The sequence below is a fragment of the Sinomonas gamaensis genome, from assembly GCF_005876955.1.
Taxonomy (GTDB): Bacteria; Actinomycetota; Actinomycetes; order Actinomycetales; family Micrococcaceae; genus Sinomonas; species Sinomonas gamaensis.
Genome location: NZ_SSCL01000007.1, coordinates 1 through 113048, shown reverse-complemented (window position 1 = coordinate 113048; position 113048 = coordinate 1). Strand labels below are relative to the sequence as shown.

General features: G+C 68.4%; 105 protein-coding genes, 1 tRNA gene and 1 pseudogene (1 of these 107 running past the window's edge). 46 read left to right on the top strand and 61 right to left on the bottom strand.

What is annotated here, in order from left to right; genetic code table 11:
• Nucleotides 1-203, top strand: partial view of a phage holin family protein gene (locus tag E5679_RS11330; protein WP_138415862.1) — the final stretch only. It extends 232 nt beyond the left edge of the window; the window shows 203 of its 435 coding nt (coding positions 233-435); its start codon lies beyond the left edge, outside the window; the stop codon is at nt 201-203.
• 8 nt (nt 204-211) lie between these two features.
• Here the strand turns inward: E5679_RS11330 and E5679_RS11325 are convergent, their stop codons facing one another.
• The gene (locus tag E5679_RS11325) at nt 212-1522 is read right to left on the bottom strand and encodes a hypothetical protein (RefSeq protein ID WP_138415860.1); all 1311 of its coding nucleotides are present in this window, start codon (nt 1520-1522) and stop codon (nt 212-214) included.
• A gap of 614 nt (nt 1523-2136) precedes the next feature.
• Here E5679_RS11325 and purB point away from each other — a divergent pair.
• Both purB and E5679_RS11315 read left to right on the top strand, forming a co-directional pair.
• Entirely contained in the window at nt 2137-3567 is a 1431-nt protein-coding gene (purB, locus tag E5679_RS11320; protein WP_171042345.1) for an adenylosuccinate lyase, read from the top strand.
• 76 nt (nt 3568-3643) lie between these two features.
• Nucleotides 3644-3720: transfer RNA gene (locus tag E5679_RS11315), tRNA-Met, on the top strand.
• 165 nt (nt 3721-3885) lie between these two features.
• On the opposite strand, the gene E5679_RS11310 is transcribed toward E5679_RS11315, so the two are convergent.
• On the bottom strand, nt 3886-5526 hold the full coding sequence (locus E5679_RS11310; protein WP_138415856.1) for an FAD-binding dehydrogenase: 1641 nt from the start codon (nt 5524-5526) through the stop codon (nt 3886-3888).
• 56 nt (nt 5527-5582) lie between these two features.
• Here E5679_RS11310 and E5679_RS11305 point away from each other — a divergent pair, with 56 nt between their 5' ends.
• Nucleotides 5583-6239 carry a methyltransferase domain-containing protein gene (locus E5679_RS11305; RefSeq protein WP_138415854.1) on the top strand — a complete coding sequence of 219 codons (657 nt, stop codon included), beginning with the start codon at nt 5583-5585 and terminating at the stop codon, nt 6237-6239.
• A gap of 8 nt (nt 6240-6247) precedes the next feature.
• On the opposite strand, the gene E5679_RS11300 is transcribed toward E5679_RS11305, so the two are convergent.
• Complete coding sequence (locus E5679_RS11300) at nt 6248-7615, bottom strand: flavin monoamine oxidase family protein (RefSeq protein ID WP_138415852.1); 1368 nt, start codon at nt 7613-7615, stop codon at nt 6248-6250.
• 89 nt (nt 7616-7704) lie between these two features.
• Between E5679_RS11300 and E5679_RS11295 the strand changes: the two genes are divergently transcribed.
• The 7 genes from E5679_RS11295 to E5679_RS11265 all read left to right on the top strand — a co-directional run bounded on the left by E5679_RS11295 (nt 7705) and on the right by E5679_RS11265 (nt 15677).
• Nucleotides 7705-8373: a TetR/AcrR family transcriptional regulator gene (locus tag E5679_RS11295; protein ID WP_138415850.1), complete on the top strand. Its 669-nt coding sequence runs from the start codon at nt 7705-7707 to the stop codon at nt 8371-8373.
• A gap of 117 nt (nt 8374-8490) precedes the next feature.
• Nucleotides 8491-9507 carry a nitrilase-related carbon-nitrogen hydrolase gene (locus tag E5679_RS11290; protein WP_138415848.1) on the top strand — a complete coding sequence of 339 codons (1017 nt, stop codon included), beginning with the start codon at nt 8491-8493 and terminating at the stop codon, nt 9505-9507.
• A gap of 23 nt (nt 9508-9530) precedes the next feature.
• Nucleotides 9531-10922: an APC family permease gene (locus E5679_RS11285; RefSeq protein ID WP_138415846.1), complete on the top strand. Its 1392-nt coding sequence runs from the start codon at nt 9531-9533 to the stop codon at nt 10920-10922.
• Nucleotides 10919-11953 carry an agmatine deiminase family protein gene (locus tag E5679_RS11280; protein WP_138415844.1) on the top strand — a complete coding sequence of 345 codons (1035 nt, stop codon included), beginning with the start codon at nt 10919-10921 and terminating at the stop codon, nt 11951-11953. The genes E5679_RS11285 and E5679_RS11280 overlap by 4 nt, the downstream gene beginning before the upstream one ends.
• Before the next feature lie 18 nt (nt 11954-11971).
• Nucleotides 11972-13378 (top strand): APC family permease, encoded by a 1407-nt coding sequence (locus E5679_RS11275; RefSeq protein WP_138415842.1) that lies wholly within the window; start codon nt 11972-11974, stop codon nt 13376-13378.
• A gap of 85 nt (nt 13379-13463) precedes the next feature.
• Nucleotides 13464-14564, top strand: a complete 1101-nt coding sequence (locus E5679_RS11270) for a pyridoxal-phosphate-dependent aminotransferase family protein (protein ID WP_138415840.1) — start codon at nt 13464-13466, stop codon at nt 14562-14564.
• Between the two features lie 756 nt (nt 14565-15320).
• Complete coding sequence (locus E5679_RS11265; RefSeq protein WP_138415838.1) at nt 15321-15677, top strand: VOC family protein; 357 nt, start codon at nt 15321-15323, stop codon at nt 15675-15677.
• Between the two features lie 33 nt (nt 15678-15710).
• On the opposite strand, the gene E5679_RS11260 is transcribed toward E5679_RS11265, so the two are convergent.
• Complete coding sequence (locus tag E5679_RS11260) at nt 15711-16367, bottom strand: GTP cyclohydrolase II (RefSeq protein ID WP_138415835.1); 657 nt, start codon at nt 16365-16367, stop codon at nt 15711-15713.
• Nucleotides 16368-16461: 94 nt separating this feature from the next.
• Here E5679_RS11260 and E5679_RS11255 point away from each other — a divergent pair, with 94 nt between their 5' ends.
• The 6 genes from E5679_RS11255 to E5679_RS11230 all read left to right on the top strand — a co-directional run bounded on the left by E5679_RS11255 (nt 16462) and on the right by E5679_RS11230 (nt 22952).
• Nucleotides 16462-17964, top strand: a complete 1503-nt coding sequence (locus tag E5679_RS11255) for an FAD-dependent oxidoreductase (protein WP_138415833.1) — start codon at nt 16462-16464, stop codon at nt 17962-17964.
• Nucleotides 17965-18012: 48 nt separating this feature from the next.
• On the top strand, nt 18013-19281 hold the full coding sequence (locus E5679_RS21260) for a glutamate-cysteine ligase family protein (RefSeq protein WP_171042344.1): 1269 nt from the start codon (nt 18013-18015) through the stop codon (nt 19279-19281).
• On the top strand, nt 19278-20612 hold the full coding sequence (gene egtB / locus E5679_RS11245) for an ergothioneine biosynthesis protein EgtB (RefSeq protein WP_138415828.1): 1335 nt from the start codon (nt 19278-19280) through the stop codon (nt 20610-20612). Before E5679_RS21260 ends, egtB begins: the two co-directional genes overlap by 4 nt.
• Complete coding sequence (gene egtC / locus E5679_RS11240) at nt 20612-21376, top strand: ergothioneine biosynthesis protein EgtC (RefSeq protein ID WP_138415826.1); 765 nt, start codon at nt 20612-20614, stop codon at nt 21374-21376. Before egtB ends, egtC begins: the two co-directional genes overlap by 1 nt.
• Nucleotides 21373-22359, top strand: a complete 987-nt coding sequence (egtD, locus tag E5679_RS11235) for an L-histidine N(alpha)-methyltransferase (protein ID WP_171042343.1) — start codon at nt 21373-21375, stop codon at nt 22357-22359. Before egtC ends, egtD begins: the two co-directional genes overlap by 4 nt.
• Nucleotides 22360-22448: 89 nt before the next feature.
• A complete protein-coding gene (locus E5679_RS11230; RefSeq protein WP_138415824.1) occupies nt 22449-22952 on the top strand; it encodes a GNAT family N-acetyltransferase in 504 nt (167 codons plus the stop codon).
• Nucleotides 22953-22972: 20 nt separating this feature from the next.
• On the opposite strand, the gene E5679_RS11225 is transcribed toward E5679_RS11230, so the two are convergent.
• The 3 genes from E5679_RS11225 to E5679_RS11220 are packed head-to-tail and all read right to left on the bottom strand — an operon-like array spanning nt 22973 to nt 25882.
• Entirely contained in the window at nt 22973-24373 is a 1401-nt protein-coding gene (locus tag E5679_RS11225) for an amidase (RefSeq protein ID WP_138415822.1), read from the bottom strand.
• Complete coding sequence (locus E5679_RS20850; RefSeq protein WP_171042342.1) at nt 24360-24515, bottom strand: hypothetical protein; 156 nt, start codon at nt 24513-24515, stop codon at nt 24360-24362. Before E5679_RS20850 ends, E5679_RS11225 begins: the two co-directional genes overlap by 14 nt.
• Entirely contained in the window at nt 24512-25882 is a 1371-nt protein-coding gene (locus E5679_RS11220; RefSeq protein ID WP_138415820.1) for an amidohydrolase family protein, read from the bottom strand. Before E5679_RS11220 ends, E5679_RS20850 begins: the two co-directional genes overlap by 4 nt.
• Before the next feature lie 92 nt (nt 25883-25974).
• Between E5679_RS11220 and E5679_RS11215 the strand changes: the two genes are divergently transcribed.
• Together E5679_RS11215 and E5679_RS11210 are read left to right on the top strand one after the other, a co-directional pair.
• Nucleotides 25975-26847, top strand: a complete 873-nt coding sequence (locus E5679_RS11215) for a polysaccharide deacetylase family protein (RefSeq protein ID WP_171042341.1) — start codon at nt 25975-25977, stop codon at nt 26845-26847.
• On the top strand, nt 26840-27736 hold the full coding sequence (locus tag E5679_RS11210; RefSeq protein WP_338055907.1) for a dihydrodipicolinate synthase family protein: 897 nt from the start codon (nt 26840-26842) through the stop codon (nt 27734-27736). Before E5679_RS11215 ends, E5679_RS11210 begins: the two co-directional genes overlap by 8 nt.
• 13 nt (nt 27737-27749) lie before the next feature.
• Here E5679_RS11210 and E5679_RS11205 read toward each other — a convergent pair whose 3' ends face one another.
• The 15 genes from E5679_RS11205 to E5679_RS11140 all read right to left on the bottom strand — a co-directional run bounded on the left by E5679_RS11205 (nt 27750) and on the right by E5679_RS11140 (nt 40593).
• Nucleotides 27750-28469 carry a maleate cis-trans isomerase family protein gene (locus E5679_RS11205; protein ID WP_138415816.1) on the bottom strand — a complete coding sequence of 240 codons (720 nt, stop codon included), beginning with the start codon at nt 28467-28469 and terminating at the stop codon, nt 27750-27752.
• Nucleotides 28469-29197: a helix-turn-helix domain-containing protein gene (locus E5679_RS11200; RefSeq protein WP_138415814.1), complete on the bottom strand. Its 729-nt coding sequence runs from the start codon at nt 29195-29197 to the stop codon at nt 28469-28471. Before E5679_RS11200 ends, E5679_RS11205 begins: the two co-directional genes overlap by 1 nt.
• Complete coding sequence (locus tag E5679_RS11195; protein ID WP_138415812.1) at nt 29194-29907, bottom strand: aldolase/citrate lyase family protein; 714 nt, start codon at nt 29905-29907, stop codon at nt 29194-29196. The genes E5679_RS11200 and E5679_RS11195 overlap by 4 nt, the downstream gene beginning before the upstream one ends.
• Entirely contained in the window at nt 29900-30304 is a 405-nt protein-coding gene (locus E5679_RS20845; protein ID WP_171042340.1) for a cupin domain-containing protein, read from the bottom strand. Before E5679_RS20845 ends, E5679_RS11195 begins: the two co-directional genes overlap by 8 nt.
• Nucleotides 30301-31224: a polysaccharide deacetylase family protein gene (locus E5679_RS11185; protein ID WP_138415808.1), complete on the bottom strand. Its 924-nt coding sequence runs from the start codon at nt 31222-31224 to the stop codon at nt 30301-30303. Before E5679_RS11185 ends, E5679_RS20845 begins: the two co-directional genes overlap by 4 nt.
• Nucleotides 31225-31288: 64 nt before the next feature.
• Nucleotides 31289-32125, bottom strand: a complete 837-nt coding sequence (locus tag E5679_RS11180) for an MBL fold metallo-hydrolase (RefSeq protein WP_138415806.1) — start codon at nt 32123-32125, stop codon at nt 31289-31291.
• Nucleotides 32122-32880 (bottom strand): MBL fold metallo-hydrolase, encoded by a 759-nt coding sequence (locus tag E5679_RS11175; RefSeq protein ID WP_138415804.1) that lies wholly within the window; start codon nt 32878-32880, stop codon nt 32122-32124. The genes E5679_RS11180 and E5679_RS11175 overlap by 4 nt, the downstream gene beginning before the upstream one ends.
• Nucleotides 32877-33560 carry a cysteine hydrolase family protein gene (locus E5679_RS11170; protein WP_138415802.1) on the bottom strand — a complete coding sequence of 228 codons (684 nt, stop codon included), beginning with the start codon at nt 33558-33560 and terminating at the stop codon, nt 32877-32879. The genes E5679_RS11175 and E5679_RS11170 overlap by 4 nt, the downstream gene beginning before the upstream one ends.
• 24 nt (nt 33561-33584) lie before the next feature.
• Entirely contained in the window at nt 33585-35177 is a 1593-nt protein-coding gene (locus E5679_RS11165; RefSeq protein WP_138415800.1) for an ABC transporter substrate-binding protein, read from the bottom strand.
• A gap of 107 nt (nt 35178-35284) precedes the next feature.
• On the bottom strand, nt 35285-36100 hold the full coding sequence (locus E5679_RS11160; protein ID WP_171042339.1) for an MBL fold metallo-hydrolase: 816 nt from the start codon (nt 36098-36100) through the stop codon (nt 35285-35287).
• An 8-nt stretch (nt 36101-36108) separates the two neighbouring features.
• The gene (locus E5679_RS20840) at nt 36109-36978 is read right to left on the bottom strand and encodes an MBL fold metallo-hydrolase (protein WP_171042338.1); all 870 of its coding nucleotides are present in this window, start codon (nt 36976-36978) and stop codon (nt 36109-36111) included.
• Nucleotides 36979-36987: 9 nt separating this feature from the next.
• Entirely contained in the window at nt 36988-38064 is a 1077-nt protein-coding gene (locus tag E5679_RS11155) for an ABC transporter permease (protein WP_138415796.1), read from the bottom strand.
• Entirely contained in the window at nt 38061-38879 is an 819-nt protein-coding gene (locus E5679_RS11150) for an ABC transporter ATP-binding protein (protein WP_138415794.1), read from the bottom strand. The genes E5679_RS11155 and E5679_RS11150 overlap by 4 nt, the downstream gene beginning before the upstream one ends.
• Nucleotides 38861-39709, bottom strand: coding sequence for an ABC transporter ATP-binding protein (locus tag E5679_RS11145; protein WP_138415792.1), 849 nt, complete (start codon nt 39707-39709; stop codon nt 38861-38863). The genes E5679_RS11150 and E5679_RS11145 overlap by 19 nt, the downstream gene beginning before the upstream one ends.
• Nucleotides 39706-40593, bottom strand: coding sequence for an ABC transporter permease (locus tag E5679_RS11140; protein ID WP_138415790.1), 888 nt, complete (start codon nt 40591-40593; stop codon nt 39706-39708). The genes E5679_RS11145 and E5679_RS11140 overlap by 4 nt, the downstream gene beginning before the upstream one ends.
• A 196-nt stretch (nt 40594-40789) precedes the next feature.
• Here E5679_RS11140 and E5679_RS11135 point away from each other — a divergent pair, with 196 nt between their 5' ends.
• The 3 genes from E5679_RS11135 (at nt 40790) to E5679_RS11125 (ending at nt 44128) form a co-directional block, all read left to right on the top strand.
• Nucleotides 40790-41752: a branched-chain amino acid transaminase gene (locus E5679_RS11135; protein ID WP_138415788.1), complete on the top strand. Its 963-nt coding sequence runs from the start codon at nt 40790-40792 to the stop codon at nt 41750-41752.
• Between the two features lie 83 nt (nt 41753-41835).
• On the top strand, nt 41836-42681 hold the full coding sequence (locus tag E5679_RS11130; RefSeq protein ID WP_171042337.1) for an acetamidase/formamidase family protein: 846 nt from the start codon (nt 41836-41838) through the stop codon (nt 42679-42681).
• Nucleotides 42682-42703: 22 nt separating this feature from the next.
• Nucleotides 42704-44128, top strand: coding sequence for a dihydroorotase (locus E5679_RS11125; RefSeq protein WP_138415784.1), 1425 nt, complete (start codon nt 42704-42706; stop codon nt 44126-44128).
• Nucleotides 44129-44168: 40 nt separating this feature from the next.
• On the opposite strand, the gene E5679_RS11120 is transcribed toward E5679_RS11125, so the two are convergent.
• The 7 genes from E5679_RS11120 to E5679_RS11090 all read right to left on the bottom strand — a co-directional run bounded on the left by E5679_RS11120 (nt 44169) and on the right by E5679_RS11090 (nt 52063).
• Entirely contained in the window at nt 44169-45326 is a 1158-nt protein-coding gene (locus E5679_RS11120; RefSeq protein ID WP_338055906.1) for an FUSC family protein, read from the bottom strand.
• Nucleotides 45327-45333: 7 nt separating this feature from the next.
• The gene (gene rlmN / locus E5679_RS11115) at nt 45334-46551 is read right to left on the bottom strand and encodes a dual-specificity RNA methyltransferase RlmN (protein ID WP_138415782.1); all 1218 of its coding nucleotides are present in this window, start codon (nt 46549-46551) and stop codon (nt 45334-45336) included.
• A gap of 174 nt (nt 46552-46725) precedes the next feature.
• Entirely contained in the window at nt 46726-48621 is a 1896-nt protein-coding gene (locus E5679_RS11110) for an ABC transporter ATP-binding protein (RefSeq protein WP_249336079.1), read from the bottom strand.
• A 92-nt stretch (nt 48622-48713) separates the two neighbouring features.
• The gene (locus E5679_RS11105; RefSeq protein WP_138415780.1) at nt 48714-49340 is read right to left on the bottom strand and encodes a PadR family transcriptional regulator; all 627 of its coding nucleotides are present in this window, start codon (nt 49338-49340) and stop codon (nt 48714-48716) included.
• A gap of 136 nt (nt 49341-49476) precedes the next feature.
• On the bottom strand, nt 49477-49950 hold the full coding sequence (locus E5679_RS11100; RefSeq protein ID WP_138415778.1) for a carboxymuconolactone decarboxylase family protein: 474 nt from the start codon (nt 49948-49950) through the stop codon (nt 49477-49479).
• 111 nt (nt 49951-50061) lie between these two features.
• Complete coding sequence (locus tag E5679_RS11095; protein ID WP_138415776.1) at nt 50062-51252, bottom strand: 4-hydroxybenzoate 3-monooxygenase; 1191 nt, start codon at nt 51250-51252, stop codon at nt 50062-50064.
• A gap of 58 nt (nt 51253-51310) precedes the next feature.
• Nucleotides 51311-52063, bottom strand: a complete 753-nt coding sequence (locus tag E5679_RS11090; RefSeq protein WP_138415774.1) for an IclR family transcriptional regulator — start codon at nt 52061-52063, stop codon at nt 51311-51313.
• Nucleotides 52064-52356: 293 nt separating this feature from the next.
• Here E5679_RS11090 and E5679_RS11085 point away from each other — a divergent pair, with 293 nt between their 5' ends.
• Nucleotides 52357-54057: a GAF domain-containing sensor histidine kinase gene (locus E5679_RS11085; RefSeq protein WP_138415772.1), complete on the top strand. Its 1701-nt coding sequence runs from the start codon at nt 52357-52359 to the stop codon at nt 54055-54057.
• Between the two features lie 30 nt (nt 54058-54087).
• On the opposite strand, the gene E5679_RS11080 is transcribed toward E5679_RS11085, so the two are convergent.
• Nucleotides 54088-54738 (bottom strand): response regulator, encoded by a 651-nt coding sequence (locus tag E5679_RS11080; RefSeq protein WP_138415770.1) that lies wholly within the window; start codon nt 54736-54738, stop codon nt 54088-54090.
• A 351-nt stretch (nt 54739-55089) separates the two neighbouring features.
• On the opposite strand from E5679_RS11080, the gene E5679_RS11075 reads away from it, so the two are divergent.
• Nucleotides 55090-55593 (top strand): hypothetical protein, encoded by a 504-nt coding sequence (locus tag E5679_RS11075; RefSeq protein WP_138415768.1) that lies wholly within the window; start codon nt 55090-55092, stop codon nt 55591-55593.
• 201 nt (nt 55594-55794) lie between these two features.
• On the opposite strand, the gene E5679_RS11070 is transcribed toward E5679_RS11075, so the two are convergent.
• The 5 genes from E5679_RS11070 to E5679_RS11050 are packed head-to-tail and all read right to left on the bottom strand — an operon-like array spanning nt 55795 to nt 60375.
• Entirely contained in the window at nt 55795-56934 is a 1140-nt protein-coding gene (locus E5679_RS11070) for an NAD(P)/FAD-dependent oxidoreductase (RefSeq protein ID WP_138415766.1), read from the bottom strand.
• Nucleotides 56927-58021, bottom strand: a complete 1095-nt coding sequence (locus tag E5679_RS11065) for a Gfo/Idh/MocA family protein (RefSeq protein WP_138415764.1) — start codon at nt 58019-58021, stop codon at nt 56927-56929. Before E5679_RS11065 ends, E5679_RS11070 begins: the two co-directional genes overlap by 8 nt.
• Complete coding sequence (locus E5679_RS11060) at nt 58021-58764, bottom strand: amino acid ABC transporter ATP-binding protein (protein ID WP_138415761.1); 744 nt, start codon at nt 58762-58764, stop codon at nt 58021-58023. The genes E5679_RS11065 and E5679_RS11060 overlap by 1 nt, the downstream gene beginning before the upstream one ends.
• On the bottom strand, nt 58761-59537 hold the full coding sequence (locus E5679_RS11055) for an amino acid ABC transporter permease (protein ID WP_138415759.1): 777 nt from the start codon (nt 59535-59537) through the stop codon (nt 58761-58763). The genes E5679_RS11060 and E5679_RS11055 overlap by 4 nt, the downstream gene beginning before the upstream one ends.
• A gap of 7 nt (nt 59538-59544) precedes the next feature.
• On the bottom strand, nt 59545-60375 hold the full coding sequence (locus tag E5679_RS11050) for an ABC transporter substrate-binding protein (protein ID WP_138415757.1): 831 nt from the start codon (nt 60373-60375) through the stop codon (nt 59545-59547).
• A 131-nt stretch (nt 60376-60506) separates the two neighbouring features.
• On the opposite strand from E5679_RS11050, the gene E5679_RS11045 reads away from it, so the two are divergent.
• Nucleotides 60507-61601, top strand: a complete 1095-nt coding sequence (locus E5679_RS11045; protein ID WP_138415755.1) for a LacI family DNA-binding transcriptional regulator — start codon at nt 60507-60509, stop codon at nt 61599-61601.
• A 134-nt stretch (nt 61602-61735) separates the two neighbouring features.
• On the opposite strand, the gene E5679_RS11040 is transcribed toward E5679_RS11045, so the two are convergent.
• The gene (locus E5679_RS11040; RefSeq protein ID WP_138415753.1) at nt 61736-62857 is read right to left on the bottom strand and encodes an NAD(P)/FAD-dependent oxidoreductase; all 1122 of its coding nucleotides are present in this window, start codon (nt 62855-62857) and stop codon (nt 61736-61738) included.
• A 316-nt stretch (nt 62858-63173) separates the two neighbouring features.
• Here E5679_RS11040 and E5679_RS11035 point away from each other — a divergent pair, with 316 nt between their 5' ends.
• The 3 genes from E5679_RS11035 (at nt 63174) to E5679_RS11025 (ending at nt 68311) form a co-directional block, all read left to right on the top strand.
• Nucleotides 63174-65252 (top strand): hydantoinase/oxoprolinase family protein, encoded by a 2079-nt coding sequence (locus E5679_RS11035; RefSeq protein ID WP_138415751.1) that lies wholly within the window; start codon nt 63174-63176, stop codon nt 65250-65252.
• The gene (locus E5679_RS11030; RefSeq protein ID WP_138415749.1) at nt 65245-66906 is read left to right on the top strand and encodes a hydantoinase B/oxoprolinase family protein; all 1662 of its coding nucleotides are present in this window, start codon (nt 65245-65247) and stop codon (nt 66904-66906) included. The genes E5679_RS11035 and E5679_RS11030 overlap by 8 nt, the downstream gene beginning before the upstream one ends.
• Before the next feature lie 61 nt (nt 66907-66967).
• On the top strand, nt 66968-68311 hold the full coding sequence (locus tag E5679_RS11025; RefSeq protein WP_138415747.1) for an MFS transporter: 1344 nt from the start codon (nt 66968-66970) through the stop codon (nt 68309-68311).
• Between the two features lie 20 nt (nt 68312-68331).
• On the opposite strand, the gene E5679_RS11020 is transcribed toward E5679_RS11025, so the two are convergent.
• The 4 genes from E5679_RS11020 to E5679_RS11005 form a co-directional block, all read right to left on the bottom strand.
• Entirely contained in the window at nt 68332-68613 is a 282-nt protein-coding gene (locus tag E5679_RS11020) for a hypothetical protein (RefSeq protein WP_138415745.1), read from the bottom strand.
• A gap of 2 nt (nt 68614-68615) precedes the next feature.
• Nucleotides 68616-70043, bottom strand: a complete 1428-nt coding sequence (locus tag E5679_RS11015) for a glycosyltransferase family 2 protein (RefSeq protein ID WP_138415743.1) — start codon at nt 70041-70043, stop codon at nt 68616-68618.
• Nucleotides 70044-70257: 214 nt separating this feature from the next.
• Nucleotides 70258-71358 carry a LacI family DNA-binding transcriptional regulator gene (locus E5679_RS11010; RefSeq protein ID WP_138415741.1) on the bottom strand — a complete coding sequence of 367 codons (1101 nt, stop codon included), beginning with the start codon at nt 71356-71358 and terminating at the stop codon, nt 70258-70260.
• Nucleotides 71359-71468: 110 nt separating this feature from the next.
• Complete coding sequence (locus tag E5679_RS11005) at nt 71469-72830, bottom strand: HNH endonuclease signature motif containing protein (RefSeq protein ID WP_138415739.1); 1362 nt, start codon at nt 72828-72830, stop codon at nt 71469-71471.
• A gap of 109 nt (nt 72831-72939) precedes the next feature.
• On the opposite strand from E5679_RS11005, the gene E5679_RS11000 reads away from it, so the two are divergent.
• Entirely contained in the window at nt 72940-73122 is a 183-nt protein-coding gene (locus tag E5679_RS11000; RefSeq protein ID WP_138415737.1) for a hypothetical protein, read from the top strand.
• A 26-nt stretch (nt 73123-73148) separates the two neighbouring features.
• Here the strand turns inward: E5679_RS11000 and E5679_RS10995 are convergent, their stop codons facing one another.
• From E5679_RS10995 to pcaH, 9 genes are all read right to left on the bottom strand, one after another.
• Nucleotides 73149-73790, bottom strand: a complete 642-nt coding sequence (locus E5679_RS10995; protein WP_138415735.1) for a TetR/AcrR family transcriptional regulator — start codon at nt 73788-73790, stop codon at nt 73149-73151.
• A gap of 63 nt (nt 73791-73853) precedes the next feature.
• Nucleotides 73854-74648 (bottom strand): IclR family transcriptional regulator domain-containing protein, encoded by a 795-nt coding sequence (locus E5679_RS10990; protein ID WP_138415733.1) that lies wholly within the window; start codon nt 74646-74648, stop codon nt 73854-73856.
• Nucleotides 74645-75328, bottom strand: a complete 684-nt coding sequence (locus tag E5679_RS10985) for a 3-oxoacid CoA-transferase subunit B (RefSeq protein ID WP_138415731.1) — start codon at nt 75326-75328, stop codon at nt 74645-74647. The genes E5679_RS10990 and E5679_RS10985 overlap by 4 nt, the downstream gene beginning before the upstream one ends.
• Before the next feature lie 3 nt (nt 75329-75331).
• A complete protein-coding gene (locus E5679_RS10980; protein WP_138415729.1) occupies nt 75332-75991 on the bottom strand; it encodes a 3-oxoacid CoA-transferase subunit A in 660 nt (219 codons plus the stop codon).
• Between the two features lie 9 nt (nt 75992-76000).
• Complete coding sequence (locus tag E5679_RS10975; RefSeq protein WP_138415727.1) at nt 76001-77263, bottom strand: thiolase family protein; 1263 nt, start codon at nt 77261-77263, stop codon at nt 76001-76003.
• On the bottom strand, nt 77260-78477 hold the full coding sequence (gene pcaDC, locus E5679_RS21690; protein WP_476712888.1) for a bifunctional 3-oxoadipate enol-lactonase/4-carboxymuconolactone decarboxylase PcaDC: 1218 nt from the start codon (nt 78475-78477) through the stop codon (nt 77260-77262). Before pcaDC ends, E5679_RS10975 begins: the two co-directional genes overlap by 4 nt.
• Before the next feature lie 31 nt (nt 78478-78508).
• Entirely contained in the window at nt 78509-79930 is a 1422-nt protein-coding gene (locus E5679_RS10965) for a lyase family protein (protein ID WP_138416031.1), read from the bottom strand.
• 8 nt (nt 79931-79938) lie between these two features.
• Nucleotides 79939-80511 (bottom strand): protocatechuate 3,4-dioxygenase subunit alpha, encoded by a 573-nt coding sequence (pcaG, locus tag E5679_RS10960; protein WP_138415723.1) that lies wholly within the window; start codon nt 80509-80511, stop codon nt 79939-79941.
• A complete protein-coding gene (gene pcaH, locus E5679_RS10955; RefSeq protein ID WP_138415721.1) occupies nt 80501-81319 on the bottom strand; it encodes a protocatechuate 3,4-dioxygenase subunit beta in 819 nt (272 codons plus the stop codon). Before pcaH ends, pcaG begins: the two co-directional genes overlap by 11 nt.
• Nucleotides 81320-81664: 345 nt before the next feature.
• Here pcaH and E5679_RS10950 point away from each other — a divergent pair, with 345 nt between their 5' ends.
• On the top strand, nt 81665-82543 hold the full coding sequence (locus tag E5679_RS10950) for an SDR family NAD(P)-dependent oxidoreductase (RefSeq protein WP_138415719.1): 879 nt from the start codon (nt 81665-81667) through the stop codon (nt 82541-82543).
• 62 nt (nt 82544-82605) lie between these two features.
• Here E5679_RS10950 and hxlA read toward each other — a convergent pair whose 3' ends face one another.
• Nucleotides 82606-83229 carry a 3-hexulose-6-phosphate synthase gene (gene hxlA, locus E5679_RS10945; RefSeq protein ID WP_138415717.1) on the bottom strand — a complete coding sequence of 208 codons (624 nt, stop codon included), beginning with the start codon at nt 83227-83229 and terminating at the stop codon, nt 82606-82608.
• Nucleotides 83230-83294: 65 nt separating this feature from the next.
• Nucleotides 83295-83891: a 6-phospho-3-hexuloisomerase gene (hxlB, locus tag E5679_RS10940; protein WP_138415715.1), complete on the bottom strand. Its 597-nt coding sequence runs from the start codon at nt 83889-83891 to the stop codon at nt 83295-83297.
• Nucleotides 83892-84020: 129 nt separating this feature from the next.
• Here hxlB and E5679_RS10935 point away from each other — a divergent pair, with 129 nt between their 5' ends.
• The 3 genes from E5679_RS10935 (at nt 84021) to E5679_RS10925 (ending at nt 88483) form a co-directional block, all read left to right on the top strand.
• On the top strand, nt 84021-85382 hold the full coding sequence (locus E5679_RS10935; RefSeq protein ID WP_138415713.1) for a LuxR C-terminal-related transcriptional regulator: 1362 nt from the start codon (nt 84021-84023) through the stop codon (nt 85380-85382).
• Nucleotides 85372-86400, top strand: a complete 1029-nt coding sequence (locus tag E5679_RS10930; protein ID WP_338055905.1) for an aldo/keto reductase family protein — start codon at nt 85372-85374, stop codon at nt 86398-86400. Before E5679_RS10935 ends, E5679_RS10930 begins: the two co-directional genes overlap by 11 nt.
• A gap of 184 nt (nt 86401-86584) precedes the next feature.
• Nucleotides 86585-88483, top strand: a complete 1899-nt coding sequence (locus E5679_RS10925) for an FAD-binding monooxygenase (protein ID WP_138415711.1) — start codon at nt 86585-86587, stop codon at nt 88481-88483.
• A gap of 33 nt (nt 88484-88516) precedes the next feature.
• Here E5679_RS10925 and E5679_RS10920 read toward each other — a convergent pair whose 3' ends face one another.
• Complete coding sequence (locus tag E5679_RS10920; RefSeq protein WP_138415709.1) at nt 88517-89470, bottom strand: prenyltransferase/squalene oxidase repeat-containing protein; 954 nt, start codon at nt 89468-89470, stop codon at nt 88517-88519.
• A 230-nt stretch (nt 89471-89700) separates the two neighbouring features.
• On the opposite strand from E5679_RS10920, the gene E5679_RS10915 reads away from it, so the two are divergent.
• Both E5679_RS10915 and E5679_RS10910 read left to right on the top strand, forming a co-directional pair.
• Entirely contained in the window at nt 89701-90720 is a 1020-nt protein-coding gene (locus E5679_RS10915) for a serine hydrolase domain-containing protein (protein ID WP_171042336.1), read from the top strand.
• Between the two features lie 38 nt (nt 90721-90758).
• On the top strand, nt 90759-91844 hold the full coding sequence (locus tag E5679_RS10910) for an NADH:flavin oxidoreductase/NADH oxidase (protein WP_138415705.1): 1086 nt from the start codon (nt 90759-90761) through the stop codon (nt 91842-91844).
• A gap of 287 nt (nt 91845-92131) precedes the next feature.
• On the opposite strand, the gene E5679_RS10905 is transcribed toward E5679_RS10910, so the two are convergent.
• The 3 genes and pseudogenes from E5679_RS10905 to E5679_RS10895 form a co-directional block, all read right to left on the bottom strand.
• Complete coding sequence (locus E5679_RS10905) at nt 92132-93163, bottom strand: aldo/keto reductase (RefSeq protein WP_138415703.1); 1032 nt, start codon at nt 93161-93163, stop codon at nt 92132-92134.
• Between the two features lie 53 nt (nt 93164-93216).
• Nucleotides 93217-93900, bottom strand: a complete 684-nt coding sequence (locus tag E5679_RS10900; protein ID WP_138415701.1) for a type IV toxin-antitoxin system AbiEi family antitoxin domain-containing protein — start codon at nt 93898-93900, stop codon at nt 93217-93219.
• A gap of 165 nt (nt 93901-94065) precedes the next feature.
• Nucleotides 94066-94948: pseudogene (locus tag E5679_RS10895) on the bottom strand (helix-turn-helix transcriptional regulator).
• A gap of 176 nt (nt 94949-95124) precedes the next feature.
• Here E5679_RS10895 and E5679_RS10890 point away from each other — a divergent pair.
• From E5679_RS10890 to E5679_RS10880, 3 genes are read left to right on the top strand one after another with little or no spacing between them, the layout of a single operon-like run.
• On the top strand, nt 95125-96108 hold the full coding sequence (locus E5679_RS10890; RefSeq protein WP_138415699.1) for an aldo/keto reductase: 984 nt from the start codon (nt 95125-95127) through the stop codon (nt 96106-96108).
• A gap of 38 nt (nt 96109-96146) precedes the next feature.
• Nucleotides 96147-97316, top strand: a complete 1170-nt coding sequence (locus tag E5679_RS10885; RefSeq protein ID WP_138415697.1) for an MFS transporter — start codon at nt 96147-96149, stop codon at nt 97314-97316.
• Nucleotides 97313-98566: a multidrug effflux MFS transporter gene (locus tag E5679_RS10880; RefSeq protein ID WP_138415695.1), complete on the top strand. Its 1254-nt coding sequence runs from the start codon at nt 97313-97315 to the stop codon at nt 98564-98566. Before E5679_RS10885 ends, E5679_RS10880 begins: the two co-directional genes overlap by 4 nt.
• Here E5679_RS10880 and E5679_RS10875 read toward each other — a convergent pair.
• Entirely contained in the window at nt 98541-99311 is a 771-nt protein-coding gene (locus E5679_RS10875; protein WP_138415693.1) for an SDR family NAD(P)-dependent oxidoreductase, read from the bottom strand. The genes E5679_RS10880 and E5679_RS10875 overlap by 26 nt on opposite strands.
• 50 nt (nt 99312-99361) lie before the next feature.
• Between E5679_RS10875 and E5679_RS10870 the strand changes: the two genes are divergently transcribed.
• The gene (locus tag E5679_RS10870) at nt 99362-100399 is read left to right on the top strand and encodes a zinc-dependent alcohol dehydrogenase family protein (RefSeq protein WP_138415691.1); all 1038 of its coding nucleotides are present in this window, start codon (nt 99362-99364) and stop codon (nt 100397-100399) included.
• Nucleotides 100400-100429: 30 nt separating this feature from the next.
• Here the strand turns inward: E5679_RS10870 and E5679_RS10865 are convergent, their stop codons facing one another.
• Complete coding sequence (locus tag E5679_RS10865; RefSeq protein WP_138415689.1) at nt 100430-101266, bottom strand: helix-turn-helix transcriptional regulator; 837 nt, start codon at nt 101264-101266, stop codon at nt 100430-100432.
• A gap of 111 nt (nt 101267-101377) precedes the next feature.
• On the opposite strand from E5679_RS10865, the gene ilvD reads away from it, so the two are divergent.
• A complete protein-coding gene (ilvD, locus tag E5679_RS10860; RefSeq protein ID WP_138415687.1) occupies nt 101378-103225 on the top strand; it encodes a dihydroxy-acid dehydratase in 1848 nt (615 codons plus the stop codon).
• A gap of 58 nt (nt 103226-103283) precedes the next feature.
• Here ilvD and E5679_RS10855 read toward each other — a convergent pair whose 3' ends face one another.
• Nucleotides 103284-104996: a flavin monoamine oxidase family protein gene (locus tag E5679_RS10855; RefSeq protein WP_249336090.1), complete on the bottom strand. Its 1713-nt coding sequence runs from the start codon at nt 104994-104996 to the stop codon at nt 103284-103286.
• Between the two features lie 2 nt (nt 104997-104998).
• A complete protein-coding gene (locus E5679_RS10850) occupies nt 104999-106468 on the bottom strand; it encodes an APC family permease (RefSeq protein ID WP_138415685.1) in 1470 nt (489 codons plus the stop codon).
• 99 nt (nt 106469-106567) lie between these two features.
• Between E5679_RS10850 and E5679_RS10845 the strand changes: the two genes are divergently transcribed.
• A complete protein-coding gene (locus tag E5679_RS10845) occupies nt 106568-108169 on the top strand; it encodes a PucR family transcriptional regulator (RefSeq protein WP_138415683.1) in 1602 nt (533 codons plus the stop codon).
• Here E5679_RS10845 and E5679_RS10840 read toward each other — a convergent pair.
• Together E5679_RS10840 and E5679_RS10835 are read right to left on the bottom strand one after the other, a co-directional pair.
• Nucleotides 108166-108957: a carbon-nitrogen hydrolase family protein gene (locus tag E5679_RS10840; RefSeq protein ID WP_138415682.1), complete on the bottom strand. Its 792-nt coding sequence runs from the start codon at nt 108955-108957 to the stop codon at nt 108166-108168. The two genes, E5679_RS10845 and E5679_RS10840, sit on opposite strands and share 4 nt — an antisense overlap.
• 132 nt (nt 108958-109089) lie before the next feature.
• The gene (locus tag E5679_RS10835; protein ID WP_138415680.1) at nt 109090-109290 is read right to left on the bottom strand and encodes a hypothetical protein; all 201 of its coding nucleotides are present in this window, start codon (nt 109288-109290) and stop codon (nt 109090-109092) included.
• Between the two features lie 190 nt (nt 109291-109480).
• Between E5679_RS10835 and E5679_RS10830 the strand changes: the two genes are divergently transcribed.
• The 5 genes from E5679_RS10830 to E5679_RS10810 form a co-directional block, all read left to right on the top strand.
• A complete protein-coding gene (locus tag E5679_RS10830; protein WP_138415678.1) occupies nt 109481-110017 on the top strand; it encodes a toxin-antitoxin system HicB family antitoxin in 537 nt (178 codons plus the stop codon).
• 72 nt (nt 110018-110089) lie between these two features.
• The gene (locus E5679_RS10825; protein ID WP_138415675.1) at nt 110090-110956 is read left to right on the top strand and encodes a DUF4097 family beta strand repeat-containing protein; all 867 of its coding nucleotides are present in this window, start codon (nt 110090-110092) and stop codon (nt 110954-110956) included.
• Complete coding sequence (locus E5679_RS10820; protein WP_138415673.1) at nt 110953-111873, top strand: ATP-binding cassette domain-containing protein; 921 nt, start codon at nt 110953-110955, stop codon at nt 111871-111873. Before E5679_RS10825 ends, E5679_RS10820 begins: the two co-directional genes overlap by 4 nt.
• Nucleotides 111870-112664: an ABC transporter permease gene (locus E5679_RS10815; protein WP_138415671.1), complete on the top strand. Its 795-nt coding sequence runs from the start codon at nt 111870-111872 to the stop codon at nt 112662-112664. The genes E5679_RS10820 and E5679_RS10815 overlap by 4 nt, the downstream gene beginning before the upstream one ends.
• Nucleotides 112665-112699: 35 nt before the next feature.
• The coding region (locus tag E5679_RS10810) for an SUMF1/EgtB/PvdO family nonheme iron enzyme (protein ID WP_171042335.1) at nt 112700-113048 on the top strand (349 nt) is incomplete at its 3' end.

Sequence of the window (113048 nt, the reverse complement as noted above, 5' to 3'; positions counted from 1 at the left end):
CGGTCACGTGCCTGACCCTTGGGCTCTTCGCGCTCGTCATCAACGCGGGAATGCTCGCGCTGACGGCGTGGCTCAGTACGTATACTCCCGTTCATCTGACGATCGACTCCTTCTTCTGGACCGCTATCCTCGGGGCCATCATCATTTCCATCGTTTCCGCGGTGATGGGCGGACTCCTGGGCGCGAACCGCAAGAGGCGCTGAAGTTGCCCTCACGGCTTGGGCCCGGGATTGGTGCGCGTATCGGTCCCCGTGTAGACAAAGCGCTCCCGCGACGCCGCTGAACCAGCCCCCAGTGCCGCCCCGATGCTGCCGGAATGCTCGAGCACCGCAGGGCTCCCCGAGCTGTCGAGAGTCGCGGCGTCGCGCGCGTAGTTGCCGAGATCGTGGGCTTGTGCGACGACGACCTGCGGGTATTGGGCCTTCGCGATCGGATCGAACCGGCTCGGCGAGCGGACATTGACGAGCGCGCCGCTCGGCTCAACCTGACGCCCTGACGCAGCCGGCACGATGTCATCAGCGTTCGTCAGGCTCAGAACCGGGACCTCGGCCGGAAGGTCGAACGCCGAAACCGGGCTGCCGACGGCCGTCACGGCGGCCACCCGGTGCCGCGCGCGAAACTCCTCGTCTTCAAGGAGGCCGAAGACCTGAATCCCTCCTTGGCTGTAGCAGTTGAAGACCACCTCGGCGTTCTCGCCAAGGTTCTGGTCTGCGAGCGCCTGCTGAATCAGCGCACGCGTCTGGCTTTCCCGTGAGGCCAGGCCATCGAGAATCCCTTCCGTGTCGAACAGGTTGCCGTCCGCGGAGTCCAGAGCCCAGGTCTGAGTGCCAGGAACCGTGACCATCACGGCCACAGAACCGTCGGCTCGCGTAAACCGCTCGACGAGGATCGACGACGGCGGAACGGTGGTGCCGTCGTCGAGCTCCTCGTGGCCTTGAGCCTGACGCAGGCTCCTCAGGGCGTAGGAGTAGGTGGATGGGTCGCCGTTTCCAGCAGCGACCTGAACCCTCGGGCCCACGAGGAGATCCTTGGGAGAGCCCTCGATATGCCCCTGCTCCCGGGCACGGAGGGCGCGCGCGAGGGTCCGCCCGTCGCTCTCGGGAGAGAGGTCCAGATCCCGCCCGATCCCTTTCGCTCCGAGCAGACGAAGAAAGGCCGGGACCGCGCTCGACCCGATGAGGAGGTTCTGAAGGCCGTCCGCGGCCGACGCGCGGCGTGACTCCTCGTTCGCGTAAGCCGTTGCAGCCTGCCGGACGGAGGCGGCGGCGCCGAGGCATTCGTCAACGGCTCGCCGCGCCCTGGCCTCGAGCCGCAATGATTCCTGGTCGAGCTGGACTGCCGTGCTCGATGCGCCGCATGACCCGGCCTCGGCGGACAGTCTCATGCTGTACAGAGCGTATTCAGCATTGCTCAGAGAGGCAGACGAGACGGAAAGCGCGGCGGCCGCCTGCTCGAGCGAGTCAAGCCGAACCTCGAATCCGCGTCCGCCGGTGACGACGAAGTCATCGCTTCCCGGGATCATCGGCAGGCCTCCTGACTGATCTGGTACGGGAGCAGTTTCGGCCGGGATTCATAGGGAAGAACGGGCTCGGCCGGAGGGTGCGGGATGGCCGGACCCTGGTACGGCGTGATCGGGAAGCGGGGAGGGTCCGAGGAAGGGGACGCTGCGGATGCCACCGACCGCGCTGCCTCGCACTCCCGGGCTTCGCCCTCGACGGAACTCAGCAGGGCCCCGAGTGCGACGAGGCCTGCTGCGATGGCCGCGAGCTCAGCCGCGATGTAAGCGGTCCTGGCTCGATAGGAGTCCCCGGCAGCCCCTGACCACTCGGCCTGGCGGGCACGATCAGATGCACCCTGCCCTACGTTCACCTCGGACTGGGCCCTCTCAAGGCACACACCCGCATTCCTGAGCAGTGCCTCATCGTGGCCGCACCCCGCTGGCGTACCCCACGGCTGCAGATCCTCCCCCCGCATCGGTCCCCCCGTCCCGAGGTCTGCGCGCCTCTCGCGCTTCCCGTCGTCGACGCTACGCGGGAAACTCCCCGACCGGAGGCTCACCGACGTCGTATGTGGATAACTCCGCCGGCGAGGCTCGCTGATCTCGGCGGATCTCTCTGATCTGGAAGAATGGAGGCCATGGCTCACACCCCCGCACGTACGCCTTCCGGCAGGCTGTCCCTCGCGAACTCGCCCGAGCAGATCGCGCTCGGTCCTCTCGACGGCCGCTACCGGCCCGCGATCGCACCGCTAGTGGACTACCTTTCCGAGGCAGCGCTCAACCGGGACCGCGTGGCTGTGGAGGTCGAATGGTTCATTCACCTGACCCGGAATTCCGTGCTCCCGGGCACCGAACCGCTCACCGCCGAGCAGGAGGCCGGCCTCCGTGCCATCGTGACGGAATTCGATGCCGACGCAGTGAAGGAGCTCGCGGAGATCGAGGCCGTGACGGTCCACGATGTGAAGGCCGTCGAGTATTACATCGGCCGCCGGCTGGAGGCACTGGGACTCGCGCACCTGACCGCGCTGGTCCACTTCGGCTGCACGTCGGAGGACATCAACAACCTCTCCTACGCGCTCGGCGTCAAGGGCGCCGTCGAGGACGTCTGGCTGCCTGCCGCCCGCGACCTCGTTCGCCAGATCACCACCATGGCTCAGGAGAACCGGGCTGTCCCGATGCTCTCCCGCACCCACGGGCAGCCGGCGACCCCCACCACGCTGGGCAAGGAGTTGGCCGTGATGGCCCATCGCCTCGGCCGTCAGCTCGCGCGGATCGAGCGGACCGAGTTCCTGGGCAAGATCAATGGCGCCACCGGGGACTTCGCCGCGCACGTGGCCTCAGTCCCCAGCGCCGATTGGCAGCAGGTCTCGAAGTCATTCGTCGAAAGCCTCGGCCTGACGTGGAATCCCCTCACCACCCAGATCGAGAGCCACGACTGGCAGGCCGAGCTCTATGCGGACATGGCGAGGTTCAACCGGATCCTGCACAACGTCTGCACGGACGTGTGGAGCTACATCTCCATCGGCTACTTCGCCCAGATCCCCGTCGCCGGCGCGACCGGTTCATCGACCATGCCCCACAAGGTCAACCCCATTCGCTTCGAGAACGCCGAGGCAAACCTCGAGATCTCGTCCGCACTTCTGGACACCCTCGGCGCGACCCTCGTCACGAGCCGCTGGCAGCGCGACCTCACCGACTCCTCGAGCCAGCGCAACATCGGGGTCGCGTTCGGCCACTCGCTGCTGGCCATCAGCAACGTCGCGAAGGGCCTTGAGCGGCTTGATGTCGCGGAATCTGTCCTCGCTGCCGATCTCGACGAAAACTGGGAAGTCCTCGCCGAGGCGATCCAGATGGCCATGCGGGCCGAGGCCATCGCTGGGGTGCCAGGCATGGACAACCCCTACGAGCGGCTCAAGGAACTCACGCGCGGCCACCGGGTTGATCGGGCCCGCATGAAGGAGTTCGTCTCCGGCCTCGGGCTCTCAGCCGACGCCGAGGCACGTCTGCTCGCTCTCACTCCGTCCACGTACAACGGCATCGCGGACCAGCTCGTCGATCACCTCGGCTGAGCCGCAGGACTGCGGGCAGGACAGAACACCCCCGATTCGTGCCGGCATACGTAACCGTGTATAGTTGATCAAGCGCCGCGGGGTGGAGCAGTTCGGTAGCTCGCTGGGCTCATAACCCAGAGGTCGCAGGTTCAAATCCTGTCCCCGCAACCAGATGAGGCCCCGGATCCAATGGATCCGGGGCTTTTTCATGTCCGAGCGCAGGACCCGCCTGCGTTCCAGTCCGGTTGTGATTTTCCAATCACTCGATTTACGGCGTGGCGCGGCCCGACACGGTGCAGGGCGCCGAAGAAACGGACAGGAGCGCGACAGCGGCGCTCAACCTGCCGCCGCCCGACCGGCCACCCGCCCCGAGAAGAGGCAGCCACCCAGGAACGTCCCTTCGAGGGCGTTGTAGCCCATCATTCCCCCGCCCCCGAAGCCGGACGCCTCCCCCGCCGCGAACAAGCCGGACACCTCGCGCCCCGAGGGTGAGAGGCATCGGCCGGAGAGGTCGGTCTCGAGGCCGCCCAAGGTCTTGCGGGTGAGGATGTTGAGCCGAACGGCGATGAGCGGTCCGTTCGAAGGGTCGAGGATGCGGTGGGGCGGCGCCACACGGATGAACCGATCACCGCGGTACTGGCGATGTCCCCGGATGAACGTCACTTGGGCGTCCTTGCCGAAAGGGTTCTCGATCTCGCGATCCCGCGCTTCGAGCACTTCCTGCAGCTCCGCCTCGGAAATGAGGCCGGGCTCCCCTACGCGGTTCATCCCCTCGGCCAATTCCCCCAGAGTCGAGGCCACGACGAAGTCGGCCCCGTGCCGCATGAACGCGTCGACCGGTCCTGGCGCCCCTCCACGCACCCGCCCGAGGAGCAGGCGGAGGTCCTTCCCTGTCAGATCGGGGTTCTGCTCGGATCCGGAGAGCGCGAATTCCTTCTCGATGATCTTCTGGGTGAGCACGAACCACGAATAGTCGTACCCCGTGCCGCGTAGGTGGCGGAGTGTGCCGAGGGTGTCGAACCCTGGGAAGAAGGGCGGAGGCAGGCGGCGTCCCACGGCATCGAGCCAGACCGAGGAGGGGCCGGGAAGGATCCGGATCCCGTGGTTCTCCCACACGGGCTCCCAGTTCCGCAGGCCTTCCACGTAATGCCACATCCGGTCGCCGTTGATGATCCGTCCGCCTGCCGCTTCCGCGATTCCGAGCAAGCGGCCGTCCACGTGGGCGGGCACGCCGGCCACCATGGTCGACGGCGGTCTGCCCAGCCGTGCGGGCCACAGGGACCGCACGAGGTCATGATTTCCGCCGATCCCGCCAGAGGCGACGACGACGGCGGAAGCCCGGAGTTCGACGTCGTGCATGACAACCCGTGAACTCGCCGAGCCGCGCGGGGCGGACGACGGTTCGAGCACCGAGCAGCGCACGCCCACCACCGCGCCGCCCTGCGTCAGCAGCTCATCAACTCTATGACGGAACAGGAATCGGAGCCGGCCGGCGGCGGCGTGCTCGCGTGCCCGGCGAATGAACGGCTCGAGCACACCGGGCCCCGTACCCCACGCGATATGGAACCGCGGCACAGAGTTGCCATGCCCGTTGGCACGGCCGTCCCCGCGTTCGGCCCAGCCGACCACGGGAAAGAACCGCACTCCGAGCCCGTGGAGCCACGAGCGCTTCTCGCCGGCAGCGAAGGCGAGATACGCCTCCGCCCATTTCCTCGGCCAGTAGTCTTCGGGCCGGTCGAATTGGGCACTCCCGAACCAGTCCTGCGCCGCCAGCTCCCGCGAATCCCGAACTCCCATGCGCCGCTGCTCGGGCGAATCGACCAGGAACAGGCCACCGAGCGACCAGAAGGCCTGACCGCCGAGGCACTGCACCGCCTCCTGGTCCACGATGACCACGTTGCGGCCCGCGTCCGCGGCCTCCGTCGCGGCAACCAGTCCCGCGAGCCCCGCCCCGACCACCATGACGTCAGCCTGCATGTGGCCAGCCTGTCGGACCGGGACAAATGCGTCAACGAAGGGGCGATACTCGTGCCATGGACTCCTGCTGCGGGCCCGAGGATCCGCACCGCTACGACGCCGTCTTCGACGAACGCTTCTCCGGAGCAATCGCCCGAAGGTATGGGCGCAAAGGACTGCGCCCGGCCGAACAGCACATCGTCGACTTCTTGACGGGCATGGGAATCGAGGACGCCTCGGTCCTCGAGGTCGGCGGCGGCGTGGGTGAGATCCAGCTCGAGCTGCTCAAGCGGGGCGCGGCGCGTGCGGTGAACCTCGAGCTCTCCGCCGGATACGAGCGCGATGCCGCACGGCTCCTGGGCGACGCCGGCCTGCTGAGCCGCGTGGACCGGCGCCTCGGCGTGGATCTCGCCGAGGCGCCGGACGACGTGGAGCCGGCGGACGTCGTCGTCCTCCACCGAGTGGTGTGCTGCTATCCGGACTACGAGAAGCTCCTGGGCGCCGCCGCCGAGCATGCCCGGCGAGCGCTGGTGTTCAGCTACCCGCCGGCCAATGTGTTCTCGCGGGTGTTCATCAGGAGCATGAACGCGCTCATCGGCGCCTCGAATCTCTCGTTCCGGGGCTACATCCATTCGCCGAAGGCCATGCTCGACGTCGTCCGCAGCAGGGGCCTCGAACCCGCGTATCACTGGAGCGGGCCTCTGTGGCGGGTGGTTGGCGCTGCCCGCCTTTAGGACTCTCTTTACACCCGCGCCGCGAGGATCTCCTCGGCTGCCCACCGACCCATCCGGAGGGCGCCGTCCACGTGCTGGTATCCCTCGGACGCGATGTCGGAGCACGCGAAGTGGATCGGGCCCACGGGCGTGCGCTGGTCCGCGCCGTAGCGCGAGAGGCCGCCGAGGTCGAAGCTCGCCGCGTAGGCGCCGCGAGTCCATTCCTCCGAGCCCCAGTCGGACTCGTAGTAGACCTCGGCATCCAGGGCCTCGGGGCCGAGGTAATGCGCGATCGAACCGAGGATCTTCGCCTTGCGCTCCTCGGCGCTGAGCTCGAACATCGCGTCGGCGTATTCGTCGGAGACGAAGCCCACCAGGGTTCCGCGCTCGTCGCCGTAGTTGGTGTTGTCGTAGACCTCCTGGACAACCTGCCCCACGCCGAAGCACGTTCCGGACAGGCCCGCCTCGCGCCAGAACGGGCGATCGTAGACGGCGTGCACCTTGATGACGAGGCCCATCGAGAGGTGCTGGTGCAGCTGGTGCTGGCGGCGCGGCAGCGGCGGCTCGTAGGAGATGCGGCTGTACAGGGTCGGCGGGACCGCGAGGATCGCGCGGCGGGCGGTGACCGTGACGCCGTCGGCCTCCGCGCGCACCCCATCCTCGCCCCACGCGAGCGTGCGCACCGCAGCGTTGAGGACGACGGCGTCCCCCAGCTCCGCGGCCATCGCGAGGCTCACGGACTGCATGCCGCCCACGACGCGACGGTCGAGGATGAAGTCCTCGTCGAGGAGGTTGCTGAACGAACCCGCCGACGCTGCCATGAGAACGGCCTGCAGCGCGGAGAATGCGTGAGCGGGCTTGGTGAGCATGGCGCCGGCGATGAACATGCCGATGAGCTCGCAGGCGTCCTCATCTGGCGATTGGGCACGGAGCCAGTGGTGGAACGAGATGGTGTCGAGCTCGCGGGCCTTGGGGTGGGCCCACGGCTCCTCGGCCCCGATTTCTGCGGCGAGCTCGTCGAGGATGGCCGTGACGCGCTCGACCTCGGCGAGCGTGCCGGGCGAAACCGGGAAGTCCCCGCCCTCGTACACGATGCGCTCGCCGTCTCCCGCCACGAAGACGCTGCTGCCCTCGCGGTAGCGCTGGTACGTTTCCTTGCCGAGCTCGTCGATGAGCCCAAGAAGCTCGGTCTGGTCGGGGCTGATCCATTGGCCGCCGATCTCGAGCCACGCGCCGTCGACCGTGTCGCTCCAGGTGCGGCCGCCCACTCGGTCGCGCGCCTCGAGGACAATGGCCTTCTCCCCCGCATTCGTCAGCGTGCGCGCCGCCATCAGCCCCGCGGGTCCGGCCCCGACGACGACGACGTCGGCCTGGAGCTGCCGCTTCTGCTCTGACATGGTGTTCCCTTCTGGAAAGTGGTGCAGATCTCTAAATGAATATAGTTCATTTATCTGGAACCGCAAGACCGCCACCTAGACTTCGTTGCATGGACTCTCCCGAGCCGCGGCGGCGCGGTCGCCCGTCGCGCCCCGTGCTCTCCCGCGAGAAGATCACGACGGCGGCACTCGCCATCATCGGCCGCGCCGGCTACGAGGGGCTCACCATGGCGGCCCTCGCCCGGGAACTCAAGACCGCGCCGTCGGCGCTCTACAACCACGTCGCCTCGAAGGACGAGGTGCTCAACTGGGTCCAGGACGACGTGAACGAGACGATCGACACGTCCGGGTTCGGCCGAGACCCGTGGGATGTTGCGCTCACGCGGTGGGCGTACTCGTACCGGGACGCCTTCGCGAAGCATTCGCCGCTGATCCCAGTCATCGCCGTCCTGCCCATCACCGGAGCGCCGCACACGCTCGAGATGTACGAGCACGTCGCCGAAGGACTGCGAGCGGGCGGATGGCCGGAGGATCTCATCGTCGACACCATCGTGGCGCTCGAGTCATTCGTCCTCGGCTCGGCCATGGACGTGTCCGCGCCGGAATGGATCTTCGACGTGGGCGACCGGCGGGATCTGGCGCCGACGTTCGCCGACGCCGTATCGGCGCGACCGCGTCGGGGGCGCCCCGCAGCAGATCAGGCCTTTGCACTCGGACTCAACGCCTTCATTGCAGGGCTACGGGCAACCCTGGCGGCGCACCTCGCGACGCGCGGCTGACGCCCGACTTCGCTTCATGCTCTTGACCGTGGCCTGCGTCACTGCTCTAATAAACGAACGTCATTCATTTACGGGCCGCATCGGAGCCCGTCCCAGATCCCCACCAGAAGGACCCCCATGCACGAGATCCTTGCCCTGCAGCCCCCGGTGTCGTGGGCCCGCACGAGCGACGCGGCCGAAGGCCACAGCCGCGAGCCGTTGCGCGTGGCCCTCGTCCAGCACCGCTGGCACGAGGATCCGGCCGAGACCGAGGCCGAGCTCGAGGAGGGAATCCGCCGCGCCGCGGCCCGAGGCGCGAACGTGGTCTTCCTCCCCGAGCTCACGCTCTCGCGCTACCCCGCGGACACTCTCCCGGAGTACACGCCCAGTAGCATCGCCGAGGACCTAGAGACCGGACCCACCCTCGCCTTCGCTCGCCGCGCAGCACAGCAGAACAACATCTGCGTCCACGCGAGCCTCTACCGCAAGGGCGAGGCCGGCGACGACCGCGGCTTCAACACCGCGATCCTCGTCTCCCCGGACGGAACGCTCCTCGCCGCCACCGACAAGCTCCACATCCCGGTCACCGAGGGCTACTACGAGGACAAGTTCTTCCACCAGGGCCCGCAGACCGGCCAGCCCCAGGCCGAGAACAACGGCTACCCGATCCACACCCCCGCCGAACTCGACGGCGCCCGCCTGGGCCTCCCGACCTGCTGGGACGAGTGGTTCCCCGAGCTCGCCCGCATCTACTCGCTCAACGGCGCAGAAATCCTGGCCTACCCCACCGCGATCGGCTCCGAGCCCGGCCACCCCGGCTTCGACACCGAACCGCTCTGGCGGCAGGTCATCGTGGGCAACGGCATCGCAAACGGCCTGTTCATGGTCGTCCCCAACCGCTGGGGCAGCGAAGGCCTCGTGACCTTCTACGGCTCGTCCTTCATCTCCGACCCCTACGGCCGCATCCTCGCCCGCGCACCCAGGGAGGGCTCCGCCGTCGTCGTCGCCGACCTCGATCTGGACCAGCGGCGCGACTGGCTCACCCTCTTCCCGTTCCTCACCACGCGCCGCCCGGAGACCTACGCAGCGCTCACGGCGCCCGTCGATCCCGCCGCCCCGTTCGGCACGCCCGCCGCTTCCCTCGCTCACCGCTGAGCGCGCGACTCCAAGGACCCCCCATGATCCAGCTCTCCCCCCGCCAGAATGTGGCGCGGCCTCCCACCGAATCAGGGCACGCGGCCGAGAAGGGCCTCAAGCGCGTCCTCGGCGTCCCGTCGCTCGTGCTGCTCGGCCTCGTCTACATGGTGCCGCTCACGATCTTCAGCACGTACGGCATCGTCGTCGAGCTCACCGGCGGCCGCCTGACGGACGCCTATGCAGTGACGCTCGTCGTGATGCTGTTCACGGCCCGCTCGTACGGCCGCATGGCCCGCGTCTTCCCGGCGGCCGGCTCGGCCTACACCTACGGCGCCAAGTCGTTCGGTCCCGGCCTCGGCTTCCTCACCGGGTGGTCGCTCATGCTCGACTACCTCCTGCTGCCGATGATCAACTACCTGCTGATCGGCATCTATCTCAACGCAGCGTTTCCGGCGGTTCCCCCGTGGGCCTTCGTCGTTTCGTCGATCGCCGTCGTGACGGTTTTGAATATCCTCGGCATTACCACGGTTGCGCGCGCGAATATCGTGGTCGTCGGGCTTCAGGGCATTTTCATCGTGCTCTTCGTCGTCTTCGCTGCCACATCGATTTCCGGCGGCCCCGCGACTGACCTCCTCGCGCCTTTCACGGGCGTCGGCAATGACCTCCGACTGTCGCCGATCTTCACAGGCTCCGCAATTCTCTGTCTCTCCTACCTCGGATTCGACGCCGTCTCCACCTTCGCCGAAGAGGCCAGGGATCCCCGACGCACTATTCCCCGGGCCATCATGCTCACCACGCTCGTGGCGGGGCTGCTCTTCCTCGGCCTCGCGTATGTGAGCCAGCTCGTGCTGCCCGTCGCCACGTTCGAGAACGTCGATTCGGCGGCCCTCGAAGTGGTGGGCCGTGTGGGCGGGGACCTGTTCGTCGCCCTGTTCACCGCCGGCTACATCGCCGGAAGCCTCGGCTCGGCGTTGACCTCGCAGGCCTCGGTGTCCCGCATCATCTTCTCGATGGGCCGCGACGGCGTCCTCCCCACGCGCGTCTTCGGCAGGCTTCACGCGCAGCTCGGCACGCCGGTCGTCCCGATCCTCGTAACCTCAGCAGTAGCGCTCCTCGCCCTGGTCCTCGACCTCGCGACCGTCTCCTCGCTCATCAGCTTCGGCGCGCTCGTCGCGTTCTCCGTGGTGAACCTGTCGGTCATCAAGCACTTCTTCGTCGACCGCAAGGAGCGCGGAGCCGCGGCGGTGCTCAACAGCCTCGTCCTCCCAGGTGTGGGCTTCGGGCTCACCTTGTGGCTCTGGACGAGCCTGACCGGCCAGGCCCTCATCCTCGGCGTCTCGTGGGCCGTCGTCGGCCTCGCGTACCTCGCCGTCCTCACCCGCGGCTTCCGCCGCCCCACTCCCCAACTCGACTTGGAAGGAGCAGCCGCATGAGCTGGCGCATGCCCGCAGAGACCGACCCGCACGAGCGCCTCTGGATGGCGTGGCCCTCCGCCGGCTACACGCTCGGCGCGACCGACGCGGACGCCCACGAGGCGCGCTCGGCCTGGGCCGCCGTCGCCCACGCGGCCCTCCGCTACGAGCCGGTGACCATGGTGGTCCGTCCCGAGGACCGCGCCATTGCGAAGGCCTACCTCGACGGACGCATCACCGTCGTCGAAGCAGGGCTCGACGACGCCTGGATGCGCGACATCGGCCCGAGCTTCGTCACGGACGACGACGGGCGGCTGGGGGCGGTCGACTGGGTCTTCAACGGCTGGGGGCAGCAGAGCTGGGCGTCCTGGGAGCACGACGCGAAGATCGGCCGGACGGTCGCGGAAGCGGCCCGCGCGGACGTCGTGGCGAGCGAGCTCGTGAATGAGGGCGGCGGCTTCCAGACCGATGGCCTCGGCACTGTGCTCCTCACGGAGACCGTTCAGCTTGACCCGTTCCGCAACCCAGGCCTCACGAGGGCCGAGGTGGAGGCCGAGTTCGCCAGAACGATCGGGGCCCGCCACGCGGTCTGGCTCCCGCGGGGGCTCACACGGGACTCGAAGGAATTCGGCACACGGGGCCACGTGGACCTCGTCGCAGCGATCCCGTCACCCGGCACCCTGCTCGTCCACGTCCAGTACAACCCGGAGCACCCGGACTACGAGGTGAGCGGCGAACTGCTGGAAATCCTGCGCAGCTCGCGCACGGCAAACGGCACGCCGTGGAACATCATCGAGGTCCCCGCACCCCAGCAGCTGCACGACGGCGAGGACTGGGTGGACTGGAGCTACATCAACCACGTGGCCCTCAACGGCGGCCTCGTCGCCTGCTCCTTCAACGACCCCTATGACGAGAAGGCACTCCGTATCCTCGCCGACGCCTACCGCGGGCGCCACGTCACCGCCGTCGACGCCCGCCCCCTGTATGCACGCGGCGGCGGCATCCACTGCATCACGCAGCAGCAGCCAAAGGCTGGCCCCGCAAGGGCCTGACGAAAGAGAATCTTTCCAATGCCTCAGATCTCCTCCGCGTCCCATTCGGGCGCCCAGAATCACACTGTGCTCAAGCGATCGCTCGGCCTCTGGGCGATCGTCGGCCTCGGCCTGGGCTACATGACGCCCACGACCGTCTTCGACACGTTCGGCATCGTCTCGGACGAGACGAACGGCGTGGTCCCGCTCGCCTATCTGGTGGCGCTCGTCGCGATGATCTTCACGGCCATCAGCTACGGCCGCATGACCCGGATCTACCCTTCGGCCGGTTCCGCGTACACGTATACGTCCCAGACGATCCACCCGAGTCTCGGCTTCCTGGTCGGCTGGACGTCGCTCCTCGACTACCTTCTGCTTCCCCTCGTCAACGCGCTTCTCATCCGGATCTACATGGAGTCGTTCTTCCCGGACGTTCCTGCCTGGATCTGGGTGGTGGGGTACGTCCTCGCGATCACGGCGCTGAACCTGTGGAGCATGAATTCGACGTCGAAGATCAACGGCATTCTCGTGGTCTTCGAAGTGGTCCTCATCGGCGTCTTCATCGTGCTCGCCTGGAATGCCCTCACCCACGGCGACGGGAACGGCTCCGCCTTCACCTCTGCCCCGCTCTTCCACGACGGCGTGGACGCTTCGGCGGTCATCAGCGGCGCCACTGTTGTCTGCTTCTCCTTCATCGGCTTCGACGCAATCACGATGTACACCGAAGAGGCCAAGGACACGAACACTGTGCCGAAGGCCATTGTCTTGGCCCTCATCATCGGAGGCGCGATCTTCTTCGCCGCCGCCTGGTTCGGCCAGTCGGTCTTCCCGACACTCGACGGTTTCGAGAACACCGACGACACCCTGCCCGAAATGGCACTCAAGGTCGGCGGCGAATTCTTCAAGATCCTCTTCACCTCTGCGGCCTTCGCGGCCACGGTCGCCTCGAGCCTTTCCTCACACGCCTCCGTTTCCCGCATGATCTACGTCATGGGCCGGAATGGAGCTGGGCCAGTCTCGCGTTTCTTCTCGTTCGTCCACCCGAAGCACCGGACGCCCTCGTTCGCCGTGGTGTTCGTGGGAGCCGTCTCCATGCTCGCCATCCCGTTCACGCTCGAATTCATTTCGTCGATGATCAACTTCGGGGCGCTCATCGCGTTCACTTTCGTGAATCTCACGGTGGTCGTCCTGTTCGTGTTCCGCCGCAAGGAATTCCGCACGCCCCGCCAGGTCGTCACGAATATCGTGCTGCCTGTTGTGGGCATGGCGTTCACCGGCATCCTGTGGGCGAACCTGAACATCGACGCTTTGACCTACGGCGTCATCTGGCTCGGGATCGGCATCGCTTGCCTGCTCGTCATGACGCGTGGCTTCCGCCGCCCGATCAACGTGAGCATGCGGGAGGAGGACGCGGTCGAGCTCGACGGCGAGTCCGTCACCGCATAGTCCCGCCACACTAATGGCCGACGGCGGTACTCACCCCTTGGGCGGGCGAGTGCCGCCGTCGGCCGTGCTTGTGGGAAAGTGAAGCATGCCTGAGATCCTGCCGTTCCGCTACCTCTTCGGCCCCGGCCCGGGCAACGCATATCCCGAGGTCATGGCCGCGCTGTCCCACCCCGTGATCGGCCATCTCGACCCGGCCTTCATCGATCGGCTGGATAGAGTCTCCGAGGACCTCCGCCAGGTGTGGGGCACGGGGAATCCGCGCACGTGGCCGGTCAGCGCGACGGGATCGGGCGGCATGGAGGCAGCTTTCCTGAACATGGTGTCCGACGGGGACGTCGCGGTCATCGCCGTCAACGGTCTCTTCGGCGAGCGCATGTGCGAGGTCGCCCGGCGCTGCGGGGCCGAGGTTATCAAAGTGGACCATGAGTGGGGGCAGCCGATCGACGTCGACCGCGTCCTGTCCGCGCACCCGAACCCGAAGGTCATCGCGGCCGTCCACGCGGAGACCTCGACGGGCGTCCGTTCCGACATCGCGACGCTCGGGGCCGGCAAGGGCGACGCCCTCCTGCTCGTCGACGCCGTGACCTCTATCGGAGGACTCGAGCTCCGCGCCGACGACTGGGGCATCGACATCGGCTACGCCGGAACGCAGAAGTGCCTAGGTGTGCCGCCCGGGCTCTCGCCTTTCACGGTCTCCGAGCGGGCGTTCGAGCGGCGAGTGAAGGATCCGCGGTCGTGGTACTTCGATATCGGGCTCCTCGGCGGCTACGTCGGAGCCGCCGAAGGTCACACCCGCACGTACCACCACACTGCACCTGTGACCATGGTCGCGGGGCTCGAGGCCGGTCTGGACCGCATCCTCGCCGAAGGCCTCGACGCCGTCTGGGCTCGGCACGAGGCCGCTGGTGCAGCGTTGCGCGACGGGCTCGAGGCCATGGGCCTCGAACTGTTCGCCGCCGACGGTCACCGGTTGCCGAGCCTCACCACCGTCAAAGTGCCCGACGGCGTCAACTCCACCGGCGTCCGGGCGCACCTCCTCGAGCGGTTCGACATCGAGATCGGGGCGGGCGTTCGCGCGTATCGCGACAAGATCTGGCGGATCGGCCTCATGGGTCCCAACGCGAGCCCCGCCTCTGTGACGCTTGTCCTCGGGGCGCTCGAGGAGACCCTCGCCGCCGTCGGCTGATCCTCCCCTCGCGCCCCCTCCAGCCGGACTTCCGAATCTCCCTCCCGTTGCGCCGTCAGATCCGCAGGGTCCCTGCGTCGCAGCCCCGCAGGATTCCCACCAGCTTTCGGCGCCCCAATCGGGCTATCAACGGCGTGTCGGTCCCGACACGCCGACGGCCAGTCCGAATGAAGGTGGGAACGCCCCGTCGTCGCCCACGCACCCTGCAAAGGTGACGGCGCAACCGGAAGGGCGGGACCCCCGAAGCCCCCTCGCGTTGCGCCGTCAGATCCGCAGGGTCCCTGCGTCGCAGCCCCGCAGGATTCCCACCAGCTTTCGGCGCCCCAATCGAGCTATCAACGGCGTGTCGGTCCCGACACGCCGACGGCCAGTCCGAATGAAGGTGGGAACGCCCCGTCGTCGCCCACGCACCTGCAAAGGTGACGGCGCAACCGGAAGGGCCGGACCCCCGAAGCCCCTCGCGTTGCGCTGCCAGATCCGCACGGTCCCTGCGTCGCATCCCCGCAGGATTCCCACCAGCTTTCGGCGCCCCAATCGGGCTGTCAACGGCGTGCCGGTGCCGACACGCCGACGGCCAGTCCGAATGAAGGTGGGAACGCCCCGTCGTCGCCCACGCACCCTGCAAAGGTGACGGCGCAACGGGAAGGGCCGGACCCCCCCCGTCGGCGGGAAGGGCCGGCCCGTCGGCGAGGGAGCCGGGGACGACGGCAAAAAAGCGGACGCACCCTGTCCGCAGTGGGGGCTAGATTGTGGGCCATGGCTATCGCACGTTTTCCCAGTGTCGTCATCGACTGCCCTGACCCGCAGCAACTCGCGGACTTCTACGGAGCCCTGCTGGACTGGAAGGCCGAGCCGTCAGAGGACTGGATCGACCTTCGCGCCGACTACGGGCAGGTCATCTCGTTCCAGAAGGTCGAGGACTACAACCCGCCCCGTTGGCCGAGCCAGGACGTGCCCCAGCAGATGCACCTCGATGTGTCAGTCGACGACCTCGACGAGGCAGAGGCAGCGGTCCTGTCGCTCGGTGCCACGAAGGCGGACCATCAGCCGGGAGAGACGTTCCGAGTCTTCCTCGACCCGGCTGGCCACCCGTTCTGCCTCTGCCGCGACTAGCCCAGTCGCGACTACCCCAGTCGCGACTAGCCTCTAGGCGAGGTCGAGCGTGTGCGCAGTGTGGTCGCGTTTGGCGGCCAGATAACGGACGTTCGCGGCGGACACATGCGCCGCCGTGGGCACCCGCTCTGTGACCGTGATGCCGTACGCACCGAGCTGCCGGGCCTTGTCGGGATTGTTGCTCAACAGTCTGATCGAGCCGACACCCACGGCGCGCAGCATCTGGGCCGCCACGAAGTAGTCGCGCTCGTCCTCCCCGCGGCCGAGCGCCACGTTCGCGGCGTAGGTGTCGAGGCCGTCGTCCTGCAGCGCGTAGGCGTCGAGCTTTGCGTAGAGGCCTATTCCGCGTCCCTCCTGGCGCAGGTACAGCAGGAATCCGCCAGCCTTCGAGATGCGCTCGACTGCTTCCCGCAGCTGGGGACCGCAGTCGCAGCGCTCGGAGCCGAGGACGTCACCGGTGAGGCACTCGCTGTGAGGTCTGACCAGCGGCGCTTCGAAGCCTTCACGGGCGCGGGCAAGACTTTCCTGCCAGTCGCCGAGGCCGAGGAGGAGGTGCTCTTTGCGGTCGGCCAGATTCCGGAACGTGAAGACGTCGGCGCTGGCCGTGAAGCCGTCCGCGAAGCGGAGCGGGACCTGCACCTGCGTCCGGACTCGTGCTTCCAGCGGCTGGGGCGACGAGTTCTCTGGCATGCGGGGCTCCTTTGCGCTGGACGCGGGAACACTGGTTTCCCTCGGCGATCCTCTCTAAAATAACGTATCACGGTTTTGGAGTTCGGAGGCAGCCATGGCGCACACCGCTCAGTCCGGATCAATCTGGCTAGCCACCTCGCCGGCGACCAGCTACCCGAGCCTCACTGAGGACGTGGAAGTGGACGTCGCCGTCGTGGGCGCCGGCATCGCCGGCCTCAGCGCCGCGCTGGAACTCAAGCGACGCGGGCTGACGGTCGCGGTCCTCGAGGCAGCCCGGGTCGCCACCGGCGTCACGGGCAACACGACCGGGAAGGTCACCTCGCTGCACCGCCTCGCCTACTCCCAGCTGGCGGACCAGCACGGCCGCGCCAAGGCCCGTGCCTACGGACAGGCGAACCAGGCGGCGATCGAGCACGTCGCCCGAACGGTAGCCGCCGAAGGGATCGAGTGCAGCTTCCGGCGGGTCGCGAACTATACGTACGCCGAGTCCGACAGCACCCTGGCCAAGGTCCGCGCCGAAGCAGAGCTCACCGCCTCGCTCGACCTCCCCGCGACCTTCACCACCGACGTCCCGCTCCCCTTTGCGGCCAAGGGTGCCGTCCGCTTCGACCACCAGGCGCAGATTCACGCCGTGAACTACCTTCAGGGGCTCGGGAGAGCGGTCGACGGCGAGGGCAGCTTCGTCGTCGAGGGCACCCGGGTGCGGCGCATCAAGGATGGCTCGCCCGCCGAGGTCGTGACCGAGGGCGGGACGGTCCGCTCGCGCGATGTCATCGTCGCGACGAACGTCCCCTTGGACGACGGCGGGCGCTTCGCCGAGCGGCTGTCCCTGCATCGGTCGTACATCGTCGCGAGCCCGGCACGTGGGTTCCCGGCAGATGCCACCTTCATCAGCGTCGACGAGCCCATGCGTTCCCTCCTTGCGGTGAACCTCGGCGGCACGGACTACGTTCTCGTGGGCGGCGAAGGGCACCTTGTCCCGGGCGGCGGAGACACCTCCGCGCGCTTTGATCGCCTCGCGGGCTTCGCGAAGGAACGCCTCGGCGCGGAGGAGCCGGCGTACCGCTGGTCGACCCAGGACGCCATGCCGGTTGACGGGCTGCCCTTCGCCGGGCCGATGCTGCCCGACTCCCAGCACGTCTACGCGATCACGGGACTGCGGAAGTGGGGGCTCACGAACGGCACTGCGGGTGCGCTCGTCGTCGCGGATCTGATCACCGGAGGCGACAACCCGTGGAGCGAGCTGTTCGACACTAACCGAGAGGTGACAGCGAAAGCCGCGGCGCCGTCGTCGGACGCCCCCACGGAAGCGCCCGAGCCGGACAAAGCCCTTGGTCCAGGCGAAGGAATCGTCGTTGAGATCGGGGGCGAGCCGACGGCGGTCTATAGGGACGACCATGGCTCGCTCCGCACGCTCACCGCCATCTGCACGCACCTCGGCTGCACCGTCGAGTTCAACGGCCGAGCCCGCACTTGGGACTGCCCGTGCCACGGATCGAGGTTCGCTCTGGACGGCACGGTGATCCAGGGACCGGCCGAAAAGGACCTCGCCCACAGGGACATTTCCGTTCAGCCCACGTCAAAGCTGCTCTGGTAGCATCGGCGGACATCGGGCGGTCCGCACCGCCGGTCAAGGAGCATGCGTATGAGCCTGCACGTTGGTCCGGGCCTTCTCACGGAGGTGGAACCGGTCTCGGAGGAGGACGCCGAGGCCTACGTTGCGTCTGTCTGCTTCAAGACGGGGCCACCGAAGGCGGTGGGTATTGAAGTCGAGCACATCGTCCACCGGCGCGGAAACCCCGCAGCGCCCGTGACCGTCCCCGAGCTCCGCCGGGTTCTGGACCCCCTCGGGGACCGTCTGCCGGGCGGCGGCATTCTGACCCTCGAGCCCGGCGGCCAAGTCGAGATCAGCAGCGCCTGTGCGCCCCATCTCGGCGAGCTTCTCCCCCGCGTCCGAGCCGACCTCACCGCCGTCGACCGCCTCCTCGACGCAGCGGGGCTGGCCACCAGCCCCGCTGCCCTCGACGCACACCGCACGCCACGACGCACCCTCGACCATCCGCGCTATGCAGCGATGCAGCGGCACTTCGACGCCGCCGGCGAGGCCGGCAGGACCATGATGTGTTCGACGGCGTCGCTCCAGGTCTGCCTTCAGTCCGGCGGGAGCGAGCGCGAGGCCCGCGAGCGCTGGGAGCGTGCGCACCGCCTCCTTCCCGTGCTGGTCGCGATGTTCGCGAACTCGCCGTTCGAATACAGCCGTCGCGCTCCCCGGAAGAGCAGGTGGAAGAGCGCCCGCCAACGGGTATGGTCGGCGATCGAACCCGAACGCACGCAGGCGGTCCTCCACCGCGTTTCCGGAGTCGAACCGGCCGAGGCCTGGGCACGCTACGCCCTCGACGCCCCCGTTCTGTGCGTGCCCGCCGAGGCCGGCCGGTGGGACGCGCCCGCCGGACTCACGCTGCGCGGCTGGCTCCGCTCCAGCTCGCCCCGGCCCGCTACCCTGGACGACGTCGACTATCACCTCACCACCCTCTTCCCGCCAATCCGCCCGCGCGGCTTCCTCGAGCTCCGTGCCCTCGACGCGCAGGCGGGCGACGAATGGGAGGCGGCCGCCGTCATCACCGCCGCCCTCATGGACGACGACGGCGCAGCCGCCGCTGCGGACGACGCCTGCGAGCGCTTCTCCCCCACTCCCGCAACGATCGACGACGCCGCCCGCCGTGGGCTCGAAGACCCCCGCCTCGCCCGCGCGGCCGCCCAGTGCGCACGCGCAGCGCTCGCCGCCCTCCCGCGGCTCGGCCTCGAGGACGCGGCAAGGCGACGGGTCGAGCGGTTCGCCGAGTCGTACCCGCTCCGCGCCCGCTGCCCGGCGGACGACAGACGCCTTCAACCCACCTCCGGGGAGGCCCCGTGAGCCACGACCCGCTGCCCATCGAGCAGCTCCGCACGGCGATCGCGGACCGCCTCGAGCGCTCCCGTCGGCGCACGCTCGCCCTGACCTCCTGCGACGACCGGGAGCTCATGGCCCAGCACTCGCCGCTCATGTCCCCGCTCGTGTGGGACCTTGCGCACGTGGGGAGCCAGGAGGAGATCTGGCTCGTGCGGGACGTGGGCCACCGGGTCCCCCTGCGCTGCGACCTCGACGAACTCTACGACGCGTTCCAGCACCCGCGCGCCGAGCGGCCGGCACTGCCGCTGCTCGGCCCGGACGAGGCGCGGAAGTACATCGCCGAAGTGCGGGACAAGGCGCTCGACGTCCTCGAGAAGTCGCCGCTCGAGGGCTCGGCCCTGATCGACCAGGGCTTCGCGTTCGCCATGATCGTCCAGCACGAGCAACAGCACGCCGAGACGATGCTCGCGACCCATCAGTTGCGCAAGGGCGAGCCGGTCCTGTTCCCGGAGCCGCTGCCCGCGGGCGTCGTCGGAACCCGCAGGGGCCTGCCCTCGGAAGTTCTCGTCCCCGGCGGCGAGTATGCGATGGGCACGTCAATCGAGCCGTGGGCCCTGGACAACGAACGGCCGTCGCACACCGTGGACGTCCGGCCGTTCTGGATCGACACAGTGCCGGTGACGAACGCGGACTTCACGCGTTTCCTCGACGCCGGCGGGTACGACGACCCACGCTGGTGGAGCGCCGAGGGGTGGGCGTACCGGCAGAAGGCCGGCCTCGAGGCGCCGCTGTTCTGGACCCGCGAGGGCGACGACTGGTTCCGGCGCCGCTTCGGAGCCGTTGAGCCGGTGCCCCAGGACGAGCCGGTGCAGCACGTGTGCTGGCACGAGGCCGACGCCTATGCGCGGTGGGCGGGGCGCCGATTGCCGACTGAGGCCGAGTGGGAGAAGGCCGCACGCTTCGACCCCGCCACCGGGAGGTCCCGCCGGTACCCGTGGGGCGACGACGACCCCACCCCGGTTCGCGCCAACCTCGGCGGCGGCGCGCTCCGCCCAGCACCGGCTGGCTCGTACCCCGAGGGAGCCTCGGCGCTCGGCGTTCGACAGCTCATCGGCGACGTATGGGAGTGGACCTCGAGCGATTTCCAGCCGTACCCCGGCTTCCGCGCGTTCCCCTACCGCGAGTACAGCGAGGTCTTCTTCGGCACGGACTACAAGGTGCTCCGCGGCGGCTCGTGGGCTGCGGACCAGGTCGCCTGCCGTGGCACGTTCCGCAACTGGGACTATCCCATTCGCCGCCAGATCTTCGCCGGGTTCCGCACCGCGCGGGATGCGACGACGGCGGAGGTCGCCTGATGTGCCGCCACCTCGCGTACCTCGGTGAGAGAGCCACCCTCGCATCGGTAGTCATGGAGCCCGAGCACAGCCTCTTCCGGCAGGCGTGGGCACCACGGCTTCAACGCTACGGGACCGTCAACGCCGACGGCTTCGGCGTCGGCTGGTACGCGGACGACGACGACCTCCCCGCCCGCTATCGGCGCGCCGTCCCGATGTGGGCCGACAGTTCGTTCGCCGACGTCGCGCGGGTCACCAGGACGCGCTGCCTGCTCGCCGCCGTCCGCTCGGCGACGCCCGGCATGACGGCGGATGAGTCGGCGGCCGCTCCGTTCTCCTCGGGCCGGTGGCTGTTCAGCCACAACGGCGCCGTCTCAGGGTGGCCGGAAAGCCTTGCCCGCCTCGCCGCGACGCTTCCGCCCGGACGGCTTCTGGCCCGCGAGTCCACGGTCGACTCGGCGCTCCTGTGGGCACTCGTCCTGGCCCGCCTCGACGAAGGCGACGATCCCGCGGAGGCCCTCTCCGCCGTCGTCCTCAACGCCTCCGCCGCCGCAACCGGCCGCTACAACTTCCTCCTCACCAACGGAGACCGGATCTGGGCCACGGCATACGGCGACACGCTGTTCTGGCGGGCCGGCGAACACGGCACCGTGGTGGCGAGCGAGCCGTACGATGAGCGTCCCGAGTGGAGGGAGGCGCCGGACCGGAGTGTGCTCATAGCAAGCCGCGACGGCGTCGACGTCGAACCCCTTCGCCCCGCCCGGAAGGAGACCGCAGCACCGTGAGCACCGCGTTCACCCCCGCCGACATCACCCATTACCTTCCGCCGGACTTCCTTGCGAAGAGCCTGCGCCGCGACGTCCTGGCCGGGCTCCAGTCCACGCCGAAGACCCTCCCGCCCAAGTGGTTCTACGACGAGCGCGGCAGCGGCCTCTTCGAGCAGATCACCGAACTCCCCGAGTACTACCCCACGCGGGCCGAACGGGAGGCGCTCGAACTCCACGCCGCGGAGATCGCGGCCGCGGGTCCCGCCGAGACGCTCATGGAACTCGGGTCCGGTTCGTCCCGGAAGACGCCGCTCCTCCTCGACGCCCTCGCCGAGGCCGGGCCGCTGCGGCGGTACGTCGCGGTCGACGTGAGCGACAGCGCGCTCATCTCCGCCCGCGAGGGCCTCGCGGGGCTCTACCCCGAGCTCGACCTTCAGGCCGTCGCAGCGGACTTCGAGCACCAGCTGCACCTCCTCCCGCACGAGGGCCGCCGGATGGTCGCGTTCCTCGGCGGGACCATCGGCAACTTCGAGCCGGACGCCCGGATCGCCTTCCTTCGCGAGCTACGCAGCTTCCTCGGCCCCGGCGAGGGGACGTTCCTGGTGGGCACCGATCTTGTGAAGTCGCCGTCCGTCCTGGTCCCCGCGTACGACGACGCCCAAGGCGTCACCGCCGACTTCAACCGCAACGTCCTGCGCGTCCTCAACGCCGAGCTCGGGGCGGACTTCGACGTCGACGCGTTCGAGCACGTCGCAGTGTGGAACGAGCGCAAGGAGTGGATCGAGATGCGACTGCGCGCCACGCGTGCCATGCACGTGCGGCTGCCCGCCGTCGGTCTCGAGATCGACTTCGCACCCGGCGAAGACCTGCGCACCGAGATCTCCGCGAAGTTCCGGCCCGAAGGCTTCGGCGAGGAACTCGGCGAAGCGGGGTTCGCCGTCGTCGGCCAGTGGACGGATGCCGCCGGGAGATTCGCGCTCACACTCGCGGAGCCGCGGTAAGCGTTCCCTGAAACTCACACACCCGTAACTGGGCGGAAACGGCACGGGCCTACCGTTTGAAGGCATACCCTTTCGAGCAAGGAGGCGGCATGCAGACCCATCCGAAGCTGACGATCCGGCGGACGTCCTGGGCGAACCCTGTGGGCCGCGACCTCCGGGCAGCCCAGCAGGCCGAGCTCGACGCGCGCTTCGGACGCCGCGACCACGAGGCCGGCGAACCGCCCAGCGCGTCCGACATCGCCGTATTCCTCATCGCCTACGAGCGCGCGACCGGCCAGCCCCTCGGCTGCGGCGGCCTGCGCTGGGTCGACCGGACGACGGCGGAGGTCAAGCGCGTCTACGTCCTCCCCTATGCGCGGGGGGCCGGCGTCGCGAGCTCGATCCTGCTCGCGCTCGAGGCCGAGGCGCACGAGGCCGGGATCACGCTCGTCATGGCCGAGGCCGGGTCGGCCCAGCCCGACGGGAAGATGTTCTACGAGGCCGCCGGCTATCGGCCGGTTCCGAACTTCGGGCCGTATCAGGAGGTCGAGGACTCGGTCTGCTACGCGAAGCCGATCATGGCGCCGGTAAGGGTTCACGCGATCGCGGGGTGACGCGGTATCGCGAAGGGACCTCAGGGGACCCGCGCCGGGAGCTTCAGCACGGGGACGAGTGAGCTCCACGGGGATGCCGCCTCGTAGGCGCGGGCGATTCCGAGGACCCGGGCATCGTCGAACTCCCGGCCCATGATGTGCAGCCCCACGGGCTGGCCCGAGGCCAAGCCGCAGGGGACACTCACGGCCGGAAGCCCCAAGAGGTTCGCGGGCGAGAGCATCCGGAGGGCGGACGCGAGCGAGTCGGTGTCGGTCGAGCCGGTCAGCTCGTGGGACATGCGGGCTTCGAGGGGTGCGACGGCGGGCAGGGTCGGCGCGAGGAGGGCGCACGTCCCCGTCCGCGCGAAGGCGCGTGCGAGCAGCTCCCGGAGATACATCCGAACCTCCCCCGCGAGCCGCAGGTCCTCCCGAGTCACGAGGGCCCCGGTTTCGATCATCACGCGGGTCCCCGGAAGGTAATCCCGCGCTGCCTGCCGCAGCAGCGCACGGTGGTGCTCCGCGGCCTCCGAGAGCGAGACGGCGAGGCTCGCGGGCAGGGCGAAGTCGAGTTCGGGGAGCGCCAGCTCGACGATTTCGAATCCCAATCCTCCGAGGCAGGCGAGCGCCGCCTCGACGAGTGACCGGACGTCGTCGTGCACGCCGCACGAGTCCCAGGCTGCACGGTCGACGGCAAGGCGAGCGGGCGCCGTCGACCATTCGACGCGCTCGGCGACGGCGCCGCCGACCCGCGTCAGCGCAGATTCGGACAGCATTCCCTCGAACAACAGGGCGCAGTCGGCGACGCTGCGGGCGATGGGTCCGATGTGGTCGAGCGAGTGGCTCACGTTGAGGACGCCCGAGCCGTCCACGAGGCCGGTGCTGGGCTTGAGCCCCACGAGGCCATTGACCGCGGCCGGGTTTCGCACCGAGCCGCCTGTGTCGGTGCCGAGCGCGCCTGGCACGCTGCCCACCGCGACCGCCACCCCGGAGCCGACGCTCGATCCGCCCGCGTACCGCTCCGGGTCCCACGGGTTGCGGGTGGGCGGCGTGCCCTGGCCGAAGGCGAATTCGTGCGTCCGCAGCTTCCCGAGGATCAGCGCGCCGCTCTCTCGCAGGCGGGCGACCGCGCCCGCGTCCGCCTGCGCGATCTGCCCTCGCAGCGCCGCGGACCCGCCTTCCGTAGGCAGGCCCCGGACATCGATCACGTCCTTGACGGCGACGGGGACCCCCACGAGCGGACCCGTTCCCGCGCCGCGGTCCGCGGCGCGCGCTGCCGCCATCGCGCCCTCGGCATCGACGTGGACCCACGCCTGCGCGTAGTCCTCGGTCTCCTCGATGCGGTCCAGGACGGAGGTCAGGAGTTCGACGGCGGAGAGCTCGCCTGCCCGGATGAGTGCGGCGGCGTCCGCAATACCGAGCTCCCAGGGTTCACCTCCGCCCATGGAAGGCCTCCTTCAGCGTGTTCATCCCGGTCCGGAAGTCTGCGTAGGCCACCGCGACGGCTGCCTCGTCCTCGAGGGCGGTCTCCTCGCCCACGAGGGCTATGAGCGTTGCCAGTTCCTCCGCGTTCAGTCGCGCCATCATCGCCGCGCCCCTGCGGCCAGCTCGCCGCCGCGCACCACGCGCTCCCCGGCGACGAAGACGTCGCGGACCTTGCGGAAGTCACCGGCGTCCGCGATGACGACATCCGCGACGAGGCCCTTGCGCAGTTCGCCGCGCTCGGGCGCGAGGCCGGGGATGAGACGGACGACGGCGGAGGTCACCATCGCGACGGCGTCGCCGAGGCTGCGGTGACCGCGCGCGACGAGGTCCTGGACGGCCGAGATGAGCTCGTCGTGGTCGCCACCGTGGCCGTAGTCGGTCCCGAGGACGTCGACGACGGCGGGCTCAGCGAGGAGGCGGTCCCAGTGTTCACGGGTCGTGACGGTGTGGCGACGGTGCAGGAGATCGAAGACCGAGGCCTCGCTGGCCCAACCGCGACGGCGGCCGCGCTCGGCTAGGTTGAGCGCTTCGTCGGGCGTGTGAGAGGGGTGGTTGACGTGGGCCGCGATGACGCTCGCCCCGCGTGCGCTTGGGTCCTCCATGAGCTCGCGCAGGACCGCGGCGGTTGCCGATGCGCTGTGCACGAGGGCGGGCACCCCGAAGCGCCGGGCTGCCCTCACCCCCTCACGGATCCCCTCGATCGCCGGGCCCACGGACGGCATGACCGTATCGAAGACGAGCTTTGCCAGTTCGGCGTTCCCGATCAGGCCGGTCAAACCTGCGTCCGCGGCCGCCCGGCCAAGTTCTTCGACGTCGGCATGGGTCGCGTCGACGAACCGCCCGAGCACCGCCTCCTTGAGGCGACGCGCCTGCGCTTGGGAGATCCGCACGCCCGTCCGCCGCTCGATCGTCGCGGGGAGGTAGACGAGGTCCTGCCCTCCCCCGCCGAGCGTCTGGCCGCCGCCGAGCTCGCCGATGGCGACGGCGCCGTCGTCGAGCATCCGTTCGACGCTCAGGTGGGCTTCGCGCTGGGTGAGGCCTCCGCCGTCGGCCCTCTGCGCCGCGAGCAGCGCGGAGGGGAGGTGGGTGGTCGCACCGGCGACGCGGACGGCATGGCGCTTGTTTGCCTCGCGGACCTGATCCATCGTGGCGAAGCCGCAGAGGTTCAGGACGGTCGTGGTCCCGGCGAGGAGGTGGCGGTCGAGATTGCCGAGCCATGCGTCGTCGGGCAGTGCCGGGGCGGCGCTGGGGAACAGCGGGCCCGAGGTGACGCCGTGGGCGTGGCAGTTGATGAGGCCGGGCATCACGATGGAGCCCGATGCATCGATGGTCTCGCCCTCGAACCCCAGCCGGCGATCCCAGCGTTCGAGAACCTCGGCGATGCGCCCGCTCTTCAGGACAATCGCTCCGTTGTCCAGCGCCTGCCCGGTGCCGGTGACGAGGGTGCCGCCATGGATGAGCGTGGACATCGTCCTCCCTGTGCACTAGTTTCATGATATCGAAGTTGCTTCACTATAGCGTTCCACGTTCCGCGCCGGAATCCCTTTTGAAGGATGCTCAGATGTTCCAGCAGCCCCTCGCCCGCGACTACGTCGGCTACGGCGCCGAGGCGCCCGCCTACCTCTGGCCAGGCAACGCTCGTGTGGCGGTCTCCCTCGTGATCAACGTCGAAGAAGGCGCGGAGACGCATGCGGCTCCGGGGCAGGAGACCACCTTCGATTACGGCGCGAGAGCCGGCATCTGGCGCATCCTCAGGATCCTCGACGGCCACGGCGTTCGGGCGACGGCGTTCTGCTGCGCTGTCGCTTTGCAGCGGAATCCGCCCGTCGCAGCCGCGCTCGTGCAGCGCGGGTACGAGATCGCGGACCACGGCTACCACTGGGACACCCACGCAGGGCTGGGCGTCGAGGAGGAGCGGGCGCTCATTGTGGCGTCCCGCAATGCCATCACAGAGGCAACCGGGGTGCGGCCCACCAGCTGGTACTCGAAGGACGGGCTCAACCCGGACACGCGCAAGACGCTCCTCGAGGAAGGGTTCCTGTACGAGTCGAACAGCTTCAACGACGACCTGCCGCATTGGGGCATGGACGGAGTCCATCTGCCAGTCCTGCCTTATGCCGGCGACACGAACGACTCAAGCCTGATGGGCCCCTACCCCACGGGCCGCGCCTTCGCGGAACATCTCGTCGGTTCCCTCGACCTGCACCTCGACGACCCGCGGCCCGGTCCGTCGGTCATGAGCGTGGGGCTGCATCCCCGAGTCATCGGCAGGCCTGCCTATGCGGGCGCTCTGGACCGGTTCCTGAACCACGCGCTCGAACGGGGCGCCTGGATTGCGACGCGCCTCGAGATCGTCGAGTGGTGGCTCGATCGGCACGCAGGTCCACCTCACGCCGAGTACCCACGACAGGCTGACACTTGCCAGTATGGCTGACGTGTTCACTTCCCTCTGCGCGTTTCCGCTGACCCCGCTGGCCGATGATGTCCTCGACGAATCGGCCCTGGCCGCCCTCGTTGCCCGTGCAGTGGCAGGCGGGGCCGATTCGCTCGGGGTCCTCGGCTCGACCGGCGTGTATCCGTACCTGAACCGGGACGAACGGCGGGCCGCCTTGGACGCTGCAGTGGGAGCAGCAGGCGGCGTCCCCGTCGTGGCTGGGGTGGGCGCACTGCGCACCCGTGACGTCCTGCAGTATGCCGACGACGCCCAGAGCGCCGGCGCTGCCGGGCTGCTCGTGGCACCGGTCTCGTACCACCGCCTTGGGGAAGAGGAGGTGTACCGCCTCTTCGCTGACCTGGACTCGGCCGCTTCCGTGCCGATCGTCCTGTACGACAACCCCACCACCACCGGCTTCACCTTCAGCGAGGCGCTCTACGCGAGGGTCGCCGAACTGCCCCGCGTCGGCTCCGTGAAGATCCCGCCCCCGCCGGCGGGGACGGTCGCCAATCGCGCCGCGGCCGTGCGGCGTATTCTCCCGTCCGGAGTGTCGCTCGGCATCAGCGGCGACTGGGTCGCCGCGGAGGCCCTCGTGTCCGGTGCCGATGCCTGGTACTCGGTCCTCGGAGGCCTCTTCCCCGAGAGGGCCAAGGCCATCACGGACGCCGCGGCAGCGGGTGACCGCGACAAGGCCCTCGCCCTCTCGGAGGCCCTCGAACCGATGTGGGCGCTCTTCCGGAAGCACGGGAGCCTGAGGGTTGTGGCGACTGCGGCCGAGGTCCTCGGCCTCGTGAAACAGTCTTCCCTGCCGCGGCCCCTGCTCGGCCTCGACGAGACCTCGCGCGCGGACGTCGAGGCGGCCCTCCTGCAGTGCGGCCTCGAGGGGTAGCGTCCGGGTTCGGCTACACCGTCTCCATAAGGCGGCCCCAGCCGCTCACCGGCTTTGCGGCGCCCGCCAGTCGCAGGAGCTCCCACAGGGTGGCCACGGCGCTGTCCACGACCGGAAGGCCGAGCTCCCGCTCGAACGCCGCAGCGAGATACGCCGAGCGCAGGTTTGTCCCGATGCACACCACGGCTTCGGCGTCGGGGACGAAGGCCGGACGCAAGAGCGCCCCGATGTCGTCGGCGCCCAGCCGGGCAATCTCGGGGTTGGCCAGCACCGCCTCCGGGCTCGACGTTGCGACAACGTCGAGGCCATGGCGCGCATACTCGTCGGAGATGAGCGGCAGGATCGACGCAGGCCCCGGGAAGACGACGGCGACGCGCGTCACCGAGAGCGCGGCGAGCGCCTCGACGACGGCGAGGGACGCTGTCGTTGCCGGGGCCCCGGTGCCCTCGGCGAGCTCGGCGCAGAGGCGTCGGTCGCCGTCGAGCCCCACCCAGGTCCCGGAGGTGCCGTGGAAGGCAACGGCGTCCGGCTCGACGTCGGCCAGGAGACTCGGCGCCTCGCCCAGGACCGACGCGTCGATCGGGTCGCCGAGGTCAGGCGGCAGGCGGAAGCGGCTGTAGTGGACGCCGATATCGCTCCTGGTGGCGAGCAGCGCGGCAGTGAGGGTCTCGGCGTTGGAGTTCGACGACGGCACGAGCACCCCGAGCCGTACCGCCGGCCCGGGGGCGGGCATCAGTGCGCCCGCCCGAGCGAGGGTGGGGTCGAGACGGCGAGCATGACGGCGGCCGAGTCGGTGCGGTTGTGCCACCAGTGCGGGAGGGAGGCGTCGTAGGTGAGGCTGTCGCCCGCCTCGAGGTGGAACTCCTGGCCGCCGACCGTCGCGACGAGGGACCCCGACTGCACGATGACGCACTCCTCCCCCTCATGGGAATCGGAGGAGTTGGCGCCGTCGAAATGGGCGGGAATGGTCATGCTCACCACGCCCAGCTTGCGCTCGGTGTCCGGAACGATGAGCTCCATGACCACGCCCTGCGACGGGATCTCGATCCGGCGGCGATCGGCACGCCTCACGAGCATGTTGTGCCGGCCTTCGCTGGGGTCATTGAACATGGTGGCCAGCGGAAGATCCAAGGAGCTCGCCAGCCGCAGGAGCGTGGCAAACGACGGATTGCCGATGCCGCGCTCGATCTGGCTGATGAGCCCAGCACTGACACCGGCGCGCTCGGCAAGCTCCTCGACGGTGAAGCGCCCTACGCGCTGTTCGCGGATCGTGGCGCCGATGCGCGAGATCCAGAAATCGCGGTCGCCGTTGCCATTGACGGCAGCGCCGTTGCCGGCACCGCCGTTGGCGGCCCCGCCGTTGATGACACCGTTCGGAGAGTCTCCCACCAAGGGCTCCTTCATTATTTCCGGGTTCGCGGAATTATATCCGGGTGCCTCGGCGGTGGTGAGCTTCTTCATGACATGCGTCCCATCTCGGCAAATCCAGTCATCAGCGCTGCGAGTTCGCGTTCCCAGTAGACGGCAGCTCGGTCGGCTCCGCGCGCGAACACCTCGTCGGCCCGGGCCATCGACGGCGCGGGCAGGCCCACGCTGTGCCCGGATGCACGGAGGGCATCGACAACGGACTGCACCGCCTTGTCGAGCTGCTCCGGCTCGTGCCGGCCGTGGCGCTGCAAGTCCGCGGAGAGGTCCGTGGGCCCCAGCCAGCCGCCCGCGAACGACTCCGACGCGACGAACTCCTCGACGCGCTCGACCGCCTCGACCGTCTCGAAGAGGACGCTCAGCCGGGGTCCGCCCGCATAGTCCGTTCCGAATGCCGAGGCTGGCGAGACTTGGCGGGAACGCAGCCCCTGCGGGGCGTAGCGGACGATGGCGGCTGCCTCCTCGAGCTCGTCGGGTCGCCGGAGGTGCGGGAGCACGAGCTCGTGCACCCCGGTGTTGGCGAAGGAGACGAGCGTGTTCGGGGCGAGGTCAGGGACGCGGACCGACACCTCGACCACAGTCCCGCGCAGCCGTTGGACGGCGTCCGCGCAGTCCCGGGTTGTGAGACCGGTCTGTTCGGCGTCGAGGACCACGAAGCCGACCTGGGCCTGGGCGCAGACGGCGAGCAGGGTGGGGCTGGGATCGGCGGTGATGAGGCCGACGCAGCTGGCTTCTCTGTCACTCATCGTGCACGAACTCCCAGTCCGCGGGCTTGCTGACTCCGACCACGAGCTCGACCGGCTCGTCCGTGTCGTTCCACGCGCCGTGCTTGAGGCCGCGGGGAATGTAGATGCCGTCCCCCGGTTTCGCCCGGTACTCCTCGTCGCCGAGGAACACCAGGGGGCTTCCCGCAACCACCACGTAGAACTCCGACGCGTCGGGGTGGTGGTGGCACAGGTGCCGCTGGCCGGGAAGGATCCGGCCCCAGCTCACGCAGAGGTCGTCCGATCCGCTCAGGTCACGGGAGATGAGCGTCGAGACGAGGCCCTGGTCCCGCTGCCCGTTGAGGCCGAGGCGGTCGAGCTCCTGGAAGCCCTGTTCGTGGACGTTGTGGACGAGGCGGGTCAGGTTCGAGGTCTTCACGAGGCGACCTCCTCGAAAACCTCGCCCGGGAGCTCGGCCGGCGCATGGGCGAGCCACCACCGGGCGATCTCCTCGCGCGTTGCGAACCACACGCCGTCGACACTCTGCGCGTAGTCGAGGAACTTCCGGACCCCGTTCGCAACGCTCGGCCGGCCGCCGATCCTGAGGTGAATCCCCACGGACATCATCTTCGGCACGGTCTCTCCCTCGGCAACGAGGCAATCGAGGGTGTCCTTCAGCACGGTGAAGAAGTCCTCGCCGGTGCCGAGGCTGCCGGGGCCCCAGAAGCGACCGTCGTTCGTGTCCCCGGAATACGGGAGCACGAGGTGCTTGGCGCCGCCGGCGGACACGAAATATGGAAGGTCGTCAGCATACGAATTCGAGTCGTAGAGGAAGCCCTCCTCCACGAGGATCGCCCTGGTCTTCTCGGTGATGTCCTCGCGCACGTACCAGCCCACGGGAGTGACTCCGGCCGTCGCCTCGATGGCTGCCTTGCAGGCGCGGATCTCGGCCCGCTCCTCCTCAGGCGTCATCCCCGCCATGCCCCGCCAGCGGTAGCCGTGCCCGCAGATCTCGTGGCCGTCGCGGGCGATCGCGCGCGCCGCCTCGGGATTCTTCTCGAGGGCCTCGCCGCACGCCATGAACGTGGCCCTGAGACCGCGCTCCCGGAGCATCGCGAGGTAACGCCAGATCCCGGCGCGGCTCCCGTACTCGAAGAACGATTCCTTCATGAGATTCCGGCGGGCGGGATCGGAGGACCAGCCGCCGAAGATGACGATGTCCTCATCCCGCTCGTCGCCTGCCGCGATGGATCGCTCGGCGCCCTCTTCGTAGTTGACCACGAGGGACACGGCGACTTTGGCGCCGCCTGGCCACCCGACGACGGGCGGGTTCTCCCCGTATCCGATGAGGTCTCGCATCAGCTCTCTCCTCGCAATTCGCAAAGCTTCATTTTTTTGATCGATCTTCAATATCTCTAGGTTTCTACCCGGCTGGGCCTTCGTAAACCCGGCGATGTGCCGCGAGCGAGGTCCTGAGCATCCCGTCGACGTCGTCGATCACGTTGCCGTGCGCTGGGCCGATGAACGACGTCGGCAGCTCCTCGAGCGTGCGCTCGATGGCTTCGAAGGCGGCGCTGACATCGACGAACTTGGTCCAGTACAGGGCTCGGCCCGTCCCGTAGGCCGCCTGCTCGACGGTCGGCGGCAGAGGCATCTCGCCCGAGGTGAGGCGGCACTGCCCGGGGCGGTGCACGGGCTCGTCGTCGTCCAGCGATCCGGCGTCCGATGCCGGGACGTCGTGGATGAACGAGAACCCATCGGAGACGAACAGGGTCCCCGACCCGCCGTCGTAGCCCCAGAGCGTGTTCTCGAGGTCCCGGATGTACGCGGGGACGAAGCGGAAGGGACGGCTGTCCGCGTCCGTGCCGAGCTCGATCGACTCGCCGGGGCGGCGCGGCTCCAACCTTCCCTCGAACTCGGGAAAGTGAAGCGCGTAGTCCCGCACGTCCCCGACGACGACGGCCCCCGGGTAGCGCTGCAGCAGGGCCGGCAGGTTGCCTGCGTGCGGGATTTCGGGATGGGTGGGGAAGACGTAGTCGAGGGTGCGGCCGTCGAGCGCCTGTTCGAGTTGGGCCAAGACCAGCGGGGCGTGGGCAGGGTCGCCGGTGTCCACCAGGATCGTGGCCTTCGAGCCCACGATCAAGTACGAGGAGACGTGGTAGTGCACTTCCTCGCCCGCCGAGTAGGCCGAGAGGCACCCGCCCAGCCAGAAGACGCCCTCGGCAATGCGGCGCGCGGGGGTGATGACGTCGTCGTTCATCCCCGTCCCACCTCCTCGAGGTGGGCGGCGAGCTGCTCGGCCGCCCGCAGGCACTCGTCGCGGCCCACGAAAGGCAGCCCATAGCCTGGGCCGATCGCCGTGACTTCACGGCTTTCGACGATCCGTCGGATGTCAGCGGCGATCGGCGCCGTGTCCGCGTTGGCGAACCAGGCGAACTTGACGAGGCCGTCGGCCGGATCGGCCTCCTCCGGGCTGGCGCGGTGCGTGAATGCGTCCGACGTCAGGAGAACGCCCGAGGATGGCTCGAAGACCCACAGCGTGGGAAGCAGCCGCAGCAGCGGTGAGACGAGTTCGAGGACCAGGCCGTCGGCGACCTCGACCTCCCGGGAGGTGCCTGGGTCCACCGAGACTCTGCGCACGGGCGCACTCGATCGCGGCACCGTGATGCCCCCGGTATACCAGACCGAGCCGACGGTGAATCGTTCCTCGATCGCAGGAATGTTGAGGCAGCACTCCATCTCCGTACGGGTCAGGAGGATCGAGAGCGGCTCCCCCGGCTCGAGGAGTTCCCCGAGCTGGGCGAGCATCTCCACCTCGTGGAGCCGGACGCCGGCGTCCACGAGGACCGATCCCCCATCGCCTCGAATGAGGTACGCGTTGACCGGCTGGTTCCGGCGGACCCCCGGTGGGCACCAGCTCACGCGCGCGTCCAGAAGGATCTCGCCGCCGAGGCGGTACACCCTCCCTCCGGCCAAGGGCTCGGGCCGGGCGACCGCCGGAACCGTGGTGCTCATGGCCGGGTCGCGCCCTGTGCTCGGTCCCAGACCGCGACGGCTTCGTCAACGGTGCAGAGGTCGTGCCTGGCACGCATGACCGTCAGCGCCGCGTCGTGGACCGCCGTGTCGTAGGCGCCCACAGCGTCTTCGAGCAGAACGGCGTAGAAGTCGTTGTGCACGGCGTCGCGGAGCGTCGCCTCAACGCAGCCGCCGGTCGAGACGCCCACGAGGGCCACTGATTCGATCCCCTGGCTCCGGAGCAGGAGCCCGAGCTCTGTCGCGACGAACGCGCTGGGACGGCGCTTGGTGATGACCACTTCGCCGTCGAGCGGGAGGCACTCGTCGCAGAAATCGGTGGCCGGGTCACCCTTGAGGCTCAGCTTGCCGAGGTCGATCGGCCGTCCGTTCGCCGCCGTGTAGAGGGCCCGGAGCCAGGCGGCCGGCGAGCTCGCACCGTCGGGCAGGTTCTCCACGCGAATGTGGAACACGGGGACGTTGTTGCGCCGGGCTCCCTCGATCGCCGCCTGGCACCGCTCGCGCACTCGCGGCATCATGCTCAGGTCGTGGCCAGAGTCGCCGATCGCAGCGCCCGGGAACACCGCGCCCTTCTGCATGTCGATGACCACGAGGGCCGTTGTCGCGGGGTCGAGCAGCTCGTCGAGGGTGTCGCGGACCTGTTTTCCGCAGAGTTCAATCATGATGCTGTCCTTGTCTGGCTGCGCTCAGCTGCCGAGGGCGTTGAAGTAGATCTGGCCGTTCGAGAGCGGCGTCGCCCCGCTCAGCCCCTTCTTCGTCGCGATGATGCCGCGAGTCTCGACGAGGGACAGGATCGGTGCGCCGGCGTCGACGACGGCGGTCATCTGCTTGATGAGGTCATTCCGCTGGGCGGTCTTGTCCTGCGGTGTGGCGGCGAGCTGCGTGCGGAGCTGATCGAACTTGGCGTCCTTCCAGCCCGTGGTGTTGCTCGGGGCGTCTCCGGCGTAGTACGCGTAGCTGTAGAACGCCGGGTCGGCGATGACGATCGGCTCCGAGTAGAGCACCGCCTGGAAGCGGCCCTGGATCAGCGCGCTCGAGAAGTCCGTGGAGCTGGCGATGTTCTGGAGCTGCACGTCGATCCCGATCTGCTTGAGCATCGACTGGATGAGGACGGCCGACTTGGCGGCGACGGGTCCGGGGCGGGTCGCGCTGTAGCTCAGGTCGAGCTTGAAGCCGTTCGCATACCCGGCGTCCGCCATGAGCTTCTTCGCGTCGTCGAGGTTGAACGAGTAGAACGACGACGGGTCCCCACCGGGGAAGGTGGCCTGCGAGGCCTTGCCGTAGCCGGCGTAGGCACCCTTGACGAGTGCGGCGCGGTCGATGGCCTCAGAGATGGCGTGCCGCACGCGGGCGTCCGCGAGCGGTCCCGACTTCGTGCTGAACATCAGGGTGTCTCGGGTCGCGCTCGGGCAGTTCAGGATGCTCACGTTGGGCGAATCGCCGAGCGACGCGTACTGGTCGTACTCGAAGCCGTTCGCCACCTGGGCCTCACCCGTCTGCACGAGCTGGCTCCGCGTCGAGGTGTTGGGGACGGCCTTGACGACCACGCGCTTGACGGGGCCGCGCTTCCCCTCCCACTTCGGGTCGGCGGTCACGGTGAGGGACGTGCCGGGCGTGAACTCCTCGAGGGCCCAGCCGCTGTAGTCGGCGAGGTTCTTGGAGAGCCAGTTGTTCGCCGTCGGATCATCGGGCGTCACATGCTTCTTCGCCTCCACGCTGTCGTGGATGTAGAAGAGGTTGTTCTGGAGGGACTCGACGCTGAACGAGGTGAGCGAGGTCGTGTTGAGCTCGACCGTGCTGTCGTCGATGACCTTGACGAGGTTGTTGACGTCGAAGCCACTGCTCGACAGCGTGCCCTTCATGACCGGCTGGCGCTGCATGCCGATCTGCAGGCTCCAGCGCACGTCCTCGGCCGAGAGGGTGTGGCCGAACTGGCTGGTGAGCTTCCTGAGCTTGACGACGACGCCCTTGCCGTCGGGCGCCGGCGTCGCACTCTCGGCGAGGCGACCCGAGACTTCGGTGGTCGGCTGACCACAGGGGTCGCTCGCCGTCGCCGTCGTCTTGTACTGCAGGAGCTGGGAGCCCAGGCCGCTGAGGACGACGTGCGAGGCGCTGCCGCCCCAGGGCGCTGGGGTGAGGCTGTCCGGGAGGGCCCCGACCGCCACGACGACGTTGTCCGGCTGCTGGGTCGAGGACGCGTCGGAGCTGCCTCCACAGCCCGTGACCGAGAGCGCGAGGGCGGCGGCCAAACCGCCGGAGAGCAGACGCAAGCGATTCATGGTCCTAACACCTTTTTCTTTGAGGGATGGTGCAGAAGGGGGATGCGGGTGGTGGGGTGGGTGGTTGGGGTGGCGGGGTGGCGGGGTGGGTGAAAAAGCGGGTGCTGTCAGTACCGGTAGGCGCGCTGGTGCCCGGTGCGGATGATGGGTTCGACGTCGCGGACGTTGGTGATGACGTTGCCGTGGGTGGGGGCGACGGTCCGGACATCGAGGTCGTCAATCAGCCGGAGGACGCGGTCGTACACCTGGTCGGCGTCGTTGCAGAATCGCGCCCAATAGAGGGCGCTTCCCGTGAAGAAGGCCGCGTTCTCGACGGCGATTGGCCCGGAGAGCTCAGTCGTCACGAGACCGCACTCACCGGGAAGGTGGACGGGATCCTCGTCGTCGAGCTCGGGTCGGTGCATGTAGCAGAACCCGTCCGCGGTGAAGAGCACGCCGGCTTTGGGAACGAATCCCCATTGCGTGTTCGGCAGGTCGCGGATGAGCGCCTCGACGACAACGAATTCGTACCCGCCGCCCAGATCGATGCGATCGCCCGGGACGCGAGCGTGCAGGTTCGGCTCGATCTGTGGATAGAACAGGTGGTAGTCGCGGACGTCGCCCACGATCTGGATCTCGGGGTACTTCTGCACGAGCCGGGGCAGGTTCCCGGTGTGCGGGAGCTCGGGGTGAGTCGGAAACACGTAGGTGAGAGGCTCGCCGTCGAGCAGTTCGTCGAGCTTCTGCGAGATGATCGGCCAGCTCGAGGGGTTCCCTGTGTCCACGAGCAGCGACGACGACTCGCCTCGGACGAGGAAGGTCGAGTTGTGCCCGTGGATCACCCGGTCCGCCAGGTGGAAGGGGAGGCAGGAGCTCATCCAGGTGACGCCGTCGGCCACGCTGCGCGGAAGGTCGCTGCTCATCGTCTCAACAAGCTGTTCCATGATTTCTCCTATGCGCCTTGGCTGACGAGGCCGGCGTGCTGGGGCGTGAGCGCGGCGAGCATGTAGTCGAGGTGACGCCGGACCACGTCGCGTCCGCGCAGTACACAGCCTCGCGAGGGAGCGATGATCTCGGGGTCGAGTTCGTCGAACTTCGCCGCAAGCCATTCGCGCAGGGGCTCGCACGTGGCGCGCGGGAGCCATTCGTACTTCGCGAACAGGTGGCCCGCCACCTGTTCCGGCGTCGTCGTGTCCTCAACGGTCGAGTCGATGATCCGCGAGTCGTGCGGGTGCTGAATGGTGCCGTGCGTGAACGTGTCCGAGGTGAAGAGCGTGCCGGTCTCGGCGTCCCAGCCCCAGAACGTCATGAGGAGGCGCAGAAGCGGCGCCTCGATCTCGAGGACGCGGCCAGCCCCGATGTCGATTGAGGCAGCGCGGGCCAGGGAATCGCCCTCCCCCGAGCGCATCGCGTCGATCTGGTGCCGGCGGCCGCGGAGCGCCATGAGGTTGAGGTCCTCGAAGGCGTCGAACGGGTTGATCACGCCGCCGGTGAAGAGCCGCTGGATGTCGAAGCTGCGAGCGATCGGCTCAAGGTTCGAGACGCAGTCCATCTCCGCCCGGGTGAAGAAGACCGAAAGGGCTCCTCCGTCACCGATCAGGGCGGCGAGATCTCCGAGGATCTGCTCCGCGTGGAGTGCAACTCCCGAGTCAATGAGGAGGTGGGAGTCGGTGGCTGCGGCACCTTCGCCGCGCTCCGAGAGCAGGTAGCAGTTCGAAGGCTGGAACCCTGTGGAGCCAGCGGGGACCCAGCTCACGCGGCCGTCGAGGGGAATGAGCCCACCCAGGACGACTAGTTTGTCGTTCTTCAATTTAGTGAACATAGCTTCAATCTATTGGTGAGGGATGGGGGTGTCAAGGGATGGGGTGTCGAGGGATGAGCGGGAGCTTCGGCCACGAATGGCGACGGCTCGCGCCCGGGGATCCAGTAGCGTGATGAGGGTGTCCAGGACCACGTAGCCGAGGAGGCTCGTAGCGCCCATGACGAACACGAAGCCTTGGATCACGGGCATATCGCCCTTCAGCACGCCGTCGAGGGACCAGCCACCGATGCCGGGCCACGAGAAGACGCTTTCGACGATCGCAGCGCCGCTCAAAGCGGCGGCGAACAGCAGCACCATGTACGTCATGAGCGCAGCTCGCACGTCGCTCAAGGCATAGCGGTAGACCTGGAACGGACGCAGCCCGCACGCCCGCGCGAATTCGATCTGCGGCGAATGGAGAATCTGCAGCAGGCCAGTGCGCACTGTTTTTCCGAAGGGCGCCGCGAAGAATAGACCCATCGTGACAATCGGAAGCACGGCCCGGCTGAAAATCGAGCCGAAGACCTTCCATTTGCCGGCGATGACTGCGTCCAATACCACCGAGCCGGTGACTTTCGGCGGGGGGATATCCGAGCTCGAGAGCATTCCCAACGGCGCGGGGGCAATGTGCAGCTGCTGGTAGAAGACAAACAGGAGGAGGAGCGCAAGGACGAATTCGGGCATCGCCATGAGCACCGAGACGCCGGCGGTGAAGGTCTTGTCCGGCAGCCGCCCGCTCCGGTAGGCCGCGAAGGTGCCCATCGCAAGCCCCAGCAGGAGCGCCAGGATGAGTCCCGGGACCAGATAGACGAGCGTATTCGGCAGGCGAGTCCACAATTCCTGGGATACCGAGCTTCCCGTGAAGAACGAATGCCCGAGGTCGCCGCTGATGGTGCGGCCGATGTATTCGACGTAGCGCTCCCAGAGCGGCTTGTCGAGCCCCAGCTCGCCGTGGATCCGCGCAATGTCGGCGGGGGTCGCATACTCGCCGAGGAGGGCGACGGCGGGATCCCCCGGCAGGAGGGAAACGAGCCCGAAGCTGAGGGTCATCAGCCCGAGGAGGAGGCCGACGGCGATGGCCAATCGGGAGGCGATGTACCGGATCATGAGTTCCCCGCTTGCGTCGACATGGTTCCGACCGATGCCGCGAAGGGCAGGGGCGGCATCGCCGCGGCCATGAGCCGCTGCGTGTAGGGCTGCTGCGGATCCTCGAGCACGTCCCGCGCCGTCCCGACCTCCACGAAGCGGCCGTGATGCATCACCGCCACGCGCGAGCAGAAGTTCCGCACGGTCTCGATGTCGTGGGAGATGAAGAGGTACGTGAGGCCACGGGCCCTTTGGAGGTCACCGAGCATCCGCAGGATCGAGGCGCGAATCGTCAGGTCGAGCGAGGCCGTGGGCTCGTCGAGGACCACGATGCTCGGATCGGTGACGAGCGAGCGAGCGATGCCGACGCGCTGCTGCTGGCCGCCGCTGAGGTTGGCGGGGCGGCGGTCGAGGAACTCGGCAGACAGGCCGACCTCCTCAAGCGTCCGCGCCACCCGCTCGCGCCGTTCAGTCCGCGAGCCGTAGGTCCCTGCGACGATCAGGGGCTCCTCGACGATCTGCTGGATCGACAGCCGCGGATTGAGCGAGGCGAACGGTTCCTGGAAGACGATCTGCCAGTGCCGACGCTGCTTGCGGAGCGCTCGCGGCACCAGAGCCCGGATGTCCTGTCCGTCCAAGAGGATGGAGCCCGAATCTGCCTCGTGCAGCCTCAGCAGCAGGCGGCCGAGCGTCGACTTCCCCGAGCCGCTCTCACCGATGATCCCGAGGCACTCTCCTGCCTCGACCGAGAAGGAGACGCCGTCGACGGCCAGGACCTTCCGTCCTTGCGGCGTCTGGAACGTCTTGCGCAGATCGTTCACTTCGATGATGGCCACGTTGCCACCTCCAAGGGTTGTGAGGGAACCACTTCGGCTTCGGCCGGCTCGATCGGAGGTGAGGCCGAGCTCAGGAGCGACGCGGTATACGGGTGCTGGGGCGCCGTGAAGACCTCGGCGACCCGGCCCTGCTCCACGATGCTGCCCTTGTACATCACCAGCACACGCTGGCAGTACGCGTTGACGACCCCGAGGTCGTGCGTGACGATCAGCATCGATCGCCCGCTCTCCACGGTCAGCCGCCGCAACGTATCGAGGACCTGGCGTTGAACGGTGAGGTCGAGCGCCGTCGTCGGCTCGTCGGCGATGACCAGCCGTGGGTTGAGGTAGAGCGCCATGGCGATCACGACGCGCTGGGCCATGCCGCCACTCAGCTCGTGGGCGTAGCCGCGGATCACGCGCTCGGGATCGCTCACGCCCGTCGCCGCGAGGAGGTCGACGGCGCGGCGGCGAGCGCCGTCGTCGGCTTTCACTCCATGCGCCTTGGCGATGTTGGCGAACTGCTTCTCGAGGCGGAGCACCGGATTCAGCGCGCTGAACGGATTCTGCGCGATGAAGCCGATGTCCTTGCCGCGGATGGCCCGCAGCTCGCTCTCGCGGAGCTCGAGGAGGGGGCGGCCGGCAAACTCGACTGTTCCCGAAGCGACCCGTCCCGGCGGGACGAGGAGGCGGATCACCGAGCGGACCACCGTGGACTTCCCGGATCCGGACTCTCCGACGATGCCGACCACTTCGTTTTCCCCGACCTCGAACGAGATGCCGTGGAGCGCCTCGACCACGCCCCTCCGCGTCGCGAATTCAGTGACGAGATCATTGACCTTGAGGCTCATCGCGCCCGCTCCACTCGCTCGATCCGGGTTTCCAGGGCGCCCGCAAGGATGTTGAGCGAGCCGATGGCCAGCAGCATCGCCAGAGTCGGGTAGGCCGATGCCCACCACTCGCCGCGGATGAGCATGCTGAACCCTTCCGAGATCATGCCGCCCCAGCTCGGCTGCGGGGGCTTGGCGCCGACCCCGAGGAAATTCAGCGCGGCGATCGTGCCGAGGGCGTTCGCCGCCGTCAGCGTGGCCTGCACCAAGACCACCCCGTACGCATTGCGGAAGACGTGGTTGAACGCGACCCGCAGCGGGGAGCAGCCGATGGCGACGGCGGCCTCGACGTATCGCGCCGACCGCAGCGACAGCGCGGCGGCCCGGGAAAGCCGCACGAAGCGGGGGGCGGCCACGACCGCGATGGCGAACACGACGTCGAGCGCGCTGCCGCCCATGAGCTGGATGCCGACGACGGCGATCACGATCGTGGGGAGCGCGGCGAACGCGTCCACGACGCGCATCAGGACGTCCCCCACGCGGCCGCTGGTCGCGAACAGGCCGAGCGGGACGCCTACCACGAGCGCAAGGGCCGTCGCTGCCAGCGAGATCGGCAGGTCCAGCTTCGCGGCCTCGATGGTGCGGGAGAAGATGTCCATCCCGTTTCCGTCGGTGCCGAACCAGTAGGTGCCGTTGGGGGCGACGGCGACCGCGTTCGGGTTGGGCGCGAGCGGGCTGTGCGGGTACGGCATCACGAGCGCGAGGAGCGGGAGTCCGATGATGACCACCGCTGCCGCCACCGTCAGTGCATTGTTCGATCGTGAGAGCACAAGGGCGCGCCCCCGCTGGGCCCATCCGGCGGCTCTTAGCCCAGGCGACGTTCCGGGAAGTCCTTGAACGGACATATGAGGCTCCTCGGTTATTCCTGAATCAAAGCGTCGTCACTTTATTGAAATCGCAACTCTAGTGCGTTCTGGTCTTTTCAGGGAGGGGTTCAGTTATTGCAGGAAGGCGACCGTTGACACGTCCTCCGGGCGTCTTCAATATAGTGATACACACCATACGTTGTTGAAGTAGATCTGGGAAGAGGAGCCACGAGGGATGTCCACGCTGAGCGAAGAAGTACCGATCACCACACCGGCGGCCGCAAAGGTGCGGTATCTCCTCCACGACGGCGAGCTCGTCGAATACGCCGACGCCAGGCTGCACGTCCTGAGCACCACGCTCAAGTACGGCGTCGGAGTTTTCGAGGGCTTCCGGGCCTACTGGAGCGAAGACGAGCAGCAGCTCTACGCGTTCCGGGTGGGCGACCACATGCGGCGCCTCGTCGACTCGATGCGCGTCGTCGAGATCGACGGGCCGCAGGATGTCAACGTGCTGAGCGAGCAGCTCCTCGGGCTCGTCCGTGCGAACGGGCTGCGCAGCAACCTCCACATGCGCGCTCAGGTTTTCGTCGACTCGAGCGACGGCAAGCCCGAAGACACGGGTCCGGCCACGGTCTTCATGGCCGCGATCCCGATGGGCAACTACTTCGGCGCCACGGGACTCGACGTGCAGATCAGCAGCTGGGCTCGCCTCTCCGACCGCTCGATGCCGCCGCGCATCAAGTCCATCGCCAACTACCAGAACGGCCGGCTCGCGATGCTGGAGGCCCGGCGCAACGGCTACGACGCCGCACTCCTCATGACCGAGTCCGGGCATGTGGCCGAGGGCGCCGGCTACAACGTCTTCATGGTGCGCAAGGGCAGGCTCTGCACGCCGCCGACGACGGACAGCATCCTCGAGGGCATCACGCGCGACAGCGTCCTGCACCTCGCCCGCACCGAGCTCGGCCTCGACGTGGACATCCGCCCGATTGACCGCACGGAGCTCTACTCGGCGGACGAGGTGTTCGTGTGCGGAAGCGCCGCCGAGGTCAACCACGTCAAGTCGGTGGACCGGACTCCCATCGGGTCGGGTGCGGCAGGCGAGATCACCGGGCAGCTCCAGCGGCTGTACCTCGACGCCGTCGTCGGGCGCGTCGCCGCGGACCAGAGCTGGGCGCAGCCGGTCTATCCGCGATGAACGGTTTCCCTGCCTCGGCATCCGCGCACAGTGGTGTCGCCTCTGCCGGCTTAGCCCGTGCGGGATTCACTCATGCCTCGCCGGTGTTCACCGCCCTCGCCGAACCCGTCCTCGAGGTCGACCAGGGCGAGCGGTTCACGCTCGAGGCACGCAGTCTCCTCACCGGCGGCTTCTTCGAGGCCGGCGAGTACGAGAAGTGTTCCATCCCGGTGACCGGGCCCGTCCTGGTCCGTGGAGCGCGCCCCGGTGACGCGCTCCACGTCGAGATCCACGACATCCGCATCGCGGATCGCGGCGCAATGGTGACGCTCCCCGGGCGAGGAGGGTTCGGCGAGCCGCTTGAGCGCTTCGGCCACGTCGTGGAGATCGACGACGGCGTGGTCCACTTCGCCGAGGGCGTCGCCATCCCGGTGCGCCCCATGGTGGGCAAGCTCGGCGTGGCGCCCGCCGACGGCGAGCCGAGCTCGAGCACCGTCGGTCCCTTCGGCGGCAATATGGATTGCAACGATGTGGCGGAGGGCGCCGCCGTCGTCCTCCCCGTCGAGGTGCCGGGCGCGCTCCTGTTCGCGGGCGACCTCCACGCCGCCCAGGGCGACGGGGAGTGCTCGCTCACGGGCGTCGAGGTCGAGGGCGCCGTGACGCTCTCGTGCCGCGTGCTGCCCGGCGTTTCCCTCCATCGGCCCGTGGTCCTCGCTGACGGCCGGGTGATCACGATGGGCGACGGCGATGATCTGGACCAAGCGGCGAAGGCGGCGCTCGACGACATGCTCGGCCTCGTCGTCGCCGACCGCGGGTGGCCACCGGAGAAGGCGGCCATGCTGCTCAGCTCTTCTGCCGACGTCGCGGTCTCGCAGCTCGTCAACCCGCGTGCCTCGGTGAAGGTGAGCCTCGCCGAGCGCTACTTCCTTCGACACCCGTTCTCCGTCTAATCCAGAAAACCGGAGGTTACCCATGCTCGACCTTCTCCTCGCCAACGGCCTCGTCGTCACTCCGTCCGGCCCCCGCCGTCTCGACGTCGGCATCGCCAATGGCACGATTGTCTCGTTGACCGCCCCCGAGTTCGGCGCACCGGCGGAAGCCCGCCGCACGATCGACGTGCGCGGCCAGCTCGTGGTGCCAGGCGGCGTCGACCCCCATGTCCACACGAACAGCGTGCTGCCAACCGCGGCCGAGAGCGGCATCAAATGCTTCGGTCCGGACCGCGTCAGCGAGGGCGCGATCTACGGCGGAACCACCACCCTCGTCGACTTCGCCCACTGGCAGCCCGGGGACGAACTGTCCCAGTCGTTTGCGCGGAAGTCCGCCGAGTGGGCTGGCAACACCTACACGGACTACGCCCTCCACGGGACGTTCAAGGAGCCCGAGATCCCGTTCGAGGTGCTCGAGCAGATCCCCGACGCTGTCGCCGCGGGCCACGGGAGCTACAAGGTCTGGATGACCAACACGACCCCCACCCGCCCCCGGCAGAAGACCGACCTGGGCAACATGTGGGGCCTCATGGAGCAGACCGCGGCCGCGGGCGCGATGCTCGCGATCCACGCTGAGGACGACGACATCGTCATGTACTCGTACAAGCGGCTCCAGCGCGAGGGCAAGATCGGCCTCGAGTACATGTCCCACGCGCACAACAACCTGTCGGAGAAGCTCTCGTTCCAGCGCGCGATCACGCTCGCCGAGCACGTGGGCGCCCCGATCTACATCATGCACGTGAGCGCACGGGAGGGCGTCGACGCCATCCGCGAGGCCCGCGGACGCGGACTGCCGGTCTACGGCGAGGTGCTGCCGCATTATGCGCACTTCACCGCCGACGACTACCGGCAGGAGAACGGCGCGATCTACCACACCTACCCGTCGCTCAAGTCGGCCGACGACCGCGACTCCATGTGGGACGCGCTCCTCGAGGGCGCGCTCAGCACGCTCGCCACCGACGGCGTCTGCACGGACCTCGACGTCAAGACGCGCGGGAAGACCATCCTCGACGCGACGGGAGGCCACGCCGGAGTGGAGATGCGGATGGCTGTGGCCTACACCGAGGGCGTCGCGAAGCGGGGACTCGACCTCACGCGGTTCGTGGACCTCACCTCGGCGAACGCCGCGAAGATCCTGGGGCTGTACCCCCGGAAGGGCGCGATCGCGATCGGGAGCGACGCCGACCTCGCCGTCCTGGACACGACCGAGGCGCGCGTCGTGACCTCGAGCGATCTGCACGAGGCCGACTACACGCCGTGGGAGGGCTACGAGGTCGCGGCCTGGGCAACCATGACCGTGCTGCGCGGGCAGGTCGTGGTCGAGGACCGCGAGCTCAAGACAGGTCCGCTCGGGACGCTCCAGGAGCAGCGCGTCTCAGCAGATGTCAGGAGCCGCCCGGCCTGTTGACCCCCAGCCCCACCCCCGTTTCGGGTGCACCAACTCCCCCTCAAACAGCGTTTCGGGTACGCATCATCTGTACCCGAGACGAGAGAAGAGGGGCGAGCACCACCAGCACGCCGACCCCGGAGCCGATGGCCGTGTCGATGAACCGGTCATGCAGCAAGGCGCCGGGGTCGGTGTGCGCGACCAGGAGGGTCGAGAGCAGCGCGAGCGGCGCGACGAACACCTGCGCGAGGAAGTACTGCCGTGCGATGAGCATCTCCACGACGAACTGGCAGAGGCCGATAAGCACGACCATGATCCAAGGGTCAGGCCGGAGCGCCGCGATCCCCGCGAGCAGGGCGAGGCCGACGACGGTCCCCAGCACACGCTGGAGGCCGCGGCTCACGCGGTGGCGGGTCGAGTGGCCGACGAGCGGCACCACGGCGGCCACGATGGCCCAATAGTTGTGCCCGAAGCCGAGCGCTTGGCCGACGATCGTGGCTGCCGCACCGGCGACGGCCGCCGCGACGAAGTACCCGATGGACTCGAGCCACAGCACGCGGCGCTCGGTCGGGCAGAGGCGCACCCGCCACGCCGCCCGCACCTGCTGCCAGCCGAGCGGGGTGCGGCGCGCGGGATGAACGCGGGACGCGAGGCCGATGGCGAGGCACAGGAGCGACGTCGCGACGGCAGTCACCCCGGCGTCCAAGAGCGGCGGCTGGTGCGGAAGGGAGGCAATCGCAGCAAACGCGAAGATGTGGAACAGCGAGCCCGCGGGCCGAAGCCTCCAGTACCCGACAACAACGCTGCACCCCCATGCCACGAGCGTGGTGCCCACGACGATCCCCCACGGGCCGAGCGCTCCGCCCGGGCTGAGTCGGGCTGAGATGGTTGCCGCGAGGAGGACGCCGATCATGAGCAGGCCGGCTCGGATCTGCGCCACGACGCGGACCCGATGAGGCTCGTTCCGCCCGTAGATCCCGGTGAACGCGGCAAAGTTCGCGAAGATCGCGAGGTCGAGCCGCTGGGTGATCGTGAGCGCCAGGAGCGGGATGAACAGACCCGCCGCCGCGCGCAGCGCTGCCTGGTGGTCGTTCTTCGCGGGGCCGATGCTGAACAGCAGCTCATGAAGAAAGCGTCCGACGACGGCGAGCGGCCCGCGCTGGCGAGCTACGCCGTCGTTCGCTCGTGCCGGAGTGCCCGAAACCTTGGGACCCGTCACTTGGCCCTTACTCTGCTGCGGCGAGCTGGCCGCAGGCGCCGTCGATTTCCTTGCCGCGCGTATCGCGGAGCGTCGTCGGGATGCCGGCCGCGCGAAGGGTCTCGACGAACTCGTCCTGAACCTCAGGCTCGGACGACGTCCAGATTGACCCGGGGGTGGGGTTGAGCGGGATCGGGTTGACGTGAACCCAGCCGCGGCCGCGCTGGTTGAGCTTCTTGGCCAGTAGCGCCGCGCGCCACGCGTGGTCGTTCATGTCCTTGATGAGGGCGTACTCGATGCTCACGCGCCGGCCCGTCTTGCGGAAGTAGTCGTAGGCGGCGTCGATGGCCTCGTCGACCTTCCAGCGGTTGTTGACGGGGATCAGCTCGTCGCGGAGCTCGTCGTCGGGCGCGTGGAGGGACAGCGCGAAGGTGACGGGCAGGTCCTCCTCGGCGAGCTTGCGGATCGCGGGGACGAGGCCGACCGTCGAGACGGTGATGTTGCGCGCCGACATGCCAAGGCCCTCGGGCGAGGCGTCCACGAAGCGGTGGACCGCGGCCATGACGCGCTTGTAGTTCGCGAGGGGCTCGCCCATGCCCATGAAGACGATGTTGGTCACCCTTTCATCAGGGTGCTCGGTGACGCCAAGGTCGCCCGCCGCGATGACCCGGTTCGCGGCAACGACCTGGTCCACGATCTCCGCCGTCGACATGTTGCGCGTGAGCCCGGCCTGACCGGTCGCACAGAAGGGGCAGTTCATGCCGCACCCAGCCTGGGACGACACGCACAGCGTGATGCGGCCCGGGTAGCGCATGAGGACGGACTCGACGAGCGCGCCGTCGAAGAGGCGCCAGAGGAATTTGATGGTGTTGCCGTCGTCCGTGCGGAGGCGGCGGACTTCCGTGAGCAGCGGCGGGAACATGGCCTCGACGAGCTCCTCGCGGCCGGCCTTCGGCAAGTCGCTCATGCGCTCCGGATCGGTGGTCCAGTGCTGGAAGTAATGCGTGCTCAGCTGCTTCGCCCGGAACGCGGGGTGGCCGAGCTCCTTGAGCTTCGCCTGGCGCTCCGCGAGCGTGAGGTCCGCGAGGTGCTGCGGCGGCTGCTTGACTCGCGGGGACGCGAACTGGAGCAGCGGGCGGCCCTCCGCGGTGCGCTGCTGCTCCCAGCCTTCTGCTGCAGGGCGTACCTGGGGGCGCGCATCACGATCGGCAGGGGTGGTGTCCGGGGTTCGCGTGGGTGAAGTCATCCTGTCCATCATCCCACGCCGGTTTTCGTGTTTCCCAATCGGGGCACTATGATTCCGCTCTCTCGCCCCCGTCTCGGGTACAGATACTGCGCCTCACCCGCAACTCAGGTACAGATACGGCCCAGTTCGCGTACCCGAAACGCCGTGACGGGGAGTTATCTGTACCCGAAACGGTCAGGGGCGGGGGGCCGGGGAGGGCTGCGCGGCCTGCTCCACGTAGAGCCTCGCGTACGCTCCCCCGAGCGCCAGGAGCTCGGAGTGCGTCCCGTGCTCGACGATCCGACCGCCATCCACGACGTAGATGACATCGGCGCCGACCACGGTCGAGAGCCGGTGCGCGATCGCGATGGTGGTACGGCCGTGGGATGCCGCGTCGAGCGCTTTCTGGACCACGCGCTCGGAGATCGTGTCGAGCGAGCTCGTCGCCTCGTCGAGGAGCAGCACCTCGGGGTCCTTGAGCAGCACCCGCGCAATCGCGATCCGCTGCTTCTCCCCACCGGAGAGGCGGTAGCCGCGCTCCCCGACCACCGTGTCATACCCGTCCGGGAACGCCATGATCGTGTCGTGGATGTTCGCCGACCGGGCGGCGGCTTCGAGCTCGGCCTGCGTCGCATCGACCTTCGCGTAGCGGAGGTTCTCCGCGATCGTCGCGTGGAACAGGTAGGTCTCCTGGCTCACCACGCCGATGTGGCTCATGAGGGACTCGCGCTGGATCTCGCGCACGTCCCGTCCGGCGAACCTCACCGTCCCCGAAGTTGCCTCGTAGAAGCGCGGGATGAGATAGGAGACCGTCGTCTTCCCGGCGCCGCTCGGCCCCACGAAGGCGGCGAACTGCCCGCGCTCCACCCGGAACGAGACGTCCTGCAGGGTGGCCCGCTCCTCGCCGCGCGCATCAGGGTAACGGAAGGTCACGCCGTCGAACTCCACCTCGCCGAGCCGTGGGGAGCCAGCGGGAAGCGGCACGGCGTCTGGGGCATCGGTGATTGCGGGGCGAAGGTCGAGGTATTCGAAGATGCGCGCGAACAGCGCGCCCGACGTCTGAAGGTCGAGGGCAACCCGCATGAGCGCCATGAGCGGGAACAGGAGCCGCGCCTGGACCGTGGTGAACGCGACGATCGTGCCGGCCGTGATGCTGACGGTCCCGCCGGCGAGAAGGATCCCCGACACGAGGTACACGAGCGCCGGGATCGAGGACAGGAAGATGCTCACCAATGCGAAGAAATACTGCCCGCTCATCGCCTGCCGCACCTGCAGTCCCACGAGATTCTGATTCTCGGCCGAGTACCTCTGAATCTCGTCCGGCTGCCGGTTGAAGCTCTTGGACAGCAGGATTCCGGACACGCTGAGCGACTCCTGCGTAATCGCCGTCATGTCGGAGAGCGATTCCTGCGTCTTGGTGGCAATCCGCGCGCGCACTTGGCCCACCCTCCGCTGCGCGATCACCAGGAACGGCATGAGGACGACGGCGATGACCGTCAGCTGCCAATTGAGCGCGACCATGGCGACGAAGGCGGCCATGACGGTCACGATGTTCCCCACGACTCCCGACACCGTATTGGACAGCACATTGGCCACCCCTCCGACATCGTTCTGGAGCCGCGACTGGATCACGCCCGTCTTCGTACGGGTGAAGAAGCTCAGTTCCATGGACTGGAGATGGCTGAACAGCCGGACGCGGAGCGAGCCCATGACCGAGTTGCCCACCGTCGACGTCAGGTAGGTCTGCCACACGCCGAGGAGCGCGGAAAGGATGTAGACCGCCACCATGAGTCCCACGAGCTCAACCAACCGCGGGACGTCAGGGTGCCCAGCGCGAGGGAAGAGGCCGTCGTCGAACGTCCTCTGGGTGAGCAGCGGCGGGGCCACGGAGAGCGCGGCCCCGACCAGCACGAGGACAACCGTGAGCACGAGCGAGCCACGATGTGGCTTGAAGAGCTCCGCGATGCGCCGGAGCAGGTGCGGGATGCGCGGCGCCTCGGCGTTGAGCTTCTTCTGGAGCGCCACGTCGCCGCCGGAGATGCGACCGCCGCGCCCGACGACAGGCGGTCGCCCGGGTGCCATCTGGGCCATGGGCCTCCTTTGGGGGATGTGGCTACTTAAGGGATGTGGCTAATTAAGGGTTGCTGCTACATAAGGGATCCGGCCACAGATTGATAGTGCGCCTATTCGGCAAGGATGAGGTAGAGCGCTTTGCGGGCATCGTCGAGCACGCCGGCCGCCTTTGCGCGCTGCTCGTCGGTAGCGGCGACCCGGAACTGGTGCAGCACGCCCATGAACTTCTTGGCGCTCTCGATGAGTGCGTCCGAGGCCTCGCTGCGCCCCGACGCCGCTTCCCACGCCCGCTGAAGCTCCTCGGCGTGATCGGCGACATAGGCATGGCCCGCCTCGGTCAGCCTGTACTCCGTGCGCTTGCCCTCGCCGGCCTGCTCCACGAGCTCCTCGTCGACGAGCTGCTGAAGCGTGGGGTAGACCGAGCCGGGACTTGGCCTCCACTCGCCGTTGGTCTTCTCCGCGGCGGCCTGGATGATGCCGTAGCCCGTCGACGGGCTCTCGGACAAGAGGGACAGGATCATTGCCCGGATGTCCCCTCGGCTCGCCCGACGTCCCCCGCGCGGCCCGAAGCCCGGCGGGAAGTCGCGGCCGGGCCCGAAGCCACGGCCAAATCCGCGGCCGAAGCCAGGCCCGAAGCCGCCGGCTCCGAAGCCAGGCCCAAAGCCTCCGGGTCCGCCCGGGCCGCCGGGCCCGAAGCCGCGGCCTTCGTGATGGTGATGTTCTGGATGCCCATGCATGGCGTCCTCCTGTGATCGATAGTCAACCGGCCTCGGTCGAGCACCGGTAATTAACGATATATCGCTGACTGTCGAAGAACAAGGGCAAAGAAGAGGCCCCGCGCGCTGGAGCATGCGGGGCCTCAAAGCAGGAAGGTCAGGGCTTCCGCACCCTGTGCCGACTCACGATGGAGACACGATTGAACGTGTTCATGGTCGACGCCGCCCAACACAGCGCCGAGTAGGCCTGGTCGCCGAGGACAAACCGCGCCGACTCCAACGACGCGACACGCTCATCCTCGTCGGGCAGGAGCGTCACCGCCTCCGCGATGGTGAGCGCAGCCTCCTCAGCCTCGGTGAAGATCGACGTCTCCCTCCACGCCGTCAGCACCCTCAACTTCACCGGGGCGACGCCAGCCTCCTCCGCGAGGCGAATGTGGAGGTCAAGACAGTAAGCGCATCCGTTGAGCTGGGATATCCGGACATTCGCGAGTTCGACGACGTCGCGCCCCACCCCTGCCGCAGCCGTCGCCTCGCGAACGGCGGCCGCCAGGGCGTTGAGCGCCTTCCACGAGGCCGGGTCGGCTTTGTCGAGATAGAAGGACGTGCGGGTGCTGGTTGCGTCGGTCATAGTCGCATCCTTTCACTGCCCCAGCTTGCGCCGTCACGTCAGCGCTGGGCCCCGGCCGCCGTCGCCCCTCCACACCCAGCAAAGCTGACGGCGCAACGGGAAGCGGTGCGCCTACTTCCCCTGCCACCCCGTGTAGCACTCGGCGATGTACGCGCGGCCGTGCTCCGACTCGAGGAGGGACCGGAGCTCGCCGAGCTGGCGCGCCCGGAAGAACGCGTGGTTGTCCTCGCCGGGAACGGTGTGGAGCAGGGTCGTCATCCAGTAGGAGAAGTACTGCGCCTTCCACACCCGGTCGAGCGCCCGATCGGAATACGTGTCGATGAGCGCGGAGGAGCCCGTCTTGAAGTACGAGTCGAGGCTCTCGAACAGGAGCTTCACGTCGTGCAGCGCGAGGTTGAGGCCCTTGGCTCCGGTGGGCGGAACGGTGTGTGCCGCGTCGCCGGCGAGGAAGAGGTTCCCGTAGCGCATCGGCGTCTGGACAAACGAGCGGAACGGCAGGACGACTTTGTCAGTGATCGGCCCCTCTTTGAGCGCGAAGCCGTTGCCGTTCACGCGCAGCCGCAGCTGCTCCCAGATCTGCTCGTCGGTCCAGTCGGCTGGGTTAGTCTTCGGGTCGCACTGGAAGTACATGCGCTGCATCGTGTCGGTGCGCTGGCTGATGAGCGCGAAGCCGTGCGCGGAGTTCGCGTAGATCAGCTCGGGCGCGCTCCGCGGGGCGTCGGTCAGGATGCCGAACCACGCGAACGGGTACTCGTTGAAGTACCACGTGCGCTCTGCCTCGGGAATCTGGAAGCGGCAGTGCGAGCGCGAGCCGTCGGCGCCCACCAGAATCTCGGCCTCGATCTCCCAGTCCTGGCCGTCGACGTCGCGGAAGCGCACCTTCGGGCGATCGAGGAGGTCGAACACTTCCGTGTCGGAACACGAGTAGCGGATGTCGCCGCCGTCGGCCTCGCGCTGGGCGGCGAGATCGTCGAACACATCGTTCTGCGGGTACAGCCACACGGACTGGCCGGTGAGTCCCTTGAAGTCGATCCGGTGGCCCTCGCCATTGACCCGGAATTCGGTGCCCTCGTGCTCGTGCCCGTTGCGGAGAACGTTGTCGACGCCAGAGTCGACCAGGAGATCCACCGAACCCGCCTCGAGGATGCCCGCGCGGATCGTGTGGGAGATCGCCTCGCGGCTGCGGATCTCCACGACGGTGCTCTCGATGCCGGCCTTGTAGAGGAGGTGGGACAGCATGAGCCCAGCGGGGCCAGCACCCATGATGGCCACCTGGGTCTTGTGAGTTTTGCGTTCGCTCATGCCTTGAGTGTGCGCCGAATCACGACGACGGCGACATGCGCTTTCCGTTCAACGGAACCTATGTCGCGGAAGCGCTTCCCAATTGCCGGCCGATCCCCCGTGCGGCCGTCCGGAGCGCTGGCACGATCTGGTGGATCCGCACCTCAGCAAGGGGAACGACGACGCCGATCGCCGCAACCGTACGACGCTGGCGGTCCTCGATGGGCACCGCGATTCCCCAGGTGTCGGGGTCGACGATCCCCGCGAGCTCTGCGTAACCGCGCTCCGACGCCGTGGCGAGCAGCCGTCGGACATGCTCTGCGTCGACTTTGCCCGTCGGATCCCGGAAGCGCGCGAGGTACGAGTTCTGCACCGATCGCGGCTGGCCGGACATGAGCGCCACGCCTGCGGACGAGACGTGGACAGGCATCCTTCCGGCAACCTTCGCCCTGTTGGCCACAGACCCACGGCGCGACAGCCGCTCGACGAAGAGGACGTCGTCGCCCTGGAGAACCGCGAGGTTGACGTTCTGGTTGAGCACCTGGTGGATGTCATCCATGAACGGAAGGGCGGCCTGCCGCAGGAGGAGGATCGGCGAGTTCCGGTTGACCAGCTCCCACAGCCGCAGCCCAAGCTGAACCTTCCCGCCCGGCGCCTGCTCGAGGAGCCGGTGCTCGGCCAACTGGCCAACGAGGCGGTGGGCACTCGTGAGGGGAAGCCCCGAGCGATCAGCCAGCTCGGTCAACGGAAGAGAGGCAACACCTTCGGGAAACGCCTCGAGAATGCGGACAACGCGGTCGATCACGGAGTCGCCCGAGGAGGAATTCGCCATAGGACCTCGAATTCTGATGAACGGAAGCTTGGAATTACCTTGCCTTTCCATGACGCGTTCCCGCAACACGCTCTTTCCGTTGCGGCGCTGTTCGGCGAGACTGGTCCTGTCCGTTCGTTCACCCGAGATTTGACAGCAAGGTCCCCTTAGGGGGCCGCCCCAGTGAAGCAGCCCGCAGGGAACTGTTGCAGGTCCACACCGCGTTCGCGCGGCCGATCCCGATGCCACACCCGCGCCGTCCGTTCCGGCCGGGACCTGGCAGCGGAATCCATGCCTTCACCGGAGGTTGTCCCATGCCCGACCGTCTACCCCGCCGACTCAATGGCCTGCTGAAAGAGTTCGTCTCCAGGGCCGAGGAACTCATGCGGCTCCAGGAGCACATGAACGGCCTGCTCGCGGCCGTCATCTCCATCGCCGAGGACCTGACCCTCCAATCCGTGCTCGAGCGAGTGGTCCAATCGGCGCGCGAGTTGGTGGGAGCGCGGTACAGCGCTCTCGCTGTGATCAGCGAGGATGCCACCCTGAGCGATTTCGTGGCTTCCGGGGTCGACGACGATGCCCACCTTCTCGGGTCCCTCCCCATGGAGGACGGCGTCCTCGCCGAGCTGATTCGCGACCCCAAACCGCTCCGGCTTCACAATCTGCACGAGCACCTCGTCGCCGAGGGGATCCCGGAGGACCATCCCGCGGCGACCACGTTCCTCGGCGTTCCCATCCGGGTCCGCGACGCAGTCTTCGGCAACCTCTTCCTCATGGGGAAGGACGACGGCGAGGACTTCACCGTGGAGGACGAGGAACTGGCTGCTGCGTTCGCCGCGGCCGCGGGCGTCGCGATCCAGAACGCGCGCCTGTTCGAGGAGAGCCGCCGACGCCAGCGGTGGCTTGAAGCCGGTCTCGAGGCCAGCACCCAGCTCATCACCCGCGGAAGCCTCCCGTCCGCGAACCTCGTCCCCTTCGAGGACCTTGACGCCTCCGAGGATCTCGACCTCGTCGCCGATCACGCCCTGCGGGCCTCCGACTCCGTGCTGGCGGTCATCGCCCGCGTCGAAGACGGCCAGCTCCAGATGCGGACCGCAGTCGGCACCCTCGCCCTCCCCGCAGGGGACCAGATCGACTTCTCCCCCACACTGCAGAAGGTCGACGAGAAGGGCGGCCCGGTGATCATCCCCAACGCCTCGGACGTCTTCGGCGGCGGGGCGTCCGACAAGCTCGGCTGCGTTCTCGCCGTGCCCCTCGGCCATAGCGCCGTCGGCAATCGGCTCCTGCTCCTGGCCCGATCGGCAGGGACGGGCCCGTACCCGCCGTCGGACCTTGATTCCTCCGCCGCCTTCGGTTCCCACGTGGGACTCGCCCTCGACCTGAACCGCGCAAACCGGCAGCGGGAGGAGGCACTCCTCTCGTTCGACCGCGACCGGATTGCCCAGGACTTGCACGATCTCGTCATCCAGCGGCTGTTCGCCGCGGGGCTGAGCGTCCAGAACCTCCGCCGCTTCGTCACGGATTCCACCGCGGAGGCGCGGATCAACAAGGTGACCGAGGAGCTCGACGAGACGATCCGCGAGCTCCGGAACACGATCTATTCGCTGCGGACCGAGGAGAACGCGGAGGAGTCGTTCTCCCGCACTTTCCTCAACACGCTTCAAGAACGTCTGCAGGGCACGGGGATCAAGCCGCGGATCAGTGTGAGCGGAAGCATCGACGACATCCCGTCGCCCATCGCCCGGCAGCTCGTCGCGGTCGTCACGGAGGCCCTCAGCAACACGGTGCGGCACTCGGGGGCACGCACGGTGAGTGTCGCGCTGAGCGACGAGGACGGCGTGGTGGAGCTCGTCGTCGAAGACGACGGACGAGGATTCGAAGCCCCTGCCCGCACCAGCGGACTCGCCAACATCGAGCACCGCGCGTTCGTGCTCAACGGAACGAGCGAAGTGGTGAGCGCGCCGGGTCGCGGCACTACGGTCAGGTGGAAGGTGCCGCTCCCGACACTGGGATAGCTCCCCGAGAGCGTTGGGAACCCGGTGAGATCAGCGCGGCTGGCCCGCCTGTGCCAGATAGAGCGCGGCCTGCGTCCTGCGTTCGAACCCGAGCTTCGCGAGCAGCGACGAGACGTAGTTCTTGACGGTCTTCTCTGCCAGGAACAGCTCCTCGCCGATCTGCCGGTTCGTCAGCCCCTGGCCGATGAGGTGAAGGACGCGGCGTTCCTGGGGGCTCAGGGTGTCGAGGAGGGGATCGGAGATGTCCTCATGGGTCAGGCCGCTCACGACTGACTCCTTGATGCCCGGCGTGAAGAGCGATTCGCCGGCTGCTGCGCGGCGGATCGCGTTTGCCAGATCGTGGCTGCGGATCTGCTTGAGCACATAGCCAGCGGCCCCTGCGAGCACCGCGGCGCGCATCGCCTGCTCGTCGTCGTAGCTTGTCAGGATGAGGCAGCGGATGTGCGGGTCGACCGAGCGCACCTCACGGCACACCTCGATGCCCGTCCCGTCGGCGAGGCGGCCGTCGAGCACGGCCACGTGGGGCTTGAGAGCCGGGATCCGGCGCGCGGCCTCGTGTGCCGACTCGCTCTCCCCGACGATCTCCATCCCCTCATGCTCGAGAAGGTCCCTCAGACCCTGCCGGACCAGTTCATGGTCGTCCAGGATGAAGACCCGGATTCCCTCGCCGACTGCTTCCATGTACTCCCGCACCTCGTTTCTCCCCCCAGCCACCAGAGCAACAATCTCCCATTCTGGGCGGTCGGGAGAACCTCCGATAGGGACCAAAGTCAGCGGTCACCGTGTTCTGCCCCAGTGGTGTGCGTCACATAGAACTTTGCAAACGAGATAGGGACTTTCAGCCCTATAGGTCGCGGGCCTGGTTTCGAGATCCTGTTGGAGGTTTCCGATCGGGTCCTCACAGTGCGAGGCCGCGGGAGCTGGATCCGCCGCTTCGAGAAACTGGAGCCTCCGCGGAAGAGTTCGACGATTTACCCCTGAGACTGCCCTGCCCAACGACGAGTCAGGGCAGTCGGGAAAGGAGCGGGAAAGATGTCCGCTGAACCGATGGCCCGTCATGAATCTGCCCGCCGCGCAAGCATGGCGGCCCACCCCTCGAACCACACCCCTAAGGCTCCCGGGACAGATCACTCCGGAGAGCCGCGCGAGGACGAGCTGATTCCCCGCTGGGAACGCCTCCGTCTTGTGCTCGTGCAGCAGGGCCTCACCGACGAGGAAGCACGAACCGAGGTGGTCCGCATTGGGGCGCTCGAGGTGTGGGACGGCTTCGCCTCGGATCTGCGCGAGCATCGCCGCGCAGGCCGCCAGAACGAAGCCAACGCGGCTGCCGTCGGACTCCGCTCGATGCAGGGAGCGACCCTGCCGATCCTGCGGCACCCGGGCGATGTCGTCGTCGCCCGCTCTGCCCTGAATCGCGCCAGGCACCGGCTGCGGCACAACGGCGTGGTCCTCGGCCGCCTGCAGGACAGGCCGGACCCCCTCCGGCGCGCAGAGCGGGCCTTCGGGATCCTCGAGGCTTTCCTCGGGCTCGCCTGAGGACAGACCGCCCGCGGGGTCGACAATGGCGACGCCCCGCGGGCTTGAACGCGGCTCGGTTGAGCCGAGGGGCGCGCTCCTGTCCGGTTCTCCGCCTTCGCCTTGGGCGTGTGGCCAGAAATCGCGGCGTGTCGCAGCGAGTCCCCGCAAGAACCGGACAGGAGCGCAGAGCCCCCTCCGGAAAGCCCCTACCGTCGCAGGTCAGGCCTCGAAGCGCTCGGGCCGGAATGTGGCCAGCATGGGGTGCCGTGCCCCGCTGAGGATCTCCCCGGCGATGAGCTCGCCCGCGATGAGCGCCAGGGTCGCGCCGGAGTGGGTGAAGGCCGCGTAGCACCCGGGGACCTTCTGCAGCTCGCCGAACACGGGCTCGCCGTCCCCGGGGATGGGCTTGAGGCCAAGCTTCCATGAGTCCGCCTTGAGCCGCGGCGTTCCCTCGAGCAGACGCGAGGCCTCCTCGAGCAGCTCGTCCACGACAGGCTCGGGAATCGAGTACTCGCCCGAGGCGTCGCGCACAATGTGCTCCTCGTACCAGTCGTGGTCGATGGCGATCGTGCTGCCGGGATTGGGGCGGATGGCCGCGCGCGGCGTGTTGAGGACGGCCTTGACACGGTGTTCGAGCGGCTCGGTCACCACGAGCATGGCGACGGGCGAGCCGTTGTCGATCCGCACGCCGAGGGGCGCCACGACGTCCGGCGTCTGTGCCCCGCAGGCGACGACGACGGCGTCCGCCGCGAGAGTGCCGAACCCAGGGGTGACGACGGCGGCGGCGCGCCCCGCGTCGTCGACCTCAACGCGCGCCGTGCCCGCGTTCGCCTTGAGCACTCCGCCGCGCCGCGTGAACTCCCCCATGAGGTGCTCGATGAGGTGCGGGAGGCTCACCCAGCCCTCGCCCGGGTTGTAGACGGAGGTCTCGGCGAGGGCGTCGGGGTTGAGGCCGGGGGTGAAGTCCGCGACGGTTGCTGGTGTGACGAGGTGCGAGTCGTAGGCGTGGGCGCGTTCGTACGCGTGCCGTCCCACGGTCGCCGCGTCGTCGCCCTTGTCCCAATAGACGCCGCCGCCGAACTGGAGCCACTCGCGCGAGGGATCCTCGGCGAACAGTGTCCGGTAGCGGTCGATGCCAGCCATCCGGAGGGCGTGGTATTCGCTGCTCCGGACGCCGGCCGAGTTGAGCCAGGACAGCGAGCGACCCGAGGCGCCCGAGGCGAGCTCGCCTTCCGTGACGAGGGTGACCTCGGCGCCGGCGCGCAGGAGGTGCACCGCGGTGGACACGCCGATGACTCCGCCGCCGAGGACGGCGACGTGGCGGCGATCTGCACGGGGGGATTTCTGGCTTTCAGGCATTCGCTGTTTCTTTCTGTGATGACCGAATGGGGGTTGTCGCGTGCAGGCGCTCGATGAGCCGCAGCGTCTCGATGGCCTCGGCTGCATCCACGGGAACGGGTCCGCCCCGGCGCAGGGCGTCGGCGAGCAGGCGGTAGAAGGCGGGGTAGTCGCCGGGCAGAAGGCCGATGTCGACCGCCGAGCTGCCGTCCGAAAGCCGCGCGGGTTCCCGAGACGGGACGGCGCCGTAGCCGGGCTTCGCCGGGTCGGCCCCGGCGGCGAGCGCGCCCTCTTGGCCGTCGAGCCCCCAGGAGGTGAATCCCGCCCGGCTCCCCAGGACGTGGAACCGCGGGCCCAGAGCCGGAGCCAGCCCGTTCATCCACAGCCGGGTCAGCACGCCGGAGGCGTGCCGCAGTTCGGCGAAGCTGTCCTCGTCGCCGCCGCGGAGGCCGCCGCTGTGCCGCCTGAGGTCTGCACGGGCCTCCTCGACCGGTCCGAACAGCTGGATCGCCTGGTCGATGAGGTGGCTGCCGAGGTCCGTGAGGAGACCCCCGCCGTCGTCGGCCCCCGCCGCGTCACGCCAGTTGCCGAAGCCTTCGGGCCGCCACCACTCGAAGCGGGATTCGAAGGTGCGCACCTCGCCGAGGCGCCCCGAGCGGATCAGATCGACCACCGTCAGGAAGTCGCCATCCCACCTGCGGTTCTGGAAGACCGTGAGCACGACGCCGGCCCTCGCCGCGGCGTCGATCATCGCCTGGGCGTCGGCCACCGAGGGCGCGAACGGCTTGTCGACGACGACGTGGAGTCCGCGGTCGACGGCGGCGATCGCCTGATCCCGGTGGAGCGCGGGCGGGGTGCCGAGCACCACGAGGTCGAGTTCGAGGCCGCCGTCGTCGAGGCGCCCGAGGAGGCTGGCGTAGTCGGGCACGATGAGGGCATCGGGGAACCGCTTCTGGGCCGCCGCGACGCGCGCGGGGTTGCTCGTCACAATCGTGTCCACGCTGTACGACGGGTTGGCCCCGAGGAGCGGTCCGTGGAAGACGCCGCCGGACACTCCGAAGCCGACGATCGCTGTTCTGATCCGGGCTGCCGAATTGATCCGGGGCATCACAGCACCTCCGAGAGGAAGCGCTGAAGCCGCGCGGACTGCGGGCGGTCGAAGATCTCCTCGGGGGTGCCGGTCTCGACGACCTGGCCCTCGTCCATGAACACCACCTGGTTCGCTGCGCGCCGGGCGAACCCCATCTCGTGGGTAACCACGACCATGGTCATGCCGCGGCCGCTCAGGCTCGCCATGAGGTTGAGGACTCCGTTCACGAGCTCGGGATCGAGCGCGGACGTGGCCTCGTCGAACAGCATGACCTGCGGCTCCATGGCCAGGGCCCGGGCGATCGCGACGCGCTGCTGCTGTCCGCCGGAGAGATCGCGGGGCTTGTGGTCTGCGCGCTCCCGCAGCCCGACCTCGTCGAGGCGCTCCTGGGCAACCCGCAAGGCCTCCTTCTTGGGCAGGCCCTTGACCTTCCAGGGCGAGAGGGCCACGTTCTCGAGGGCGGTGTGGTCCGGGAAGAGGTTGAAGTGCTGGAACACCATGCCGATCTTCCGGCGGAGCTGATCGGGGTGCTGCCCGAGCGTCGAGTCGCCGTCGAGGAGCACGTCCCCTGCCTTCGGTTCGTGGAGGCGATTGATGCCCCGGAGCAGGGTGGACTTGCCCGAGCCGGACGGCCCGATCACGCAGGTGGTGGTGCCGGGTTCGACGCGGAGGCTGATGCTGCGGACCACTTCGACGTCGCCGTAGGCGAGGGTGAGGTCCTTGAGTTCGAGTCCGGCACCCGAATAGGCGTGGGTTGTCATGGTCTTGCGCTTTCTACGATCTCGAGCTCGGCGACCTCACGAAGTCCAGACACAGGCGGCGCCGGCTTCCGACGCCCCGCGCGGAACCGCTGGTCGATGTAGTTGACCAGATGGGTCAGCGGGACGGTGACGATGAGGTAGAAGAGGCCCGCGAGGACGAGCGGGGAGAGGTTTCCACTGAGCACCGCGGCGTCCTGGCCCACGCGGAACAGCTCGCGTTCCGAGACGAGCAGGCCGAGGAAGTAGACGAGGCTCGAATCCTTGACGATTGCGATGAACTGGTTGACGAGCGCCGGGAGCACCCGGCGGACGCCCTGCGGGACCACGACGAGGCGCATCGCCCGCCCGTAGCCCATGCCGAGCGCGCGGCAGGCTTCGAGCTGGCCCTTGTCGACGGCGAGGATGCCTGCTCGGAAGATCTCGCCGATGTAGGCGCTCGAGATGAGGCTCAGGGCAATGATGCCGAGCGGGTAGGGGCTGGGCCCGAAGATCTGCTGGCTGAACCGGGCGAAGCCCTGGCCGATGAGCAGGATGGTCAGGATTGCCGGGAGGCCCCGGAACAGGTCGGTGTACACACGGGCCGGCCAGCGGAGCCAGCCCGACGGCGAGATGCCCATGAGGGCCACGACCATGCCGAGCACGCTGCCGATCGCGGTGGCCGCGATGGAGATGACCAGGGTGTTGACGAGGCCGACCTGCAGCAGTTGGGGCAGCACGTCCGCCATGGCCTGGACGTCGAAGAACGTCTTGGCGAGATTGTCGAACAGATCCATCGCGGGCCTACTGGTCCGAGGCCGGCAGGTACTGCTTCGGCATGGGCGAGCCCGGGAACCACTTCTGGTAGAGGCGCTTCCACGTGCCGTCGTCCATGGCGGCCTTGAGGGCCTTGTTCAGCGCATCCTTGAGAGCGGGCTTGTTCTTTGCGATGGCGAACCCGGCCGGGGCGTCGAACGAGGGGATATCCGCCGCGTCGACGAGACCGAACTTGGAGACGTAGTCCTTGGCGGCCTCGTAGTCGAGGAAGTGGGCGTCGATGGTGCCGGAGTTGAGCGCCGAGACGGCCGCGTTGTTGTCCGGGAAGCGGACGAGGCTCGAGTTCGGGAAGTTCTTCATGGCGTAGGTCTCCTGCAGGGTGCCCTGCACGACCCCGAGGCGCTTGCCCTTGACGCTGTCCGCGCTGGTCACGCCCGAGGTCTTGGTGGTGAGCACTGTGAGGTAGCCGGCGAGGTAGCCATCGGAGAAGTCCACCGTCTGCTTGCGCTTGTCCGTGATGCCGATGGCGGCGACCCCGACGTCGAACTGGCCGTTGGAGACCGCGGGAAGGATCGCCGAGAAGTCCTGGCCGGTGAAGACGACGTTGTCGATTCCGGCTCGATGGGCCACGTCGGTGAAGAGCTCGACGTCGAAGCCGGTGAACTTCCCGGAGGAGTCCGTGAACGTGTAGGGCTTCGAGTCGCCGACGCTCGCGACGCGGAACTGCCCGGGCGTGATGAGCCCGTAGGGGTTGTTGGCGGAGGCGGTCGACGAGGCGCTGCTCGCGCCGCCGCAGGCGGACAGGGAGAGGGCCAGGGCGGCTGCCGCCGCGAGTGCTGCTGCTTTCAGGCTTTTCATGGGTTCGTCCGTTCTGTAAGTGAGACCGGTCTCAATGGCTGGGGTTGAGACCGGTCTCAACTTCGGGGATGATGTGACTGTACTTACGTCACGGTGTGGCGTCAATCTCTTTTTTCGGATCGGATGGAGAAATGACCAAGCGCGGGCAGACAGCCAAGGAGGCCACGGTCGCCGATGTGGCAAGGGCGGCCGGGGTGTCAAAGGCTCAGGCGGCCCGCGCTCTCGGCGGCTACGGCGCCGTGAGCGAGCAGGTGCTGTCCCTCGTGGTGGCCGCCGCGGAACAGCTCGGCTATCGGCCGAACCAGCTGGCCAAGAGCATGACGACGGGGCGCTCCAACTCCATCGGCGTCATCGTGGGCGACATCGAGAACGCACACTTCGGCCTCGCCCTGCGCGGCATCTCCGACGAGGTCCGCGACGCCGGCTACACGGTGGTGCTCGTGAACACGGACGAGGATCCGGAGGCCGAGGCGGGCGCGGTCCAGGAACTGCTTCAGCAGCGCGTGGCAGGCCTCATCGTGGCCCCGTGCTCAAGCACTGAGACCGCCCACCTCGAATCGGCGCAGGAGCGGGGCCGCGCGGTCGTCCTGTTCGACCGAGGGATCCACGGGCTCGCGCTCGACACCGTCCGCGTGGACTTCGCGGACGTCGCCCTTCAGGTGGGGCGCGTCCTCCTCGATGCGGGTCACCGACGCGTTGGCTACGTCTCGAGCCTCCGAATCCCGGAACCGTACGAGCACGGCATGGACCTCGGGCTCTCGCCCGTCGCTGACCGCGTGGGCGGCATCGAGCGTGCGTACCGGGAGGCGGGCGCGGAGTGGGACGCGAGTCTCGTGAAGCTCAACGCGGCGTCCGACGACACGCTGGCCGCTGCGTGCGCCGAGCTGCTCGATCAGCCCGAGCCCGCGACCGCCGTCGTGTGTTCGGACAGTCTCATCGCCCTCGGCGTGCTGGGCCAGATCAAGCGACGCGGCCTGCGAATCCCCGACGACATCTCGGTCGTGGCGTACGACGACTTCCTCTGGACCGAGCTCGTCGAGCCACCCTTGACCGTGGTTGCACAGCCCGTCTACGACATGGGGCGCGAGGCCGCCCGAGTCCTCCTCCGAAGGCTCGGCCATCGCGTCCCGGCGGAACAGCTGCCGCTCAGGCCGCACCTCGTCAGGAGGGCATCGGTTGGCGCCCCACGAGCACGAACCACCACCGGGTCGGCCGACCACCGATAGCCGGCATGACGCTCCCCTCGGCGCTGAAGCGTGGGGTGGCGTCGTCGTCGTACGCCCACCAGCCGCTCTGGTGACAATGTTCGCCCGTCGTCAGGGTGGTCCGACGCGCGGGCTGACGCCTCTTCATGGCCGGTTCACGCGAAGCGGTCGGGGCTGAAGGAGGCCAGGAGCGGATGCGGCTGACCCGAGAGGATCTCATCCGCGAGGAGCTCGCCCGCGATGAGGCCAAGGGTGGCTCCGGAGTGCGAGAACGCCACGAAGCAGCCCGAGACCCTCGACGTCTGGCCGAGGACGGGCTGGCCATCTCCCGGAATGGGCTTGTAGCCCACGCGCCACGACGCCGGCTTCACCTCCGGATGCCCGGCCAGCAGCCGCGAGGCCTCGGCAGCAAGGGCCTCGACGACCTCTTCGTCCACCCCGAACGTCCCGTCGCCGTAGTCGACCAGCCGGTCCTCGTACCAGTCGTGGTCAAGGGCGAGCGTGCCGCCGGGGTTCGGGCGGATCGCAACGCGCGGGGTGTTGAGGACGCTCCTGAGCTCATGCTCCACCGGCTTCGTCTCGACGAGCATCGCAAGCGGCGATCGAGTGGGCACGTCGATGCCGACCTGGGTGAGCACAGCCGGGGTCCCAGCCCCGCACGCGACGACCACGGCGTCCCCGCCGATGAGCTTTCCGCTTTCGGTCACGACGCCGACCGCCCGTCCGCCCTCGATGCGCACCTCCGCCTTGCCCGCCCGGAGCACGAGCTCTCCGCCCAGACGGTGGAACTCTTCCATGAGGAAGTCGACCAGATGAGGCAGGCTGACCCAGCCCTCACCCGGGTTGAAGATGGCGGCCTCGGGGATGGCCTCGGGGTCCACACCCGGCACGTAGCGGGCAACGTCGTCAGGCGTGAGCAGGTGTGAGTCGTAGCCACGACGCGCCTCGGCGGCGTGCCTCTTCTCGGTCTCGGCGAGCTGACCGGCGGCCTTCCAGTGCAGCCCGCCCCCGAACTGGAGCCACTCGCGGCTCGGGTCGGCCGCGTAGAGGGTCCGATAGCGGTCGATGCCGAGGTCGCGAAGCCGGTGGTACGCCTCGGAGCGCTCTCCCGCCGAGTTGAGCCACGACAGCGATCTGCCCGTCGCCTCACTGGACAGCGCGGATTCGGTGACGAGGACGACGGCGGCCCCGCCACGGAGCAGGTGGACGGCGGTCGAGACGCCGAGGATTCCGCCGCCGAGGACGACGACGGCGGGAGACGAAGCTTCGGAAGTCATGAGGGGTCTTCACTTTCCAGATGCAGGGCGATGACGGGGGAGCCGATGGGAACTAGTCGAACTAGTAGGGAACGTTCCCAATGCGACTTCGAGCATACGAAGGCGGGCAACGAGAGGTCAAGAGGTTGAAATGCCTTCGAGAACGAATTTGGGAAGGATCCCAAATTGGCATTGACGTGGTGCGCGCCACATCTCTACAGTGGAAGCCATCCAGTTCTTGGGAACGTTCCCCAAATCCTTGGCTTCCCCCTCAGACCCTCTCAGACCCCCTCAGAACAACTGGCCCGACTCCGGGACCACCACAGACAGGAAGAGCATGACCCTCAGAATCGGAGTAGACACCGGCGGTACGTTCACCGACCTCTGTGCCTTCGACGAGGCCACGGGACAGGTCCACGTCCGCAAGGTCTCCTCGACTCCAGATGACCCAGGCCGCGCCATCGTGCTCGGCATCAAGGAGCTCCTCGAGCAGATGGGCGGCCGCTCGATCGGCGAGGTCTCCTACTTGGCCCACGGCACCACCGTCGGGACGAACGCCCTGCTGACCGGACGCGGCGTGCGGACCGGCCTCATCACCACCAAGGGCTTCCGTGACCTCCTCGAACTGGGCCGAGGCCGCCGCCCCCACCTCTACGACCTCCAGGCGGACAAGCCTGAGCCCCTCGTCCCCCGCGACCTTCGCCTCGAAGTCACGGAGCGAGTCCGCCACGATGGGCGCATCGAGACCCCGCTCGACCACGAGGAAGTGCGTTCGGCGGTGCGCGAGCTCAAGGCGAAGAAGGTCGAGTCAATCGCCGTCTGCCTCCTCTACAGCTACCTCCGTCCCGACCACGAACGCCAGATCGGCGAGATCATCGCGGAGGAGTTCCCCGAGGCCTACGTCTCGCTCTCAAGCGACGTCATGCCCGAGTTCCGTGAGTACGAGCGGCTCTCGACCGTGGTCACGAATGCGTACATCGGCCCCGTCGTCGCGAACTACCTGAGCCGGCTCCGCCAGCGCCTGGCCGAGAACGGCCTCACGTGCACCCCGCACGTGACCCAGTCCAACGGCGGAATCATCCCGTTCCCGGCCGCCGAGAGCATGCCGGTCAGGCTCGTGCTGTCCGGCCCGAGCACGGGCGTGGTCGGCGCTGCCGCCATCACGAGCGAAGCGGGCAGCCCGAACATCATCACGTTCGACATGGGCGGAACCTCCTCCGACGTCTCGCTCGTCCAAGACGGCGAGCCGAAGGTCACCGCGGGCATGGAGCTCGACGGACGGCCCATCCGCTCCCCCATGCTCGACATCCACACCGTCGGCGCGGGCGGCGGCTCCATCGCCTGGATCGACAGCGGCAACCACCTCAAGGTCGGACCGGCGAGCGCAGGTGCCTTCCCAGGCCCGGCGTGCTACGGCAACGGCCAGGATGCGACCGTGACCGACGCCAATGTGGTGCTGCAGGTCCTCAACCCGGAGTACCTCCTCGACGGGCAGCTCAAGATCGACGCCCAAGCGTCCCACCGCGCGGTCAAGGCCATCGCCGATCCGCTCGGGCTGACCGTCCCGGAGGCCGCACAGGGCATCATCCGCGTGGTCACGGCCAACATGGCCCGCGCGATCCGCGTCATCTCGGTCCAACGCGGCTACGATCCCCGCGACTACGTCCTGGTCCCCTTCGGCGGTGCCGGGCCCCTGCATGCCTCGCGCCTCGCGATCGAGCTCGGCATCACGAGGATCATCGTCCCCGAGACCCCTGGTGCACAGTCTGCCCTCGGCCTGCTCATGACCGACATCCGCAGCGACTTCATGCGGACGCAGATCACCCGCGTCACGGCTCAGGAGGCCGCTCACTCAGCAGAAGATCTCTCCAAGGTCTTCGCCGAACTCACCGACCATGCCCTGGCCTGGTTCGAGGAGGAGGGCATTGAGCCGGAACGGCGCAGCATCCAGCGCCGCCTCGAGATGCGCTACGCCGGACAGAACTACGAGCTCCCCGTCGACGTCCCCGAAGGCCCCATCACGGCCGAGTCCATCACCGCGCTGATCGAGGGCTTCCAGCACGCCCACGACCGGATGTACGGCTACAGCGCCCGCGACGAAGTCGCCGAGGCTGTGACCTTCCGCGTCCAGGCGATTGCCGACGTCCCGCGGGCGGCCATCTCGCGGGCCGCCGCTGAAGGACGCAAGGTGGAGGACGCCGTCGTCGGCCTGCGCGAGGTCTACCTCGCCGAAGAAGGCGACTACGTCTCCTGCCCCGTCTACGACCGCCGCCTCCTCGACGTGGGCCACCACATCGTGGGCCCCGCCGTCATCGAGCAGATGGACACCACCACCCTGCTGCTTTCCTCCGACGTCTGCACTGTGGACGACACCCGCAACCTCGTCATCGACATCCGAAGGACTCCCAATGAATAAGCCTCTCGACAGCGTGCTCGTCGAGGTCATCGGCTCCGCCCTCGCGACGATCGTCGAGGAAATGGGCGGGACCCTCGTCCGCGCCGCCTACTCCACCAACATCAAGGAGCGCCGCGACTGCACTGCCTCGCTCTTCGACGCGAAGGGCCAGGGCATCGCGCAGGACGAGGGCGGCTCCCCGCTCCACCTCGGCTCGCTCATGGGCATCGTGGACGGCATCCTGAGCCGGTACCCGCTGGAGGAGATCAAGGAAGGCGATACGTTCATCGGGAACGACCCCTTCAGCGGAGGCGGCTCGCACCTTCCGGATATCGTGCTCGCCACGCCGATCTTCATCGGCGGCGAGCTCACAGCCTGGGCTGCGAACCTCGCCCACCACGCCGACTTCGGGGACCGCGGGCACGCCCACATCTTCCAGGAGGGCCTGCGGATTCCGCCTGTGCGGCTCATCCGCCAGGGCGTCCTACAGCAGGAGATGCTCAACCTCATCCTGCTCAACTGCCAGGTCCCCCATGAGCGGCAGGCAGACCTCCGCGCCCAGCAGGCCGCGAACCGGCTCGCCGTGCAGCGGTACAAGGACCTCTGCGAGCGCTATGGACGCGAGGTCATGGTCCAGGCAGCCGACGAACTGCTCGACTACACGGAGCGCCGCACCCGGGCGGCGATCGCCGCAATGCCCGACGGCGACTACTCCTTCCGCGACAAGTTCGATTGCCCCGAGCTGGACGACGAGCTCGAGCTCCAGGTGCGGATCACGGTCGACGGCGACACCATCGCCTTCGATTTCGCGGGGAACCCCCCGCAGGTGCGCGCCAGTGTGAACGTCGTCTGGACCGCCCTCTACGCCTCGGTGTACTACTCGCTCAAGAGCCTCATCGACGCCGATATCGTCCCGAACGCAGGCCTCTACCGGCCCGTGAGGATCGAAGCACCGACCGGCTCCATCATCAACTGCCAGGAGCCGGCAGCGGTCAACGGGCGCAGCGAAACGTGCCAGCGCATCGTCGACCTCATCCACGGCGCCCTCGCCACGGCCGTGCCCGAACGGGTCACGGCCGCGAGCAACGGCGCGAACACCGGCGTCCACTTCTCGGGCCGCAACTCGCGCACCGGCCGCGAGTTCGTCTACCTCGAGACGATCGGCGGCGGCTGCGGAGCACGCGCCACCAAGGACGGGCTGGACGGGGTGCAGGTCCACATGACCAACACGTCCAACCTCCCGGTCGAAAGCCTCGAGGCGGAGTACCCCCTCGTGATCGAGGCCTACGAGCTCATCCAGGATTCCGGGGGCGGCGGGCGGCACCGCGGCGGCCTCGGCATCCGGCGCGCGGTCCGTGTCGAGGACCCGGACATCCACTTCTGGCTCGACACGAGCCGCCAGAAGTCACAGCCGTGGGGGCTCGACGGCGGCCAGCCCGGCGAGAGCGCCCGTGCTGTCCTGAGCGAGGGGGCCCGGCCGATCGACCACGGCTACACCGTGCTCCAGGCCGGCGACTGCGTGGCCATCGAAACGGCCGGCGCGGGGGGCTACGGCAGCCCCGAGCTCCGACCCACCGGCGAAGTCGCCCGCGACCTCGCCGAAGGCAAGATCTCCGAGGATTACGCCCGCACCGTCTATCCCCAGCAGTTCGCACAGCTCTCGCCCCAGAAATGACCTCGTGTCAGCAAGAAAAGACCTCTTCTCAGCAGAAATGACCTCTCCTTAGGAAAAAGCCATGTCACAGCTCCCGCACGATCCGGCAGCACCCGTCCCTCCCGCCGTCCGGCGCCGGATCTTCATGTCCACGATGCTCGGCAACGTCGTCGAGTACTACGACTTCACCCTCTACGGCACCCTCGCGGCGATCATCTCCGCTCAGTTCTTCCCCTCCGGAGACGCGACGGCGGCCCTCCTCGCCGTGTACATCGGCGTCGTCCTCTCCTACGCCATCCGGCCGATCGGCGGCCTCATCCTCGGCCCGCTCGGCGACCTCAAGGGACGCAAGTTCGTCCTCATCCTGACGATCGCGCTCATGAGCATCGGCACGGCTGGCATCGGCGTTCTTCCGCCGTACGCGGCGATCGGCCTCGCCGCCCCCGCGATCCTCCTGCTCTCGCGCCTCGTCCAGGGCGTCGGGGCGAGCGTCGAATACACCACAGCGGCCAACTTCCTGTTCGAGCACGAGCAGGGCCGCCGGCCCAACTTCGTGGCCGGTGTCCTGAACTCGACCTGCTCCGTTGGCTCGTTCCTCGCCGCCGGCCTGGCCTACGTGATGAGCGTCGCGATGCCGGGTCACGCGTTCGCCGACTGGGGCTGGCGCATCCCCTTCCTGCTCTCGATCCCGATCGCGCTCATCGGCGTCTACATGCGGAACCACGTCACCGAGACGCCCGAGTTCCAGGAGATCCTCCGCGAGGCCGAGCAGGAGAAGGTCAAGCAGACCCCGCTGCGGACTGCCCTCCGCTACCACTGGGCGGACATGCTCAAGGCCATCGGTCTCGGCGCTGGCCAGCGCATCGGCTCATACACGATCCAGGCATACTTCGTCACCGCGCTCATCACCGCTGGGTTCCCCGCCTCTCAGGCGCTGCTCGCCTCGATGCTCACGTACGTCGTCGGCCCGATCACCAGCGTGTGGGGCGGCCAGCTCGCCGACAGGTTCGGGGCGCGACCCGTGCTGCTCACCGGTTATGGCCTCTTCGCCGTGCTGACCGTGCCCACGTTCTTCGCCATCGGCGAGAAGTCCATCGTCCTGGCGACGGCGGCCGTGGTCGTCTTCACGCTCATCAACAACCTGGTGGCTGCACCGCTGAGCGTGGCGTACGTGCTGAGCTTCCCGCCTGAGGTTCGGGCGACGGCGTCGGCGCTGAACTTCAACATCGGCACCTCGCTCGTGGGGTCCACTGCCGGTCTCGTGGCGGTGTGGCTGTTCTCCGTGACCGGTTCCAACGTCTCGTTCGGCTGGTACATGACCGTCGCGTGCCTCGTCTCGATCCTCGTGACCGTCTTCGCGCTCCCGAAGGCGCTCGAGCACCGCAAGTCCGTGCACGGGACGGCGACGGCCGCCGTCGCGAAGTAGCTCCCGCCCTGCTGCGGTTCCTAGCGTTCCGTCCGCTGAACGATCACGATGATCGCCAAGGCAACTTCGATGATGACCGCGACGCCCAGGCTGACGGCCAGGAAGAAGGTATGGATCATGAAGTACAGCGCGGTGGCCAGAGGGACAACAATGTAGGCCGCAGCGATCAGGAAGGCACCGACAGCCAGCACGAGGCATTCGATCCGGGCCTTGACGTTCGCCTTGCGAGCGGGTGTGGCAAGAGTGGCCGGAGCCGTGATCAGGACGGTACCGTCACCTCCGACGACGACAGAATTCTCCATGGCTAGTTGCTCCTCCTCGTGCTTTCAAGATCAGCTTCTTTGGTCTTGGGCGTCGGCACCCAGTGGACGTGCCGCTTGCCACGTGCCCAGTCGATGACTGCGTGAAGGGCGGCGGAACTCTCGATCAGGCCGGCGATCGGAGCCAGCAGCACTGCTCTGGCCATTTCCGCGGCTCGTTCTGCAGGGCTCAGGTCAGAGTCGGCAAGGTTGTGCCACGCGCCGACGAAGATGGATCCGATCCACATGATGCCCACCACGGAAAGCCAGATGCCCTCCGGGCCCGCCATGGGAGCAGGGCCGCCCTCGAGCATCGCTCGGATCGACTGGACAATGAACACCGGCATCACCGCCATGCACAGGACACCTACCAGCGAGCCCAGGGCGAACGTGCTGAGGCGGTACCGCGTGCCCCACAGGAGGCCGGCCCTCGTCTTCCACGGCAGCATCACGAAGTGCGGATTAGAACTCATCGCTGCCATGCCCTGCAGTACCCCGAAGACCCACCGGTGTCGCTGTTTGAAGGCGCTCCGGACGGAGAACGGAGGCTGTTCAAGCATGACGCAGCCGTGCCAGCCAAAGACCTCCTTGCCGAATTTGGAGAACGCCTTCATTCCGAAGACATAGTCCTCCGCGATGAACGGCTCACCGTCGAGGCAGCCGATGTCCCAGCCGATCTCGTTTTCCAGTTCCTCGTCGACAACAAGGTTTGATCCATGCAGGTGGAAAGGGGTGCCGTTTTCCATGACATGCCGGCATTCATAGCAGACAATCGGCCGATTCGCTTCCATGGCCCGGCAGAGCGCCGACGAGCGCATATAGTCGAGCGGATAGTAAATGGGGCCTTCGAGTATCTTTTTGTCTGTTGCGGCGAGGCAGGCGATGAGCTTGCGCAGTTCGGCCGGCACCATGACGCTTTCTTCGTCGTAGTGGAGAATGAAGGTCCGGCCAGGCTTCCGATTCCAGGAATTCCGGCGATGTTCGACGGCGTAATGCAGCCCCCGCGCCTTGAGCCTCGTGCCGTTCGGCGGCAGATAATCGTCGGGAACCACGAGAACGTCGACGGCGAGGGGGGAATCCTTGAAAGCCTGCCTGAGGGGCCACGCTTGGGCAGCCGATTCGGTGACGACCTCGATGGAGAGGAAGCTCGAATAGAATCCCCGCGCTTCCTTGGCCAGTTCCATCACCGTATTGATCCCTCGGATAATCACCTCTGTGCTTCCAGCGGAACCCCTCGTGGTGACCTGAATCTTGACGAATGGAACGTCCATCGCGATGAGATCCGCGCTGGAGACAGGCGGCGAAGGACGATACCTGCTCCAGCGGAACACGAAGCTCCGCCAATAGGAGAACATGCGGAGGCCGATGAAGGTTACGCCAATGAAAATGATGGGTCCGAGTACGACCAAGGCGAGATGAACCGAGTTATCCATGCGGACACGCTCCAAGAATTTAGCTTGTAGCTGCGCTCCCACCCCCAGCTGGGAGGAACCGCATCACGAGACAAATCCATTGAAGCCGCTCGCCCTCGGGTGCGTCGCGAGTAGTGGATACGCGTCTATTCGATCCGCCCGCGACGCGCGTACCCGGGGTACTCGATATGAGCCCGTGGCGATTACGCAGCCAGTTCTCGGAGCACTTGGATTCCTAGAGGGTGGCAGTCCGCCGTTCTTCGCCACTCTTGCGAGGGCGCGCGGTCGAATCCCGGACGATGAGCCGGCCTCGGAGCGTACGGTGCTGGCGCCGTTCAGCAGGGTTCACCATAGTGGCGATGAGCTCCTTCAACGCCGTGCGGCCGAGCTGATAGCTCGGCTGCTCGACAACCGTCAGCCGAGGGCGGACCAGGGTCGCCCAGTCCTGGTCGTCGAAGCCGATGAGCGAAAGCTGGCCCGGGGAGTCGATGCCCAGCTCCTGCAGGGCGGCGAACGCGCCGGCGCTGAGCTCGCTGTCCGTGCAGTAGACGGCGGTCACCTGGGGCTGGGATTCGAGAAGACGCCGGACGGCGGCACTCGCCGAGGCGCGGGCATAGGCGCTCGATGCCACGAGCGCCGGGTCATAGCGGATCCCGGCGCTGCGAAGGGCCATCGCGTAGCCCAGAAGGCGCGCGGGTGCCGGCCGAAGCACCGAAGCGAGGGTTGGATCGATCTGATCGGACGGCATCGCGGATGCTTCCGTGACGATGCCGATCTCGCGGTGGCCCAGATCGATCAGATGATTGACCGCCAGACTCGATGCGCCGACATGGTCGACCGCGACATACGACGCCGCAGCTACCTTAGGTGCGGGGCGGTCAAGGAGGGTGACGGCGACGCCCTTGGCCTCGAGCGACTCAAGGTGCTCGGTGTCCTCCGTCGAGACGGGCGCGATGATGACCCCGTCGACCTTCTTCCCCGCGAGAACCGACACGGCACGCCGTTCGAGCCCGATATCGCCCTCGGTGCTGCTCAGGAGGACGTCGTAGTGCTCCTCGCGCGCCGCCGTCGAAATCCCCCTCACGGCGTTGCCAAAGAAGGGATTGCTGATGTCCGGGATAACCACGCCGACGGTCATCGTCCGGCCGGTGATCATGCTCCGCGCGAGGGTGTTCGCCTGATACCCGAGCTCCTCCGCCGCCGCCTGAACGGCGACGCGCGTCTTCTCACTCACCGAGCCGTAGTTCGCCAGTGCACGCGCAGCCGTGGACTTCGAGACTCCCGCCCGTTCCGCGACGTCGATGATCGTCACGGATTGCGAGGCGGGACGGGCCATGATGCCACCCTCCTTTTCTCGCCGGGACTGGTTTTCGGACGAAATCCATCGCTGGGATCGTTACCGCGGACTGGTCCACTGTAGAACAGGCGGCCCAGGACCGCCGCCCGTCAGAACGGCGGAGGGGTGTCCGACTCCGGGTAGGTGATGTATCGCCGCCCCGTTGGCGACGTCCACTCGAGAACTCCGCCAGGCCGCCCCTGATCTTCTCCCGCTGCCGTCCCCTCTTCCCGCGGCCTGGGCTCAACGTGCCGCACCCTCCACAGGCCAAGCGACTTGAGGCGGTGGTGCTCGCGGCAGAGCAGCGCCAGATTGCCGGCGTCAGTTTCGCCGCCGTCCTGCCACTCGATCGTGTGATCGGCCTCTGTTGCGGCTGCTGGCTTGTCGCACCCCGGGAACCGGCAGACGCGGTCCCTCGCACCGAGGAAACGGCGAATCGCCAGCGACGGCGAGTACCGCCGTCGTCCGAGTGCCAAAGGAGCCCCGCTGCCATCGTCAACCCACATCGTTGTCCAGGTCTCCGCCTGGGCTGCAAGCAGCCGCGCGGTCGGGGCGTCCAACGGACCGTACCCGAGGATCTCGGCCGCGGTGTCCGATTCCCCCGAGAGGGTCCTCGCGGGAACGGTCACGACGACCTCGGTCCGCACGCCTCCCGCAGGGCTCTCCGGCGACGAGCCCAACAAGAGGTCTCGGAAGGCGTCTGCACGCAGTTGCCCGATTCCGCGACCCTCTTCTTGGCCCTGGAGCGACCGGGCGAGAGCCTCAAGGCGGGTATCGATCGCGGCGCCGACCTCCACCGGCAGGTGCGCCGTGAGCCAGCACATCCCGTCCTTCGCGGGTTCAATCTCAACTCGCCGGGACGCCGCCGCCCGTTCCTTCCGCTGCGCCAAAGGCTCGTCCGCATACTTCTCCACGAGCCGCCGCAGGCGCCGGCCGAGTGCGCCGGGGCTGGGCACGAGCGACGGGTCATCCGGACAGGCCACGGCGACGGCGGCGGTGCAGAACGGGACCCTCTTTCCCGGAGAAACCACGACCGCGAGTTCCAGCACAGCCCGCGCCTGCCGGCGCGTAAGCCGTCCCTCGCGCAGCGCGTCGAGGACCGGCACGAATTCTGGATCCGCCAGCGTCAGGCACTCGTCTACCAAGGAGCGGGCGCTGCGCTGCCCAACGTTCAGTACTGCTGCGATCTCGGACGCCGTCACCGACACCGCCTCGGCGGCCTCGATCCGACTGCTCGCGGCCCGGCGGACTTGTTCGTGCAGGGCCGAGATGACATGCGCTCGCAGCGCATGCATCCGCGATTCGCAGGCTTCCAGCACCTGCACCGTCTTCAGCAGTTGCTCGACATACGCGGTGTGCGCTTCGTGAGCGAGCGCGGCCGGCGATATCGACGCGGGCGCGTCTGCGATCTCCCGCTCCGGCTCCTCATTCGGCCCCTGCGGAACCGACGGATCCCCCTCGTCTTCCCCCATGACGCAAGGCAATCATGGGGCTCCGACAAAACAAGCCGGCGGCGTGAGTCTACGAGAATCTGCCGCGGGTAGGGTCCAAGTGGGGATCCCAGCCGGATGGAGGCCGACCGTGGCCGGACTGAGCGACCTCAGCCGTGAGGAGATCGAGATCCTGCTCGATCTCGCGCGCAGTGAGAAGCAACGGGCTGATCAGGGGCTCGCGCTCGCCCGATCGAGAGTCGCCGATGCCGACAGGGTGGTGGAGCGCTTGGAGGCGGAGGCGGAACGTCGCGCTTGGCCGCGTTGGCTGTAGCCAAGACGGGCTATAGCCAAGTCGGGCTATAGCTGGGGCGGCGAAATCCGGTACTGCTCGATCAGCGGCCCGGCCATGCTCCGGGCGTGCTCGACCGCGTCCCAGTCGCCCTCAGCCGCCGAAACGACGGCGCCCTTGATGAGGAGATGGCACTTGGTGGCGAATTCCTGAGTGTCGCGGAGACCCGCCTCGCTCGCGAGAGCCGCAATCTGAGTCCGTGTCTGGGCCAGATAGTCGATGCTCGCCTTTCCGAGGGGATGGTCCGCGCCCATTTCGATGAGGACATGCACAAACGAGCTGCCATCATTGACGCCCGGTCTGAAGACCTTGGCGAAGACGTCGAAGATCCCCAGAAGCGCGGAGGGACCCTCGCCTCCGCCACGGACCGCGGTATCGATGGCCGCCGACCGCGCCTCGAAGAGCCGCGCGAGATACGCGAGCACCAGATCGTCCTTCGAGCGGAAGTGACTGTAGAACGTGGCCCTCGCCACGCCCGCGTTCTCGATGAGTTCGTCGACGCCGACATCCCGAATCCCGCGCTGCGCGAAAAGGGTGTAGGACGCATCGAGGATCCGTCGTCGAGCGGGGACGGGCTTCGGGCCCGGGGGAGCGACCGGCGCAGGCGTGGGCGCAGCAGAGAGTTGCTGGGATCCGCTTCCTGAATCCATGCGTTCCACGGTACCGCTCATCGGCGACACTGAGTCCGTGCGGCGCCGAGATGAAGCGAACGCTCAGGAAACGCCCGCCGCTCGAGCCGCATCGGCAATCGCCGCCGCAGTCTTCTGCAGCTCGGGTACCAGCCGCTGGACCTCGGACTCACGGTCCTCACCGCCGTCGAGCCGGGCAGACAGCGCGAGGTTGATCGCCGCCATCGTCGTGCCGTCCCCTGCGAGCACCGGGACGGCGAGCGAGCGCAGGCCCACCTCGAGCTCCTGGTCGACGACGGCGTAACCACCTGCGCGGATCTTCGCGAGTTCCGCCTCGATCGCCTCGCGCGAGGTGAGGGTCCGAGGTGTGAGGGCGTCGAGCCGCGCCGTGGCGAAGTACGCCTCGAGGTCGACGGCGGGGAGCGCCGCGAGCAGGACCCGTCCCATCGAAGTGGCGTGCGCAGGGAACCGGGTCCCGGGCGAAATCCCCACCGAGATGATCCGGCGCGTATGGATCCGTGCCAAGTACACGATGTCCGTGCCGTCGAGGATCGCGAGCGACGTCGACTCCCCCTCGCGATGCGAGAGGTCCTCGAGGAACGGCTGGGCGAGCTCGGGCAGACGCTGGCCGGAGAGGTACGCGTACCCGAGTTGGAGGACGAGGGGCGTGAGCGCGAAGGTGCGTCCGTCCGTGCGCATGTACCCCAGCTCGACGAGCGTGTGCAGGAAACGGCGTGCCGTCGCGCGCGTGAGCCCGGTGCGGGCCGCGACCTCGGAGAGGGTCATCTCCTGATGCTCGGCGTCGAACGAGCGGACAACGGCGAGCCCGCGCGCGAGCGACTGCACGAACTGGTCGCCGGGCGCTGTGCTTTCGCTCATCTCAGCGGGACGTCCATGAGTTCGGCGAGCTCCTCGAAGGTGACGCCGAAGGTCTCCCGCACGCGCACGCCGTCGTCCGTGATGAGGAAGACGGCCTTGTCCGTGTAGACCCTCGTGACGCAGCCGACTCCGGTGACCGGGTAGGTGCACTGCGGGACCAGCTTGGACTTCCCGTCCTTGCTCAGGAGGGTCATCATGACGTACACGTCCTTTGCCCCGGTCGCGAGGTCCATCGCACCGCCGACGGCGGGAATTGCGTCGGGCGCGCCGGTGTGCCAGTTCGCGAGGTCGCCCTTCGCCGAGACCTGGAAGGCGCCGAGCACGCACACGTCGAGGTGACCGCCGCGCATCATCGCGAAGGAGTCGGCGTGGTGGAAGTAGCTCGCGCCCGGAAGCTCGGTCACGGGGATCTTGCCAGCGTTGATGAGGTCCGGGTCGATCTCGTCGCCCTTGGCCTCGGGGCCCATGCCGAGCATCCCGTTCTCCGTGTGGAGCGTGATGTTCTGCTCCTCGGTGAGGTAATTCGAGACGAGCGTCGGCTGGCCGATGCCGAGGTTCACGAACGAGCCGGGCGCGATGTCCCGGGCCACGAGCCGCGCGAGGTCGTCGCGGCCGAGGGGAGTGTCGCTGGTCTTCTGCGCAGTGCCCGAGGGGACAGCCGAAGTCGAGGTCTCAGCCATGGTTCAGCCCACCTTCACGATCGTGTTGACGTAGATGCCCGGCGTCACGACGTTCTCCGGATCGAGGCCGCCGACCGGCACCACTTCCGAGACCTGGACGATGGTCTGCTTCGCCGCGGCGGCCATGATGGGACCGAAGTTCCGTGCGGTCTTGCGGTACACGAGGTTGCCCTTGCCGTCGGCCTTGAGCGCCTTGATGAGGGCGACGTCCGCGTGGATCGGCGTCTCGAAGACCTGCCACTTGCCATCGAGGAAGCGGGTCTCCTTGCCCTCGGCCAGCATCGTTCCGTAGCCGGTGGGCGTGAAGAAGCCGCCGATCCCCGCCCCCGCCGCGCGAATGCGCTCGGCGAGGTTGCCCTGCGGGACGAGCTCGAGCTCGATCTCCCCCGCCCGGTACTTCGCGTCGAAGTGCCACGAGTCGCTCTGCCGCGGGAACGAGCAGATCATCTTGCGCACGCGGCCCTCCTTGATGAGGAGTGCGAGGCCCTCGTCGGCCTGGCCCGCGTTGTTGTTGACGACCGTGAGATCACGCGCGCCGCTCTGCAGCAGCGCATCGATGAGCTCGAACGGCTGCCCGGCGTTGCCGAAGCCGCCGATCATCACCGTCGAACCGTCCTGGACGTCCGCAACAGCCTCGGCGACCGTGTCCTTGAATTCCAGCATGTTCGCCCCTTACTTCGCACTCTGCTTGGAAGCCGCGACGTTCTCGAGCACCACCGCGAGGCCCTGACCCACACCGATGCAGATCGCCGCGACACCCCACCGCTCGCCGCTGCGCTGCAGGCTGCGCGCGAGGGTGCCGAGGATGCGGCCGCCGGACGCGCCGAGCGGGTGGCCCATCGCGATCGCACCGCCGTGCTGGTTGACGATCTCGGGGTCGATCTTCCATGCGTCGAGGCACGCTAGCGACTGCGCGGCGAACGCTTCATTAAGTTCGACGGCGCCCACCTGGTCCCAGCCAATGCCCGCCTTCTCGAGGGCGCGGTTCGCCGCCTCGACCGGGGCGAAGCCGAAGAACTGCGGCTCATTGGCGGCCGCGCCGCGTCCGGCGATGCGCGCGATGGGCTCGAGGCCGAGCGTGCCAGCCGCGGCCTCGGAGCCGAGCAGCACAGCAGAAGCGCCGTCCGAGAGCGGGGACGCGTTGCCCGCGGTCACCGTGCCGCCCTTCGTCGAGCCAGAACGATCTCCGTTGTCGGGTCGGAACGACGTCCGCAGGCCGGCGAGCTTCTCGGCGCTCGAGCCGGGACGGATGCCCTCGTCCCGGCTGAGGTCGGTGCCGGGCATGGGGACGACGAGGTCGTCGTAGAAGCCCTCGTTCCACGCCTTGTCGGACAGATTGTGGGAGCGCGCGGCGAATTCGTCCTGCCGATCGCGGCCGATCGCGTGGCGCTCGCGAAGCTGCTCGGTCGCCTCGCCCAAGGACACCGTCCACTCCGACGGCATGTTCGGGTTCACGAGCCGCCAGCCGAGGGTCGTCGAGGAGAGCTGCAGGTCGCCCGCCGGGTACGGCTTCTCGGTCTTCGGGAGCACCCACGGCGCCCGGCTCATCGACTCGACGCCACCCACGAGGACCACGTCCGCGTCGCCCACCGCGATCTGGCGCGACGCGATCATCGCCCCGTCGAGCGACGAACCGCAGAGGCGGTTCACGGTCGTGCCGGGAATCGACGTGGGGAGGCCGGCAAGGAGCGTGGCCATGCGCGCCACGTTGCGGTTCTCCTCCCCGGCCCCGTTGGCATTGCCGAAGATCACCTCGTCCAGCGCGCTGTGCTTGCCGTCGGTACCCTCGAGGGCCTCGGCGGTGAGGCCCGGAGCTCGGTCGACGATTGCGCGCACGATGTGCGCGGCCAGATCGTCGGGACGGACGCCGGCGAGGCCGCCCCCGAACTTGCCGAATGGGGTCCGGACGGCGTCATACACGAATGCTTCAGTCACTGCTGTTCCTCATCGATAGCTGCCAAAGTCTTCTGCGCCACCTTGAAAGCCGTGTTGGCAGACGGCACCCCGCAATAGATCGCGCTCTGCAGGATCACTTCCTTGATCTCGTCCCGCGTGAGCCCATTCCTCAGGGCCGCGCGCACGTGCATCGCGAACTCGTCCCAGTGGCCGTGGGCGATCATCGCCGTGAGCACCGCTACCGAGCGCATCTGCCGGGTGAGCCCGGGGCGCGTCCAGATGCCGCCCCACGCGATACGCGTGATCATGTTCTGGAACTCGGACGTGAACTCGTCGATGCTTGCATTCGCCCGGTCCACGTGCGCGTCGCCGAGCACCTCGCGCCGAACCACCATGCCGCCGTCGTACACCTCGCGCTGGGTGGCGCCGGGCTGGACGACGCCGGCCCGCGGGTCGACCGGCGCCTTCAACGCGCCGCCCGCAAAGTGCTTTCGCAGCAGCCCCGCGACTGCGGCGGGGTTCTCCGTGGGCGCAATGTGGGCGACGCCGGGAAGCTCGACGGCGGTGCCCTGCTGCGCGTGCTCGGCCATCCATTGCGCGTCGGAGAACGGGCAGACCGAGTCGAACTCGCCAGCGACCGCAAGGAACGGAACCGCGATCTCGGTGAAGCGGTCGCGGACGTCGTAGGCGGCGATGGCGCGGCAGACGGCGGCGTAGCCGAAGCGGTCGGCGTCCCGGAGGGTGTGGAGCAGACGCGAAGACTCCGTGGGATGCTCCGCGAGGAAGCCCGGGGCGAACCAGATCTCTGCCGAGGCCTGCAGCCGCACGGCCGTCCCCTGCTTCGCGACGAGTTCGGCCCGCTCCGCGTAGCCCTCGGCTCCGTTGAAGCGCGCCGAGGAGCAGAACATCGCCAGAGTCAGCAGCCGCTCGGGGTGGCGCAGCGCGAGCTCGGCACCGGTCGCCCCGCCCACGGAGTCGCCCGCGTAGTGGAACGCCGTAGGTGAGGACGCTGTGCCCGGCAGGATGGAATCGACAAGGCCGACTACCGCGTCCGCCAGCTCGCCCACGCTGAACTCCGTGTCCGGCTCCGCCGCGGGAGAGACGCCGTGTCCAGGGAGGTCCCAGCCGAGGAGGTCGTAGTCGTCCCCGAGGAGACGCGCGACGGCGTCCCACATGACGGTCGACGTCCCCAGCGACGGTCCCAGGACCACGAGTTCCTTCTGGCCGAGCTCTTCGCGGGGCGAGAGCCGCACGGCGCGGATCTGTGGCACGCTCACCTGCTGATCACTTCCTCTTGTCTCGTTCTTCGTAGTCCGCCAGGATTCGGTCCACAATTCCCGCCGCGTCGCCCTGATAGTTGGCAGGTTCGAGGAGGTCGTCGAGCCGCGCGTCGAAATCCTCGCCCGCCGCGTCAGGGCGCACGACGGCGCTCAGCTCCTTGCGGAGCACCCTCGCCTGATCGGCAGAGTCAGCTCCGTGAGCTGCCGCCGCGAGGGCAGCATCGACGGCTTTCTGGATCCCCGAGCGCCCGCCCTCGGCGATGCCCGCGAGCTCGAGCATGATCCTCTCGCTCACGAGGAGCGGCCCGCTGAGGTCGAGATTCCGGCGCATGGCGTGCGGAAAGACGCGGAGGCCCTCGACGAGCTCGCGCAATGCGGCGGCGGCGCCCCCCGCGAGGCGCAGCAGCGTCCGAAGAGCAAGCCACTCGCTGTGCCACGCACCGCCGGTCCGCTCGTCCTCGCTCAGCGCAGCGGCGACCTCGATCTGCATCACCTGCGCCGGCGCCTGCAGCGCGGCCGAGCGGATCAGGACGGACAGTGCGGGGTTCTGCTTCTGCGGCATCGCGGACGATCCCCCGCGACCCTCCGCGAGCGGCTCGCCGAGCTCCGCTATCTCGGGCCTGGCGAGCAGCATGACGTCGTTCGCGACGTGCCCGGCTGCGGCCGTCGCCGCAGCGAGCGCGTGGGCCAGATCCGCGATCGGTCCGCGGAACGACTGCCACGGGGCGATCGCAGGGTCGAGGCCTGTCCGGTGCGCCCAGTCGGCCGACAGCGCCGCGGGCTCCCCGCCGAGCGCAACGAGCGACGCGTTGGTCCCCGCCGCCCCGCCGCACTGGACCGGGAAGGTCAGGGCCGCGAGGCGCGCCTCCGCCTGAGCCACCCCTTGAAGCCAGTTCGCCGCCTTGAGCCCGAAGCTCGAAGGCAGCGAGTGCTGCGTGAGCGTGCGGGCCACTTGCGGGGTGGTCCGGTGCTCATCGGCGAGCTGAGCAAGCGCTTCGGCGGCCGGGCTCAGGTCCGCGAGGATGCCCGCGACCGCTCGCTTGGCCACCAGCATGAGCGCCGAGTCCAGGACGTCTTGGCTGGTGAGGCCCTTGTGGACGGCCGCCTTGCCCGGTTCCCCGGTGGATCCCCTCAGCACCTTGACGAGCGGGATGACAGGGTTCCCGCCGCCCTGCGAAGCTTCGGCGACGTGGCCGCCGTCGTACGTTCCAGCTGTCGTGCCCTGCGTGACGGCGGCTCGCACAGCGTCCGCGGACCCCGCCTCGGCGAGTCCCGCCGCCTCGAGCGTCTCCGCCCACGTTGCCTCAAGCTCGAGCATCGCGGCGACGACCGCGTCGTCGCCTGTCGCCCCGGACACAGCCGGGTTGGCCCAGACCGGGGAAAGCAGGCCTCTGTCTGCGGGATCGAACGAGGCTGCGGGGTCCATCACGGGGATCAGCCTTGGGCGTGGAAGTCAAGAAACACAGTCTCGTCCTCGCCTTGGAGACGGATGTCCCAATGGAGCGAGCCGTCAGCAAGGCGCTCGGCGATCAGCGTCTTGCGGCGGGCAGGCTCGAGGGCGCTGAGGAGGGCGTCGTTCTCGAGTGCCTCCGTGTCTTCCGGCAGGTAGGCACGCGTGAAAAGGCGGTTCATGAGGCCCCGCGCAAAGACCGCGACGGCGAAGAACGGCGCCTTGCCGGGCTCCGTCGGGCCGGGGTTGACCGTCGAGAAGACGTACCTGCCCGTGTTGCCCACCGGAGTGCGGCCCCAGCCCGTGAAGGTGTAGCCGTCACGGACGAGCGAGCCCGTCTCGTTCGGGACGTTGCCGTTCGCATCGGCCTGCCAGATCTCGACGAGGGCGTCGGGAATCGGGTCGCCATTGCCGTCGAAGACCGTGCCGTGGAGCTGGACGCTGTTCGGGCTGCCCGGCGGGACGAGCTCGCCGCCCTTCTCGAACGGAAGCGCGTAGCCGAAGAAGGGGCCGACCGTCTGGCCGGGGGTGGGGACTGGCCGTTTCTCAGTGCTCATCATCGCCCTGCTCTCCATACGCTTCGTTCTCGGTCCATGTCCGCTTCGGGCCCGTGAGGACGATGTCCCATTCGTAGCCCAGCGCCCACTCGGGCGAGGTCAGGTCGTGGTTGTAGCGGGCCACGAGGCGGTCCCGCGCGTCCTGATCGACGATCGACTGGTAGATCGGGTCGAGCGGGAACAGCTGGTCGCCCGGGAAGTACATCTGAGTGACGATGCGCTGCGTGAACTCTGTGCCGAAGAGGCTGAAGTGGATGTGCGCGGGGCGCCACGCGTTGAGGTGGTTCTTCCACGGGTAGGCGCCGGCCTTGACGGTGAGGAACTCGTAGGAGCCGTCAGGGCCCGTGATGCAGCGGCCCACCCCAGTGAAGTTCGGATCGATCGGGGCCGGGTGCTGGTCGCGCTTGTGGATGTAGCGGCCAGCCGAGTTCGCCTGCCAGATCTCCACGAGCTGTCCCGCCACGGGACGACCATCGCCGTCGAGCACCTTGCCGCGGAGTATCATCCGCTCGCCCAGCGGCTCGCCGCCGTGCTGGATGGTCAGGTTCGACTCGAGCGCGTGCACGTCCTGGTGGCCGAACGCCGGGCTGTACAGCTCGATCGTCTCGGGGTCGGTGTGGTGCAGGCTCTTCGTGGGGTGCCGCAGGATCGAGCTGCGGTACGGCGGGTAGTCGACACGAGGCTGGGTTTCCCGAGGCTGGCCCGCAGCGACGGCAGCCTTGTAGCCCTCTTCGATGTCTCGGATTTCCTGGCTGACGATCGCCTGATTGTCAGCGGCCGCGTCGGATGATTTGACGGGCTCGGCCATGGTTCCTCCTCTAGCTTCTTTGCTGAGTGCCCCGCGTGCGGCACCGTCTCCTCTTCGAGGGTACAGCGCTGTTCGCATTCTGCACAACTGTTCGTAGCGCGAACAACTTCGGCAGGCGGGCGGTTCTGCCCAGCGTAGGTTCGGCATAGTCGAGCGGGTAGAGGTTCTTCCATTGATCGGAAGTGTGGCTCGCGCATCCCTGTCCACATCTTCGGCCCGAAAACCTGCGCCTCCGGCAACACGCCGGGCGCGCGACCGATTGGGAAAACACAACCGGACAGGAGCGCGGGCGCGCAGGCTGAAGCGGACTTAACGTTGGAGACGTCAGCTAAGGAGGCGGTGACAATGCCCTCGTTGGATGGACGGATCGCGCTCGTGACGGGAGCAACCGGCGGCATCGGGAAGGCAGTGGCCACGGCTCTTGCGCGCGACGGAGCGACGGTCGTCGTCGTCGGACGCACCGGACAGCGCGCGGAAGAGGCGATGCAGGGCATCCGCGCCTCAGTCCCCGGCGCCAAGCTCGAAGCGCTGGCATGCGACCTCTCCTCGCAGACCTCCATCCGCTCGGCGGTCGAGGACTTCCTCGCGCGCCACAACGAGCTCCACATCCTGGTCAACGCCGCAGGCGTGTTCCGCAAGGAGCGGCACGTCACGCCCGACGGGCTCGAGCTGACGTTCGCGACCAATGTCATGGGGTACTTCCTCATGACGCTCCTGCTCGAGGAGGCGCTCAAGCGAGGGGCGGCCACCGGGGGCGGTGCGAGGGTCGTGAACATCACGTCCCGCTACGGCAACGGGCCGTTTGCGACCACCCTCGACTTCGACGACCTGCAGACCGCCAAAGGCAAGTACAGCTACTTCCGCTCCACGCCGCCGACCATGCTGGCCCGCGTGCTCCTTACGCAGGAGTTCGCCGAACGACTGCGCGGCACCGGGGTAGTGGTCAACGCGATCCACCCCGGACTCGTGAAGCAGACGGCGCTGCTCCACGACATCGGCGGCCCGTTCCGCTGGATCACGGACACGGTCGGCAAGCCGGCTGAGGAAGGCGCCGACACCGCCGTCTGGCTCGCGACCTCGGACGAGCCGGCAACCGTCACCGGGAGGCTCTGGGCCAAGCGCAAGCCGCTGCCGACGCCAGGAATGGGACTGGACCCGACCGCCCGGAAGCGGCTGTGGGACGAGTGCCTGCGGCTAGCCGGTCAGACCAGTCAACCCGGTTAGACCGGTAGACACAGCCAGCCGGGCAGGGTGCACCCCTGCCCGGCTGGCTGTCTGTGAAGAGATCAGACGATCGCGGCCTTGAGCTCCTTGGCGGCCTTCGCGGGGTCGGCCGCGCCGTAGATGGAGCCGCCGGCGACGGCGACGTCGGCCCCGGCACGCTGCACGGACGCGATGGTCGAGGCGTTGACGCCGCCCGCGACGGAGAACGGAACGCGAGCCTTCTCGCCGGCGGTCAGGAGGACGCTGAGGTCGTAGCCGGGCTTGGCCTGCTCGTCGAGGCCCGCGTGGAACTCGACATACTTCGCCCCGAGCTCACGGGCCTCCTTGGCGCGCGTCACCTTGTCCTCAACGCCGATGAGGTCCACGACCACGCCCTTGTTGTGGGCGCGGGCGGCCTTGACGGCGCCGGCAATCGTGGAGTCGTCGGCACTGCCGAGCACCGAGACGAGGTCGGCACCGGCCTTGAAGGCGAGCTCGGCCTCGAGCTCGCCAGCGTCCATCGTCTTGAGGTCGGCGAAGACGATCTTCGTCGGATGCGCTTCCTTGATGGCCGTGACGGCGGAGAGTCCGGCGTTCTTCACGAGCGGGGTCCCGAGTTCGATGATGTCCACGTGGTCCGCCACCTGCTCGGCGAGGGTCAGCGCCTCGTCGACGGTGAGCACGTCCATGGCAACCTGGAGCTTCATGGGTTTTCTCTTTCTTTCGTGGTGGGGTGATTGCTGGTAGGTCGGTCTATTCGAGATCGGCGGCTCTATTCGAGATTGGCGTGCCGCAGCCAAAGATCCTCGGCGGGAGTGCCGTCCGCGTCCCACAGGCTCTGGAACACTGCCTCGGAGGCGAGGAACAGCACCTGCTCGAAGAGGCTTCCGGAGTACTGGCGCGAGACCGTCCCTCCGTGATCCGTCTTCCGTGCGGCGGGGATGACGACGACGGCGTCCGCCCGCGCGGCGAGCGGCGACTCCGAGTCGGTGGTGTAGACGGCGATGCGCGCGCCCACCGCGGCGGCGGTGCTCGCGGCCTTGACGACCCCCGACGTCGTGCCGGAGCCCGACGCTGCGACCAGGAGGTCGCCGGAGCGGATTGCCGGCGTCGTCGTGTCGCCCGCGACGTGCACTTCGAGTCCGAGGTGCATGAGTCGCATCGCGGCCATGCGGAGAACGAGCCCGCTGCGGCCCGCGCCGACCACGAAGACCCGCCGGGACTCCCCGACGAGGCGGGCGACGGCGGCGAGTTCCTCGCGGTTGAGGGCGTCGGCCGTCGTGGTGATCTCCTGCTGGATCAACGCGAGGTTCTCGACGATGCCCTCGCTGGTCACAGGCAGTTCACGAGTGGCGGTCTCTACGCTCATGGGTCACTCCTTCGATCATGCAAGCGGCTTTCCTCCAGCCTCTCGCCATCACAATGGGTAGGTAACTGCCAACCCGAACGGCCTTTCCTACCCGTTTGGGTAGGTGCCGCGGCCCCTACACTGGAGCCCATGACTGCGCTGCCCCGACCGGACGAGACGCTGGCCCGACCGGACGAGAATCTGGCCCTTCTGGACGAGACGCTGGCCCTTCTGGACGCCGCCGCGGAGCTCGCAGAGTCGCCGCTGCTGCAGATCGCCGAGCGCCTCCGCCGGCATCTCGCGCCCTACGTGCGCTGCTCCGCCCTGGTGATCTTCACGGAGGACTGCACGGGACGGCCGCAGAAGAAGGCCGGGGCGGAAGAGATCATCAGCCGGGTCTCGATCGAGGAGCTCGACCGCATCCGCGCGTCGCTGCCGGGGCTCGAGCCGCGGTGGAAGGAGGAGATCATTGCCGGTCAGCCACGCCCGGCACTGACTCTCCGGTCCAGCACCAACGCGCTGCTCGTGCTCACCGATCCCGCGCTTGCGCCTGGGCGAGATGACGACGGAACGATGGCCGTCGTGTCCCGCCTGTGGCACCTCACCGCGGTACGGATCCGGGACAAAGTGGCGGAAGCTCCGCCGTCGTACCTTCGAGAGTCCCGCGCCGCTTCCGCCGAGCGCGCCCGGGTGACCGCGGAACTCACTGACCAGCACTCCACCACGCTCGAAACCCTGCTGTCCGCCCTGCGCTCGCCGCACCAGTCGGACCAGATGGCCCGTGCGGCGGCCACCGAGCTCGCCGCCGCGGCCCTCGTGCGGCTCCGCGCAGCCGCGGACCGGACCACCGCGCTGCTCGAGGAACCGGTGGCGACGGCGTTTGAGCGGCTTCGGGGCGACCTGCGGCCCCTCGAGCGGTTCGGCGGGATCGAGCTGCAGTTCGTGGAGCCGCCGGCGGACGGGCGCGCGCTGCCCGGGGAGGTGGCGCATGCGGCGCGCGCGATCGTGCGCTCGCTCGTGTTGGCCATGGTCGAGCAGGACGACGTGACCCGCATCCGGGTGCAGTGGGACTGCGACGGGACCAACCTGCTCGTCAACATCCGCGACGACGGCAAGGGGCAGTTGTCCCTCGCCGAGGATGGCCTGCGGCGCATCGAACAGCGCGTCCAGGCGCTCAACGGCCGCCTCCGGATGGAAGTCATGGCGGGCTGGGGCGTGGACACGTTCGTCTCGCTGCCGCTCGATCCGCCGGCGACCCCCTCCCCCGAAGCCGCGGAATGGGAGCTCAGCCGCCGTGAGGAGGAGATCCTGCAGCTGCTGACCGGCGGGTTGCGCAATCGCGCCATCGCCGCTGAGCTGCATGTCAGCGAGAACACCGTGAAGTTCCACCTGGGCAGCATCTTCCGCAAGCTCGGCGTCTCCTCCCGCGCGGAGGCCATCGCACTCGCCCGCGTGACTGGTTCTGAGAGGGCCTTCCTCACGACGGCGGAGAAGCGTAGGCATGGAGAGTAAACCTTTCGACGATGGAGGCACCCTCATGCGCTACCGCAAGCTCGGCAGTTCCGACCTCGAGGTCTCGGAGATCTCCCTCGGCTCGTGGCTCACGTACTCGGGCGGGGTCGAGGCGGAGCAGACCGTCGCCTGCACGGAGGCCGCGTTCGACGCCGGCATCAACTTCTTCGACACCGCGAACGTCTACGGGCGGGGCGCCGCCGAGTCCGCGTGGGGAGACATCCTCTCCAAGCACCCGCGCGATTCCTACATCCTCGCCACCAAGGTCTTCGGCCAGATGTCGGACACCGATTCAGGGCTCTCGTCCGAGCAGATCGCGAAGCAGATCGACGCATCGCTGACCCGGCTCAAGACTGACTACGTGGACCTCTACCAGGCGCACCGCTTCGACTCGAGCGTGCCCATCGAGGACACGATCGAAGCCTTCCAGAAGGTCGTCGAGCAGGGCAAGGCGCGCTATCTGGGTTTCAGCGAATGGACGCCCGAGCAGATCCAGACCGCGATCGACATCGCCGGGCCTGACCTGTTCGTCTCGTCCCAGCCGCAGTACTCGATGCTATGGCAGGCACCCGAGGAGCAGGTCTTCCCGCTGTGCGCGGCGAACGGCATCTCGCAGATCGTGTGGTCGCCGCTCGCGCAGGGCGTTCTGACCGGCAAGTACAAGCCGGGGCAGTCGGTGCCCGAGGACAGCCGCTTCGCCAACGACGCCATGAATGCGTTCAAGGACCGCTTCCTCCAGGATCCGATCCTCGAGGCGGTTCAGCGGCTCGTGCCGATCGCCGAAGGCGCCGGCCTCGACCTCACGACGATGGCCCTCGCCTGGGTCCTGCGCCGCAGCGAACTGGCCTCGGCGATCATCGGCGCCTCGCGGCCCGAGCAGGTCCACAAGAACGCCGCGGCCTCGGGCGTCGAGCTGAGCGACGACGTCCTGTCTGCCATCGACGAGGCGCTCGGCGACATTCCGGTCAAGGGCCAGACGCCCGCCAACAACGCGCAGCTGGAGATCAAGCGGCGCTAGGTAACCCATCAGCAAGGAGGACGACGGCGGCACTCAGGTGCCGCCGTCGTCCTCCTTTGTTGGGGGCTTGAAGCGCGAGTGTGACGTGCCCTACCATGAGTGAGCGATATTAGAACTCGCTGTTCCATTATCGAACTCGCAGTGAATAGCGAAGCCTTCAGCCACAACGAAGTGAGGAAAGCCCGTGCAGTTCCATCACCACGGTTACGTCTCCGGTGACCCGCGCATCCAGCCGGCCGCCGGCGTCGGCATCAATCGACCGGACGAACTTCCCGACGAGGTCGACGTGCTCATCGTGGGGACGGGGCCCGCGGGCATGATCACAGCGGCCCAGCTCTCCCAATTCCCGGACATCACCACGCGCATTGTGGAGCGTCGCCCCGGACGCCTCGCAATCGGGCAGGCGGACGGCATCCAGGCGCGCAGCGTGGAGACGTTCCAGGCGTTCGGCTTCGCCGAGCGCATCATCGCCGAGGCGTACCGCATCACCGAGATGGCGTTCTGGAAGCCGGACCCCGAGGATCCCTCCCGGATCATTCGCGGCGGCCGCGCGGTCGACGACGAGATGGGCATCAGCGAGTTCCCGCACCTCATCGTCAACCAGGCCCGCGTGCTCGACTACTTCGCCGAGGTCATGGCCAACTCCCCCACCCGGATGCGCCCCGACTACGGCTACGAGTTCCAGAGCCTCACCGTGGACAGCGAAGGCGAGTACCCCGTCGTCGTCACCTTGGTGCACAGCTCTGGCGAGCTCGAAGGCGAGCAGCGCACGGTGCGCGCCAAGTACGTTGTCGGTGCGGACGGCGCGCGGAGCAAGGTGCGGCAGTCGATCGGCTGCACCCTCGCGGGCGACCAGGCCAACCACGCGTGGGGCGTCATGGACGTCCTCGCGGTCACGGACTTCCCAGACATCCGGGAGAAGTGCGCAATCCAGGCCGAGAGCGGCAGCATCCTCCTGATCCCCCGCGAGGGCGGCCACCTGTTCCGCATGTACGTGGACCTCGGCGAAGTCGGCGCGGATGACCACCGAGCCGTGCGCAACACCACCATCGAGCAGATCATCGCCAAGGCTAACGAGATCATGCACCCGTACACCGTCGAGGTCCGGAACGTCGCGTGGCACAGCGTGTACGAGGTGGGCCACCGCCTCACCGACCGGTTCGACGACGTCCTTCCCGAGCAGCTGGGCACCCGCTCCCCGCGCGTGTTCATCACCGGCGACGCCTGCCACACGCACAGCGCCAAGGCCGGCCAGGGCATGAACGTCTCGATGCAGGACGGCTTCAACCTCGGCTGGAAGCTCGGCCACGTGCTCGAGGGCCGCAGCCCCGAAACGCTGTTGTCCACGTACTCCGCCGAACGCCAGGTCGTCGCGAAGAACCTCATCGACTTCGACAAGGAGTGGTCCACGCTCATGGCGAAGAAGCCCGAGGAGTTCGACGACCCGTCGGAGCTCGAGGACTTCTACGTGAGCACAGCCGAGTTCCCCGCGGGCTTCATGACGCAGTACGCGCCGTCCATGCTGGTCGCCGAGCCCGTGCACCAGGACCTGGCCGCCGGCTTCCCGATCGGCAAGCGCTTCAAGTCCGCGCCCGTGGTGCGCGTGTGCGACACGAACCCCCTGCACCTGGGGCATCAGGCGATGGCAGACGGACGCTGGCGGATCTACGTCTTCGCCGACGCCGCCCCTGCTGGGGCGCCATCACCCGTCGCCGATCTGGCCGAATGGCTCCAGAACTCCCCGGAGTCGCCTCTCGCGGCGACACCGGCAGGGGCGGACCGGGATGCCTGGTTCGACGTCAAGGTGATCTACCAGCAGGACCACCGCAACATCGACATCAACGCCGTGCCCGCGGTGTTCAAGCCCGAGGTCGGGCCTTTCAAGCTTACGTACCTTGAGAAGGTCTACGGCGTGGATCCGAAGGAGGACATCTTCGATGTCCGTGCCATCGACCGTTCTGGTGCGATCGTTGTGGTGCGCCCGGATCAGTACGTGGCGAACATCCTGCCCTTGACGGCGACGGCGGAGCTCGCCGCGTTCTTCGCGCCGATCCTGGGCGCGCGGAAGGCAGAGACGGTCTGAGGTCGGGGGCCCGGGCCTCTCACCCCCGGGCCTCTAGCTGCCGTCCCACCAATCGAGGGCCCTCGTCGCGTAGAAGGTAAGCCACTTGGACGGCTCGCCGGGCGGGACGTCGACGTCGAACCAGACACGGCCCGGGTAGCGCTCCTCTTGAAGCCATGTGCCGTCGGGGCGCCGCGCCGTTCTTACCACGTCAACGGCCTCCTCCAGTCGCGGATCCCGGCGGTCGGCCGCCCGGAAGTAGTCGAGGGCGCGCAGCGCGGTGTACTGCCAGCGAAACGGGTACGCGAACACGCGGGCCCAGGGACCCACGATCTCCCCGGTCGACAGCGAGCGCAGCAACCGCCGTTCCAGCAAGTACTCCTCCCCTGCCTTGCGAGCGGTACGCAGGGCCTCGGAGCCGCCGGTCGCCGTCTCGTAGTAGAGGAGTCCGAGCAGGGTGTTGAGCGTCGAATGGAACGACGAGCGCTTGGAGCCGTTGACCCACTCGCAGTTCCACCCGCCGTCGTCCAGCTGGTGCTGCGGGAACCACTCGGCGAGGGCGGAGACGTCGGCGCCGAGCCACGCGCCGTTGGCGAGCGTGTAGGCGTTGATGCAGCAGTCGACCTCGCCTCCCCAGTAGGGCAGGTTGTCGTACTCCCAGCGGCTGTTCGCGTCGAGCTTCTGGGCAGTCCCGGCGAGCACCGCGGCGTCGAGTCCCCATTCGCGAAGGGTGTTGAGCGCCCACGTGGTCGCGGTCCAGGGCTGGCCGGCATCGGGAGCCGCCTCGGGGCCCCGCATGTCGAAGTCGGCCGGGAAGTAAGCCCCTCCGGCCCACTGCCCGTCGGGGTCCTGCAGGGCGAGAAGCCTGGCCCCGAGCCCTTGGCTGGCGACTTGCGCCCGTGTCGCGCGCCAAACCTCCTCGGGCGCGCCGAGCAGATCGCGTTCGACCTTCCAGCGCAGAGCAGGATCGGAGTCGAGGAGCCATTCGGCCAGCGAGGCATCGACCATCACCACAGGCTACAGCCGGGGTCGGCGGCGGGGCAGGCCGGGAGGCGGCAGGGTTCCTTGACGCCGCCCACCGCCAGCGCGACGCTTGACGCATCATCCGCCCGCTCCACTCGCTTCACCTCGCATTCACGACCCTCGCTTCCGTCGCCGCCGTCGTCCTCTCCGCGTGCGCGTACGCCCCGGAGCCGGCGCCGACTCCCGTTCCGGCGGGGCCGCCGGGCGTCGAGGCCTTGGATCGCGCCGCGAACCTCGCGCTCGCAGCGGGCGGCTCCGCGATCGTGGTGCATGCCCAGTGGCCGCGCGGTTCGTGGGATCAGGGGTACGGCCTCAAGGCCCTCGACGCGTCGACCCCGGCACGCCCCGAGGACGTGATCCTGCCGGGGACCCTCCTCGACACGTGGCTCGCCGTGGCTGCGCTCCGGCTCGTGGAGGAGGGCAGGCTGAGCCTCGACGAGCCCCTCGACCAGCGGCTCGCGGCGCTCGGCCTGGCAGTCCCGCGGCCCGTCACCCTCCGCGAGCTCCTCGGCCAGACCTCGGAGATCCCAGACCTTCCCCGCGACCCGCGGCCGCCCGCGTCAGCGCTCGACGCCCCGCTTGCCGCGGCAGAAGTGGTACGCCGGATTGCGGGACAGCCGTGGGATACGAGCGGGCTCGCCCCGTTCTCCATCACGGTCACGGCACCCGCCGTCGTCGCGCTCCTCGTGCAGAGCCTGAGCGGCAAGCCGCTCAGGGACGTGCTCGACGACGATATCCTCCGCCCACTCCATCTCACCGGGACGACGTTGGGCGGCATCCCGGGCGACCGCCTGCTTCACGGCTACGCGTGGCTCGACGGCCAGCGCGTGGACTTAGCGGGCCGCGAGCTGGTGCGTCTTGTGACGGGCGGCGCGACGACCACGGCGCAGGACATGGCAACGTTCCTCTCTGCCCTGCTCGGCGGACGCCTCCTGAGGCCCAGCTCAGTCGACGCCATGAAGACGGTCGGCCTGGTGCCCTATGGTCTGGGCCTCTGGCGGGCCCAGGACGGCTGCTCCCTCGACGGCTGGCTGTACGGCCAGCGAGCCGACGCACTGGGCTATTCGTCAGTCGTCCTCGGCACCGCGGATGGAACACGGACCGTGGCCATCGCGGCAACGTCGCCCCTGGAAGATCTGAACGCCGTCGGCCCGGACAACGCCAAGTCCCTCTACAGCGCCCAGCTGTGGAGCGCCGCGAAGGAGTTCCTCGACAGGACGTGCGTCCTCAGCTGAGCCGGTTTAGCAATCGCGCTGACGGTTAGCCTAAGAACATGTGCGCCGAAATGCTCTTCACCCCGGTTGACGTGCGCGGCCTCACTGTCCGGAACCGGCTCTGGGTCTCGCCGATGTGCCAATACTCCGTCGAGAAATGGGATGGAGTGCCCACGGGCTGGCACTTCGCCCACCTCGGCTCGTTCGCCCGCGGAGGAGCCGGTCTCGTCATGACCGAGGCCACCGCCGTCTCGCCCGAAGGCCGCATCACGAATTGGGACACGGGCATCTGGAACGACGAGCAGGCACAAGCGTGGCGCGGGATCGTTGACTTTGTCCACGGGCAGGGGGCCGCGGCAGCGATGCAGCTTGCCCACGCGGGCCGGAAGGCATCAACCTACCGCGAGTGGAGCGGGCACGGTTCGCAGGCCATCGAGGACGGCGGCTGGGAGCCGGTCGCACCGTCCGCCCTCCCGTTCGGCACATACGCCACGCCGCGCGCCCTGACGGAGGAGGAAATCGCGGGGGTGGTCGACGACTTCGCGGCCGCCGCCCGCCGCGCCCTCGACGTCGGGTTCGACGCCGTCGAAATCCACGCGGCGCACGGCTATCTGGTCCACCAGTTCCTGTCCCCGCTCTCCAACCAGCGCACCGACGGCTACGGCGGCAGCTTGGAGAACCGCGCCCGAATCCTGCTCGAGATCGTCCGGGCCGTGCGGGCTGAAGCGGGCGACGGCGTCCCGATCCTTGTGCGCCTCTCCGCCACTGACTGGATGGGCGAGGAGGGCTGGACGGTCGAGGACACCGTGACCGTGGCCGGCTGGGCCGCGCGTGAAGGCGCGGACTGGTTCGACGTCTCCTCGGGCGGCAACGTGCCGAAGGCCAGCATTCCCGTCCGACCGAAGTACCAGGTCGAGTTCGCGACGGCGGTGCGGCGGGGCACGGGGATGCCGGTCAACGCCGTCGGCCTCATCACCACCGCGCAGCAGGCTGCGCAGATCGTGGAGGATGGCGAGGCGGACGCCGTCATGGTCGCCCGCGAGTTCCTCCGCGACCCGCATTTCGCGCTGCGCGCCGCGCACGAGCTGGGCATTGAGCTCGACTACTGGCCGCGGCAGTACACCCGTGCGAAGTGGCGCAACTAGCGGCTTGAGGTGCAGCGCCGCGAGACCCCGCATGGCATTCGTGCCACGCTTCGGACGAAGGCTTTCTCTTGCCTGGAAGTGCGGCTATGCGTCGGGGGTTCTCCCCCTGTCGCGGGGAAGTTCACGTTACGTGAACTTCCCCGCGAGAGGCGTCCGGAATGGTGCGCTGTCGCGTTGCGCCGTCACGTCCGCAGGGTGTGACGGGAGCGCCCGAGGTCTCGCACCCTGCAAAGGTGACGGCGCAACGGGGGCGCACCCTGCAAAGGTGACGGCGCAACGGGCGGAGGCTAGCGGCCTCCCTCGATCTTCCGGCTCCGCTGCTGGACCGCCTGCGGACCGTATGGGTACACCTCGAGCTCGGGCTCGCTGACCTTGGTGAGCCGCTCGGTCTCCTCCTGCTCGAGCTGCAGGGCGTCGGCCTTGAGGTTGTCGGCGAGCTGTTCGCGGGTGCGCGCACCGAGGATCACGGAGGTGACGGCGGGTCGGTCGGCCAGCCACCGCAGGGCCACCTGCGCAGACGAGACGCCGTGCGAATCGGCGATCTCCCGGACGGCGTCGATGATCTCCCACGTGCGCGCCTTCGCGTTACGAGGCTCCCAGGCCTCCATGCCGCGCTGCGGGTTCTCGCCGAGCCGAGTGGCACCGGTCGGCGCAGTATCCCGCCGGTACTTGCCGCTCAGCCAGCCGCCGCCCAGGGGAGACCAGGGCAGAAGGCCGATGCCGGCGTCGAGCGCCGCGGGCACAATCTCGGACTCGATGCCGCGGACCAGAAGGCTGTACTGCGGCTGCAGCGTGACCGGCGGCGCCCAGCCGTGGGCCTTCGCCTCGTAGACCGCCTTCGTGAGCTGCCACCCGAGGAAGTTGGAGAAGCCGTAGTAGCCGATCTTGCCGGCCGCGACGGCGTCGTCGAGGAAGCGCAGTGTCTCCTCGATGGGCGTGATCGGGTCCCATGCGTGCATCTGGTAGAGGTCGATGTGGTCCACGCCAAGGCGACGCAGCGAGGCGTCGAGCGCGGTGCGCAGGTGGCGTCGGGAGATGCCGAGGTCGTTCGGGCCCTGGCCCATCGGGAAACGGCCCTTCGTCGCGATGACGAGCCGATCCCTGCGGCCCGGGTCTGCCGCGAGCCACCGCCCGATGATCTCCTCGGAGGTCCCAGTGGAGTACACGTCCGCGGTGTCGATGAAGTTGCCGCCCGCGGCCACGAAGTCGTCGAGGATGGCGTGCGACGTCGATTCGTCGGCTTCCGCGCCGAAGGTCATGGTTCCGAGGCAGAGAGCGGAGACAACGGCGCCGCTAGCGCCGAGATTGCGGTATTCCACAGGGATCCTCCATGAGCTAGGAATCGGTTTCCGACTCCCAGCCTAGGGTGAGATCAGTTCGGGGAGAAGGCTTTCCACGAGGAAGTGCGGCGGGGTTCGGGGACGCCGGCGATATCGAACAGCAACTCGCGGAGCGCTCGGCCGTCCCCCAGCGGCATTCCCTGGGCGGTGGCCTGCGGTGCGAGGTACTGCGCGAGCCGGTCGGGCGAGGAGAGCTTCTCCTGCTCGACGGCGTCGCGCACCACGCGCCCGACGACGTGGAGGCTGGAACCGGTTGCAAGGAGATCCGCGATGGTCCGTTCCACCGTGAGGGCCGGCACCTCCTCGACCATGGTGACCTCGTAGGGCGTGAGCCTCTGGACACGGAGCCGCACTCCGGAGAGGCGCGTGCGCCGCCGAGCAGGAACGATGAACTCGCTGCCCGCGAACCGGAACCCGCCGATGCCATGGAGGAGAGCCGCGCTCTCCCCGGCCGCGACGACGGAGGGGACGCCGGGCACCGCGGGTTCGCCCGCCGTCGCCAGCACGATCCAGCGCGCGGCGACCTCCTCCTGCTGAGCCGGCGTGGCGCCTTCAATCCGGTACACCCCCTGGGCGACCCGAACCACAAAGCCGCCCGTGGCGAGGCGGGACATCTGCTTGCGGGTGATGCCGGCCTCCTCGGCGCGCGCCGTTGTCACAAGTCCCCAGCGGTTGTCCGCGACGCCTCCGAGGCGTGCCATGAGTTCAGCCGTCATGCCCTGATCCGATCATCGAAGCCCTGATGAATGCGGTCGCGGTGCCTCCAGCCGGAGTCGCTTCCTCTGCGAGGCTAGGGCCCACTAGGGAGGCCTCAGTGGCCGATCTGTCACAACTCCGTGCACACGGAGGTCAATTTCGTTCCCAGGGTCTCAGTGGTGGCGCTACTCCCCGGCCCCGACGCGGGCCTGGTCGACGATGTGCTCGGTTGCGGCCCAGCTGGCCAGAAGGCGCAGTGACTCCTCGGACTTCGAGCCCGGTTCCGCGGGGTAGACGGTCAGGGTGAGGCCTGGGTCTTCGGCGAGCTCCATGGCCTCGAACTTGAGCTCGATGTCCCCGACCACGGGGTGCCGGAAATGCTTGTCGCCCGAATAGTGCCGCCGGACGTTGTGTGCCGCCCACCGGACGCGGAACTCGTCGCTGCGGAGGGAGAGCTCTCCCACGAGGTCCGCGAGGCCTTTGTCGTAGGGGTTGCTGCCCGGATTCGGTCCTGAGGAGGGCCACATTGTTGTTGGCGGCGAGATTCCAGTCGGGGTAGAAGTCGCGGGCCCGCAGGTCGAGGAAGATAAAGCGCGAGTGGTTCACGGGGCGCGCGGGATCGGAGTACATGGGCGAATAGAGCGCCGTCCCGAGCTCGTTCGCGGCGAGGACATCCATCCGGCCGTTGCGGATGAACGCGGGCGCCCCGGTGATGGCGTCGAGCATGAACTGCACGCTCGGCCGCACCCGCTGCCTCACTGCGCGAGGCCTTGAGCGCGACGACGCATTCGCCGCCTTGGCGAGGTCGAAGAGGTGATCGCGCTCGGCCTCGTCAAGCTGCAGTGCGCGGACGAGGGACTCGAGGACGCTGTCCGAGACGCCGGCGAGATTCCCCCGCTCGAGCCGCGTGTAGTAGTCCACGCTGACTCCGGCGAGCAGCGCGACTTCCTCACGCCGGAGTCCCGGAACCCGGCGATTGCCCCCGTAAACCGTCAATCCTGCGTCTTCGGGGGTGATCTTCGCGCGGCGCGACGCAAGGAACTCGCGCGCCTCCAACCGGTTGTCCATACAACCAACGCTACGGCTGAAGGGGGAGCCAAGGGAGGTACTGGCAGGACCAGTATCAACAGGGCTCTCCCTCACGAGTCAGCGCGAGTGTTCGATGGAAGCATGACCACGAAGCAGGTGTTCGTCGAGCCCCGAGCGGGCAAGTAAACCACGACACCTGAGCAAGAAGGATTCCCATGGACTACAGATTCGTTGGCTCGACCGGCGTCGAGGTCTCGCCGCTGTGCTTCGGCACAATGTCATTCGGTTCGGAGGCCGACGAGGAGACCTCGGCCGCGATGTACCGCCGCGTCCGCGAGCGCGGCATCAACTTCTTCGACACCGCGAACGTCTACACCGCCGGCCGTTCGGAGGAGATCCTGGGCAAGCTCGTGGTCGGCGAGCGCGACGACGTGGTCATCACGTCGAAGGTCGGCTTCCGCATGAAGGGAGGTCCGAATGGTCAGGGGCTCTCGCGGCGCCACATCATGCAGTCGGTCGAGGCGAGCCTCACCCGGCTCGGCACCGACCGGATCGACTTCTACTTCGTCCATACCTTCGACCCCAACACCCCCATCGAGCAGACCCTCCGGGCCCTCGACGACCTCCAGCAGCAAGGCAAGATCCTCTACCCCGCCGTGAGCAACTGGGCCGCGTGGCAGATCGCGACGGCCCGTGGCATCTCGGCGCGCGAAGGCCTTGCGCGCTTCGAGCTCATCCAGCCGATGTACAACCTTGTCAAGCGGCAGGCCGAGGTCGAGATCCTCCCGCTCGCGCAAGCCGAGCGCATGGGCGTCATCACCTACAGCCCTCTGGGTGGCGGCCTCCTGACCGGCAAGTACCGCGGCGGACGGCGCCCCGAGGGCGGGCGCCTCGTGGAGAACGCGCGGTACGCAGACCGCTATGGGCAGGAGAGCGACCGCACCACTGCCGAGCGCTTCGCGGCATTCGCGGACGACGCCGGCATCTCGCCTGCCGCCCTCGCCGTCGCCTGGGTCATGGGTCACCCCGGCGTCACCGCCCCGATCGTGGGCGCGCGGAACCTCGAGCAGCTCGAGGGCTCGCTGAGTGCGCTCGACGTCGACATGACGCCGGACCTGCGCCGGCAGATATCCGGGCTGTCGCCCACTCCCCCGCCTGCCACCGACCGTTCCGAGGCCGTCACGGGGAACTGGACGTAGTGCGCGCGCAGGCGGAAACCGGGACGCGGCGCCCTGCGATGACCCGCGGCCTCACACTCCTGTTCGCCGTGGCGTCCGGGGCCGCCGTCGGGAATCTCTACTGGGCGCAGCCGCTCCTCGACGCGATCGCCCACGATTTCCACGCGGCGCCTGCCGAGGCGGGCTGGCTCGTGACGGCGACGCAGCTCGGGTACGCGGTCGGGATCCTGCTGATCGTTCCCCTCGGCGACGTGCTCGACCGGCGCCGGCTGATCGCCGTCATGATGCTCGCGTCCGTCGTGGTACTGCTCGCGTGCGCGCTGGCGCCGTCGTTCGTGTTCCTCCTCGTGGCCCTGTGCCTGCTCGGCGTCACGACGATCGCGGGGCAGATCCTGACGCCACTTGCGGGCGACCTCGCCGAGGATCGGCAGCGCGGACGCGTCCTCGGGACGGTCGTGGCCGGGATCCTCACGGGCATTCTGGCCTCTCGCACGATCAGCGGGCTCGTGGCGACCCTCGGCGGATGGCGCGCGGTGTACGCGGCGGCGGCCGTCGTCGTCGTCGTTCTCGGGGTGCTGCTGTGGCGGACGCTGCCGCCGCTCGAGCGGAAGGCGCGGGTCCCGTACGGGAAGCTCATCGCGTCGGTGGGCGGCGTCATCGTCAAGGAGCGCGCGGTGCGGTGGACGCTGGCGCTCTCGACCACTGGATTCGCGGCGTTCACACTGTTCTGGACGTCGCTCACCTTCCTGCTCGCGGGGCCGCCCTTCCACTATCCCGTCTCTGCCATTGGGCTGTTCGGGCTCGTGGGGATCGCGGGTGCGGTGACGGCTCAGCGGGCGGGTCGGCTGCACGACCGCGGCCTCTCGCTCCCGGCGACGGGAATCGCGTGGGTGCTCGTCCTCGCATCGTTCGTGCTCGCGGCCTTCGCGGGGGCATCGGTGTGGCTCGTTGTCGCGGTGGTATTCCTCCTCGACGTCGCGATCCAAGGCCAGAACGTTCTCAACCAGACACGGCTGCTTTCGCTCTCCCACGAAGCCCGGAGCCGCCTGAACACGGCGTACGTGACCTCGAACTTCATCGGGGGCGCGATCGGTTCGGGCGTGGCCGCGCTGCTGTGGGCTGCGGGAGGCTGGACCGCGGTCGCGGCGGCGGGCATCGTCATGAGCTGCTGGGGCTTGGGCGTCTGGGCGCTCGGCCGGCGCGGCCCGCTGGTGGTGGTCCGGCCATGACGCGGGCGGATCTGGAGACCGGCCGGGAAACCGGAAATCCCAGGCCGGTCCGTGCTTCGCTGATTGCGGCGATCGTCTTCCTGAGCGCCGTCGGCCCCCTCGCCACCGACATGTACGTGCCCGCATTCCCGCACGTCGCGGCCGACCTCGGCGCGAGCGTCACGGAAGTCCAGCTCACGCTGACCACGTTCTTCGCGGGGATGGGACTCGGCCAGCTGATCGGCGGCCCCTTCTCGGACCAGCGGGGACGCAGGCGTCCGCTGCTCGCGGGAACCGTCCTGGTCCTGATCGCCTCGGTGGGCTGCGCGCTCGCGCCCAACATCGGAATCCTCATGGCGGCCCGCTGTGTCCAGGGGTTGGGCGGCGGGTGGGCCCTCGTCGTGGCCCGCTCGGTGATCGTGGATCTCGCGAGCGGCAGCCAGCTCGTGTGGGCCATGAACGTCCTGCTGGGAGCGGGGGCCCTTGCGCCGATCCTCGCGCCTCTGGTGGGCGCTGGAATCCTGCAGTTCGCCCAGTGGCGGGTCACGTTCTGGGTGCTTGCCGCGGCCGGACTGGCGATGACGGTGTGCGCGCTGTTCGTGGTGCCCGAGTCGCTGCCTCCGGAGCGGCGTCACCGCGGTGGGCTGCGTGCCTTGGGCCGCGCCGCCCGAACCGTGCTCGGCGAGCGGCGCTATGTGGGCTACGTGATGGTCAACGCCTCGTCAATGTTCGCTGTGTTCTCGTACGTGGCCACGTCGGCGTTCGTCCTCCAGACCATCAACGGCCTCTCGCCCGCTGCGTACTCGGCGGACTTCGCGACGAATGCCGGCGGCATGATGCTGGCGACGCTGGTCTGCGCACGGCTCGCCGGCCGGGTGCCGACGCGGCGCGTCATCCTCGTGGGCATCTGCCTGAGTCTCACCTCCGGGCTGTCGATGCTCATCGGCGCCGCGTGGTTCGGCGCTCCCCTGGTGCTCGCCGTCATCTGCTTCTTCTGCCTCATGACGGCGCAGGGGATGATCGGGCCGAATTCGGGCGCACTCGCCTCTGGCGAGGTCCCGGAATATGCGGGGACCGGCATTGCGGTCATGGGTCTGTTCCAGTCGATCGCCGCCTCTGTCGCGGCCCCGCTCACAGGCTTGCTCGGCACCAGCACGGCCGTTCCGCTCGGCGTCCTCATGGTGCTCGGAGCCTCGTCGGCGATGGTCGGGCTGCTGCTCGTGGCCAGGCCCAGGAGGGCACCGGCTAGTCCGGAAGCCGCACGCCGGTGAGCCGCGCGAGCTCCTCCACCACCTTGTCCTGGAATGCTGGGTCGAGCACGACGGCGGCCGGCTCCCGCAGCCGCTGATGGTGCCAGTAGCCCCCGGTTGCCTGCGCCTCGTCGTCGTCACTCGCGGCGAGCCAGGCTTGGGTCACGTGGCCGAGTTCAAGGTCGTCCGGGGCGCCCGGCCCGCCCATGCGGGTGGGCACCCAGCCGGGGTCGACGGCGTTGCTGCTCACCCCGGGCCAGCGGCGTGCCACGGCGAGCGCGAGTGCCGTCACCAGGAGCTTGCTGTCCGAATACGCCCCGTAGGAGTCCCACCGCCGCCTCGTCCATTCGAGGTCGTCGAGGCTCGGTGAGCCGCTGCGGTGCATGCCGCTGCTGAGGTAGACGACGCGCGACGGACGCGTGAGGCGCGCCGTCAGGAGATACGGCGCCAGGACGTTGACGGCGAGGACGTGAGCGTGGCCGTCGGCCGTCGTCGTCCGCTGCCGCTCCGTGTAGACGCCAGCATTGTGGATCACAGCGTCCATCCGCCCGATCTCGTTCACCTCGTCCGCGAGCGCGAGCGTCTCAGCGTGGCTCGCCAGGTCCCCGACGACGATCCCCGCTGCACTGACTGCCACTTCCTCCAGAGCCGCCGCGCGTTCGGGATTCCGGGCATGGACGACGACGTCATGGCCTTGCGCTATGAGCGCGCGCGCCGCAGCGAGGCCGAGGCCCTGGGTGGAGCCAGTGATGAAGATGCGGGCCACGAGGGCCTCCTCAATAGCGTGGGCAGGTGGCTTGATGATAGGCAGGGTTGGTGCGCGCGATCGTGATGGATGAAATCGCCGGACCGCTTGCCGTCCGCGAAGTAGCCGAGCCAAAGCTGCCGGAGGGCGGGGTGGTGATCGACGTCGTCGCTACCGGTCTGTGCCGCAGCGACTGGCACGCGTGGGTGGGCCACGACGAGATCGTGCTGCCCCACGTTCCCGGGCATGAGTTCGCCGGGGTTGTTGCGGCGGTGGGCCCTGGCGTGACGAAGTGGGCCGTGGGCGACCGGGTCACCGCCCCGTTCGTCGAGGGCTGCGGCGTCTGCGAGTGGTGCCTCTCGGGCAACGCCCAAGTCTGCCCCGATCAGCAGCAGCCCGGCTTCACGCATTGGGGCTCCTTCGCCCAGCGGGTGGTGATCCACGCGGCCGATACGAATCTCGTGGCGATCCCCGAGGAAGTGAGCTTCGAGGCCGCGGCTAGCCTCGGCTGCCGCTTCGCGACCGCGTATCGGGCCCTGACGGGGCGCGCCGGTCTATCCGCGGGCGAGTGGGTCACCGTTGTGGGCGCTGGCGGCGTGGGGCTCAGCGCCGTCATGATCGCGAAGGCACTCGGAGGCAAGGTGATCGCCATCGACCGTCATTCGGCCGCCCTCAAGGCGGCCTCGTCGCTCGGGGCGGACCATGTGCTGCTCGCCGACGGTTCCGACCTCCCCGCCCAGGTCCACTCCCTCACGGGCGGCGGCGCGCATGTGTCCGTCGACGCCGTCGGCAGCGAGCAGACCTGCGCTGACGCCCTCCTCAGCCTGCGGCGGCGGGGGCGGCACGTCCAGATCGGCCTCCTTCCGCCCGTGGACGGGCATCCTCGCGTGCCGATGGCACGGGTCATCGCGTGGGAGCTCGACGTCTTCGGCAGCCACGGCATGGCAGCGGCGGACTACCCCGGAATGCTGGCCCTCATCGCTTCGGGGGCATTGCAGCCGCAGAGGCTCATCGAGCGGGTTATTGGCCTCGAGGAGGCTGCTCGGCTGCTGCCTGAATTCGACACGGCGAATGTCGCAGGGATGACGATGATCGATCCGCGGGGGTGAATCACGAGCGAGCGCGGGGAGATCGGGTGGCTACGCAAGCTTCATGAGCAGCTGCATCTGTTCCGCTGCGTCGCTGCCCGGCGCGGGCGTGTAGACGACGATGTGGAGGTCCGGGCGATCCGACGGTGAGACCTGATGGTGCTCGAAGCGGAGGACGCCCACGGCCGGGTGGTGGAAGAGCCGTTCCCGCGATTCGAAGCCGAGGATGTCGTGCCGGGCCCACGTATCGCGGAACTCCGGGCTGGCGTCCTTGAGCTTCTCGATCTGGTAGCTGATCTTGGGGTCGCCCAGACGGGGGCCCGCTTCGGCGCGGAATTCGGAGGCGAACCGGCTGCTGGTGACGTCCCAGTCCGGGAGCAGGCTGCGGACGTAAGGGTCCGTGAAGACAAGCCACAGCAGGTTCCTCTCGGCCGAGGGAACTGTGGCGATGTTGGGGTACAGCGCCGCATAGCCTCGGTTCCAGCCTTCGACGCCCCAGTCCGGGGCCAGGGCGAACGACGGATTCGGGTCCAGGGCGTCGAGGAGGCGTTGAACGTGCGGAGGAACGTCGGCGACGGCGGTGCCCGAGGGAGGCACGGAGACGTACCCCGCGAGCGAGAGGACGTACGCGCGTTCCGTCTCCGAGAGCCGGAGCGTGCGCGCCAGCGTTTCGAGGACCTGGCGCGACGGGGAGATCTCCCGGCCCTGTTCGAGCCACGTGTACCAGGTGACGCTGATGGCCGAGAGGAAGGCGACCTCCTCCCGCCGCAGGCCCTTCTCGCGGGTGCGCCCCACCGGCGGCAGTCCGTAGTCGGAACGCAGCGCCTGTGCGCGCCTGGCTTTGAGGAAGAGGCCGAGTTCCCGGCGCCGCTGGGCTGCGTCCGTCATGGTGTTCAAGCCTAGTACCCGTACTACTAGAAGCGGATCCTCCTAGGAGCAGAGCCTCCTAGGAGCAGAGCCGTCTTCAGGTTCTCGCCGGGCTGCGAAAGCATTCGTCCTATGCCTGCACTTCGTTCCCGCACTGTGACCCATGGCCGCAATATGGCCGGCGCCCGCGCATTGCTGCGCGCAGCCGGCGTGGCCCGAGAGGATTTCGGCAAGCCGATCATCGCGGTCGCCAACAGCTTCACCGAATTCGTCCCCGGTCACACTCATTTGCAGCCCGTGGGCCGCATTGTTTCCGACGCCATCAATGCCGCCGGCGGAATTGCCCGCGAGTTCAACACGATCGCGGTCGATGACGGCATTGCCATGGGCCATTCCGGCATGCTCTATTCCCTGCCGTCCCGGGATCTGATCGCCGACTCTGTCGAATACATGGTGGAGGCGCACCGCGCCGACGCCCTCGTCTGCATTTCGAACTGCGACAAGATCACGCCCGGAATGCTCATGGCTGCCCTTCGGCTGAACATTCCGACGGTCTTCGTTTCGGGCGGCCCTATGGAGGGCGGCACCGCAGTTCTCGTCGACGGAACTGTCCGCAAGCGACTGCACCTCGTCAACGCAATGACCGACGCCGTCTCCGAGCAGGTCTCGGACGCCGACGCCGCTGCCGTGGAGGAGGCCGCGTGCCCCACCTGTGGTTCGTGCTCGGGAATGTTCACAGCAAACTCGATGAACTGCCTCACCGAGGCGCTCGGGCTCTCCCTGCCCGGCAACGGCTCGACGCTGGCCACCCACACTGCGCGGCGCGCCCTGTACGAGAAGGCCGGCTCCACGATCGTCGAGCTCGCCCACCGCTACTACGACGACGACGACGCTACCGTCCTCCCGCGATCCATCGCCACCCCGGCGGCCTTCGAGAACGCGATGGCCCTGGACATTGCGATGGGCGGATCGACGAACACGATCCTGCACCTGCTCGCAGCCGCCCACGAGGCCGAAGTCGATTACGGCCTCGAGGAGATCGACCGCCTTTCCCGGCGGGTCCCCTGCCTCTGCAAGGTCGCGCCCAACGGGTCCTACCTCATGGAAGACGTGCACCGCGCCGGCGGCATGCCCGCGATCCTCGGCGAACTGCACCGCGCCGGGCTCCTCAACGAGGACGTCCACTCAGTGCACGCGCCATCGCTCAAGGCCTGGCTCCTGCAGTGGGACATCCGTGGGGAGGCGCCGGATCCCGAGGCAATCGAGCTCTTCCATGCGGCCCCGGGCGGAGTGCGGTCGTCGTCGGCCTTCTCCCAGTCGGAACGATGGGAAAGCCTCGACCTCGACGCCGCGTCGGGCTGCATCCGGGATGTCGCCCATGCCTATTCGGCCGACGGCGGCCTCGCCATTCTGCGCGGAAATCTCGCCGTGGACGGCTGTGTGGTGAAAACGGCGGGAGTCGACGAATCCATCCTGAAATTCAGCGGCCCCGCCATTGTGGTGGACTCCCAGGAAGAAGCCTGCGACATCATCCTGAACAAGCGTGTCAAGGCGGGGGACGTCGTCGTCGTCCGCTATGAAGGGCCGCGCGGAGGGCCGGGGATGCAGGAGATGCTCTACCCGACGTCGTTCCTGAAGGGCCGCGGGCTGGGCGCCCAGTGTGCGCTCATCACCGACGGCCGCTTCTCCGGAGGCACGTCCGGCCTTTCCATCGGGCATGTGTCCCCCGAGGCGGCCGCGGGCGGGACGATCGCCCTGGTCGAGGATGGGGACCTGATCGAGATCGACATCCACGAGCGCCGGATCCACCTCGACGTCGCCCCGGAGGTCCTCGCCGAGCGCCGCGCCCGGCTCGAAGCGAGCGGCGGATTCACGCCGAAGAACCGCGAGCGCACCGTGTCAACCGCGCTGCGAGCCTACGCGGCCATGGCCCTCTCCGCCGACAAGGGAGCCGTCCGGGACGTTTCCCTGCTCGGCTAGCCTCTCGCCCGGCGGGTGCCGCAAGCGTGCTGCACCCGCCGGGGAAGCTGGCGCCGCGCTAGTCCAGCTGCACCGGGCCCAGCTCGGCAAGGAATTGCCCCGGACCCGGGTTGGCCGGGTGGGACGACCCGCCGAGGTGATTGACCACTCCCCACACGGCGTTGAGCGCGGTGGTCACCGCGCCTTCTGCCCATCCGGCCGTCCAGGAGATGTCGTCGCCCGCGAGGAAGATGCCGCGGTGCCCGGCATCGAGCCCCGATTGCTCGAAGTGGGTGTAGAGCCTCTGCTGGTATCGGTAGTGGCCGGGAAGGTTTGCCTTGAAGGCGCCCATGAAGTTGGGGTCCGCCTCCCAGGAGACGGTGATGGGCTGGCCGATGATGTGGCTGCGGATGTCCACCCCGGGGTAGATCTTCTCAAGCGAGTGCAGCATGAGCTCGACCCGCTGCTCGCCGTCGAGGGCGAGCCACTTGAGGGCGTCGTCGTTCCACGTGTACGAGAGCAGGATGACGCCCGGCTTGTCGGGGCCGTTGTCGAGGAGGTACGTCGCCCGGTTGAGCCGGTCGGTGAGAGTCATCGACATGGTCTCGCGCCCCGTCTCAGGATCCAGGTCCTTCCAGAAGGGCCGGTCGACCATGACGAAGGTCTTCGACGACTGCATGTAGTGCGAGCGCTCGATGGCGGTCCAGTGCTCGGCTGGGAAGAGGGCCTCCTCCGTGTCGAGGCGGGTCGAGAGGAGCCACGACTGGCAGGTTGCGACGACGGCGGGATAGCTGCGCTCCATGCCCCAGCGCTCGGCGACGACGATCGGCGCGCTCTCCCCGGGGGGCGTCGCCGGGCTGTGGGACCGGGCGACGCGCCCGACGGCGCCGCGCGGCGCCCCGCCGTGGAGCGAGGCGAGGGAGGTCCCTGCGGGCCAGTGCACGATGTCCGACGGCGCATGGTTCCACAGCGCCTGCGGCAGCCTTTGCGCTCCGCCTACGATGAGCCGGTGACGGTCGTCGGCGTCGGTGTAGACCACTCGGAGGATTTCCAGGATCGAGTTCGGGAAGTCGGTGTCCCACCCGCCGGTGCCGAAGCCCACCTGGCCGAACGCCTCGCGGTGCGCGAACCCTGCGTCCTTGAAGGCCTTGCTGTTCGCGATGAAGCCGTAGAAGCTCTCCTCGTCGAAGACCTCGACGAGCGAGTCCCAGAGTTCCTTGACCCGCCGGGTGTTGCGGGTGCGGATGGCCTCCTGCATCTGGTCGAAGTGCGCTTCGTCCCGCAGCGCCGCCTTCCAGGCGGCCGCGACCTCGTGGAAGAACTTCGGGAGGTCCCCGGAGGTCTCGGCGTAGAACTTCTCCCCGGCGAGCTCGATCACGGTGCTCGAGGTGGCGGGAGCGAGCGGGTTGGGGAACTCGCGGGTCTCGAGGCCGAGGAGGTCGATGTAGTGGTAGAGCGCTCGTCCGGACTCGGGGAAGCGCATGCCGCCGAGGTCGGCGGTCACCTCCCCGGCACTTGAGAAGGCTGCCGTGCGGAGGCGGCCCCCAATCTGGTCGGCCTCGTAGACCACGGGCTTGAGGCCGAGCTTCATGAGCTCGTAGGCCGTGACGAGGCCGGAGAGTCCCGCCCCGATGATCGCGACCTCCGTCCCGTGCAGCTCTTCGGGGACGCTTCCCAGACCGGCGGGATGGGCGAGGTAGTGGTCGTAGCTGAACGGGAAGTCGGGGTTCAGCATGGTCACCGGGAGGCCGGACTCGTGTGCCCCGCCGAAGTCTGCAGGCTGTGCTGCCATGGTCATGCGAGTGCTTCCTGCTCTTGGGATTCGGGCCGGGTTCCGACGCGGGAGTTGCGACGGCCGTAGGCGAAGTAGAAGGCAGTGCCGAGCACCATCCACCCCCCGAACACGAGCCACGTGACGCCGTCGAGGTTGGCCATGAGGAAGGCGCAAGTGAGGGCGCCCAGGACCGGGACGATCGGGAAGAGCGGGACGCGGTAGGTCCTGGCCATCCCGGGCCTGGTCACCCTGAGGATGATGACGGCCACGTTCACGAGGGCGAAGGCGAAGAGGGTTCCGATGCTGGTCGCGTCGGCAAGGGCCCCGAGGGGGACGAACGCCGCGGTCAGGGCCACCAGGACGCCGACGATCCAGGTCCCCGCCACCGGAGTGCCGGTCTTCGGCGAAACCCGGCCGAAGATGGCCGGGACCAGGCCATCCCGGGACATGGTCAGGAGGATGCGCGTCTGGCCATAGAGCACGGTGAGCACCACGGAGCAGATCGCCAGGACCGCGCCCACGGCGAAGACGACGGCGATCCACGCCTGCCCCGTGAGCTGGTCCAGGATCTGGACCAGCGCGGCCTCGCTGTCGCCGAACCACTGCCAGTCCTTGGCGCCGATCGCGGCGACGGCCACGAGGACGTAGAGGGTCGTGACGATGAGCATGGAGAGCAGGATCGCCCGCGGCATGTCGCGCTTCGGGTTGCGCGCCTCCTCCCCTGCGGTGGAGGCGGCGTCGAAGCCGATGTAGGAGAAGAAGACCTTGGAGGCGGCAGCGCTCACTCCTGCGGCGCCCATGGGCATAAGCGGAGCGAAGTGGCCGGCGTCGAACGCGGTGAAGGCCACCGCGCAGAAGAAGACGAGGATCACGATCTTCACGGCCACGATCACCGTGTTGACCACCGCGCTCTCCTTCGCGCCGCGCACCAGCAGGAGAGTCGCGAGGAGGACGACGACGAGGGCCGGGATGTTCAGCATCCCGCCTCCCCCGGGTGGCTGGGAGAGCGCATCGGGGAGCTGGACTCCGATCACGCTCAGCGTCTCGTTGACGTACTGGCCGGCTCCGACCGCGACCGCGGCGACGGAAACCGCGTACTCGAGGACCAGGCACCAGCCGCACACCCACGCCATGCCCTCACCCAGGGTGGCGTACGAGTACGAATAGCTCGATCCCGCGACGGGGACCATGCCCGCCATCTCCGCGTAGCTGACGGCGGAGAGCAGGGCGGCGATGCCGGCCACCACGAAGGAGATCCAGACGGCGGGCCCTGCGACAGGCACGGCCTCGCCGAGGATCACCAGGATCCCGGTGCCGAGCGTGGCACCGACGCTGATCATGGTCAGCTGCAGGACCCCGAAGCTGCGTCGGAGGGTGCCGCCGCGGTGGTCTTCGGCCTCGGACTCCATCTGGAGGATGGACTTGCGGCGGAGGAGTTGGCGGGCAAGGCTCGTCTTCGAGTCCTCGCGCGCCTCAGTCATGGTGCTCATGGGACAGCCTCTATCTGTGTAGGTGTCGATGTCCGCTCACAAGGCTAGGCGTGTGAGGCAGCTCTCAGCTCGGTGCAAAGTGACCTAGAATTGAGACCTGTGGGATTCAACGCACCGTTGCCTGAGGGACCCAGCCTCACGGTTTCGGGTTTTCTGGCCCAGCTGCCCGACGACATCCGTGTCATTCACGACGCCGGCGACCAGCCCTTGCGCTGGGTGGAGCCAAGCGATCTCGACGATCCCACGCCCTATCTCCTCGACCACGAGCTGCTGCTGACCTCTGGCCTCCCCCTCCGACGCCAGGGGACCGAGGCCGTGGACGCGGATGCCTTCGTGCGCCGGCTCGTGGCGGCGGAGGTCTCGGCACTCGGATTCGGCCTCGAGCCGTACTTCAGCGAAGTCCCGGCAGGCCTCGTCGAGGCCTGCTCACGGCAGGGCCTCACGCTGTGGGAGATCCCGCCGACGCTGCCGTTCGCGGCGATCGGGCTGACGTTCTCGCGCCTGCTCGAATCCGAGAGCGCCAGGATGCTCCGCGACGTCGCGGACATGAGCCGCCAGCTCCTGCGCTCGGTCCTGGGCGAGAGGCCCGAACAGGATCTGCTGACGGCGCTCTCGCGACGGGTCGGAGCGAGGCTTGAGCTCTACGGGGCCCGCGGCCAGCTCCGCTTCACGGCTGGCACATGGAAGGGCCACGGCGCCGAATCGGAGGCTGCCGCAGTCGCGGATGCGCTTGAGGCGACGCTCGCGGGCTCCGGCGCCCGCGTCGAGCACCGCGGGACCGAATCAGGCGAGGTGGTGTCCTTCCCCCTCCGGAGCGGGCGTGCCTCGGGGCGGACCTCGGAGGCCACCCTCGGCGCACTCGTCCTGGTCGTTCCGCGTCCCCTCGCCCCCACCGAACACAGCATTGTCACGACCGCCGTCGGACTCCTGGAAGTCCTCGCCCGTCAGCGCACAGCCGGCGATCTCTCGCCGAGCCAGCTCGCCGCCGCCCTGTTGCTCGGGGCCGAGGGGCTGCCCGACCAGATCGCCGAACGGCTGCTGGCCGAGAGCGTCGGAGGGCCGCGCAGGGCGCCGGTGCGCGTCGTCGTCGGAGCCCGGCCGGATTGGAAGGCCGAATCTGCGCCGGCCGCCCGCCCCGGCGGGCTCGACATCCTTCCCGAGGTGCTGCAGTGGAGGCGGCTCTGGGACACCAAACTCGTCATCCACGAAGGCGGCCACCTCGTGGCCCTGACTCGGGTCCACCCGTCCGCCGAGTCCTTCGCGGCGGCAGAGAAGGCCGGGTATGTTGTGGCGGTCAGTCCCGGGGCGCAGGTCGCGGCCGCGGGAGCGGGCACGTACTCCGACCTGCGCGATCAAGCTCTCTCGGTGCTGCCCAGAGCCTTGGACGAGCGGCGGAGCATCAGCGCCGAGGAGGTGGCGCCGTCGTTCGCAGCTCTCCTCCCACCCGAAGCCGGCAAGCTCCTCGCGCGGGAGCTGCTCGCTCCACTGACCGAGCTCAGCGCGCCCCGCGGGGAACTCCTCCTCCGTGTGCTCCGCGCGTGGCTCGAGGCGAACGGCTCCTGGGACGCGTCCGCATCGACGCTCGGGCTGCACCGCAACAGCGTGCGGCGGCATATCGGAGCGGTCTCCGAGCTGCTCGGGAGGGACCTCAATGACGCGGGAGTCCGCGCCGAGCTGTGGATGGCCCTTCGCTTCCTCTAGAGATTCCACTCCCGGTACAGCTCGGGGCGACGGTCGTCCAGATAGGGCACGTCACTCCGGGCGGCCACGGCCACCGAGGGGTCCACGTCGGCGAACAGCAGTTCCTGCTCGGCTCCAGCCTGACCGACGACCTCGCCGAAGGGATCGGCGATCACACTGAGCCCCGCCAGCTCGAGGCCGTCTTCGCTCCCGCAATGATTGGCGTAGGCGACGTACAGTTGGCTCTCCAGAGCCCGCGTGGGAATGAGCCGGCGCTGGACCTTCTCGTATCCGGTGGACATCGCGGTGGGGACGAGCAGGGCCTGCGCGCCCTGCAGAGCTGCGGCGCGGGCGCTCTCGGGGAACTCGACGTCGTAGCAGATGGCGATGCCCAGCCGGAGGCCGCCGAAGTCGACGACGACGGGTGGCGCACTTCCGGGGCTGAAGACCTCCTGCTCCTCGGTGCCGAAGAGGTGCACCTTCGCGTAATGCACGCGTCGCGTACCGCTCGCGTCCACGAGGGTCGCCGTGATGCGCCATTCCCCGTCAACGACCTCGGGGAGGCTGTAGAGGAGAGCGATTCCGTGGGCGCGCGCGAGGCCCTCCAACGAGGCGTGGATTTCCGGAAGCGTTTCGGGAGCGAGTTCCTTTCGGAGCCGGCGCGGTGCGTAGCCCACCGGGAACAGCTCCGGGGTCAGGAGAAGCTCGGCTCCTGCCGCACTGGCCTCAGCCGCGCTACGGTCGATGACCTCGAGATTGCTGGCGACGTCGAGCACCGCCGACTGTGCCTGCATGAGCGCGAGACGCATCCGTCCCCTTCCTCCACGGTGGGTGAAGGCTCCAGAGTAGGTCGGGTGCGGGGCGTCGGTCTGTGGACGCTTTGCACCACGACCAAGGCACCGAGGTGCTAAAGGACCACCTACCTCGCCGCTGCGCGGGATCTACCGCCCCTGGGTGGGCTTCCGGCTCTCGAGGAGGTGCTCGAAGAGAACTTTGTCCGGCTGATCAGGACGATCCGCCATCCGGCGACGGAGGACGTCCTTCACGTCCTCGCCCAGCACGGGATCGACAAGCAGCGCAGACAGGATCTCGCGTGCCTGATCCGCGATCGACACGTCGTCGAGGACGTTGAGCTCAGCCATGAGACGAAGATAGGGCGCCACACCCTTGCTATCCGACGAATGACACGCCGTACCCCCACACGTTGCGCCGTCACCTCCGCAGGTTCGGGCCCCACCCGCCCCCAGCACATCCAGCAGACGTGACCGCGCAACGAGAAGAGCGACACCACTGCACCTTGTCATGACACCACCGTGGTGTCATGATGGCGTCATGGATCTCGATCGTTACGTCGCCGACCTTCGGTCCCAGCTCGCTGCCTCCTTGGAGGCACGGGGAGAGGAAGCCCGCGGTCTGGCCGAGCAGCTGAGCTTCGGGCTGGAATCAGCAGCCCGGCTCGCGCTTCTCGAAGCGCTCAGCGATGCGGCGAGCGAGATCACGCGTGAGCTGGCTCCCGGGTCGGTCGACGTGCGTCTTCGGGGTCGCGACCCGGAGTTCGTGGTGTCACCGCCCCCGGCGGCCGAGTTCGCTGACACCCCCAGGACGCCGTCGCACGCTGCGGCGGCCGAGACGGGAAACGACGGCGGCCAGGCGAATGCCGACGCCTTCGACGACACCGTCACCTCCCGCACCACCCTGCGCCTGCCCGATCAGCTGAAGGCCCGTGTTGAACGGGCCGCCGCGCAGGATGGGCTTTCCCTCAACGCCTGGCTGGTCCGCGCCATCGCGGCCGCCCTCGAGCCCAAGAGCCGCCGCTCCGCGCAGCGGGAGACGCGCTCCGGAGACAGTTTCACCGGCTGGGTCAGCTAACCCCGGCCGGCACCCCACCAGCAGTCCCGCAGGCACCGGGACTGATCCGTCCTGCCCAAAAGGAGGTCCCTCATGCCCCGATACGAAGCAGCCGGCCCCATTGACGCCGCCATCGACCTCGGTGTTGGCCACGTCGAAGTGGTCGCTTCCGACCGCAACGAAGTCTTCGCCGAGGTGGTCCCGACGAACCCCGGCCGCAGCGGCGACATCTCGCTCGCCGAGGAGGCCGCCATCACCTTCGAGGCGGACAGGCTCCGCGTCCGCCTCCCGCGCCGGCGCAATCTGTTCGGTCCCAGCGACTCCGTTGACGTCCGCATCGAGCTGCCCCGCGGCTCGAGGGTCGACGTCGAAAGCGCCTACGGCTCGGTCCGCACCCGCGGCGAGCTCGGCGAGTGCAGCATCACCGCCAAATACGGCACCGTCACCGGGGACACCATCCACGGCCTCGTGCTCGTCTCGCCCTACGGAACCGTCGACATCGAGCACGTGGCCGGGCGCCTTGACGCGAACCTCGGGCACGGCCAAGTGCGGATCGGCCGCGTCGACGGCGAGGCGCGTTTGCGCGGATCCCACGGCACCATCGACTTGGGCATCACGGCTGGCCCGGTCGAGGTCACCACATCCGGGCCTCTCACCATTGATCGAGCGCTCGACGACGTCACCGCCAAGAGCGCGCACGGCGCCATCCGCGTGCGCGAGGTGAACGGCGGCTCGATCCGGCTCGAGAACGGCTACGCCGAAGTGGAGGTTGGCGTCCCCGCGGGCCTTGCCGCCTGGCTCGACGCCTCATCTCTGCACGGCGCTGTCCGCAATGAACTGACTCCAGACGCGGATGCCGCGTCGAGCGGCCGCACGGTCGAACTCCGCCTGCGCTCCACCTGGGCCGACGTCGTCGTCCGTCGCGCCGGCTCGCGCATGAGAAAGGAAACAATGCCATGACGACTGCAATCGCAGCCCGCGGGATCACCAAGCGCTACCGCGGCCAGACGGTGCTCGACGGCGTAGACCTCACCGTCGCCGCAGGGACCGTCCTCGCGCTTCTCGGCCCGAACGGGGCGGGCAAGACCACGGCGGTTCACATCCTCTCGACCCTCGTCCGGCCGGACGGGGGAACCGCGACGATCGCCGGCCACGACCTGCTCCGGGACCCACAGGGAGTGCGGAGCGCCATTGGACTCACCGGTCAGTTCGCCGCCGTCGACGGCCTGCTCACGGGCGAGGAGAACCTTCGGCTCATGGCCGACCTCCGCCATCTCGGTTCCCGCGCCGGACGGCAGCGGGTCGCCGAACTGCTCGAACGCTTCGATCTGACTGACGTGGCGCGCAAGCCGCTCATCACCTACTCGGGCGGGATGAAGCGCCGCCTCGACCTCGCGATGACGCTCGTCGGAACGCCCCAGATCGTGTTCCTCGATGAGCCCACCACAGGCCTCGATCCCCGGAGCCGCCAGACGATGTGGGAGATCGTCCGCGAACTGCTCGACGACGGCGTCACGATCTTCCTGACGACCCAGTACCTCGAGGAGGCCGACCGCGTGGCCGATCGCGTCGTCGTGCTCGACCACGGCCGCATCGTCGGCGAGGGCACACCCTCCGAGCTCAAGGCGCGGGTCGGCACCGAGGTGCTCGTCGTCACCGATAGGGACGGGACCGCGCGCCCCGAGATCCCCATCGACGGGACGGTCGGCGGGCTCCGTCGGGTGCTGGACGAGATCGACGGCGATCAGCTCGCCACCGCGAGTCTGCGCACCCCGAGCCTCGACGACGTCTTCTTCGCGCTCACAGGCAATCCGCCGTCGTCGTCCTCAGAATCCGCAGCGGCCCCTGCGACCGCCTCCACCCGGGAGGAATCATGACCAACATCGCCACGACCGCCGCCGATTCGGCGACGATGTTCCGCCGCAATCTGCTCCACATGCTGCGCTATCCGGGGCTCACAGTCTTCGTGATCGGGATTCCGGTGCTGCTCCTGCTGCTGTTCGTCTATGTGTTCGGCGGCACGCTCGGCGCTGGACTGCCCGGCGGCGGCAACGGCGCGAGCCAGCAGTACCTCGCGTACGTGGTTCCGGGCATCCTCCTGATCGGCGTGGCCGGGATTGCGAACGGTGCGTCGATCGGGATCGCCCAGGACATGACGGAAGGGATCGTGGCCCGCTTCCGCTCGATGGCGATTTCGCGGGCCGCGGTCCTCAACGGCCACGTTCTGGGCAATACCGTCCAAGGGCTCCTCTGCCTCGCGATCGTCCTGGGCGTCGGGCTGCTCATGGGGTTCCGCCCGGCGGCCGGGCCACTGGCTTGGCTCGTGCTCGCCGCCTTCCTGGCACTGGTGTGCTATTCGATATCCTGGGTCGCCGTCGCGATGGGGATGAGCAGCAAGACTGTCGAAGCCGCGAGCAACTGGCCCATGATCTTCACGCTCCTGCCCTTCCTCGGCAGTGGCTTCGTCCCGACCGCCTCGATGCCGGGCTGGCTGCAATGGTTCGCAGACGCGCAACCGTTCACGCCGTTCATCGAGACCGCCCGCGCCCTGCTGGCAGGGCGGGCGCCGAGCGCCGGCGACGGCTGGTGGTCGCTGATCTGGTGCACGGGGTTCATCGCGCTCGGCTACGCCTGGGCCCGGAGGCTCTACGAGCGCAAGTCGGTGTAGATTCGAGGGAAGCCCTAGAACGCCGAGAGGCAACCATGAATGCAGCCGACGACGGCAGCCACGCAAGCTGCTGCGCTCCCCAACGCCCGAGCGGCGGCGCCGTGCAGGTACAGCTCGGCAAGCCGCAGCAGGGGGCCGCGCGCCATGAAGACGTCGCGGTTCCCTCGGGGGTCTTCCAGATGGGGGACGCGTTCGGGGAGGGGTACGCCACGGACGGGGAGACACCGGTCCACGAGGTGGAACTCGGCGGCTTCCGGATCGACGCCACAACGGTGACGAACCAGATGTTCGCCGCCTTCGTCGAGGCCACCGGCTACCGCACCGAGGCCCAGCAGTACGACTCCTCCGCCGTCTTCCACCTCCTCGTCAAGGCGCCCGCGGAGG

Coding starts and splice junctions, on each gene's coding strand:
- E5679_RS11050 (WP_138415757.1), bottom strand. CDS start 60,375: ATGAAAAGCCTGAAAGCAGCAGCACTCGCGGCGGCAGCCGCCCTGGCC.
- E5679_RS11180 (WP_138415806.1), bottom strand. CDS start 32,125: ATGAACGACGACGTCATCACCCCCGCGCGCCGCATTGCCGAGGGCGTC.
- E5679_RS11070 (WP_138415766.1), bottom strand. CDS start 56,934: ATGCCTGAAAGCCAGAAATCCCCCCGTGCAGATCGCCGCCACGTCGCC.
- E5679_RS11215 (WP_171042341.1), top strand. CDS start 25,975: ATGTTCCAGCAGCCCCTCGCCCGCGACTACGTCGGCTACGGCGCCGAG.
- E5679_RS21260 (WP_171042344.1), top strand. CDS start 18,013: ATGAGCCTGCACGTTGGTCCGGGCCTTCTCACGGAGGTGGAACCGGTC.
- E5679_RS10855 (WP_249336090.1), bottom strand. CDS start 104,996: ATGGCAGCACAGCCTGCAGACTTCGGCGGGGCACACGAGTCCGGCCTC.
- E5679_RS11145 (WP_138415792.1), bottom strand. CDS start 39,709: ATGAGCCTCAAGGTCAATGATCTCGTCACTGAATTCGCGACGCGGAGG.
- E5679_RS11295 (WP_138415850.1), top strand. CDS start 7,705: ATGGACTCTCCCGAGCCGCGGCGGCGCGGTCGCCCGTCGCGCCCCGTG.
- E5679_RS11225 (WP_138415822.1), bottom strand. CDS start 24,373: ATGGGCGGAGGTGAACCCTGGGAGCTCGGTATTGCGGACGCCGCCGCA.
- E5679_RS11105 (WP_138415780.1), bottom strand. CDS start 49,340: ATGCATGGGCATCCAGAACATCACCATCACGAAGGCCGCGGCTTCGGG.
- E5679_RS11075 (WP_138415768.1), top strand. CDS start 55,090: ATGTCCGCTGAACCGATGGCCCGTCATGAATCTGCCCGCCGCGCAAGC.
- E5679_RS11135 (WP_138415788.1), top strand. CDS start 40,790: ATGTCCACGCTGAGCGAAGAAGTACCGATCACCACACCGGCGGCCGCA.
- E5679_RS10930 (WP_338055905.1), top strand. CDS start 85,372: ATGGAGAGTAAACCTTTCGACGATGGAGGCACCCTCATGCGCTACCGC.
- E5679_RS10935 (WP_138415713.1), top strand. CDS start 84,021: ATGACTGCGCTGCCCCGACCGGACGAGACGCTGGCCCGACCGGACGAG.
- E5679_RS11220 (WP_138415820.1), bottom strand. CDS start 25,882: ATGTCCACGCTCATCCATGGCGGCACCCTCGTCACCGGCACCGGGCAG.
- E5679_RS11305 (WP_138415854.1), top strand. CDS start 5,583: ATGGACTCCTGCTGCGGGCCCGAGGATCCGCACCGCTACGACGCCGTC.
- E5679_RS11040 (WP_138415753.1), bottom strand. CDS start 62,857: ATGACTTCCGAAGCTTCGTCTCCCGCCGTCGTCGTCCTCGGCGGCGGA.
- E5679_RS11005 (WP_138415739.1), bottom strand. CDS start 72,830: ATGGGGGAAGACGAGGGGGATCCGTCGGTTCCGCAGGGGCCGAATGAG.
- E5679_RS10910 (WP_138415705.1), top strand. CDS start 90,759: ATGTGCGCCGAAATGCTCTTCACCCCGGTTGACGTGCGCGGCCTCACT.
- E5679_RS11270 (WP_138415840.1), top strand. CDS start 13,464: ATGCCTGAGATCCTGCCGTTCCGCTACCTCTTCGGCCCCGGCCCGGGC.
- E5679_RS10880 (WP_138415695.1), top strand. CDS start 97,313: ATGACGCGGGCGGATCTGGAGACCGGCCGGGAAACCGGAAATCCCAGG.
- E5679_RS11300 (WP_138415852.1), bottom strand. CDS start 7,615: ATGTCAGAGCAGAAGCGGCAGCTCCAGGCCGACGTCGTCGTCGTCGGG.
- E5679_RS11285 (WP_138415846.1), top strand. CDS start 9,531: ATGATCCAGCTCTCCCCCCGCCAGAATGTGGCGCGGCCTCCCACCGAA.
- pcaH (WP_138415721.1), bottom strand. CDS start 81,319: ATGGCCGAGCCCGTCAAATCATCCGACGCGGCCGCTGACAATCAGGCG.
- E5679_RS11010 (WP_138415741.1), bottom strand. CDS start 71,358: ATGGCCCGTCCCGCCTCGCAATCCGTGACGATCATCGACGTCGCGGAA.
- egtC (WP_138415826.1), top strand. CDS start 20,612: ATGTGCCGCCACCTCGCGTACCTCGGTGAGAGAGCCACCCTCGCATCG.
- E5679_RS11160 (WP_171042339.1), bottom strand. CDS start 36,100: ATGGAACAGCTTGTTGAGACGATGAGCAGCGACCTTCCGCGCAGCGTG.
- E5679_RS10820 (WP_138415673.1), top strand. CDS start 110,953: ATGACGACTGCAATCGCAGCCCGCGGGATCACCAAGCGCTACCGCGGC.
- E5679_RS11060 (WP_138415761.1), bottom strand. CDS start 58,764: ATGACAACCCACGCCTATTCGGGTGCCGGACTCGAACTCAAGGACCTC.
- E5679_RS10890 (WP_138415699.1), top strand. CDS start 95,125: ATGGACTACAGATTCGTTGGCTCGACCGGCGTCGAGGTCTCGCCGCTG.
- E5679_RS10835 (WP_138415680.1), bottom strand. CDS start 109,290: ATGGCTGAGCTCAACGTCCTCGACGACGTGTCGATCGCGGATCAGGCA.
- E5679_RS11195 (WP_138415812.1), bottom strand. CDS start 29,907: ATGAGTGACAGAGAAGCCAGCTGCGTCGGCCTCATCACCGCCGATCCC.
- E5679_RS11090 (WP_138415774.1), bottom strand. CDS start 52,063: ATGGCGAATTCCTCCTCGGGCGACTCCGTGATCGACCGCGTTGTCCGC.
- E5679_RS11140 (WP_138415790.1), bottom strand. CDS start 40,593: ATGTCCGTTCAAGGACTTCCCGGAACGTCGCCTGGGCTAAGAGCCGCC.
- E5679_RS11125 (WP_138415784.1), top strand. CDS start 42,704: ATGCTCGACCTTCTCCTCGCCAACGGCCTCGTCGTCACTCCGTCCGGC.
- hxlA (WP_138415717.1), bottom strand. CDS start 83,229: ATGAAGCTCCAGGTTGCCATGGACGTGCTCACCGTCGACGAGGCGCTG.
- E5679_RS10815 (WP_138415671.1), top strand. CDS start 111,870: ATGACCAACATCGCCACGACCGCCGCCGATTCGGCGACGATGTTCCGC.
- E5679_RS10965 (WP_138416031.1), bottom strand. CDS start 79,930: ATGGACCCCGCAGCCTCGTTCGATCCCGCAGACAGAGGCCTGCTTTCC.
- E5679_RS11265 (WP_138415838.1), top strand. CDS start 15,321: ATGGCTATCGCACGTTTTCCCAGTGTCGTCATCGACTGCCCTGACCCG.
- pcaG (WP_138415723.1), bottom strand. CDS start 80,511: ATGAGCACTGAGAAACGGCCAGTCCCCACCCCCGGCCAGACGGTCGGC.
- E5679_RS11165 (WP_138415800.1), bottom strand. CDS start 35,177: ATGAATCGCTTGCGTCTGCTCTCCGGCGGTTTGGCCGCCGCCCTCGCG.
- E5679_RS10850 (WP_138415685.1), bottom strand. CDS start 106,468: ATGAGCACCATGACTGAGGCGCGCGAGGACTCGAAGACGAGCCTTGCC.
- E5679_RS11065 (WP_138415764.1), bottom strand. CDS start 58,021: ATGCCCCGGATCAATTCGGCAGCCCGGATCAGAACAGCGATCGTCGGC.
- E5679_RS10900 (WP_138415701.1), bottom strand. CDS start 93,900: ATGACGGCTGAACTCATGGCACGCCTCGGAGGCGTCGCGGACAACCGC.
- purB (WP_171042345.1), top strand. CDS start 2,137: ATGGCTCACACCCCCGCACGTACGCCTTCCGGCAGGCTGTCCCTCGCG.
- E5679_RS10840 (WP_138415682.1), bottom strand. CDS start 108,957: ATGCGTCTCGCGCTCATGCAGGCACAGTCGGCGGTGCTCGACGTCGCC.
- E5679_RS10920 (WP_138415709.1), bottom strand. CDS start 89,470: ATGGTCGATGCCTCGCTGGCCGAATGGCTCCTCGACTCCGATCCTGCT.
- E5679_RS11080 (WP_138415770.1), bottom strand. CDS start 54,738: ATGGAAGCAGTCGGCGAGGGAATCCGGGTCTTCATCCTGGACGACCAT.
- E5679_RS10950 (WP_138415719.1), top strand. CDS start 81,665: ATGCCCTCGTTGGATGGACGGATCGCGCTCGTGACGGGAGCAACCGGC.
- hxlB (WP_138415715.1), bottom strand. CDS start 83,891: ATGAGCGTAGAGACCGCCACTCGTGAACTGCCTGTGACCAGCGAGGGC.
- E5679_RS11275 (WP_138415842.1), top strand. CDS start 11,972: ATGCCTCAGATCTCCTCCGCGTCCCATTCGGGCGCCCAGAATCACACT.
- E5679_RS11025 (WP_138415747.1), top strand. CDS start 66,968: ATGTCACAGCTCCCGCACGATCCGGCAGCACCCGTCCCTCCCGCCGTC.
- E5679_RS10865 (WP_138415689.1), bottom strand. CDS start 101,266: ATGACGGACGCAGCCCAGCGGCGCCGGGAACTCGGCCTCTTCCTCAAA.
- E5679_RS10995 (WP_138415735.1), bottom strand. CDS start 73,790: ATGGATTCAGGAAGCGGATCCCAGCAACTCTCTGCTGCGCCCACGCCT.
- E5679_RS20850 (WP_171042342.1), bottom strand. CDS start 24,515: ATGATGGCGCGACTGAACGCGGAGGAACTGGCAACGCTCATAGCCCTC.
- E5679_RS11170 (WP_138415802.1), bottom strand. CDS start 33,560: ATGATTGAACTCTGCGGAAAACAGGTCCGCGACACCCTCGACGAGCTG.
- E5679_RS10885 (WP_138415697.1), top strand. CDS start 96,147: ATGACCCGCGGCCTCACACTCCTGTTCGCCGTGGCGTCCGGGGCCGCC.
- E5679_RS11045 (WP_138415755.1), top strand. CDS start 60,507: ATGACCAAGCGCGGGCAGACAGCCAAGGAGGCCACGGTCGCCGATGTG.
- E5679_RS10980 (WP_138415729.1), bottom strand. CDS start 75,991: ATGCTGGAATTCAAGGACACGGTCGCCGAGGCTGTTGCGGACGTCCAG.
- E5679_RS11055 (WP_138415759.1), bottom strand. CDS start 59,537: ATGGATCTGTTCGACAATCTCGCCAAGACGTTCTTCGACGTCCAGGCC.
- E5679_RS11085 (WP_138415772.1), top strand. CDS start 52,357: ATGCCCGACCGTCTACCCCGCCGACTCAATGGCCTGCTGAAAGAGTTC.
- E5679_RS10830 (WP_138415678.1), top strand. CDS start 109,481: ATGGATCTCGATCGTTACGTCGCCGACCTTCGGTCCCAGCTCGCTGCC.
- E5679_RS10990 (WP_138415733.1), bottom strand. CDS start 74,648: ATGAGCGAAAGCACAGCGCCCGGCGACCAGTTCGTGCAGTCGCTCGCG.
- E5679_RS11100 (WP_138415778.1), bottom strand. CDS start 49,950: ATGACCGACGCAACCAGCACCCGCACGTCCTTCTATCTCGACAAAGCC.
- E5679_RS11110 (WP_249336079.1), bottom strand. CDS start 48,621: ATGGCCCAGATGGCACCCGGGCGACCGCCTGTCGTCGGGCGCGGCGGT.
- ilvD (WP_138415687.1), top strand. CDS start 101,378: ATGCCTGCACTTCGTTCCCGCACTGTGACCCATGGCCGCAATATGGCC.
- rlmN (WP_138415782.1), bottom strand. CDS start 46,551: ATGACTTCACCCACGCGAACCCCGGACACCACCCCTGCCGATCGTGAT.
- E5679_RS11015 (WP_138415743.1), bottom strand. CDS start 70,043: ATGGATAACTCGGTTCATCTCGCCTTGGTCGTACTCGGACCCATCATT.
- E5679_RS11035 (WP_138415751.1), top strand. CDS start 63,174: ATGACCCTCAGAATCGGAGTAGACACCGGCGGTACGTTCACCGACCTC.
- E5679_RS20840 (WP_171042338.1), bottom strand. CDS start 36,978: ATGTTCACTAAATTGAAGAACGACAAACTAGTCGTCCTGGGTGGGCTC.
- E5679_RS11095 (WP_138415776.1), bottom strand. CDS start 51,252: ATGAGCGAACGCAAAACTCACAAGACCCAGGTGGCCATCATGGGTGCT.
- E5679_RS11325 (WP_138415860.1), bottom strand. CDS start 1,522: ATGATCCCGGGAAGCGATGACTTCGTCGTCACCGGCGGACGCGGATTC.
- E5679_RS10985 (WP_138415731.1), bottom strand. CDS start 75,328: ATGGCTGAGACCTCGACTTCGGCTGTCCCCTCGGGCACTGCGCAGAAG.
- E5679_RS11280 (WP_138415844.1), top strand. CDS start 10,919: ATGAGCTGGCGCATGCCCGCAGAGACCGACCCGCACGAGCGCCTCTGG.
- E5679_RS11260 (WP_138415835.1), bottom strand. CDS start 16,367: ATGCCAGAGAACTCGTCGCCCCAGCCGCTGGAAGCACGAGTCCGGACG.
- E5679_RS11185 (WP_138415808.1), bottom strand. CDS start 31,224: ATGCGAGACCTCATCGGATACGGGGAGAACCCGCCCGTCGTCGGGTGG.
- E5679_RS11200 (WP_138415814.1), bottom strand. CDS start 29,197: ATGAAGAAGCTCACCACCGCCGAGGCACCCGGATATAATTCCGCGAAC.
- E5679_RS11210 (WP_338055907.1), top strand. CDS start 26,840: ATGGCTGACGTGTTCACTTCCCTCTGCGCGTTTCCGCTGACCCCGCTG.
- E5679_RS11310 (WP_138415856.1), bottom strand. CDS start 5,526: ATGCAGGCTGACGTCATGGTGGTCGGGGCGGGGCTCGCGGGACTGGTT.
- E5679_RS11020 (WP_138415745.1), bottom strand. CDS start 68,613: ATGGAGAATTCTGTCGTCGTCGGAGGTGACGGTACCGTCCTGATCACG.
- E5679_RS11205 (WP_138415816.1), bottom strand. CDS start 28,469: ATGCCCGCCCCCGGGCCGGCGGTACGGCTCGGGGTGCTCGTGCCGTCG.
- E5679_RS11230 (WP_138415824.1), top strand. CDS start 22,449: ATGCAGACCCATCCGAAGCTGACGATCCGGCGGACGTCCTGGGCGAAC.
- E5679_RS11030 (WP_138415749.1), top strand. CDS start 65,245: ATGAATAAGCCTCTCGACAGCGTGCTCGTCGAGGTCATCGGCTCCGCC.
- E5679_RS10825 (WP_138415675.1), top strand. CDS start 110,090: ATGCCCCGATACGAAGCAGCCGGCCCCATTGACGCCGCCATCGACCTC.
- E5679_RS11155 (WP_138415796.1), bottom strand. CDS start 38,064: ATGATCCGGTACATCGCCTCCCGATTGGCCATCGCCGTCGGCCTCCTC.
- E5679_RS11290 (WP_138415848.1), top strand. CDS start 8,491: ATGCACGAGATCCTTGCCCTGCAGCCCCCGGTGTCGTGGGCCCGCACG.
- E5679_RS11255 (WP_138415833.1), top strand. CDS start 16,462: ATGGCGCACACCGCTCAGTCCGGATCAATCTGGCTAGCCACCTCGCCG.
- E5679_RS11175 (WP_138415804.1), bottom strand. CDS start 32,880: ATGAGCACCACGGTTCCGGCGGTCGCCCGGCCCGAGCCCTTGGCCGGA.